Source organism: Mycobacterium sp. DL99 (genome assembly GCF_004762045.1).
Taxonomy (GTDB): Bacteria; Actinomycetota; Actinomycetes; order Mycobacteriales; family Mycobacteriaceae; genus Mycobacterium.
In genome coordinates this window covers 1-115,343 of the sequence record NZ_SJOM01000007.1, presented here as the reverse complement: position 1 = coordinate 115,343, position 115,343 = coordinate 1, and the positions used below count along the sequence as shown (strand labels likewise).

99 protein-coding genes, 1 tRNA gene and 2 pseudogenes (1 of these 102 running past the window's edge) are annotated in these 115,343 nt (G+C 66.7%); 40 read left to right on the top strand and 62 right to left on the bottom strand.

The genetic code is table 11. The features are described 5' to 3' along the window. Positions 1-1,188: the 3' portion of an oleate hydratase gene (locus EYZ64_RS00735; protein WP_135451427.1), read on the top strand. The gene continues 582 nt to the left of window position 1, outside the view; only the last 1,188 of its 1,770 coding nucleotides appear in the window; its start codon lies beyond the left edge, outside the window; the stop codon is at positions 1,186-1,188. 13 nt (positions 1,189-1,201) lie between these two features. Here EYZ64_RS00735 and EYZ64_RS00730 read toward each other — a convergent pair whose 3' ends face one another. Continuing rightward, positions 1,202-1,816 (bottom strand): DUF3159 domain-containing protein, encoded by a 615-nt coding sequence (locus EYZ64_RS00730; protein ID WP_167857659.1) that lies wholly within the window; start codon positions 1,814-1,816, stop codon positions 1,202-1,204. 55 nt (positions 1,817-1,871) lie between these two features. After that, positions 1,872-3,185, bottom strand: coding sequence for a cytochrome P450 (locus tag EYZ64_RS00725; protein WP_135451426.1), 1,314 nt, complete (start codon positions 3,183-3,185; stop codon positions 1,872-1,874). 123 nt (positions 3,186-3,308) lie between these two features. Between EYZ64_RS00725 and EYZ64_RS00720 the strand changes: the two genes are divergently transcribed. The 7 genes from EYZ64_RS00720 to EYZ64_RS00690 all read left to right on the top strand — a co-directional run bounded on the left by EYZ64_RS00720 (position 3,309) and on the right by EYZ64_RS00690 (position 11,604). After that, the gene (locus EYZ64_RS00720; RefSeq protein ID WP_135451425.1) at positions 3,309-3,971 is read left to right on the top strand and encodes a TetR/AcrR family transcriptional regulator; all 663 of its coding nucleotides are present in this window, start codon (positions 3,309-3,311) and stop codon (positions 3,969-3,971) included. After that, positions 3,968-4,984 (top strand): magnesium transporter CorA family protein, encoded by a 1,017-nt coding sequence (locus EYZ64_RS00715; RefSeq protein WP_135451424.1) that lies wholly within the window; start codon positions 3,968-3,970, stop codon positions 4,982-4,984. The genes EYZ64_RS00720 and EYZ64_RS00715 overlap by 4 nt, the downstream gene beginning before the upstream one ends. 118 nt (positions 4,985-5,102) lie before the next feature. Beyond that, entirely contained in the window at positions 5,103-6,626 is a 1,524-nt protein-coding gene (locus EYZ64_RS00710) for a Re/Si-specific NAD(P)(+) transhydrogenase subunit alpha (protein WP_135451423.1), read from the top strand. 35 nt (positions 6,627-6,661) lie between these two features. Next, positions 6,662-8,110: a Re/Si-specific NAD(P)(+) transhydrogenase subunit beta gene (gene pntB / locus EYZ64_RS00705; RefSeq protein ID WP_135451422.1), complete on the top strand. Its 1,449-nt coding sequence runs from the start codon at positions 6,662-6,664 to the stop codon at positions 8,108-8,110. Positions 8,111-8,234: 124 nt separating this feature from the next. Continuing rightward, complete coding sequence (locus EYZ64_RS00700) at positions 8,235-8,618, top strand: RidA family protein (protein ID WP_135451421.1); 384 nt, start codon at positions 8,235-8,237, stop codon at positions 8,616-8,618. 152 nt (positions 8,619-8,770) lie between these two features. Continuing rightward, positions 8,771-10,408: an outer membrane protein assembly factor BamB family protein gene (locus tag EYZ64_RS00695; protein WP_135451420.1), complete on the top strand. Its 1,638-nt coding sequence runs from the start codon at positions 8,771-8,773 to the stop codon at positions 10,406-10,408. Positions 10,409-10,464: 56 nt separating this feature from the next. Beyond that, positions 10,465-11,604 (top strand): acyl-CoA dehydrogenase family protein, encoded by a 1,140-nt coding sequence (locus EYZ64_RS00690; protein ID WP_135451419.1) that lies wholly within the window; start codon positions 10,465-10,467, stop codon positions 11,602-11,604. Here the strand turns inward: EYZ64_RS00690 and EYZ64_RS00685 are convergent. Continuing rightward, positions 11,579-12,493 (bottom strand): alpha/beta fold hydrolase, encoded by a 915-nt coding sequence (locus EYZ64_RS00685; RefSeq protein WP_135451418.1) that lies wholly within the window; start codon positions 12,491-12,493, stop codon positions 11,579-11,581. The two genes, EYZ64_RS00690 and EYZ64_RS00685, sit on opposite strands and share 26 nt — an antisense overlap. Positions 12,494-12,585: 92 nt before the next feature. On the opposite strand from EYZ64_RS00685, the gene EYZ64_RS00680 reads away from it, so the two are divergent. Beyond that, positions 12,586-14,208 carry an LCP family protein gene (locus EYZ64_RS00680; protein ID WP_135451417.1) on the top strand — a complete coding sequence of 541 codons (1,623 nt, stop codon included), beginning with the start codon at positions 12,586-12,588 and terminating at the stop codon, positions 14,206-14,208. 6 nt (positions 14,209-14,214) lie between these two features. Here EYZ64_RS00680 and EYZ64_RS00675 read toward each other — a convergent pair whose 3' ends face one another. Continuing rightward, entirely contained in the window at positions 14,215-15,381 is a 1,167-nt protein-coding gene (locus EYZ64_RS00675; RefSeq protein ID WP_135451416.1) for a sensor histidine kinase, read from the bottom strand. Position 15,382: 1 nt separating this feature from the next. After that, on the bottom strand, positions 15,383-16,033 hold the full coding sequence (locus EYZ64_RS00670) for a response regulator (protein ID WP_135451415.1): 651 nt from the start codon (positions 16,031-16,033) through the stop codon (positions 15,383-15,385). Between the two features lie 43 nt (positions 16,034-16,076). Here EYZ64_RS00670 and EYZ64_RS00665 point away from each other — a divergent pair, with 43 nt between their 5' ends. Beyond that, on the top strand, positions 16,077-16,958 hold the full coding sequence (locus tag EYZ64_RS00665; RefSeq protein WP_135451414.1) for a LysR family transcriptional regulator: 882 nt from the start codon (positions 16,077-16,079) through the stop codon (positions 16,956-16,958). Positions 16,959-17,004: 46 nt separating this feature from the next. Further along, positions 17,005-18,273 (top strand): MFS transporter, encoded by a 1,269-nt coding sequence (locus tag EYZ64_RS00660; RefSeq protein WP_286174534.1) that lies wholly within the window; start codon positions 17,005-17,007, stop codon positions 18,271-18,273. On the opposite strand, the gene EYZ64_RS00655 is transcribed toward EYZ64_RS00660, so the two are convergent. Beyond that, a complete protein-coding gene (locus EYZ64_RS00655) occupies positions 18,219-18,680 on the bottom strand; it encodes a nuclear transport factor 2 family protein (RefSeq protein ID WP_135451413.1) in 462 nt (153 codons plus the stop codon). The genes EYZ64_RS00660 and EYZ64_RS00655 overlap by 55 nt on opposite strands. A gap of 55 nt (positions 18,681-18,735) precedes the next feature. On the opposite strand from EYZ64_RS00655, the gene EYZ64_RS00650 reads away from it, so the two are divergent. Next, positions 18,736-19,956 carry an acyl-CoA dehydrogenase family protein gene (locus EYZ64_RS00650; RefSeq protein WP_167858058.1) on the top strand — a complete coding sequence of 407 codons (1,221 nt, stop codon included), beginning with the start codon at positions 18,736-18,738 and terminating at the stop codon, positions 19,954-19,956. After that, on the top strand, positions 19,953-20,753 hold the full coding sequence (locus EYZ64_RS00645) for a tyrosine-protein phosphatase (RefSeq protein WP_135451412.1): 801 nt from the start codon (positions 19,953-19,955) through the stop codon (positions 20,751-20,753). The genes EYZ64_RS00650 and EYZ64_RS00645 overlap by 4 nt, the downstream gene beginning before the upstream one ends. A 5-nt stretch (positions 20,754-20,758) precedes the next feature. Here EYZ64_RS00645 and EYZ64_RS00640 read toward each other — a convergent pair whose 3' ends face one another. Further along, positions 20,759-21,031, bottom strand: a complete 273-nt coding sequence (locus tag EYZ64_RS00640) for a hypothetical protein (RefSeq protein ID WP_135451411.1) — start codon at positions 21,029-21,031, stop codon at positions 20,759-20,761. Between EYZ64_RS00640 and EYZ64_RS32590 the strand changes: the two genes are divergently transcribed. Further along, complete coding sequence (locus EYZ64_RS32590) at positions 20,918-21,223, top strand: Rv1535 domain-containing protein (protein ID WP_353653699.1); 306 nt, start codon at positions 20,918-20,920, stop codon at positions 21,221-21,223. The two genes, EYZ64_RS00640 and EYZ64_RS32590, sit on opposite strands and share 114 nt — an antisense overlap. A 65-nt stretch (positions 21,224-21,288) precedes the next feature. Here EYZ64_RS32590 and EYZ64_RS32585 read toward each other — a convergent pair. The 8 genes and pseudogenes from EYZ64_RS32585 to EYZ64_RS00600 all read right to left on the bottom strand — a co-directional run. Next, positions 21,289-23,502 (bottom strand): annotated as a pseudogene (locus tag EYZ64_RS32585) (cation-translocating P-type ATPase); the annotation flags it as partial. Positions 23,503-25,490: 1,988 nt separating this feature from the next. Beyond that, a complete protein-coding gene (locus EYZ64_RS00630; RefSeq protein ID WP_135451409.1) occupies positions 25,491-25,937 on the bottom strand; it encodes a hypothetical protein in 447 nt (148 codons plus the stop codon). Between the two features lie 118 nt (positions 25,938-26,055). Then, the gene (locus EYZ64_RS00625) at positions 26,056-26,604 is read right to left on the bottom strand and encodes a YceI family protein (protein ID WP_286174533.1); all 549 of its coding nucleotides are present in this window, start codon (positions 26,602-26,604) and stop codon (positions 26,056-26,058) included. Next, positions 26,601-27,089 carry a DUF456 domain-containing protein gene (locus EYZ64_RS00620; RefSeq protein ID WP_135451408.1) on the bottom strand — a complete coding sequence of 163 codons (489 nt, stop codon included), beginning with the start codon at positions 27,087-27,089 and terminating at the stop codon, positions 26,601-26,603. Before EYZ64_RS00620 ends, EYZ64_RS00625 begins: the two co-directional genes overlap by 4 nt. Further along, a complete protein-coding gene (locus EYZ64_RS00615) occupies positions 27,086-27,808 on the bottom strand; it encodes a methyltransferase domain-containing protein (RefSeq protein ID WP_135451407.1) in 723 nt (240 codons plus the stop codon). The genes EYZ64_RS00620 and EYZ64_RS00615 overlap by 4 nt, the downstream gene beginning before the upstream one ends. A gap of 9 nt (positions 27,809-27,817) precedes the next feature. Next, positions 27,818-28,516 carry a haloacid dehalogenase type II gene (locus EYZ64_RS00610; RefSeq protein WP_135451406.1) on the bottom strand — a complete coding sequence of 233 codons (699 nt, stop codon included), beginning with the start codon at positions 28,514-28,516 and terminating at the stop codon, positions 27,818-27,820. After that, a complete protein-coding gene (locus EYZ64_RS00605; RefSeq protein ID WP_135451405.1) occupies positions 28,513-29,490 on the bottom strand; it encodes an NADPH:quinone oxidoreductase family protein in 978 nt (325 codons plus the stop codon). Before EYZ64_RS00605 ends, EYZ64_RS00610 begins: the two co-directional genes overlap by 4 nt. Before the next feature lie 5 nt (positions 29,491-29,495). After that, positions 29,496-30,359, bottom strand: a complete 864-nt coding sequence (locus EYZ64_RS00600) for an SDR family oxidoreductase (protein WP_135451404.1) — start codon at positions 30,357-30,359, stop codon at positions 29,496-29,498. A gap of 227 nt (positions 30,360-30,586) precedes the next feature. Here EYZ64_RS00600 and EYZ64_RS00595 point away from each other — a divergent pair, with 227 nt between their 5' ends. Continuing rightward, on the top strand, positions 30,587-30,754 hold the full coding sequence (locus tag EYZ64_RS00595; protein ID WP_135451403.1) for a hypothetical protein: 168 nt from the start codon (positions 30,587-30,589) through the stop codon (positions 30,752-30,754). A gap of 160 nt (positions 30,755-30,914) precedes the next feature. Then, entirely contained in the window at positions 30,915-31,112 is a 198-nt protein-coding gene (locus EYZ64_RS00590) for a hypothetical protein (protein ID WP_135451402.1), read from the top strand. A 67-nt stretch (positions 31,113-31,179) separates the two neighbouring features. Here the strand turns inward: EYZ64_RS00590 and EYZ64_RS00585 are convergent, their stop codons facing one another. From EYZ64_RS00585 to EYZ64_RS00575, 3 genes are all read right to left on the bottom strand, one after another. Further along, on the bottom strand, positions 31,180-32,112 hold the full coding sequence (locus EYZ64_RS00585; protein WP_135451401.1) for a class I SAM-dependent methyltransferase: 933 nt from the start codon (positions 32,110-32,112) through the stop codon (positions 31,180-31,182). Continuing rightward, on the bottom strand, positions 32,109-33,071 hold the full coding sequence (locus EYZ64_RS00580) for an SAM-dependent methyltransferase (protein WP_135451400.1): 963 nt from the start codon (positions 33,069-33,071) through the stop codon (positions 32,109-32,111). Before EYZ64_RS00580 ends, EYZ64_RS00585 begins: the two co-directional genes overlap by 4 nt. A gap of 72 nt (positions 33,072-33,143) precedes the next feature. Continuing rightward, on the bottom strand, positions 33,144-33,779 hold the full coding sequence (locus EYZ64_RS00575; protein ID WP_135451399.1) for a TetR/AcrR family transcriptional regulator: 636 nt from the start codon (positions 33,777-33,779) through the stop codon (positions 33,144-33,146). A 123-nt stretch (positions 33,780-33,902) separates the two neighbouring features. Between EYZ64_RS00575 and EYZ64_RS00570 the strand changes: the two genes are divergently transcribed. Together EYZ64_RS00570 and EYZ64_RS00565 are read left to right on the top strand one after the other, a co-directional pair. Continuing rightward, positions 33,903-34,478, top strand: coding sequence for a TetR/AcrR family transcriptional regulator (locus EYZ64_RS00570; RefSeq protein WP_135451398.1), 576 nt, complete (start codon positions 33,903-33,905; stop codon positions 34,476-34,478). An 11-nt stretch (positions 34,479-34,489) separates the two neighbouring features. Further along, positions 34,490-36,646 carry an FUSC family protein gene (locus tag EYZ64_RS00565; RefSeq protein WP_167857657.1) on the top strand — a complete coding sequence of 719 codons (2,157 nt, stop codon included), beginning with the start codon at positions 34,490-34,492 and terminating at the stop codon, positions 36,644-36,646. A 4-nt stretch (positions 36,647-36,650) separates the two neighbouring features. Here EYZ64_RS00565 and EYZ64_RS00560 read toward each other — a convergent pair whose 3' ends face one another. Together EYZ64_RS00560 and ptsP are read right to left on the bottom strand one after the other, a co-directional pair. Continuing rightward, complete coding sequence (locus EYZ64_RS00560; RefSeq protein WP_135451397.1) at positions 36,651-37,625, bottom strand: pirin family protein; 975 nt, start codon at positions 37,623-37,625, stop codon at positions 36,651-36,653. A 79-nt stretch (positions 37,626-37,704) separates the two neighbouring features. Then, positions 37,705-39,387 (bottom strand): phosphoenolpyruvate--protein phosphotransferase, encoded by a 1,683-nt coding sequence (gene ptsP / locus EYZ64_RS00555; RefSeq protein WP_286174532.1) that lies wholly within the window; start codon positions 39,385-39,387, stop codon positions 37,705-37,707. Positions 39,388-39,489: 102 nt separating this feature from the next. On the opposite strand from ptsP, the gene EYZ64_RS00550 reads away from it, so the two are divergent. The 4 genes from EYZ64_RS00550 to EYZ64_RS00535 are packed head-to-tail and all read left to right on the top strand — an operon-like array spanning position 39,490 to position 43,526. Then, a complete protein-coding gene (locus EYZ64_RS00550; protein ID WP_135451396.1) occupies positions 39,490-40,257 on the top strand; it encodes a DeoR/GlpR family DNA-binding transcription regulator in 768 nt (255 codons plus the stop codon). Beyond that, positions 40,254-41,222, top strand: a complete 969-nt coding sequence (locus EYZ64_RS00545; RefSeq protein ID WP_135451395.1) for a 1-phosphofructokinase family hexose kinase — start codon at positions 40,254-40,256, stop codon at positions 41,220-41,222. The genes EYZ64_RS00550 and EYZ64_RS00545 overlap by 4 nt, the downstream gene beginning before the upstream one ends. Then, a complete protein-coding gene (locus tag EYZ64_RS00540; protein WP_135451394.1) occupies positions 41,219-43,246 on the top strand; it encodes a PTS fructose transporter subunit IIABC in 2,028 nt (675 codons plus the stop codon). Before EYZ64_RS00545 ends, EYZ64_RS00540 begins: the two co-directional genes overlap by 4 nt. A 22-nt stretch (positions 43,247-43,268) precedes the next feature. Next, positions 43,269-43,526: an HPr family phosphocarrier protein gene (locus EYZ64_RS00535; RefSeq protein ID WP_135451393.1), complete on the top strand. Its 258-nt coding sequence runs from the start codon at positions 43,269-43,271 to the stop codon at positions 43,524-43,526. A 3-nt stretch (positions 43,527-43,529) separates the two neighbouring features. Here EYZ64_RS00535 and EYZ64_RS00530 read toward each other — a convergent pair whose 3' ends face one another. Then, positions 43,530-44,117 carry a hypothetical protein gene (locus EYZ64_RS00530; RefSeq protein WP_135451392.1) on the bottom strand — a complete coding sequence of 196 codons (588 nt, stop codon included), beginning with the start codon at positions 44,115-44,117 and terminating at the stop codon, positions 43,530-43,532. 251 nt (positions 44,118-44,368) lie between these two features. Between EYZ64_RS00530 and mycP the strand changes: the two genes are divergently transcribed. The 6 genes from mycP (at position 44,369) to EYZ64_RS32270 (ending at position 49,542) form a co-directional block, all read left to right on the top strand. After that, positions 44,369-45,718, top strand: coding sequence for a type VII secretion-associated serine protease mycosin (gene mycP / locus EYZ64_RS00525; protein WP_135451391.1), 1,350 nt, complete (start codon positions 44,369-44,371; stop codon positions 45,716-45,718). Beyond that, positions 45,715-47,112 (top strand): type VII secretion protein EccE, encoded by a 1,398-nt coding sequence (gene eccE, locus EYZ64_RS00520; RefSeq protein WP_135451390.1) that lies wholly within the window; start codon positions 45,715-45,717, stop codon positions 47,110-47,112. Before mycP ends, eccE begins: the two co-directional genes overlap by 4 nt. A gap of 49 nt (positions 47,113-47,161) precedes the next feature. Next, positions 47,162-47,500 carry a YbaB/EbfC family nucleoid-associated protein gene (locus EYZ64_RS00515; RefSeq protein WP_135451389.1) on the top strand — a complete coding sequence of 113 codons (339 nt, stop codon included), beginning with the start codon at positions 47,162-47,164 and terminating at the stop codon, positions 47,498-47,500. A 57-nt stretch (positions 47,501-47,557) separates the two neighbouring features. After that, on the top strand, positions 47,558-48,304 hold the full coding sequence (locus tag EYZ64_RS00510; RefSeq protein ID WP_135451388.1) for a hypothetical protein: 747 nt from the start codon (positions 47,558-47,560) through the stop codon (positions 48,302-48,304). A 136-nt stretch (positions 48,305-48,440) separates the two neighbouring features. Then, complete coding sequence (locus EYZ64_RS00505) at positions 48,441-49,187, top strand: EspA/EspE family type VII secretion system effector (protein ID WP_286174531.1); 747 nt, start codon at positions 48,441-48,443, stop codon at positions 49,185-49,187. 37 nt (positions 49,188-49,224) lie between these two features. Beyond that, a complete protein-coding gene (locus EYZ64_RS32270; RefSeq protein ID WP_286174530.1) occupies positions 49,225-49,542 on the top strand; it encodes an ESX-1 secretion-associated protein in 318 nt (105 codons plus the stop codon). A gap of 314 nt (positions 49,543-49,856) precedes the next feature. Here the strand turns inward: EYZ64_RS32270 and EYZ64_RS00500 are convergent, their stop codons facing one another. The 19 genes from EYZ64_RS00500 to EYZ64_RS00410 form a co-directional block, all read right to left on the bottom strand. Then, complete coding sequence (locus EYZ64_RS00500) at positions 49,857-51,425, bottom strand: PPE domain-containing protein (RefSeq protein WP_135451387.1); 1,569 nt, start codon at positions 51,423-51,425, stop codon at positions 49,857-49,859. Positions 51,426-51,614: 189 nt separating this feature from the next. Continuing rightward, positions 51,615-53,915 carry an EspK C-terminal domain-containing protein gene (locus EYZ64_RS00495; protein ID WP_135451386.1) on the bottom strand — a complete coding sequence of 767 codons (2,301 nt, stop codon included), beginning with the start codon at positions 53,913-53,915 and terminating at the stop codon, positions 51,615-51,617. Further along, positions 53,912-55,090, bottom strand: coding sequence for an ESX-1 system-associated protein (locus tag EYZ64_RS00490; RefSeq protein WP_135451385.1), 1,179 nt, complete (start codon positions 55,088-55,090; stop codon positions 53,912-53,914). Before EYZ64_RS00490 ends, EYZ64_RS00495 begins: the two co-directional genes overlap by 4 nt. 31 nt (positions 55,091-55,121) lie before the next feature. Further along, positions 55,122-55,937: a hypothetical protein gene (locus EYZ64_RS00485; protein ID WP_135451384.1), complete on the bottom strand. Its 816-nt coding sequence runs from the start codon at positions 55,935-55,937 to the stop codon at positions 55,122-55,124. Positions 55,938-56,388: 451 nt separating this feature from the next. Next, on the bottom strand, positions 56,389-56,724 hold the full coding sequence (locus EYZ64_RS00480) for a DUF4333 domain-containing protein (protein ID WP_286174529.1): 336 nt from the start codon (positions 56,722-56,724) through the stop codon (positions 56,389-56,391). A 653-nt stretch (positions 56,725-57,377) separates the two neighbouring features. Further along, positions 57,378-58,910, bottom strand: a complete 1,533-nt coding sequence (gene eccD, locus EYZ64_RS00475; RefSeq protein ID WP_135451383.1) for a type VII secretion integral membrane protein EccD — start codon at positions 58,908-58,910, stop codon at positions 57,378-57,380. After that, positions 58,907-60,334: a MinD/ParA family ATP-binding protein gene (locus EYZ64_RS00470; protein ID WP_135451382.1), complete on the bottom strand. Its 1,428-nt coding sequence runs from the start codon at positions 60,332-60,334 to the stop codon at positions 58,907-58,909. The genes eccD and EYZ64_RS00470 overlap by 4 nt, the downstream gene beginning before the upstream one ends. 129 nt (positions 60,335-60,463) lie before the next feature. Then, a complete protein-coding gene (locus EYZ64_RS00465; protein WP_135451381.1) occupies positions 60,464-60,751 on the bottom strand; it encodes a WXG100 family type VII secretion target in 288 nt (95 codons plus the stop codon). Between the two features lie 31 nt (positions 60,752-60,782). Beyond that, positions 60,783-61,085: a WXG100 family type VII secretion target gene (locus EYZ64_RS00460; protein ID WP_135451380.1), complete on the bottom strand. Its 303-nt coding sequence runs from the start codon at positions 61,083-61,085 to the stop codon at positions 60,783-60,785. Positions 61,086-61,175: 90 nt separating this feature from the next. Further along, positions 61,176-62,501 carry a PPE family protein gene (locus EYZ64_RS00455; protein ID WP_135451379.1) on the bottom strand — a complete coding sequence of 442 codons (1,326 nt, stop codon included), beginning with the start codon at positions 62,499-62,501 and terminating at the stop codon, positions 61,176-61,178. Positions 62,502-62,542: 41 nt separating this feature from the next. Then, on the bottom strand, positions 62,543-62,836 hold the full coding sequence (locus tag EYZ64_RS00450) for a PE family protein (protein ID WP_135451378.1): 294 nt from the start codon (positions 62,834-62,836) through the stop codon (positions 62,543-62,545). Positions 62,837-63,016: 180 nt separating this feature from the next. Further along, complete coding sequence (gene eccCb / locus EYZ64_RS00445) at positions 63,017-64,768, bottom strand: type VII secretion protein EccCb (RefSeq protein ID WP_135451377.1); 1,752 nt, start codon at positions 64,766-64,768, stop codon at positions 63,017-63,019. A 2-nt stretch (positions 64,769-64,770) separates the two neighbouring features. After that, on the bottom strand, positions 64,771-66,999 hold the full coding sequence (gene eccCa / locus EYZ64_RS00440; protein ID WP_135451376.1) for a type VII secretion protein EccCa: 2,229 nt from the start codon (positions 66,997-66,999) through the stop codon (positions 64,771-64,773). Beyond that, positions 66,996-68,438 (bottom strand): type VII secretion protein EccB, encoded by a 1,443-nt coding sequence (gene eccB / locus EYZ64_RS00435; protein ID WP_135451375.1) that lies wholly within the window; start codon positions 68,436-68,438, stop codon positions 66,996-66,998. Before eccB ends, eccCa begins: the two co-directional genes overlap by 4 nt. A gap of 3 nt (positions 68,439-68,441) precedes the next feature. After that, positions 68,442-70,166: a type VII secretion AAA-ATPase EccA gene (eccA, locus tag EYZ64_RS00430; protein WP_135451374.1), complete on the bottom strand. Its 1,725-nt coding sequence runs from the start codon at positions 70,164-70,166 to the stop codon at positions 68,442-68,444. Further along, complete coding sequence (locus EYZ64_RS00425) at positions 70,159-70,698, bottom strand: YbaB/EbfC family DNA-binding protein (protein ID WP_135451373.1); 540 nt, start codon at positions 70,696-70,698, stop codon at positions 70,159-70,161. Before EYZ64_RS00425 ends, eccA begins: the two co-directional genes overlap by 8 nt. Before the next feature lie 14 nt (positions 70,699-70,712). Next, a complete protein-coding gene (locus EYZ64_RS00420; protein ID WP_135451372.1) occupies positions 70,713-71,561 on the bottom strand; it encodes an ESX secretion-associated protein EspG in 849 nt (282 codons plus the stop codon). A 15-nt stretch (positions 71,562-71,576) separates the two neighbouring features. Next, the gene (locus EYZ64_RS00415; RefSeq protein ID WP_135451371.1) at positions 71,577-71,888 is read right to left on the bottom strand and encodes an ESX-1 secretion-associated protein; all 312 of its coding nucleotides are present in this window, start codon (positions 71,886-71,888) and stop codon (positions 71,577-71,579) included. 31 nt (positions 71,889-71,919) lie between these two features. Beyond that, positions 71,920-73,467 (bottom strand): EspA/EspE family type VII secretion system effector, encoded by a 1,548-nt coding sequence (locus EYZ64_RS00410; protein WP_135451370.1) that lies wholly within the window; start codon positions 73,465-73,467, stop codon positions 71,920-71,922. A 392-nt stretch (positions 73,468-73,859) separates the two neighbouring features. Here EYZ64_RS00410 and EYZ64_RS00405 point away from each other — a divergent pair, with 392 nt between their 5' ends. Then, positions 73,860-75,347 (top strand): MinD/ParA family ATP-binding protein, encoded by a 1,488-nt coding sequence (locus tag EYZ64_RS00405; RefSeq protein WP_135451369.1) that lies wholly within the window; start codon positions 73,860-73,862, stop codon positions 75,345-75,347. 12 nt (positions 75,348-75,359) lie between these two features. On the opposite strand, the gene EYZ64_RS00400 is transcribed toward EYZ64_RS00405, so the two are convergent. Further along, entirely contained in the window at positions 75,360-76,142 is a 783-nt protein-coding gene (locus tag EYZ64_RS00400) for a helix-turn-helix domain-containing protein (protein ID WP_135451368.1), read from the bottom strand. Between the two features lie 386 nt (positions 76,143-76,528). Between EYZ64_RS00400 and EYZ64_RS00395 the strand changes: the two genes are divergently transcribed. Beyond that, positions 76,529-76,822, top strand: a complete 294-nt coding sequence (locus EYZ64_RS00395) for a WhiB family transcriptional regulator (protein ID WP_135451367.1) — start codon at positions 76,529-76,531, stop codon at positions 76,820-76,822. Between the two features lie 237 nt (positions 76,823-77,059). Here the strand turns inward: EYZ64_RS00395 and EYZ64_RS00390 are convergent, their stop codons facing one another. Continuing rightward, the gene (locus EYZ64_RS00390) at positions 77,060-77,323 is read right to left on the bottom strand and encodes a DivIVA domain-containing protein (protein WP_135451366.1); all 264 of its coding nucleotides are present in this window, start codon (positions 77,321-77,323) and stop codon (positions 77,060-77,062) included. Positions 77,324-77,368: 45 nt separating this feature from the next. On the opposite strand from EYZ64_RS00390, the gene EYZ64_RS00385 reads away from it, so the two are divergent. Beyond that, on the top strand, positions 77,369-78,337 hold the full coding sequence (locus tag EYZ64_RS00385) for a pirin family protein (RefSeq protein ID WP_135451365.1): 969 nt from the start codon (positions 77,369-77,371) through the stop codon (positions 78,335-78,337). On the opposite strand, the gene EYZ64_RS00380 is transcribed toward EYZ64_RS00385, so the two are convergent. The 5 genes from EYZ64_RS00380 to EYZ64_RS00360 form a co-directional block, all read right to left on the bottom strand. After that, positions 78,334-78,837 carry a pyridoxamine 5'-phosphate oxidase family protein gene (locus EYZ64_RS00380; RefSeq protein ID WP_135451364.1) on the bottom strand — a complete coding sequence of 168 codons (504 nt, stop codon included), beginning with the start codon at positions 78,835-78,837 and terminating at the stop codon, positions 78,334-78,336. The two genes, EYZ64_RS00385 and EYZ64_RS00380, sit on opposite strands and share 4 nt — an antisense overlap. Before the next feature lie 83 nt (positions 78,838-78,920). Beyond that, positions 78,921-80,078, bottom strand: coding sequence for a hypothetical protein (locus EYZ64_RS00375; RefSeq protein ID WP_135451363.1), 1,158 nt, complete (start codon positions 80,076-80,078; stop codon positions 78,921-78,923). 1 nt (position 80,079) lies between these two features. Then, positions 80,080-82,539 (bottom strand): GAP1-N2 domain-containing protein, encoded by a 2,460-nt coding sequence (locus EYZ64_RS00370; protein WP_135451362.1) that lies wholly within the window; start codon positions 82,537-82,539, stop codon positions 80,080-80,082. Continuing rightward, on the bottom strand, positions 82,536-84,473 hold the full coding sequence (locus EYZ64_RS00365) for a SaeA-related protein (protein ID WP_135451361.1): 1,938 nt from the start codon (positions 84,471-84,473) through the stop codon (positions 82,536-82,538). The genes EYZ64_RS00370 and EYZ64_RS00365 overlap by 4 nt, the downstream gene beginning before the upstream one ends. Continuing rightward, positions 84,473-84,712, bottom strand: a complete 240-nt coding sequence (locus tag EYZ64_RS00360; protein ID WP_135451360.1) for a hypothetical protein — start codon at positions 84,710-84,712, stop codon at positions 84,473-84,475. The genes EYZ64_RS00365 and EYZ64_RS00360 overlap by 1 nt, the downstream gene beginning before the upstream one ends. On the opposite strand from EYZ64_RS00360, the gene EYZ64_RS00355 reads away from it, so the two are divergent. The 4 genes from EYZ64_RS00355 (at position 84,711) to EYZ64_RS00340 (ending at position 88,321) form a co-directional block, all read left to right on the top strand. Further along, the gene (locus EYZ64_RS00355; protein WP_135451359.1) at positions 84,711-85,364 is read left to right on the top strand and encodes a nitroreductase family protein; all 654 of its coding nucleotides are present in this window, start codon (positions 84,711-84,713) and stop codon (positions 85,362-85,364) included. The two genes, EYZ64_RS00360 and EYZ64_RS00355, sit on opposite strands and share 2 nt — an antisense overlap. A gap of 57 nt (positions 85,365-85,421) precedes the next feature. Further along, positions 85,422-86,195, top strand: a complete 774-nt coding sequence (gene ygiD, locus EYZ64_RS00350) for a 4,5-DOPA-extradiol-dioxygenase (RefSeq protein WP_135459703.1) — start codon at positions 85,422-85,424, stop codon at positions 86,193-86,195. 98 nt (positions 86,196-86,293) lie between these two features. Further along, positions 86,294-87,157 carry a glucose-1-phosphate thymidylyltransferase RfbA gene (rfbA, locus tag EYZ64_RS00345; RefSeq protein ID WP_135451358.1) on the top strand — a complete coding sequence of 288 codons (864 nt, stop codon included), beginning with the start codon at positions 86,294-86,296 and terminating at the stop codon, positions 87,155-87,157. A gap of 201 nt (positions 87,158-87,358) precedes the next feature. After that, positions 87,359-88,321 carry a DUF8017 domain-containing protein gene (locus tag EYZ64_RS00340; RefSeq protein WP_135451357.1) on the top strand — a complete coding sequence of 321 codons (963 nt, stop codon included), beginning with the start codon at positions 87,359-87,361 and terminating at the stop codon, positions 88,319-88,321. 125 nt (positions 88,322-88,446) lie between these two features. On the opposite strand, the gene EYZ64_RS00335 is transcribed toward EYZ64_RS00340, so the two are convergent. The 14 genes from EYZ64_RS00335 to EYZ64_RS00270 form a co-directional block, all read right to left on the bottom strand. Then, positions 88,447-89,508 carry a sensor domain-containing protein gene (locus EYZ64_RS00335; protein ID WP_135451356.1) on the bottom strand — a complete coding sequence of 354 codons (1,062 nt, stop codon included), beginning with the start codon at positions 89,506-89,508 and terminating at the stop codon, positions 88,447-88,449. A 29-nt stretch (positions 89,509-89,537) separates the two neighbouring features. After that, positions 89,538-90,638 carry a sensor domain-containing protein gene (locus tag EYZ64_RS31905; protein WP_167857655.1) on the bottom strand — a complete coding sequence of 367 codons (1,101 nt, stop codon included), beginning with the start codon at positions 90,636-90,638 and terminating at the stop codon, positions 89,538-89,540. Beyond that, entirely contained in the window at positions 90,635-90,958 is a 324-nt protein-coding gene (locus EYZ64_RS00325) for a sensor domain-containing protein (protein WP_353653655.1), read from the bottom strand. Before EYZ64_RS00325 ends, EYZ64_RS31905 begins: the two co-directional genes overlap by 4 nt. Positions 90,959-91,008: 50 nt before the next feature. Continuing rightward, positions 91,009-91,998 (bottom strand): sensor domain-containing protein, encoded by a 990-nt coding sequence (locus tag EYZ64_RS00320; protein WP_135451354.1) that lies wholly within the window; start codon positions 91,996-91,998, stop codon positions 91,009-91,011. A gap of 1 nt (position 91,999) precedes the next feature. Then, positions 92,000-92,923, bottom strand: coding sequence for a sensor domain-containing protein (locus EYZ64_RS31900; RefSeq protein WP_210115440.1), 924 nt, complete (start codon positions 92,921-92,923; stop codon positions 92,000-92,002). Between the two features lie 110 nt (positions 92,924-93,033). Then, the gene (locus EYZ64_RS00310; RefSeq protein ID WP_135451353.1) at positions 93,034-94,191 is read right to left on the bottom strand and encodes a hypothetical protein; all 1,158 of its coding nucleotides are present in this window, start codon (positions 94,189-94,191) and stop codon (positions 93,034-93,036) included. Positions 94,192-94,222: 31 nt separating this feature from the next. Then, positions 94,223-95,149 carry a hypothetical protein gene (locus EYZ64_RS00305; protein WP_135451352.1) on the bottom strand — a complete coding sequence of 309 codons (927 nt, stop codon included), beginning with the start codon at positions 95,147-95,149 and terminating at the stop codon, positions 94,223-94,225. Further along, positions 95,149-97,638 (bottom strand): GAP1-N2 domain-containing protein, encoded by a 2,490-nt coding sequence (locus EYZ64_RS00300; RefSeq protein WP_135451351.1) that lies wholly within the window; start codon positions 97,636-97,638, stop codon positions 95,149-95,151. Before EYZ64_RS00300 ends, EYZ64_RS00305 begins: the two co-directional genes overlap by 1 nt. Further along, positions 97,635-99,734, bottom strand: coding sequence for a SaeA-related protein (locus EYZ64_RS00295; protein WP_135451350.1), 2,100 nt, complete (start codon positions 99,732-99,734; stop codon positions 97,635-97,637). The genes EYZ64_RS00300 and EYZ64_RS00295 overlap by 4 nt, the downstream gene beginning before the upstream one ends. 1 nt (position 99,735) lies before the next feature. Further along, positions 99,736-102,402, bottom strand: coding sequence for a hypothetical protein (locus EYZ64_RS00290; protein WP_135451349.1), 2,667 nt, complete (start codon positions 102,400-102,402; stop codon positions 99,736-99,738). Positions 102,403-102,417: 15 nt separating this feature from the next. Beyond that, positions 102,418-105,969, bottom strand: coding sequence for a tubulin-like doman-containing protein (locus EYZ64_RS00285; protein WP_135451348.1), 3,552 nt, complete (start codon positions 105,967-105,969; stop codon positions 102,418-102,420). Beyond that, complete coding sequence (locus EYZ64_RS00280) at positions 105,969-108,935, bottom strand: VWA domain-containing protein (protein WP_286174527.1); 2,967 nt, start codon at positions 108,933-108,935, stop codon at positions 105,969-105,971. Before EYZ64_RS00280 ends, EYZ64_RS00285 begins: the two co-directional genes overlap by 1 nt. A gap of 3 nt (positions 108,936-108,938) precedes the next feature. Next, positions 108,939-109,493: a hypothetical protein gene (locus EYZ64_RS00275; protein WP_135451347.1), complete on the bottom strand. Its 555-nt coding sequence runs from the start codon at positions 109,491-109,493 to the stop codon at positions 108,939-108,941. A 445-nt stretch (positions 109,494-109,938) separates the two neighbouring features. Next, positions 109,939-110,319 (bottom strand): DUF4190 domain-containing protein, encoded by a 381-nt coding sequence (locus tag EYZ64_RS00270; RefSeq protein WP_135451346.1) that lies wholly within the window; start codon positions 110,317-110,319, stop codon positions 109,939-109,941. Positions 110,320-110,607: 288 nt separating this feature from the next. Between EYZ64_RS00270 and EYZ64_RS32580 the strand changes: the two are divergent. Further along, positions 110,608-110,979, top strand: a pseudogene (locus tag EYZ64_RS32580) (LppA family lipoprotein); the annotation flags it as partial. Between the two features lie 122 nt (positions 110,980-111,101). Continuing rightward, complete coding sequence (locus EYZ64_RS32265; RefSeq protein ID WP_286174526.1) at positions 111,102-111,392, top strand: hypothetical protein; 291 nt, start codon at positions 111,102-111,104, stop codon at positions 111,390-111,392. Between the two features lie 135 nt (positions 111,393-111,527). On the opposite strand, the gene EYZ64_RS00260 is transcribed toward EYZ64_RS32265, so the two are convergent. After that, positions 111,528-111,610: transfer RNA gene (locus tag EYZ64_RS00260), tRNA-Leu, on the bottom strand. Between the two features lie 274 nt (positions 111,611-111,884). On the opposite strand from EYZ64_RS00260, the gene EYZ64_RS00255 reads away from it, so the two are divergent. From EYZ64_RS00255 to EYZ64_RS00245, 3 genes are all read left to right on the top strand, one after another. Continuing rightward, positions 111,885-113,333, top strand: a complete 1,449-nt coding sequence (locus EYZ64_RS00255) for an FhaA domain-containing protein (RefSeq protein ID WP_135451345.1) — start codon at positions 111,885-111,887, stop codon at positions 113,331-113,333. Positions 113,334-113,464: 131 nt separating this feature from the next. After that, positions 113,465-113,932 carry an FHA domain-containing protein FhaB/FipA gene (locus tag EYZ64_RS00250; protein ID WP_029110475.1) on the top strand — a complete coding sequence of 156 codons (468 nt, stop codon included), beginning with the start codon at positions 113,465-113,467 and terminating at the stop codon, positions 113,930-113,932. An 85-nt stretch (positions 113,933-114,017) separates the two neighbouring features. Further along, a partial coding sequence (locus EYZ64_RS00245; RefSeq protein WP_167857651.1) for a PP2C family protein-serine/threonine phosphatase occupies positions 114,018-115,343 on the top strand: 1,326 nt, incomplete at its 3' end.

The following is a 115,343-nucleotide window of genomic DNA, read 5'->3' as shown; positions in this document are numbered from 1 at the left end:
GCGCTGGAGATGAAGCTCTACATCCACCGGTTCATCCACCACATCAAGGGTCTGCCCGACCTGTCGGCGCTGAAGTTCACCAAGTACAACCAGTACGAGTCGCTCGTGCTGCCGATGCACAAGTGGCTCCTGGATCAGGGGGTGACCTTCCACTTCGATACCGAGGTCACCGACATCGACTTCGACATCACCCCGGATCGCAAGCAGGCCACCAGGATTCACTGGATCAAGGACGGTCAGCCGGGCGGGGTCGACCTCGGCCCGGACGACCTGGTGCTGACCACCATCGGCTCGCTGACCGAGAACTCCGACAACGGTGATCACCACACCCCGGCCAAGCTCAACACCGGGCCCGCTCCGGCCTGGGACCTGTGGCGCCGCATCGCCGCCAAGGACCCGTCGTTCGGACGTCCCGACGTGTTCGGCAGCCACATCCCGGAAACCAAGTGGGAATCGGCCACCGTCACCACGCTCGACCCTCGCATCCCCGAGTACATCCAGAAGATCTGCAAGCGAGACCCGTTCGCCGGCAAGGTGGTTACCGGTGGCATCGTCACCGCCCGCGACTCCAAGTGGCTGATGAGCTGGACGGTCAACCGCCAGCCACACTTCAAGCAACAGCCCAAAGACCAGATCGTGGCGTGGGTCTACGCACTGTTCGTCGACACCCCGGGCGACTACGTCAAGAAGCCGATGAGTGAGTGCACCGGCGAGGAGATCACCCAGGAATGGCTGTACCACCTCGGTGTGCCGGAAGCCGACATTCCCGAACTGGCCGCCACCGGCGCCAAGACGGTGCCGTCGATGATGCCCTACGTGACGGCGTTCTTCATGCCACGCCAGGCCGGCGACCGCCCGGCTGTCGTCCCGCAAGGCGCGGTGAACTTCGCCTTCATCGGCCAGTTCGCCGAGACCACTCGGGACTGCATCTTCACCACCGAGTACTCGGTGCGCACCGGCATGGAGGCCGCCTACCAGCTGCTGGGTGTCGAGCGCGGGGTACCGGAGGTGTTCAACTCCACCTACGACGTCCGCAAGCTGATCTCCGGAACGGTGCATCTGCGCGACGGCAAGGAAGTGGATCTGCCCATCCCAGAGATCATTCGCAAACGGGTGATCGGCAAGGTCACCGACAACGAGGTGGGTGAGCTCCTGGCCGAATACGGGTTGATTCCGGGCAACGGCTGACGATGGACACCGGTCAGGTCGCCGAGCGTGACAGCGCCCGGATCGCGTAGCGGGCGCTGAGCAGAACCAGTGTGGTGGTGACGACGAACAACGGCCAGCCCATCGCCAGGCGTGCCACCGCGAGCAGTCCGTCCTGACCGGTGTCGTAGAGGTAGTTCTGCACCAGGAACCGCGACCAGGACACCGCCGCCAGGACCGCGGTGACGATGTTGAAGACGAGCCGCACCCCGGGGACCTGGCGCCAGGTGCCGTCGCGGCCGGTGGCCCAGGCCCAGATCACCCCGACGAGCGGGCGCCTGACAAGGATCGAGGCGGTCATCACAATGGCCGAGGCCAAGGACATCCAGATACCGGGCAGGTAGAAGTCTTTGGCCTGGCCGGTCACCAGGGCCAGCAGCCCGCAACCCGCAACACCGACGAATCCCCACAGCGCGGGCCTGACGGATTCGCGGCGCAACAGTTGCCAGCCGAACACGACGGCCGCCGTCACCAGAGCGGCGATGATCGCCGGGACGCGCCCCGACAACGCCGAGACCGTCGCGTACACCGTCACCGGCAGCGCCGAATAGACCATGCCGCTGACACCGCCGACGCGCGCCATCAGTCCGTCGAGTGGGGAATCCGTCATGGGAGTGTGGGCCTCGCGTTCAAGGTCTGGCAGGTCCCCACCGAGAGTACCGAGCTCAGCAGACCAGACCGGCCGCCTCAGTCCGCCGGGTCCCCAGCATGGCCGGCAGCGTCACATAGCCATGCAGATTGACAAGCCCACGCAGGCGGGGAGTCTCGGTCAGCCGCAGGTCGGGATACGCCTCGAACAGCGCCCGCAGTGCGGTGGCCCCCTCGATGCGGGCCAACGCCGCGCCGAGGCAGGCGTGGATACCCGAGGCGAAGGCCAGGTGTTCGCGGGCGTTGGGGCGGGTGATGTCGAAGCGTGCCGGCTCACTGAACACTCGCGGATCGCGGTTGGCGCCACCCAACAGCACCACAACCATCGTTCCGGCCCGCAGCCGCTGGCCGGCGATCTCGACGTCGCACCGCGCGGTACGCGCGGTCATCTGAACCGGGCTTTCGATGCGCAGAATCTCCTCCACCGCGGTGGGCCACAGGTCCGGATTGTCGCGCAGCAGGGCGAGTTGGTCGGGGTTCCGCTGCAAGAGCACTATTCCGTTGCCGATGAGGTTGACGGTGGTTTCGAAACCGGCCCCGACGAGAAGCGCAGCGTTGGCGGCGAGTTCGTGGTCGGTCAGCGTGTGGTCGGCGGCCATCTTGGTGAACGGGTTGTCCTCTGCCGTTCCGGCCCGTACCCGGTCGAAATGGCAGGAGAGGAAACTGTCGAGACCGCGCAGCCCGTCGAGGCCGCGCCGGTAGGTCCGCCAGGGGATGCCCACGTCGAGCAGTGGCGACCCCTGGTGGCCCCACTCAAGCAGTTGCTCATGGTTTTCGCCGGACAGGCCGAGGATCTCGGCGATCATGGCGACCGGAAGTGCGGCAGCGAAATCGGCGATCAGATCGGGCCGGGGCGTGCCGGCCAGCCGGTCGACGAGTTCCGTGGTCACCTCGGCCACGCGGTCGTCGAGCTTGTCGATCGCGCGTGGCGTGAAGCTCTGAGCCACCAACTGCCGGTACCGGGTGTGGTCCGGCGGGTCGACGATGACCATCGCCGGCGGCTCGACAGGATTGGCCACCTTCGGATCGGTCCGGTCCAAAAGCTGCTGGACCGGTTTCGGCATCCCCATCCCGGTGGGCGGGGTGACACCGAACCGCTTGTCCCGCAGGATCTCCCGGCTGACGGCGTGATCAACGGTGACCCAGACAAATGGCGTCTTCACCAGCGGGCCGCGGCGCCTGATCTCTTCCATCAGCGGATAGGAGTCGATGCCCTTGCCGTGGCTGGAGATGAGCGCGCCCATCGGATTGCCCACCCGGGCCTGAAACGACATGAACGTCTTCGGCACGGCGTGCAGCGCCAGCCAACGGGTCCACAATCCGATGCTCATGAACGCCCTCTCGTCGACTCGGACAACTATGGTGAGACGTGTGAGACATAGATACGTTTACTGTCTCGCTTGTCTCGATGGTTAGGCTACGGCCGTCGGGGCGCACGGGCAAGGAGGGATTTCGTGACTTCCACGCGAACGGCGGACTTCGTGCGGCGCCTCGCCGAACCGGATCCTGCGGCGCTGGCCCGCGTGCGCGAGCCCGACCCGATCAGTACCCGGATCTTGTCCGCAACGCTCCAACAAGCCGAACTCGTCGGAATCCGGCGTACGACGATGGAGGATGTGGCCCGCCGCAGCGGTGTCGGCCGCGCCACGCTCTACCGGCGGTTTCCCACCAAAGACGCCCTCATCGATGCCCTCGTGCTGTCCGAGGCGCGGCGCTACCTTGAGGGCAGCGCACAGGCCCGGGCCCACGCCGAAACCCTGGAAGACCGGCTCGTCTATGGCACCGTCTTCACCGTGACCTTCCTGCGGGACCACGCCCTGCTCAAGAAGCTCCTGCGCACCGAACCCGAGACGATCCTGCCCAGCCTCACCCTTGATGCCGGGGCCATCATCGATTTCGCGACCGAGCACTCGGCCGCACAGTTGCGCACCGACCTGTACGGGACGTCCGAAACCAACCCGGCACAGGAACGCCACATCCGTACCGTCGCCGAGTTGCACACCCGACTTACGTTGTCGTTCATCGTCACTCCGCACACCGGCATCAAACTGACCAACCTGGAAGACACCCGCGACTACGTGCGCACCTACCTGCTGCCGATGGTGACCGCGTCGTGAGGCAGGTGCATGGGCGAGTCTGGCGCGCCGGACAGCCGGTCGACGGCGGCTTCAAGTTCACGGACATCTCGGAGTGCCTGACCGACGAGGACACCCTGCTGTGGGCCGACATCTACGACCCCGATCACGAGGCACTTCGTGAACTCGCCACCGAGCTCGGGCTCAACATGTGGGCGGTCGAAGACGCCGTCGCACCCAAGGAACGCACGAAAACGTCTGTGTACCAGACCCATACGTTTTTCACGGTGTACGCGGTCGACACCCGGGAGCCGGAGGCGGACGCGGCGCCCGACACATCGCTGTTGGTCAAACATCGCATCTCGGCATTCGTCCTGCCGCGCGGCCTGATCACCGTCCGGCTGCCCAGCTTCAACGGTGAGACCACCGAGTTCGACATCAGCAAGGTGTCGCGGCGCTTCGACGACCTCGGCGGCCAGCGGTACGGCGTCGGGTCGCTGGTCCACGCGCTGCTCGACGTCGTGGTCGACGGGCACTTCGAGGCCGTCGAGGCGCTCGACGATGCCATCGAAGGGCTTGAGGACGAGTTGTTCGCCGACGGCGGTCCGCGTCGCGGCCTGCAACGGCGCACGTTCCAGCTGCGCAAGGATCTCGTCGAACTACGCCGGGTGGTGCTGCCCATGCGCGAGGTGGTCAGCACGATCCAGCACCGCAGGCTCGACTCGTCCACCTCGCCCGACCTCGACCCGCTCTACGCCGACCTCTACGACCATGTGCTCCGGGCTTCGGAGTGGACCGAATCCCTGCGCGACATGGTCACCACGGTGTTCGAGACCAACCTGTCCCTGCAGGACGCGCGGCTCAACACGGTGATGAAGAAACTCAGCGGCTGGGCCGCCATCATCGCGGTACCGACGGCCATCACGGGGTTCTACGGTCAGAACGTCATATACCCGGGAATCAACACCGTCGTCGGCTTCATCGCCAGCAGCATTTTGATTGTTGCGTTGGTCATCCTGTTGTATGTGATGTTCAAACGCCGGGACTGGCTGTAACCCGAGCTGGGCCTTTGATCACATCCCCCAAAAGGGGCATGGGCGTTATCTGAACACAAATGCGACACTCTTCCAGGCTGAACGAAGAGGCCTACCAGAAAGAAACGGAGCGGAGTCGATGCTCATCGGGATCCCGCGCGAGTCCCTACCAGGGGAAACGCGCGTCGCCGCCACGCCGCAGACTGTCGGACAGATTATCAAGCTCGGGTACGAGGTAGTCGTAGAAAGCGACGCCGGTGCTGCCTCGAGCTTCTCCGACGCCGCCTACGTAGAGGCCGGTGCCGAGATCGGCACGCCGTGGGACGCCGATGTGGTGCTCAAGGTCAACGCGCCCGATGATGCCGAGATCGGCAAGCTGCGCGATGGAGCGACGCTGGTGAGCTTGATCTCACCCGGGCTCAAGCCCGAGCTCGTCGAGAAGCTGTCCACTCGGCCCATCACGGTGCTGGCCATGGACGCGGTGCCGCGTATCTCGCGGGCCCAGTCCCTGGACGTGCTGTCCTCGATGGCCAACATCGCCGGCTACCGCGCCGTGGTCGAGGCCGCCCATAGCTTCGGCCGGTTCTTCACCGGCCAGGTGACCGCGGCGGGCAAGGTGCCCCCGGCCAAGGTGCTCGTGGTGGGTGCCGGTGTCGCCGGCCTGGCCGCGATCGGTGCCGCAGGCAGCCTGGGCGCCATCGTGCGGGCCACCGACCCGCGCCCCGAGGTCGCCGATCAGGTCGCCTCGCTGGGCGGCGAGTACCTGTCCGTCGCGAACGAGCAGGCCGAAGTCTCCGCCACCGGCTACGCCAAAGAGATGGACGACGACTACAAGGCCCGCGAGGCGCAGCTGTACGCCGAGCAGTGCAAGGACGTCGACATCATCGTCACGACCGCGCTGATCCCGGGTAGGCCCGCGCCGCGCATCATCACCGCCGAGATGGTCGCCTCGATGAAGTCGGGCAGCGTCATCGTCGACATGGCCGCGGCCAACGGCGGCAACGTCGAGGGCACCGTCAAGGACCAGGCGATCGTCACCGACAACGGAGTGACGATCATCGGCTACACCGATCTGGCCGGCCGCCTGCCCGCCCAGGCCTCCCAGCTGTACGGCACCAACCTGGTCAACCTGCTCAAGCTGCTGACCCCGGAGAAGGACGGCAAGGTCGTCCTCGACTGGGACGACGTGGTGCAGCGCTCGATGACCGTGGTGCGCGACGGCGAGACCACCTGGCCCCCGCCGCCGGTGCAGGTCTCCGCCGCGCCGGCCGCGCAACCCGCCGCCGCTCCGGTGGTCAAGCCGGAGAAGCGGCCGATGTCGACCGGGCGCAGGCTCGGCGTCACCTTCGTCGCGGCGGCCGCCGTGTTCGCCCTGATCGCGGCCTCGCCGGCAGCGCTTCAGGTCCACCTGACGGTGTTCGCGCTGGCGATCGTGATCGGCTACTACGTCATCGGCAACGTGCACCACGCGCTGCACACCCCGCTGATGTCGGTGACCAACGCGATCTCCGGAATCATCGTGGTGGGTGCCCTGCTGCAGATCGGGCATCACAACACCCCGATCACCGCCCTGGCCGGCGTCGCGATTCTGCTCGCCAGCATCAACGTCTTCGGTGGCTTCGCGGTAACCCGCCGCATGCTGGCCATGTTCTCCCGCAGCTAGAGCCTGCGAACCTCAGAAACCTTTGGAACGGATTCATGTTCAACGCAGAAACCATCACCAACGTGGCGAACGCGGCCTACGTCGTCGCTGCCCTGCTGTTCATCCTCGCTCTGGCCGGCCTCTCCAAGCATGAGACGTCGCGGGCCGGAAACACCTTCGGCATGGTCGGCATGGCGGTCGCCCTGATCGCCACCATCGCGCTGGCCATCAACAAGCAGATCGAACCGCTGGGCCTCGGCCTGCTGGTCGCCGCCATGCTCGTCGGCGCCGCGATCGGCCTGTGGCGAGCCAAGGTCGTCGAGATGACCGGCATGCCCGAACTGATCGCGCTGCTGCACAGCTTCGTCGGTCTGGCCGCCGTCCTGGTCGGCTGGAACGGCTACCTGCACGTCGAGAACAACCTCGGCGGCGACGAAGCTGTGAAGCTCGCCGCCGAAGGTATGACCGGCATCCACTCGGCCGAGGTGTTCATCGGTGTCTTCATCGGTGCCGTCACCTTCACCGGTTCGATCGTGGCCAACCTCAAGCTGTCGGCCCGCATGAAGTCCGCGCCGCTGATGCTGCCGGGCAAGAACTTCCTCAACGTCGGCTCGCTGGTGCTGTTCGTCGCACTGACCGTGTGGTTCGTCATCTCCCCGAACCTGTGGCTGCTGGTCGCCGTCACCGTCCTCGCGCTGCTGCTGGGCTGGCACCTGGTGGCCTCGATCGGCGGCGGCGACATGCCCGTCGTGGTCTCGATGCTCAACAGCTACTCCGGTTGGGCCGCGGCCGCCTCCGGCTTCCTGCTGTCCAACGATCTGCTGATCATCACCGGCGCCCTCGTCGGCTCCTCCGGTGCGTACCTGTCCTACATCATGTGCAAGGCGATGAACCGGTCGTTCATCTCCGTGATCGCCGGCGGTTTCGGCATCGAGGCAGGGCCCGCCGAGGACAAGGACTACGGCGAGCACCGCGAGATCAACGCCGAGGGTGCGGCCGACCTGCTGGCCCAAGCAGACTCGGTCATCATCACGCCCGGCTACGGCATGGCCGTGGCCCAGGCCCAGTACGGTGTCGCCGACCTGACCCGCAAGCTGCGTGAGCGCGGCGTCAACGTCCGCTTCGGCATCCACCCGGTCGCCGGCCGCCTGCCCGGTCACATGAACGTGCTGCTGGCCGAGGCCAAGGTGCCCTACGACATCGTGCTCGAGATGGACGAGATCAACGACGACTTCGACGGCACCTCCGTCGTGCTCGTGATCGGCGCCAACGACACGGTGAACCCGGCCGCCGCCGAGGATCCGAGCAGCCCGATCGCCGGCATGCCGGTGCTCACGGTGTGGAACGCCGACCACGTCATCGTGTTCAAGCGGTCCATGGCCTCGGGCTACGCCGGTGTGCAGAACCCGCTGTTCTTCCGGGAGAACACCCAGATGCTGTTCGGCGACGCCCGCGACCGCGTGAACGACATCCTCGCGGCGCTGCCCGTGGCGGAGCACGTCTAGTTTCTTCCGCCGGATTTCTCCGGCGAGCAGACACAGAACTGCCCCTTTTCCTCGGAGAAGGGGCAGTTTTGTGTCTGCTCGCGGGACAAGGTGCGGCTAAGCTGCGCTGAACCAGGAGCCAAGCATGAAAATAGTTGTCCCGCAGTGGATGCAGCCGATGTGCGATGCCCACCACTTCGCGCCCGCGGCCATCGACGGCGATCACCTGCGCTGTTCGGGGATGATCGGGATCCACCCCGACATGAGCGTTGCCGAGGAGCCCCGGGCACAGTTCACCCAGGCCTTCGAGAACCTGCGCGGGCTGCTCGCCGAGGCCGGGCTGACCTTCGCCGACGTCACCGACATCACCAGCTACCACGTCGGCCTGCAACAACACGTGCAGGTATTCGGCGAGGTCAAAGACGAGTTCGTGACCGCGCCGTACCCGGCCTGGACCGCGGTCGGCGTCACCGAGCTGGCCGTGCCGGGTGCGCTGGTCGAGATTCAGATCATCGCGCGGATGCGCTGACCGCCTCCCGCCCTCGGCACTGTCCCTCGAGGGGCACCGTGTCGAACGGGCGTACCACCCACTTCTTCTCCCGCAAATTGGGTCGCCGGCCCGCGATCACGCTCTTATAGGGTGATTGAGATTGCTGGCCTGGTGATTGATGGAGGGGTTCAATGACCTACCCGCCCGCGGGATTTCCGCCGCCGTCCGGACCGTATTCGGCCCCGGACCCGTTCCAGGGAATGCCTACGCCGGCGAACCCCGACCCGTTCCAGCACGCAGGCCTGCCACCGTCGGCCCCCAGTCCGTTCGGGGCAGGTGACTGGCAGCCTCCGGTGATTCAGGCGGGATACGGGCAGGGCGCTCCCATGCCGGAGCCGCCGCGCCGCAACAAACGGTGGCTGGTGATCACAGTGGTGGCTGCCGTGGTCGTCACGGCACTGGGCACCGGAGCCTTGCTGTGGCATCTGAATACCCGTGACGCAACCAGCCCGGCCACGGCGTCGCCGCTGCCGACGTCCGTGCCGCCGTTGGGTGCACTGCGACCACCACGCGATCAGCTGGTGCCCTCGCTCGAAAAGCCACTCGACAAACCACGCTGGAGCTATCGCCCGGACAGCCTTTCCAACCACATTTTGGGCGGCGATGCCTACACCGTCGTGGTCAGTGTTGACAACTACCAACAGAACAAAGGTGTGCTCGCGGTGGACGCCGGGAACGGCGCGCCGCGCTGGCCGAAGCCGACGATGCCGGCCAGCCTGGCGGGCCACAGCCTCGACAACATGTTCTCGAAATGCGTGATTGACCGGGCGGCCACGACCATCGGGTGTGCCTTCAGTGACGGTGTGCAATCCACTGACAGAGGCATCGTGCTCGTGTTTTTCGATACGGCGACGGGTGCCGAGAAGAACAGCACGAAGGTGCCCGGGACCTACTGGGGCGAGATCCGGGGTATGTACAGCGCCGGCGACGGGTTCGTCGTCGTGCTCGAAGATGAGGTGGTGGGCTACCGAGCGGACGGCTCGGTGGGTTGGCGTACCCCCGACAAGCAAGTGGATCCGAGGTCGACCGGTCACCAGAATGTGGCAGTTTACGGCGATCAGGGCATCGTCGTAGCCCTGGACGGCCGAGTTCTCGATGCCAACACCGGAAACCCCATCCTCCAAAGTACGAGCGCACTCGGAAGCGCAGCTTTCGCATCGGGGTTTGCGTTGTCAGACGGACAGACGTTCGATTTCTATGATTTCGGGGGTACCAAGACCGCATCCGTTCCGAGTGAGGGCTTCACGTTTGTCGAAGGGTTCGGAACCAACGGTCACCGCTGGTCGGTCGGCCTGAATCTGCAAACCTCCGGATCATCGGGCCTCTACTACCCATTGGCCTACAACGAGGCCAGCGGCGACCTGCGTGCCTTCGACCCGGCATCCGGCCGCGCCTTGTGGACCCGGCACGTTGGTCAGAACGGAACCCGCAGCATCGCGGCATACGGCAACGGAACCACGTGTTTCATCATCCTGCGTGATGACAGTGTCGTGCGTGTGAAGGTCCAGACGTGTGAGACCGACAGTGACAACCCGTTTGTGGAGGCACCGACGGAGCTCAGCATGGGCACGTACTTCAAGTTCCTCGGGTCCGACGGTCAACGCATGCTGTTCGGCACCTACACCGAACACAACGACGAAGTTGTGGCGATTGACGGGACAACGGGACAAGAGGTGTGGCGGAAGTCCGGCGTTTCCAACTTGGCGCTGTCATTGTGGGCAGGCAGCGGACTGTTCTCCACATACGACGGGATTTTCCGCTGGCTTTAACCGGACCGAATCCGGGCTCGTCGCCCCGGCTCGCGGAGAAACTAGGATGTGCAACTATGCCGGTTGACCGCCTCCTGCCCTCTGACGAAGCTCGTGAGCTCATCGCACTGACCCGCGATGTCGCTGACAAGGTGCTCGATCCGATCGTCGACGAGCACGAGAAAGCCGAGACCTACCCCGAGGGCGTCTTCGCCCAACTCGGCGCGGCGGGGCTGCTGAGCCTGCCCCAGCCCGAGCAGTGGGGTGGCGGAGGCCAGCCGTACGAGGTCTACCTGCAGGTCCTCGAGGAGATCGCCGCGCGCTGGGCCGCCGTCGGCGTCGCGGTCAGCGTGCACAGCCTGTCCTCGCACCCGCTGCTGGCCTACGGCAGCGAGGAGCAGAAGAAGCGCTGGCTACCCGGCATGCTCTCCGGCGAGCAGATCGGTGCCTACAGCCTGTCCGAACCGCAGGCCGGCTCCGACGCCGCCGCGCTGAGCTGTAAGGCCATCCGGGACGGCGACGCCTATGTACTCAACGGCTCCAAGGCGTGGATCACCCACGGCGGGAAGGCCGATTTCTACACCCTGTTCGCCCGCACCGGTGAGGGCAGCAAGGGCATCTCGTGCTTCCTGGTCCCCGCCGATCTCGAGGGGCTGAGCTTCGGCAAACCCGAGGAGAAGATGGGTCTGCACGCGGTGCCCACCACCTCGGCGTTCTACGACAATGCCCGCATCGACGCCGACCGGCTGATCGGGGAAGAGGGACAAGGTCTTTCGATCGCCTTCTCCGCGCTGGACTCCGGCCGGCTCGGCATCGCCGCCGTCGCGGTCGGTATCGCCCAGGCCGCCCTGGACGAGGCCGTCCGGTACGCCAATGAGCGAACCACCTTCGGCCGCAAGATCATCGACCACCAGGGCCTCGGGTTCCTGCTGGCCGACATGGCGGCCGCAGTGGTCAGCGCGCGGGCCACCTATCTGGATGCGGCGCGGCGTCGCGACCTCGGATTGCCCTACTCCACCCAGGCCAGCGTCGCCAAGCTGATCGCCACCGACGCCGCCATGAAGGTCACCACCGATGCCGTGCAGGTGTTCGGCGGTGTCGGCTACACCCGCGATTTCCGGGTCGAGCGGTACATGCGCGAAGCCAAGATCACCCAGATCTTCGAGGGCACCAACCAGATTCAGCGCCTGGTCATCTCGCGGGGACTGGGCTCTTGAGGAACTCCGTCACCGTAGCCAGGAACTGATCTGGCTGTTCGACCATCGGACTGTGTCCGGAACCTTTGATCACCACCGGCGTCAGCCCGGCCGCGGTGTAACGCTCGACGTTGGGAGCCGTCGGGGTCAGCACGTCCTGGTCGCCCCACAGCACCAGCACCGGCTTGTGCAGTGCGGCAAGCGTTTCCACCACCGGGTGCGGTCCCTCGGTGGAGTCGCACACCCCGGCGTAGGTGAGGCGCTTCAACGAGCGGTACGCGAAGTCCGGCACCGGGTAGTCCGCGGCGAATCCGGTCTGCAGGGAGCTCTCGGTGATGGCATCGACTGTCCGGAACCGGTCCAGCGCCGGGCCGACCACCGGCCAGCACACCATCTTTCCGAGCAGCGGCATGGCGACCAGATCGTCAGCCGCAGGGGTATCGGACACCACCACGCGCTCCACCTGATCCGGATACTGCCGGGCCAGTTCGGCCGAAACCGCGCCACCCATCGAATGCCCGATCAGCACCGCATGCTGTACGCCGAGCTGCACCAGTGCATTGTGAACCGCCTTGGCCTGCTCGTCCGAGCGATACACACTGCCGGCGCTGGGCGCCTCCGAGCCGCCGTGGCCGACCAGATCGATGGCGATCACCCGCTGATCGCGGGCCAGCTGCGGGGCCACCCGTTCCCACCACTCGATGGAAGCCGAATACCCGTGCAGCAACACCACCGCACGCTCCCCCGGCGGCCCGTACTCCCGCACGTTGAGATCGGGGCCGTCGAGCTCCAGCACATGTCCGCCGGCGAAAGGCTCGGCCTGGCGATGCGTTCTGGTCACGACCAGTTCGTTCAGCAGCAACGCCACCACGGCCAGCACGAGCACGCCCACCGCGATGCGCAATTTCATCCTCCGCACGCTAATGCCGAGGCCCCGGTGTTCACCAGCCGTTTTCCCCGGTGAACGGAGTCTCAGCGAACGGCCCCATAATGGCAGGTGCCATGAACGCACCCGCCCACTCCGCCAGCGCCCCCCGGCACCGTATGCCGCGCCGCGGCGTGCGGGCTGCCCGTCGGGTGTCCGTCGGCCTGATAGCGGCAACAGTGCTGGCCGGAACCGGTGCCGGCTGGGTGTCCTACCACGGCGCGCTGGACGGCATCACCACGTCCAACGCGCTGGAAGGCGGCCCCGTCTCTTCCGGGGACACCGAGAACATCCTGATCATGGGGCTGGACAGCAGGCTGGATCAGCACGGCAACCCGCTGCCGCAGGACGTCTACGAGGCACTGCACGCCGGTGACGAGACCGTCGGCGGCTACAACGCCAACGTGCTGATCGTGGTGCACCTGCCCGGCAACGGCGGCCCGCCGACCGCGTTCTCCATCCCCCGCGACGACTACGTCGAGTTGGCCGGCTGCGACGTCGACCCGTGCAAGGGCAAGGTCAAGCAGGCCTACGGTTGGGCCTATCAGCGCGAGATGGAGTCGCTGGAGTCCTCGTCCGAAGATCCGTCGGCGAATGAGCAGCAGGCCCGTGAGGCCGGGCGCCGGGCCCAGATCGCCACCGTACGCAATCTCCTCGGAATCCCGATCGACCATTTCGTGGAGGTCACCCTCGGCGCGTTCTTCCAGATCGCCAAGGCTGTGGCGCCGATCACGGTGTGCCTCAACGCCGACACCGCGGATCCGTACTCCGGCGCCGACTTCCGCAGGGGCGTGCAGCAGATCGACGCCGCGCAGGCGATGGCCTTCGTGCGTCAGCGCCGCGACATCAATGACGAGAACTTCACCGACCTCGACCGCACCCGACGCCAGCAGGCCTTCATCGCCGCACTCGTATCGGCCCTGGGCAAGAGCGGCGCCCTGTCGAGTCCCACGATGCTGCGCGATCTCCTCAACGTCACCAAGCAGAACGTCGCGCTGGATTCCGGGTTCGATCTGGCCAAATTCGCCAGTCGGGCGTCGGCACTGACCGGTGCGCCGCCCACCCTCTACACCCTGCCCATCAAGGAGTTCGGCCAGAACTCGCTGGGTGAGGACATCAACATCGTCGACATCCACGCCATCCGGGCCATCGTGCGTGACCTGGTCGCCCAACCTGGGGGCACCACCGACGCCCCCGCAGCACCGGCGCACGTACTCGAAGGCCACGGCGCGGTGCTCGACGTCGTCAACGCCTCCACCTACTCCGGACTGGCCGCACAGCTCGAGACCACTTTCTCCGCAAATGGATTCACCCCCGGTCAGATCGGCGATGCGGAATCTCTGGCCGCCGTCACCACCATCGACTACGGGACCGGCGCCGAGGCCGCCGCCCAGTCGCTGGCCGACGAGCTGAAGGTGATCGCCACCCCGTCCTCCGAGGTGACCGCCGGGACGGTACAGCTGACGCTGGGTACCGATTTTCCCGGTGAGGACTACATGACCGGATCGGACGACTCGTCCTCGGCGAGTTCCTCGGAATCTGAGGCGGATTCGACGTGGGGCTCGTCCGACGAGGCGGCGGAGGAAACCACCGCCAGTACGCCGGTGACCACCGTGGCCGCGACCGCTTCCGGCACCAAGTCCGCTGCTCCGACCGACCTGAGCCAGATGAAGGTCTCCGGCATTCCCTGCGTCAAATAGCCGCGGCTACAGCGTGACCCGGACCTGGGTGCCGTACCCGGCCTCGGAAGAGATCGCCATCGAACCACCCATGGCCTCGATGCGGACCTGCAGCGAGGCCAGCCCGATGTGCCCCTCGGCGACCGATTGGGCCACCGTCGACGGATCGAATCCCTTGCCGTCGTCGGCCACGGTGAGCACGACACGATCGCCCGACCGGTAGAGGCCGGCCGAAATCGTGCTCGCGCCGGCATGTTTGTTGATGTTTCCCAGCAGCTCGCGGGCGGCGCGGTACAGCAGGGCCTGACCTTCGGGGTGCCCGACGTCCTGCAGATCCGCCCGCACCGTGATATCTGGCCGGGTCTCGTACTGGCGCAACAGTTCCCGCACCGCAGGGGTGAGCCCCAGCTGCGCCAGAACCTGGGGATGCAACGCGGTCACCGTGGAGCGCAGGCCGACCGCCGTCTCCTGCAGGGCGGCATGGACCCGGTCCAGCCCAGGGTCAGGGATGCGTTCACGGATCTCGTCGAGCTCCAGGCGTGCGGCCATCAGGATCTGCAGCGGCCCGTCGTGAAGATGTTCGGCCAGTTCGGCATTGCGCAGGTCATCGGCCCGGGTGGACTCCGATACCAGCTGGCGCCGTACCTCCATCAGCGTCCGCACCCGCGCCGAACGCCGCGCCAGCACGAACGACAACGCCGCCGACGCGACCGCCAACCAGGCCAGAAATCCCACGTGCATATAGACGATGTCGGGCAGACCGACGTTGTCGTCACGCTCGGAATACAGGATCCACACCGCCAGGTAGCCCAGTGCGGTGCAGCCACCGAGCAGCGCGGTCAGCCACGGACGATCCTGGAACGCAACGGAAATGGGCAACAGGAAGAACACCGGCAGCAGCGCCGCGGTGGCACCGCCCGACACCGCGCAGAGGGCGACGAGCACCAGCACGTCGACCGCGGTGGAGGCCCACTCGGCCCACGGCGGCATGGGCCCGCGGAACACCACCACCAGCCACAGCACTGCCACGGCGGTGTACACGCTCAGGATCACCGCGTACAGAACCGGTAACCAGTGGTCGACATCCCATACCGAGACCAGCACCACGATCAGGCCGATCAGCGGCAGCCGCAGCAGCGCCGAGACCCGGACCGGTTGGGTGGTGAAGAATTCGACGACGCGCCCGCTGGCCATGTCAGTCCAGCAGCCGGCGGCGCATCGCCTCCGCGACTGCCGCGCCCCGGTCACTCACACCGAGCTTCTCGTACAGACGTTGCACGTGGGTCTTCACTGTCGACGGGGCCAGGAACAGCTCCTTGGCCATCGCCGGGATGGAACGGCCCTTGGCAATCAGGTCGAGCACCTCGCGTTCCCGCGGGCTGAGCACCGGGACATCGGGTTCGTTGCGACGACGGATCTCGCCGGCCAGCCCGGCCGCCAGGTTCGGGTCGAGCACGTCACGGCCCTTGGCACACGACAACACGGCATTCACCAGCTCACTGCGGGTGGATTCCTTGGACAGGAACCCGGCCGCCCCCTGCTGCAGCGCGGTGTAGACGATGGCCGACTCATCGTGTGCGGAGACCAGCAACACCCGGGTGGGCAGCTCGTCGCGGCTCACCGCGGCGGCCACCTGGGCCCCGTCGAGCTGCGGCATCCGGTAGTCCAGCAGGGCCACCTGTGGCTGATGGGTCCTGATCAATTCCAGTGCGTCGGCGCCGTTGTCGGCCTCGGCCACCACGTCGATCTCGCCGCTGGAGATCAAGGCGCGCACCACGCCTTCGCGGAACATCGGGTGGTCATCGCCCACCACCACCCGCACCTTTTCGGCCATGCGCCACAGCATGGCACAGCGCGGGTCGGTGATCAGCGCGTTTAGAGTCGGCGGTATGCATCTGGACGAGCTGCAGTGGTTCGTGGTGCTCGCCGAGACCGAGCATGTCACCGACGCCGCAGCCGAACTCGGCATCAGCCAGCCCACCCTGTCACGCGCGCTGGCCCGGATCGAGGAGCAGGTGGGGGTGCCGCTGTTCGATCGGGTCAACCGACGGCTTCGGCTCAATGCCTACGGTCGCATCCTGTTGGAGCACGCGCGTCGCAGCATCGGCGAAATCCGTTCGGCCACTGAGCGAATCGCGGAGTTGCGCGATCCCGATACCGGAATGGTACGGCTGGCGTTCCTGCATTCGCAGGCCGGCTGGTTCGTGCCTGATCTGCTGCGACGGTTCCGCGCCGAGGCTCCGTTGGTGCGGTTCGAGCTGTTCCAGGGTGCGGCCCACCAGATCGTCGAACGCCTGGCCAATGGCGAGGCCGACCTGGCGATCACCTCACCTCGCCCGGAGGGTTTGCGCTGGCGGGGGCTGTACATGGAGCGGTTGTGCCTGGCCGTGCCACGTCAGCATCGTCTCGCCCGGCGGTCCCGGATCCGGCTGGCCGACGCCGGTGCCGAACCCTTCGTGGCGCTGGCGCCGGACTTCGGGTTGCGCCAGCTCACCGATGAGCTGTGGGCCGAGGCCGGGATCTCGCCGCCCGTGGTGTTCGAGGCCATGGAGATCCCGACCCTGGAAGGGCTGGTGGCGGCGGGATTCGGGGTGGCCGTCGTGCCGGTGCCGCGGCCCGAACGGGCCGAACCGGGCGCCGCGTACATACCGCTGTCGGAGAGTTCGGCCAAACGCCAGATCGGCCTGACCTGGAACGCGGACCGCGAACTGCCGCCCGCCGCGGCCCGGTTGGCCGAATTCGTCATGCATGATGCGCATGACATTGACTAGCATCATGCATTGGACACATCTTTGCCGGCACCCTACCGTCGACTGAGTGTCCACTTCCCTGACCTCCGTTGACTGGCAGGGGCATTCACGTGGCTCGAGCGAATACCGGCGCCTGCTGGCCGCATTGTTCTGCGCCGGGGTCGCCACCTTCGCGCAGTTGTACTCGCCCCAGGCCGTCCTCCCGCTGATCGCCCGTGACATGGGCACCGGCGCCGCACACGCCGCGTTGACCATCTCAGCCGCCACGGTCGGCCTGGCGCTGGGTGTGATCCCGTGGTCCGCCCTGGCCGACCGGATCGGCCGGGTCCAGGCGATGACGATATCCATCACTGCGGCAACGGTTCTCGGACTCATCGTGCCCTTGGCCCCGAGTGCGCCGCTCCTGCTGTCCGGCCGGCTTCTCGAAGGGCTGATGCTGGGCGGGGTGCCCGCGGTGGCCATCGCCTATCTCACCGAGGAGATCGACGCCGGACATGCCGCCCGTGCGGCAGGCACCTACGTCGCGGGCACCACGATCGGCGGACTGGCCGGCCGCCTGGTCACCGGACCCATCGCCGAGTTCGCCGGATGGCGCGTCGGCGTACTGGTAGTCGCGGTGCTGTGCGGTCTGTCGGCGTTCGCATTCGTCAAACTCGCCCCGCCCGCGCGTGGCTTCACCCCGACCCGCAGCCACAACCTGGCCCGGCGACTGGCCGAGAACCTGCGTTCACCTCGTCAACTGGTGCTCTACAGCCAGGGTTTCCTGCTGATGGGCGGGTTCGTGGCGATGTACAACTTCCTCGGGTTCCGGCTGATGGCCGCACCGTTTCACCTGCCGCAGACCGTGGTCAGCCTGGTGTTCCTGGCTTACCTCTCGGGGACCTGGGCCTCGGCCCGGGCCGGCGCCGAGGCCACCCGGTTCGGCCGCAAGACCGTGCTGATCGGCTCGATCGCCACGATGATCGCCGGCGTCGCGATCACCCTGGCCGGGAACGTGATCGTGGTGCTGATCGGGCTGGTGATCGCCACCGCCGGGTTCTTCGGCGCGCATGCGATCGCCTCGGGCTGGGTCGGCGCGGCCGCCGGTGACGGCAAGGCGCAGGCGTCCTCGCTGTACAACCTCTTCTACTACGCCGGCTCCAGCTTGATCGGCTGGGTCGGCGGGCTGGCGTTCGACGCCGCGGGGTGGCCGGCCGTGGCCGGCACTGTAATGGGTCTGGCAGTGCTGGCCGGGGTGTTGGCCTGCACGCTCGGCGGCCACCACCCCGGCGAGCCGCGCAACTACCAGAGCTCGATGTCCCGGCCGTACTCCGACTCAGGGCGCAAACCGAAGTAACGCCGCTGCGACTCCTCGATGAGGACGTCGTTGATGCTGGCCTCGCGGCGGGCCATCAGGCCTTCCGGGGTGAACTGCCACAGTTCATTTCCGTAACTGCGGTACCACTGGCCCTGCGCGTCATGCCATTCGTACTGGAACCGCACCGCCATCCGGTTCTCCCGGAATCCCCACAGGCTCTTGCGCAGCACGTAATCCAGCTCGCGCTCCCATTTGGCGGTCAGGAACTCCACGATCTGTTCACGTCCGACGATGTGCAGGTCGCGATTGCGCCACTGCGAGTCCGGTGTATAGGCCAGGCTGACCCGCTGCGGGTCGCGGGTGTTCCAGGCGTCCTCGGCGGCCTGAACCTTCTGGAGGGCTGTTTCCAGAGTGAAGGGCGGGAACGGCGGGCGGGTCTCGGTCATGCCACCTTTCTACCTGTCTAACCATGTGGCTATCGTGGCTGGCATGGACTTCGCGATGTCGGCCAAAGCGGCTGATTACCACTCCCGGTTGACCGACTTCATGGTGGAGCACGTTCTCCCCGCCGAAGCCTCGTACCACGCCTATCGCGAGGAGAAGGGCCCGAAAGATCACACGGTGCCGCCGGTGGTCGAGGAGCTCAAGGTCAAGGCCAAGGCCGCAGGCCTGTGGAATCTGTTCCTGCCCTCGGAATCCGGCCTGACCAACCTGGAGTATGCGCCGCTGGCCGAACTGTCCGGGTGGAGCCTGGAGATCGCCCCCGAGGCGCTCAACTGTGCGGCACCCGACACCGGGAACATGGAGACCCTGCACCTGTTCGCCGACGACGCCCAGCGCAAGCAGTGGCTGGAGCCGCTGCTGGCCGGTGAGATCCGCAGCGCGTTCGCGATGACCGAACCCGCGGTGGCGTCCTCGGATGCCCGCAACATCGAGACCACGATGCTGCGCGACGGGGCCGACTACGTGATCAACGGCCGCAAGTGGTGGATCACCGGCGCGGCCGATCCGCGCTGCAAGATCCTGATCGTGATGGGCCGCACCAACCCCGACGCCGCGTCGCATGCCCAGCAGTCGATGATCCTGGTGCCCGTCGACACCCCCGGGGTGGACATCCAGCGCTCGCTGCCGGTGTTCGGCTGGCAGGACCAGCACGGGCACTGCGAGATCGTGTTCGACAACGTGCGGGTGCCGGCCGAGAACCTGCTCCATGAAGAGGGCAGCGGTTTCGCGATCGCCCAGGCCCGGCTGGGCCCGGGCCGGATCCATCACTGCATGCGCGCACTCGGTGCCGCCGAACGGGCCCTGGCATTGATGGTCGACCGCGTGCAGAAGCGCGTCGCGTTCGGCAAGCCGTTGGCCGAACAGGGCGTGGTGCGCGAGTCGATTGCCATGTCCCGCAACGAGATCGACCAGGCCCGGCTGCTGTGCGAGAAGGCCGCCTGGATGATCGACCAGGAAGGCAACAAGGCTGCCCACGTGCTGGTCTCCCAGATCAAGTCGGTGGCCCCGCAGATCGCCTGCAACGTCATCGACCGCGCCATTCAGGTACACGGCGCGGCCGGGGTCAGCGACGACTTCCCGCTGGCCCGGCTGTACTCGTGGCATCGCGCCATGCGACTGTTCGACGGCCCCGACGAGGTCCACATGCGGACCATCGCCCGAGCCGAACTGGGCCGGGAGAAGTCACCTCTGGCAGCAGCGGCGGTGACTGCGCAGTGACCGCCCAACTCGGAGAACTGTCGGGGGCGTGGAATTTTCGGGACGTCGCCGAGGTCACCGGAATCCGGCCCGGACTGCTGTACCGCTCCAGTGAGTTGAGTCGGCTGTCCGACGTCGGCCGCGAGGAGTTCCGCCGGATCGGCATCACCGACGTGGCCGATCTGCGTTCGGGCCGGGAGGTGCAACGGCACGGACCGGGCCAGGTGCCCGACGGCGTGTCGATCCACCTGCTGCCGTTCCACCCCGACGATTCGTCGAATCAGGATGCGCCGCACGAGTCGACGTTCCAGCGGGTGATGTCCGAGTCACCCGGCGACGAGGACGTCAGCGAATCGGCCAAGCGCTACATGACCGAGGTGTACGAGGAGTTTCCCACCCTGCCCGGCGCGCATCTCGCTGTGCGCCAGGTGATCTCCCTGTTGAGCCAGGAACGTCCGGTGATCGCGCACTGCTTCGCGGGAAAGGACCGGACCGGATTCACGGTCGCCACGGTGCTGCACGCCGCCGGTGTCGACCACGACCTGGTGATCGCGGACTTCCTGCGCAGCAACGACGCGATTGCGCCGCTGCGGGAACGGATCCTGGAGAATGTGCGCGCCAAGTCCGAGGGCACGCCCGAGGTGATCACCTTTGCCGAGGCACGGTTGACTGACGAGGTGCTCGGTGTGCGCGAGGAGTACCTCGATGCGGCATGGCGCAAGCTCGACGAGGCGTACGGCTCGGTGGGAGGTTTCCTCGAGGCGGCCGCGGTATCGGCGCAGGAGGTCGCCGCGCTGCGGTCAAACCTTCTCGGTTAGGCCGGTCACACCTCCTCGAGCGCTTCGCCCAGCTGCTCGGCGATTCGGTTGTGCTCGTTGTGCATCAGCATGTGCCCGGCGCCGAGCAGCACCGCGACCGGCCAGTCGATGATCTCGACCGCCGCCAGTATCCCCAGCGCGCCGTAGTAGGCCAATTGCTCAGGGTGAGGCACCTTGACCCGGCCCACCACCGGCAACGTCATCGTGAATCCGTGGGCATCGCGCACGGTGCGCACCGCGGCACGGTGTCCTTTTGCCGATTTCGAATTTTCTGTCATTGGTCACCTTTCGGTCACGTCGACTTCGACATCTCGACTTGTCGACTTCGCAGCGTGAGAGGCGTGAGTACATCAGGTTCCGGTGCGCCCGCCGATCCGTTGACCGACGCCGTTTCCCGGGTCTTGGCCGTTCCATTGCGCGAGCTGTATGCGGTGCTGTGGCGCTGCGGGGTGCTCGACATCGACGACTGAGGCGGCTCCTGCCACAGCGGGGTGAACCTCGACACCAGCCGGGGCGCGACCGCGGCGATGCCGGTGGCCACCCCCGCCGCGGTGAGCGCCTGCGCCCATCCGAGTGGGTCCAGCGGGGTGCAGCCCAACAACTCGCTGACCCCGGGTGTGCTGATCGCCGCCCCCAGTGACACCAGGGAGCCGGCCGCGGTGGCGATCACCAGGGGGCTGTGCGAGTCGATCAGGGTCTGGGCCAGCTGGGTGGACACCAGTGCCACGAGCCCGACCGTGGAGGCGCGCCGGGGTGCCAGCGGGAAGCCCGCCGACAACCAGGCCCCGGTGGCCGCGCCCGCCGTCGCCGCACCCCGTATCGCTACCGTTCGCCACAACTCGGTCCGGTCGGGCCCGTGGCCGGCGCCCGGCGTCGATCGGGTGGTGGAACTGACCGCCAGCGCGGCGGCCGGCAGCGCATCGGTCATCATGTTCACCAGCAGCAGTTGCCGGGTGTTGAGCGGCGACCGGCCGGTGAGGGCGCTGCCGATGATCGAGAACACCACTTCGCCCGCATTGCCGCCGAGCAGTACCGCCACCGCAGCCTGAACCCGGCGCCACAGCAGGCGGCCCTCATCCAGCGCATCGATCAGGGAACCGATCTGCCCGTCGAGAAGCAGCACGTCGGCCGAACTATTGGCCGGGTCGCTGCCGCGCCCGGCCACCCCGATACCCACGGTGGCGGCCCGGATGGCTGCGGCGTCGTTGGCCCCGTCGCCGACCATGGCACAAACCTGGCCGGTGCGTTCCAGCGTCTGCACGATCTGCACCTTGTGCTCCGGCGACATCCGGGCAAAGACCCGGCGTTCCCGCACGGCGCGTTCCTGGCTGCGCCGTGGCATCGCCACCCATTCCTCACCGCTGATGACCTGATCCGCGGTGACCGAAAGGCCCAATTCCGCGGCGATCGCGTTCGCCGTGACCGGGTGATCCCCGGTGATCAGTCGCACGCCGATCTTGCTCTCCCGTAACGATGCCAACACCTGGGCCGCTTCAGCCCGGGGCGTGTCGGACAATCCCACCAAGCCGACGAACCGCAAACGCCGGGCACACAGCGCAGCCAGCTGGTCGGCATCGGCTCGGCCCCGTTCGGCCTGCGACGGGGTCAGCGTGCGTTGGGCCACCGCGAGCACCCTGAGTCCTCTTCGCGCCATCTCGTCGACCGCGCGCCCGACGGCGGGGTCCAGTTCACCGCAGGCGGCCAGCACTACCTCGGGTGCGCCTTTGACAGCCAGCTCGCCTCCGAGCAGCACGGCCGAGAATTTTCGGCCCGAGCGGAACGCCAGATATGTGCCGATCCCGTTGGGCGCCAGACGAGTAGCCGCCTCGGCCACGGCCGCGTCGGTCGCGTGTTCGTAGCGGTCGCCGTTCTTCGGCGGGGTGGCCGCAGCGGCGCAATCGAGCACGTGCTGTTCAGAAGCCGCGCCACCCACCGTCCGTACTTGGGAAACCCGAAGACGGTTCTCACTGAGCGTGCCGGTCTTGTCGAAACACACCACGTCCACCCGGCCGAGCGCCTCCACGGACCGCGGACTGCGGACCAACGCCCCGGCGCGAGTCAGCCGTCGCGCCGATGCCTGCTGAGCCAAGGTCGCCACCAACGGCAGACCCTCGGGCACAGCAGCCACCGCGACCGCCACACCGCTGGCCACCGCATTTCGCAGCGGCTGCATGCGCAGCAGGCCCAGCCCGCTGACCAGTGCGCCACCGGCAATGCTGAAGGGCAGGGCCCGGTTGGTGAGCTCGCGGAGCTGCGTCTGCAGGCCGACCGACGGACCGGCGCCGTGCCCGATATCGGCAGCACGCCGAGCCTGGGTGGCATCGCCCACCTCGGTCACCACGGCGACCACGGTTCCGGCCACCAATGTCGTCGTCGCATAAAGCATGCAGTAACGCTCGGCGAGGACGGCGCCGGGAGTGGCCTCGACCTCTTTGGGCACCGGCAGCGATTCGCCGGTGAGCGAGGCTTCATCGACCTCGGCATCGATCGCCTCGAGGATCCGGGCGTCGGCCGGCACCACTTCCCCTGGACGCACCTCGATGACGTCTCCGCGCCGCAGCAGCGTTGCCGCCACACTCTCGTAGCCGTCGCGATCACGGTCACCGACAACTCGGCGAGCGGGCGGATCCTGAACCGCCAACAGCCGGCTCAGCAGCCGCTCGGCCCGCACTTGCTGGGTGGCCGCCAGCATGGCGTTGCCGGTCAGCACCGACCCGACCAGAATCGCGTCGACCGGTGAACCGAGCATGGCGCTGGCGGCCGAGCCGATGGCAAGCACCGGGGTCAGAGGATCGGAGAGCTCCGCGCGCAGGGCCGTGACGAGTTCGACCAGCTGCCGAGGTACGGCACTCCGGTGCCCTCGCGCCTCTTGAGACTCACCCCCGCGCGAATCGCCCAGTGAGCCAGCATCTTCGGCGACTCGACCGAGCACCTGCCCGGGTGTCATCGCGTGCCAGTCTTCGACGGATTCCGCCTTGGGTTCGGCAGCCAGCATGATTCTGCGTGCCAGCCAGAATCCATTGACCAGGCCTGCCGCGGCACCCACGGTCACCGGTCCGGGACCCCGGCCGCGAACGCCGGGCACCATCAGGAGCGCACCGAGCAGCGTCCCTCCGGTAGCGAGTTCGACACCACGCTCGCTGGCCCGACGCGCGGCGGGCATGGCATGCAGCAGACGCCACACCCCGGAGAGATCGGCGGCCAGGACGTCGGCCTGCCACGGGGTGCCGGAGTGCCGGCTCAGCAACCCGACCGAGAAATCCGCGGCACACAGCGCGCGGGCCGCGTCCACCGACAGCACGGCCACGGTGCGACCGTCGCGCTGCAGGGTGTCGACCGCACGCGCCAGAGCCGAATCGATGTCGGTGTCGGCCTGGTGCAGATCGTCGAACGACGAACGCAGGTCACCGAGTTCGTCGAGATCCAGGGATACCGCCTGCGCGCCTGCGAGACGGACCTCGGCCAGCACACCGTGGGCGCGCGGGTCGTGACTGTGGCACACCAGCACCCGCCCCCGTGACCTGCCGTTCCGCACGGCTCCGGCGAAGGCCGGTGCCACCGGGTGCCAGCCGGCGGAGAGCTGACCCGCCTGCAGCTGGTCCTGGGCCCACTGCCACACCGCGGCACGATCGGATTGGGCGACATCGCGGAATTGCCCCACCCGCAGCTCTTCGGTGGTCAGCACCCGGGGGTCGACCACCACGGCGTCGACTCGGTCGAGGGTGCGTAATGCATTGGACCGCAACGGAACCAAGTCTCCACGGTCGGCCAGGCCACGACCGAGCGTGCTGGCGAAAGCCTCACGAGAATTGCGCGCCGCCTTGGGCGCGGTCACGACGGTAGCGGTGGCGGCGGCGCCGAGATCTCGCGTCAGTACGCCCACCGCGGCAGCGGCTGCCGCCTGCGCCCGACCGCAACGTTCGGCATACCGCTCCACCACCCCGTCGGGCAGCGGGCACGGACGTGGCCTCACGGGTACCACCGTGCGACAGTCGGCGTGCGCCGCCAGCCGCGGCTCGACTGCCTGCCAGGCGTCGGCAGCGGCGACCGCCTCGGCGAGCTGGGAGAGGTGCCGGAGGAATTCCACGGTGACCGCCGCGGGAGCCTGGGTGAGCGCATACACGGTGGCGGCACCGATGCTCAGGACAGTGTCGGCGCCCTGCTGGCCGAGTCGGGCTTCGATCACCGCCCGCACCTTCGGCTGGTAGTCGACGGCGCTGATAGCCGCCATCACGCCGTCCGGCAACCTCGGCAGCATCAGCGTGCGGCCCAATACCGCGGCACCGATGCCGATACCGCTCGCCGCCGCGGCGACGCCTTTGAGGACCAGCAGAATTCCGTCGCCCGGCAGGTCGTTGGGCCGCGGTCCTGACGTTGGGGTCCCCACCGCGGATTCAGCGTCGGCCACGATGCCACACAGCCGGGGCAGGTCGATCCCGTCCGGGTCGATGTCGTCGAGCTCGACGACCACGCGCGACAGCGGATAGTTCAGTTGTGCCGAGCGCACCTCGGGCCGGGCGCGGAGTTCGCGCAACACCACGGCCCCGATCCGCCGGCCGCCCTCGGTCTGCAGCCCGCGCACCTCGATCCAGCACCGGTCGGTGCCGCGCCAACACCGGCGGGCGGGGGCACCACCGACCAATTCCACTGCCGCCGCGAGAACCGTCTGCACCGGCTGCACAAAAGGTGCCGCAGCCAGGGCGGCTGCGCCGTTGATGATCCGGCCGATCGCGGTGATCACTTAGAGCGGGTCGCCGCCCCAGGACGTCGAGCCGTCGAGCGGCGACCCGCGGCTTTGGCTGCGCTGGTTGCCGAAGAAGGCTTGGTCGTCGACGACGACTTGGGCGCCGAGGAACGCTTGGGCGCCGATTCCGCGCGGGGCGCTGCCCCGGCCCGGCCGTTCCCTGCGCGTCGATTGAGCTCGTGTACGACCAGCGTCGCCCCGCCGACGGTCAACAGCACCGGCCATTCGACGAGGCCTGCCGCCCCCACCGCGGCCAGCGTGAGTGCGGCCGCGGCAGGCGATCTGCTGCCCTGGCTCACCCCACTGCGAATACCGGCGCCAACCCCTTTGATTCCCCCGACCACTCCACTGACGGCTGCGCCGCCTACTGCTCCAGCAGCCGCGGTGGCGGCGTCAGCGGTGCGGGTTACTACCTGGACGGCGCCTGAGACGATGTTCATGATTCGGACTCCTCACGTTCACCGAATCAACAACTACCCCCTCAGCCCGCGCTCTACACCTGGGTTGGGCAAACCTGACAGGAACTTGCCAGACCGGGACGCAGCAGCTTCCGCCGGACTACGCGGCGCCACGTGCCACGGTGGCAGCAAACGTGACGCGCACCTCGTCGGCCACCTTCATCGCGCCCATCAGCATCGAGTACTGCTTGATGCCGAAGTCGCTGTGCCGCACGTTGGCCTGACCGGAGATGCGCCAGGAGTCGCCGTCCGCGTCAACCCGGACATCGACAGCCTGGTGGGCGTTGTCACCGGAGATCTCGAGGGTCCCGACGATCCGATAAGTGTCGGCTTCGTGGACGATCTCGGTGGATCGAAAGATCGCCAGGGGGAATCGCTTCGCGCGCAACGTCTTCAGCGCATTGGACCGGATCAGCACCTTCTCGGCACCAGACAACGGAGTCATGCCGCCCTCGCCCCTCAGCACGTCCAGGGAATCGAGGTCGACCGTCACCTCCACCGCCGCCGGTTCCTCGCCATCCCATTCCACGGTCGCGTGCCACGAGCGCATCGCGATCGTCAACCGATGGCCCATTCGCGAAGCGCTCCCCGTCACGCCGGTGCGCAGCAGCAGTTCGCCCGAGTCGGGGCCCAGGTTCCACTGCGTCACGACGCGATCACCAGACCCGCCACCCACGTGATGGTCGCCAGGAGGGCTCCGGTCAGCTCGACACCGACCGACAGCGCAACTCCCTTGAGCGCGTGCACAGTTGACGCCCAGGCCCGGCGGTAGTCACGACGTGCGGCCAACTCCGCCAGGTACACACCCGCGACGAAGCCGATCACCAACCCGATCACCGGGATGACGAAGAAGCCGATCAGGCCGAGGACCCCACCGGCCACCAGGCTCCACATCCCCACCTCGGCGGCCCGCATCCGCCGGACCGGCCACGCGTACTTGATCACCTCGGCCGTCACGAAGAACACGGCCGCGACGCCGAGCGTCACCCACGACACCGTGGTGTGTTCGACGACGGCCCACACCGCGATCGCGGCGAACACCAGAAACCCGCCGCCGGGCAGCACGGGCAGCACGATGCCGATGAGTCCGACGGCGATTACAAGTGCGACAAGAACAATTCCGAGTGTGCTCACGGTTTCTGCCCGCGCACCCACTGCATGGTGCCCATGGTCTTGGAACGTACCCGCTCCAGGCCGAGCCCCTCGAACCGATCGGCGAGCTCATCTTCGGCGAAGAAGCGGGCACCGCCCTTCGACAGCAGCCGCGCGGGCCCCCGGGTCGTCGCCGTGGGCACCATGATCGCCATGCGCCCGCCGGGGCGCAGCACCCGCACCATCTCCGCCAGTGCCGCCTCGGCGTCGGGGATCAACTGCAGCACCGCAATCGAGGTCACCGCATCGAAGACGCCATCCCGGAACGGGAGCTTCTGAGCGTCGGCGCGCAGGAAACCGACCTGCCGGCCGGATTCGGCCGCGACCGCACGCGCCAGCATGGGCTCCGAGATGTCCACACCGAGCGCATACCCGTCCAGGCCGGCCGCCCGTGCCAGAGCGGCCGTCACGTTCCCCGGACCGCTGCCGACATCGAGCGCGACCCCGCCGGGCGGGATGTCGAGCCATTCGGTGGGCTCCTGCCACGCCGTCATCACCTTGCGCCCGATCCCCTGGGCACCGTCGTAGAGCATCGACCCGACCGGTGACGCCCACATCTTCTGGATGAATCCCGCATTCTTGGGGGCGTCGCTGCCGTCCCCCAGCAGATCGAGATACCCCTTGCTGACGTCCGGCTCGGCCGGCGGATCGATCAGGAGGTCCAGCGCCTTGCGCAATGCCCCACTCGATGCGGTGTCCACACCTCCACGCTACGCACCGAGTTGGTCGGCGAGGTCGACAAAATCCGTCGCGACGATGTCGAAGTCATCGGACGTGACGTCGTGCGGAGCCCGATCCGGCCCGTACTCCAGGGGCCGGGCCACGTATGCGGTCCCGAGCCCGGCCGCGCGGGCGGCCCGCAGGTCGGAGGGATGGGCTGCAACGAGCGTCAGCTCCTCGGGCTCGATGTCGAGCAGCTGGGCGCAGCCCTGATAGGCCTCCGGGTCCGGCTTGTAATGCCGGAACAGCTCGGCCGAGATCACGCAGTCCCATGGCAGCCCGGCATGTTTGGCCATGTTGGTGAGCAGTGAGACGTTGCCGTTCGACAACGTCGTGATGAGGTAGCGCTGCTTGAGCCGGGTCAGCCCGACCACCGAGTCCGGCCACGGATCCAGGCGGTGCCAGGCCCGGTTGAGATGGTCGATCTCGGCGTCCCCGGCCCGGATGCCCGCGGCGCCGAGCAGGTCGACCAGGATCGCGCGATGCAGATCGTCGATCCTGGTCCACGGCAGCTCACCGCGGCGCACCCGGTCCATCGCCGGGGCATAGCCGGCCCGCCAATGATCGGCGAAGGCCGGCCAATCCCGTTGCAGCCCACGGCTTTCGCCGAAGGCTTCCAGCTCACCGATGATGCTGGACCGCCAGTCCACGACGGTCCCGAACACATCGAAGGCCAGAGCTCGCATCATGGCTCCAGGACGAGCTTCCCGCGTACCGAACCGTTGGCCAGCGCATCGAGCGCAGCCGCACCCTCGGACAACGGGAACCGCACCGGTGGCGGCGGACGCAACCCGGCGGCCACCAACTTGGTCAGCTCGGCTCCGACCTGTGCCTGGGCGGCCGGGTGGCGGCGCACGAACTCTCCCCAGCCGACACCGACCACGCTGACGTTGCGCAGCAACAGCCTGTTCACCTTGACCGTCGGGATCCCGCCGCCCGCGGCGAAACCGATGACGAGCAGCCGACCCTCTGGGGCCAGCACCCGGATCGCGTCGTCGAAGGCGTCGCCGCCGATCGGGTCGACGACGAGGTCGACGCCCTGGCCGTCGGTGGCTTCCATCACGGCCTCGCGCCAGCCATCGGCCAGCGGCAACACCACGTCGGCGCCGAGCGACGACACGAACTCCTCGGCCCCGGACCGGTGCACCATCGCAATGACCTTGGCGCCCATGGCTTTGGCCAATTGGATCGATGCGGCACCGATGCCGCCCGCCGAGCCGAGGACCAGGACGGTCTCCCCCGGAACCAGCCCGCCGCGACGGGCCAGCGCGAACTGCATCGTGTAGTAGTTGCCCAGCAGCGATGCCGCTTCACCGTCATCAAGACCGTCGGCGGTGGGGATCACGTTGGCCGGTACCGCCGCGACCTGCTCGGCGTACCCGCCGATCATCGAGAACGCCGAAACCCGCTGTCCCGGGGTGAACCCGGAGCCCTCGGGTGCCGAGCGCACCGTTCCGGCCACCTCCATGCCGGGCGTGAACGGCGGTTCCAGCCGCAGCTGGTACTCACCGCGCAGCAACAGCAGATCGGGGAAGCAGACGCCGGCGGCGCCGACGTCGACGATGACGGTGCCCGCATATGCGGGATTACCGGCCAGATCATCGACGTCGACGTACGCCAGCCCGGATGTACCGGTAAGTGCCTGCGCTACAAGCGCTTTCACCAGTCCTAGCCCAGCTTGAAGCTGGCTTGCTGAGCGGCGGAAAGATCGGTGATCTCGCCCCACTTGGCAGCGATGTCATCGACGGAGGGCACGTCGGTGAAGGTGATGCCGTCGTTCTGGAACAGTGCGGTGCGCTGCACCTTGCCACCGCCGACGATGAACACCGAGTCGGTGTCGGGCAGTTCCTCGGTCATCAGGTAGGCCACCACCGGGGCGACGTACTCGGGGGTTAGTTTCTCGAACACCTCGGGCGGCAGGATGTCCTGGGTCATGCGGGTGGCGGCGATCGGGGCGACCGCGTTGGTCTTGATGTTGTACTTGGCGCCTTCCTGGGCCAGCGTGTTGATCAGACCGACCAGGCCGAGCTTGGCGGCACCGTAGTTGGCCTGACCGAAGTTGCCGAACAGACCGCTGGTGGAGGTGGCGACGACGACACGGCCGAAGCTCTGCTCCCGGAAGTGCGGCCACGCCGCACGGATGACGTTGTAGCCGCCGTAGAGGTGCACCTTGAGCACCGCGTCCCACTGCTCGAACGTCATCTTGTGGAAGGTGCCGTCACGCAGGATGCCGGCGTTGGAGACGACGCCGTCGACCTTGCCGAACTCGTCGATCGCGGTCTTGATGATGTTCTCGGCGCCCTCGGACTCGGCGACGCTGTCGTAGTTAGCGACGGCGCGTCCGCCGGCGGCCTTGATCTCGTTGACAACCTCGTCGGCCATGTTGTGGCCGGCGCCAGTGCCGTCGCGGGCGCCGCCCAGGTCGTTGACGACGACGCTGGCGCCCTCGCGGGCCAGCGTCAGGGCGTATTCACGGCCCAGACCACCACCGGCTCCGGTGACGACGACAACACGGTCCTGCACTCCTGGCATGGGGATTCCTCCTCGGTAACGGGCCGCGAAACGGCTCAGCTCCCCTCCTGTATACGGCGGGCGGATAACTGCCGGTTAACCGGGTCGGCTAGCACTCAATCGGGGCCGGGCCGACATGTTTCTGCCATCGAGGGGTCAATTGCCGCCAACGTCGCGGATCCGGAAATCAACCGCGCCCGGCTTTAGTTGAACTAGTCAAGAAAGAGAATCGAGAAGAGGCAGAGGAAATGAAGAAGTTCGGATTCACCGCAGTCATCGCCAGTGGTCTGGCCGCCGCCGTCCTGGGCCTGGCCGGCCCGGCTTCCGCCGATGTGTCCCACCACGGTTGGCTGGATCAGATCGGCCCGCACGTGACCGTGCCGCAGGTCGACACCACCGTGCACCAGAGCCACTGAGGCGTCGCCGGGATCGCAGACGAGGCACGCGGACAAGTCCCGATGAACCGGTGGGTCCAGTGACCACTGTCACGGGGTCCGGCTGGGTTTAACAGGAATAAACCCCGAGGTCCGCCGGTTGGAATTACGCGGAATGTGTTCCCAAAAAGGATAGAAATAAATGAAGAAGTTCGGAATTCCCGCAGTGCTCGTCAGCGGATTGGCCGCCGCCCTTCTGGGCCTGGCATCACCGGCCTCCGCCGGAGTCGACCACCACCTCTGGGTGCACCAGATGCACCAGAAGGCGACCGCTCCTCAGGTCGACACCACGGTCAAGCACACCAACGTGACTCGCACCAACGCGATGCCTAACCGCTGATCGACAACGAAAAAGGAAGGGGCGCCCCATAATCGGGGCGCCCCTTTCGTTGTGTCAGAGGTCGGGATCAGAGCTTTTCGGCTGTGACGAACGTCGAGAAGCCGGCCGGGTCACGGTGGATCGTTTCGACATAGCGGCCTAGGCGGCGCATCTCGTCGAGGGAGTGCACCCCGGCCGAACGCCAGCCGTGCTCGGCAAGCCACTGCTCGACATCGGCCCGCTGCGGGTCGTCATACATCAATTCCTGGACATCGAGCGCATGCTGCATGTTGAACGTGGCCGCGAACCGCTCGAAGCGCTCCCGCATCTCCTCGCGTCGTTCACGAGCCGTCACGCCCGCGGTCTCGGCCGCGATCCGACTACCCGGCGCGGACAGTTCGGTGACGAGATCGAAGAGACGATCCTGGGCATCGGCAGGCAGATACATCAACAGGCCCTCGGCCAACCACGCGGTCGGCTGCTGCGCGTCAAAACCCGCTTCCCGCAAGGCCGTCGGCCAGTCGAAGCGTAGATCGACGGGCACTTCGCGACGCTGCGCGGCAGGCTCGACCCCATGCTCGGCCAATGTCGCCGACTTGTACTCCAGCACCTTGGGCTGGTCGATCTCGAACACCGTGGTGCCGGCCGGCCACTCCAGCCGATAGGCGCGGGAGTCCAGGCCCGACGCCAGGATGACGATCTGACGGATACCCGCGTCGACGGCATCGGCGAAGAAGACGTCGAAGAAATGGGTGCGCACCGCCTGATAACTGCCCATGTGCTCGAAGACCGCGGCGGCCTCGGTATCAACAGCACCGATCTTCTCGACGAGGTCGCCGTCCAACAGTGACTCCCACACGCCGGTTCCGGCACCGGCGACAAGGATCGCCGCGTACGGATCGCGGATCAGCGGGTTCTCCCGGCCGGTCTCCCCGGCCCGGGCGGCGGCGACCATGACGGCCGTCGAGCCCACGCTGGTGGCGATGTCCCAGGTGTCGTCGTGGCTGCGCAGTGAGCTCATCGGGATTCTCCATCCAGTCGGGCGCGCAACAGCACGCTGTCCAAGCCGAGTTCAGCCAGTTCGTCGGCGCGGACCGGCCGGCCCAACCGGGCCATCTCGTCGGCGCTGTTCACCGCGTCCACATCCCAGCCGTGTGCCGGAAGCCATTCGGCGGCGTCGGCCCGCTCGTCATCGGTGTACATCAGCACGTCAGCGTCGATATCCAGCCCCAGCGAGGTCCGCATGTGCTCGCCCCGGGCCCGGCGCGCGGCGCGCTTCTCCGGGGTGTAACGGGCCGGATCCATGGCGAAATCCTCGACCGCCAGGCGGCTGCCGGGTGCGCTGTGGGCGCCGACGAGTTCGAACAGCCGGTCCTGGGCCTCGCCGGGCAGGTACGGCAGCAGACCCTCGGCCAGCCACGCGGTCGGCTGCTCCGGGTCGAATCCGGCTTCGATCAGGGCTGCAGGCCAGTCGTCGCGGAGGTCAACCGGCACCGGGACGTGTTGTGCCCGGGCGACGGCCCCGTGCGCCTCCAGTGTTGCTGACTTGTACTCCAGCACCTTGGGCTGGTCGATCTCATACACCGTGGTGCCGGCCGGCCAGTCGAGCCGGAACGCGCGCGAGTCCAGTCCTGCGGCCAGGATGACGACCTGGCGGATGCCGTCGTGGGTGACCTCGGTGAAGTAGTCGTCGAAGTAGTGGGTACGCACGGCCTGGTAGTTGCGGGCCATGACGTGGATGCGGTGGGCCTCCGGATTGTCGCCGATCCAGTGCGGTTCGCTACCGGCCAACTGCGCCCACGCGGGACCGGCCGCCGCCGCCAGCAGAAAGGCGAACTCGTCACGAATCAAAGGATCGGGTTGTACGGTCTCGGCAGCACGGGCGGCGGCCACTGCCAGCGCGGTGGCCCCGACGCTCTCGGTGACGTCCCAACTGTCGCCCTCGGCCCGACCCGGCCGCACATCGCTCAGATCAGTCATTTGCCAGACAATGCTACCGAAGAACTTAGTCGAGCTATACGGCTATGTGGGGCACCTCACGGTGCCGACGCGTCAGTCGCGCAGCTGCCAGAGCTTGTTCGCCATCAAGAGTTCGAACTTGTCCACGATGACGGCCACGTCGTCGCGATGCCCCACGTAACCGGCATAAAAGCCCATGCCCCACATCACCGCGACCAGCATCTCCACGATCGCCGGGATGTCGGTGTCGGTGCTCAACTCACCGCCCTGGATGGCCTCGTCGACCGCCCACTTGACGAACTCCCGCGAGCTGCGCAGCGCGTCGTGCTCCTCGGAAATCAGTTCGGGATGACGCTGGGCCTCCAAGACCGACGTGACCAGAAACGCGGCTGCCGACCGGTCAGTCGATTCCGCATCCATCGCCGCGGCGAAGAACGCCGAAATCCGGTTCAGCAGAGTGGTGGCGTCCCGGGCTTTGGCAATGCCCGCGGCGATCACCTTCGCATTGGTCTGCTCGACCACATCCCGATACAGGACACGTTTGCTGCTGAAGTAATGGTTGATTGCCGGGCGGGTGAGATCGGCGCGAATCGCTATCGCCTGAAACGTAGCTGCGTCGTAGCCAAGTTCGCTAAAAACTTCACGGGCAGCACGCACGATGCGTTCACGAGTCTCCGCCGCCTTTGCTGCGGGAGGACGTCCCGGTCCTCGGCTCGCTGTGTGGGCCACGATCAAATTGTGCCACACGTCACCTGAGAGCCCCGATGCCGTCATGTTGGTGTGCGTTATATGCGGCTGACCAGCAAAGCCCCACCGCGCCCGAAATTGGCCGACGAACTAGCGTGGTCCGTTATGTCGGGGGTTGTTTCACGGGAGTCGTACTTCGAGACCGGTCTGGATGTGTTGTCCGATCTCGGGTACGGCGGGCTCAAACTCGCCGAGGTGTGCAACCGGCTGGGCGTCACAACCGGGTCCTTCTATCACTACTTCCCCAACTGGGCGTCCTACACGAAGGAACTCATCGCGCACTGGCGTGAGGCCCGCACCCTGCGGGTGGTCGAGGCGCTGCGCGCCGACCACGATCCGCACCACCGCATCGAGACCATGATCGGCGAGGCGCTGGCCCTGCCCCACGGCGCCGAGGCCGCCATCCGGGTATGGAGCTCGCTGGACCCAGAGGTCTACACCGTGCAGGCCGTGGTGGACCAGTTGCGCTTCGACATCATCTACGAGTCGGCGCTCGAGCTCATCGGCGACGAGCGCAACGCCCGGTACTTCGCGGCGTGGAGCCTGTACCTGATCGTCGGCTTCGAACAGAGCACCCTGCCGCGCGACACCGATGCCCTGCAGTGGATCACCGGCCAGATGCGCGACGCGCTGGAATCGGGCCGGTTCACTCCGGCCGCCGGTTCGGACCAACCGGTCTAACATCGGCGATCATGCTGACCCCGGCCGAGATCTGGCACCGGGCAGCTGACCGCCTGCGCGACGCGCTACGCGCCCGGGACCCCGAATTCGACGCGCTACGCCGCGCCCTGCGGGCCGCCATCGTCCTGCCCATCGCGGCTGCGGTCGGCTTCGCCGTCGGCGGCGACTCCCAGACTCCGCTGTTCGCGATCTTCGGCGCGGTGTCCCTGCTCATCACCGCCGATTTCCCCGGCAACCGGCCCGCCCGGGCGCTCGCCTACGGCGGCCTGGCCGTCAACGGCGCCGTGCTGATCGTGCTTGGCACCGTGCTGGCCCCGTATCCGTGGCTGAGCGTGGCGGCGATGTTCGTCGTCGGCATGGTGGTGTCGTTCTCCGGCGTGCTCAGCGAGGTCGTCGCCGCCGGACAGCGCGCCACGCTGCTGCTGTTCGTCCTGCCGCTGTGCACGCCCGTCGGCCCGATACCCGACCGGTTACTCGGATGGCTGATCGCGCTCGTGACCTGCGTGCCTGCGGCGCTGTTCCTGTTCCGGCCGAAGCATCACGACGAGCTGCGCCGCTACTCGGCGCGGGTATGCCGGCTGCTGGCCGACCGGCTCGAGGGCCAGGCCTCGGCCCGCGACGTCACCCGCGCGATGAACAAGCTGTACGAGAGCTTCCTCGGCGCGGACTACCGGCCCGTCGCCCTCAGCGCGGGCAGCCGGGCGCTGGTACGCGTCGTCGACGACCTCGGCTGGATCTGCGACCAGGTCACCGATGACACCGGTGAGCTGCTCGGCGCGATGCGCGACCCTGCGGTACGGGTGCTGCGTGACAGCGCCGCGCTGCTGCGGATCCATGATCGGGACGAACGTGCCGCGCGCGGAATCGATCTGCGCGCGGCACTGGGCGAGCAACGCACCGTGGCCCAGGGCAGTTACCGCGACGACATCACGCAGATCCTGGGCACCGCCGACGACGCGGCCGCCGTCGAGCTCGGTCGCGGCCTGCTGATCCGGCGCACCATCTCGGCCACCATCGCGGTCACGGGGCGGGTGATCGGCAATGCCGCACTGGCCGACGCGCGCCCGGTGTGGGCCCGGGTGTTGGGCCGGCGGCTGCCCGAGACCGGCGCCGCCGACTGGGTGATGCCCGAGGCCGTCGCGGTCGCGGCCATCGCCAAGGGCCTGGTGGCCACGCGGGCGGTGGTGCTGCGCAACAGTCTGCGCACCGGGTTGGGACTGGCCGTGGCGGTGGCCGTCACGCACGTGTTCCCGGTCCAACACGGATTCTGGGTGGTGCTGGGCGCGATGTCGGTACTGCGCAGCAGCGCACTGACCACCGGGACGCGGGTGCTACGCGCGGTGGCCGGCACCGCGATCGGATTCGTGCTGGGTGCGGTGCTCATCGAGTTCGTCGGGGTGGACCCTGTGGTGTTGTGGATCCTGTTGCCCCTCGTGGCATTCGGGTCCGCCTACGTGCCCGAGGTCGGATCGTTCATCGCCGGGCAGGCGGCCTTCACCATGATGGTGCTGATCAACTTCAACCTGATCGTGCCGACGGGCTGGCGCGTGGGGCTGGTCCGGGTCGAGGACGTCGTCGTCGGCGCGATGGTCGGGATCGTGGTGTCGCTGCTGTTGTGGCCACGTGGCGCGACGGCGTCGGTGTCGAAGGCGATCGATCAGGCCCGGGAGATGGGTGCACAGTTCCTCAAGTCGGCCGTCCTGCGCGTGACCCGAGGCGCCTCCGAAGCGGCTACCGATCGCGTCATCGCGCTGAGCCACGACGCACTTTCGGCTTCCCGCACCCTTGATGATGCTGTCCGCCAATATCTTTCGGAGAACGGTGGGCCTACCGACCAACGCGCTCCGGTGGTACGCGCAGCCAACCGGGCCAACCGGGTGCGAGCCGCGGCCGAGCTGATCGCCGACGTCGTGCCGCCTCCGCTCGGCGTCTACCCCCACACCCGCGAAGTGATCGAGGAGCACGCCGCGGCCATCTGCGCCCGGCTCACCGGCGCCGACACCACCTCGGTGCTGGTACCGATCGGGGAGAGTTTCGTGGTGTCGTTGCGCGCAGAGGCCACCGGAACGGATCTTGCCGTTTCGGCGGCCCTGCCGCTGGTGGCGGCCGCAGCGCATCTCGGCGAGCTGGAGTTGTTGTACCCGCAGCCCGCCGAGTCGGTGGGTTAGCCCGTCAGCTCAACGGCCGGTGGGGCATCAGGGCATTCGGCGGGATCTGGCCGAACTTGCCCGCCTGGTAGTCCTCCAGCGCCTGGATGAGCTCGGACTTCGAGTTCATCACGAACGGGCCGTAGTGGAAGACCGGTTCCCGGATCGGCTGACCGCCCAGCAGCAGAACCTCCATCGCGGGCCGGTTCGAGTCCTGAGTTCCCTCGGCCGACACCGTGATCCGGTCACCGGGGCCCAGCACCGCGAGCTGGCCCAGATGGATCGGGTGGCCGACCGGGCCTACGCTGCCGCGCCCGCTCAGCACGTACACCAGCGCGTTGAAATCACGGTTCCACGGCAGGTTGAGCTGCGCACCCGGTTCGATCGTGGCGTGCGCCAGGGTGATCGGGGTATGCGTCGCACCCGGGCCCTGCGCACCGTCGATCTCGCCGGCGATGATCCGGACCAAGGCTCCGCCGTCCTGAGAGGACAGCAGCTTGGCGTCAGGGCCCTCGATGGCCTGGTAACGCGGGGTTGCGAACTTGTCCTTCTTGGGCAGGTTCACCCACAGCTGGATGCCGTGGAAGGTGCCGCCGCTCTCGACGAGTTCGGCCGGCGGGGTCTCGATGTGCAGGATGCCGGATCCGGCGGTCATCCACTGGGTGGCGCCGTCGGTGATCAGGCCACCACCGCCGTGTGAATCCTGGTGGGCGAAACGGCCGTCGATCATGTAGGTGACGGTTTCGAACCCGCGGTGCGGGTGCCAATCGGTGCCCCGGGGCTCGCCGGGCTGGTATTCCACCTCACCCATCTGGTCCATGTGGACGAACGGGTCGAGGTCTGCGGCGCTGACTCCACCGAACGCACGCACGACGGGGAACCCCTCGCCTTCGAATCCGCGCGGGCCGGTCGTGATGGAGCGGACCGGGCGTTCGGTGTCCGACGCCTGAGCTGCCGCGATGCGGGGCAGGGTCAAGGTGTCTGCGGTGATGGCTGGCATCTCCTACCTCCAATTTGTAGTCTGATGCCAGGTATAACCGGACTGCGGTCCGATTATTCCTCAGGAATCTCTCCCCTGGTCAGGCGAGGGCCGCCAGGGCTGCCTCGCGGGCCTCGGCAGCCGACTCGGTGGCCAGGACCGACTCGGCCGCGGAGCGACACTGTTGCAACGTCACCTGCGCAATCCGCGCGCCCACCGCGGCGATCGCCGCCGGCGCCATCGACAACGACGTCACCCCGAGCCCCACCAGGACGGCGGCCAACAATGGGTCCGCCGCGGCCTCACCGCACACTCCGACCGGCTTGCCCGCCACCGCTCCCGCCCGCGCGGCCAACCCCACGAGGGCCAGCACCGCGGGCTGCCACGGATCCGTGAGGGCGGCCAGGTCGGCCGACATCCGGTCGGCCGCCATCGTGTACTGCGCGAGGTCGTTGGTGCCGATCGACAGAAACTCGACGTGCTCGAGAATCTTGTCGGCCAACAGCGCCGCGGCGGGCACCTCGATCATCACGCCGGGGCTGAGCCCATGCGAACGCACTTTGGCGGCAAAGCTTTTCGCCTCGGCCGCGGTGGCGATCATGGGCGCCATCACCCACGGCTGCTGGCCGGTCGCCTTGGCGGCGGCGGCCACCGCCTCGAGCTGGTGCTCCAGCAGGCCTGGATTGCCCTCGGCGATCCGGATGCCACGCACGCCGAGTGCAGGGTTCGCCTCTTCGGGGTACCCGGCGAACTTCAGGGGCTTGTCCGAGCCCGCATCGAGCGTGCGGACCACGACTTTCTGCCCGGCGAAGGCCTCCAGGACCTCCCCGTAGATCTTGGCCTGTTCCGCCACGGTCGGCTCGGTGTCCCGATTCAGGAAGCACAACTCGGTGCGGAACAGCCCGACGCCTTCGGCAGGGGTTTCCCGCGCCGTCCTGGCGGCCGCGCCATCCTGCACGTTGGCCAGGATCGCGACGGCGTGACCGTCTGCCGTCGCACCGGGACCGGTCCACTCCCGGACCGCCTGGGCATCGCGTTGAGCGGCGGCCACCGCTTCGGCGGCAATGGATGGGTCCGGGTCAGTGGTCAGGGTGCCCGCGGTGCCGTCGAGCAGGACCATGGCGCCGGCGGTGACGGAATCGAGCCCGCTCACCGCCACGACGCACGGAATCCCCAGCTGACGGGCGATGATCGCGGTGTGGCTGGTCGGCCCGCCGAGCGTGGTGGCCAGCCCGACCACCAGCTGCGGGTCCAGCCCCGCGGTGTCGGCCGGCGCCAGGTCCTCAGCGCACAGGATGGATGGGATATCCGGCAGTGGCACACCAGGTTCCGGCAGTCCGGACAATTCGGCGATCACCCGGTCGCGGATATCGCGCAGATCGGTGACACGTTCAGCCATCAACCCGCCGATCTGCGTGAACAGGTCCACGAACTGGTCGACGGCCTCGGTCACGGCACGGACCGCGGGCGCCCCGGCGGCGATCCGTTTGTCGGCAGCCCCCAGCCAGGCCCGGTCCTGGGCCAGCGTCGCGGTGGCGGCGAGAACTTCTGAGGCGGCGCCCGTGGCATGCGCGGCCCGGTCTCGCAGCCGGGTCGCGACCTCCGTCGCCGCGGCGGCGAAACGCTCGGCCTCGGCCGGCCGGTCCGCCTCATCGACGTCGCCGTCAGGAACCTGAATCTCCGGAAGCCTGCTGACCCGGATCACAGGTGCGTACCGCACACCCGGGACCACCGGAACCCCACGGAAGACGGTGGGTGACGCCACCGACGATGTAGTGCCCATGTGAGACACATTACAAGAAAGCGTTGACAAGTCAACACAGTCAAGCGTAAAACAACACATATCAACATTTGATCGCGCTTGAACCCACACAAACGGAGGCTCATGTACGCCGAGGAGCGCCAGCAGGCCATCGCCGCGCTGGTGATGAGCAGGGGCCGCGCCTCAGTCGCCGAACTGGCGCAGACATACGACGTCACCACCGAGACCGTCCGCCGCGATCTGGCAGTGCTCGACAAAGCCGGCGTCGTACGCCGCGTCCACGGCGGAGCCGTACCGGCACGGACGCTGCACCTCGTCGAAGCCGGCGTCGGCGAACGCGACACCACCCGCGCCGCACAGAAAGACGCCATCGCCGCGGCCGCCGTCGACTTCTTCCCTCTCAGCGGTGCCAGCGTGCTGCTGGACGCGGGGACGACCACCGCCCGCGTCGCCTCCCAATTGCCGACGGATCGGGAACTCACCGTGGTGACCAACTCGGTCCCGATCGCCGGCTTGCTCGCCACGGTGCCGACCGTCACTCTGCAGTTGCTCGGTGGACGGGTCCGCGGCCTCACCCAGGCCGCCGTCGGCGAGCAGGTACTGCGCGTACTCGAAACCCTGCGGGTGGACGTCGCGTTCATCGGCACCAACGCCATCAGCGTGCGGCACGGACTGTCGACTCCCGACACCGAGGAAGCAGCGGTGAAGCGGGCCATGGTGCACGCTGCGAATTACGTCGTGGTCGTCGCAGACTCGTCGAAAGTCGGTGAAGAGGACTTTGTCAGCTTCGCCCCCATCGACAGCGTCGACACCCTGATCACCGACGACGAGATCTCCGACGCCGACCGAGCGCTGCTCACCGGGCACGGCGTCGAGGTGGTGATCGCATGATCATCACCGTCACCCCGAACCCGAGCCTGGACCGCACCGTCACCGTGGGATCGCCGTTGACGCGCGGAGCGGTGCAGCGCGTCGATTCCGTCACCGTCGAACCGGGCGGCAAGGGCATCAACGTGGCCCGTGCCTTGACCTTGGCCGGCGTCGCCGCCGAGGCCGTGCTGCCCGCGGGCGACTCTGATCCTCTTCTGAGCGCACTACGCGCCTACGGTGTGCCGTTCACCGGTGTATCCATTGCGGAGCCTGTCCGCACCAACCTGGCCATCACCGAATCCGACGGCACCACAACCAAACTCAATGAGCGTGGCGCTCTTGTGGATTCCGACGCGCTGGAGGCGTTGACCCGCTGCGTACTGGCCAAGGCGCAGGATGCGTCGTGGGTGGTGCTGTCCGGATCGCTGCCGCCCGGGATACCGCTCGACTGGTACGCGCAGGTGGTCTCGCTGCTGGCACCGCTCGACTGCCGGGTGGCCGTCGATACCTCCGAGGCACCGCTGGCCGCGCTGGCGGCCGCGTTCGAGGTGGCCGCGCCCGACCTGATCAAGCCCAATGCCGAAGAGCTGGCAGATCTGGCGGGAGTGCCGGCGGCTGATCTGGAAAGCGCTGTCGCCCAGGGTGATATGTCGGCGGTAGTGACGGCCGCTGTTGGTCTCGTCGCACGGGGTGTCGGTGCGGTGCTGGCAACGCTGGGAGCTGCCGGGGCGGTACTGGTCGACGGCAACGGCGCCTGGCTGGCCACGCCGCCGCCGATCGTTCCACGCAGCACCGTCGGTGCGGGCGACGCCTCATTGGCGGGCTACCTGCGCGCCGTCGTCGCCGGTGCCGAAGCCCCGCAGCGACTGCAGATGGCGGTCGCCTACGGCAGTGCCGCCGCCGCACTGCCCGGATCGGCCCTGCCCGGGCCCGACCAACTCGACCTCGACGCAGTCCGTACCCACCCCATGAAGGTGTCGCTATGAATCAACCGATCATCACCCCCGGTCTGGTCCTGCTCGATGTCGACGCGGGCAGCGACAAGGAGGCCGTCATCGCCCGTCTGGTCCGCGCACTCACCGAGGCGGGCCGCACCAGCGACACCGAAGGCCTGGTGGGCGCAGCGATGGCCCGTGAAGCCCAGTCGGCGACCGGCCTGCCCGGCGGGATCGCGATTCCACACTGCCGCTCGCCCTATGTCGACACCCCGACGATCGGCTTCGCGCGGCTCTCCCCCAAGGTCGACTTCGGCGCCCCGGACGGCTCGGCTGATCTGGTGTTCCTGATCGCCGCACCGGAATCCGGTGGGGCCGAACACATGAAGCTGCTGTCCAGCCTGGCCCGCGCATTGGTCCGCAAAGACTTCGTGGCGTCGCTGCGGGATGCCGCGAGCGTCGACGAGGTGGTGACGCTCGTCGACGATGTCGTGAACCCGGCGCCGGCCGCCCCTGCTGCTCCTGCCGCTGAGCCTGTCATTGAGCCCGCCAAGGCCGTGTCCATCGTCGCGATCACGGCCTGCCCCACCGGTATTGCCCACACCTACATGGCGGCCGATGCGCTCAAGCAGGCCGCCGAGACCGCCGGGGTCAACTTCACCGTCGAGACCCAGGGCTCGTCCGGCAGCACGCCCGTGTCCGCGGCCACCATTGCCGCGGCGGATGCCGTCATCTTCGCCACCGACGTCGGCGTCAAGGACAAGCAACGCTTTGCCGGCAAGCCCGTCATCGCCTCCGGCGTCAAACGCGCGATCAACGAACCTGACACGATGATCTCCGAAGCCATCAGTGCCGCAAGCGATCCCAACGCCCCTCGGGTGTCCGGCTCGGCCGGAGCTGCCTCCACCCCCGCCCCCGCCGGCGGTGTGGGCTGGGGAACTCGCATCCGGCAGATCCTGCTCACCGGCGTGAGCTACATGATCCCGTTCGTCGCGGCCGGCGGTCTGCTCATCGCGCTGGGCTTCCTGTTCGCCGGCTACGACATCGGCAACACCCCAGATGGCGCAGAACCACTGTCCTACGGAATGAACTCGCTGGGTCATCACATCGCCGTCACCAACACCCTGGCCGACCTGCCGCCCGGCGGCCTGACGCAGTATCTCGGGGCGGTGCTGTTCACGCTGGGCGGCCTGGCCTTCATGTTCCTGGTCCCCGCCCTGGCCGGATACATCTCGTTCGCGATCGCCGACCGGCCCGGTATCGCACCGGGTTTCACCGCGGGAGCCGTGGCCGTCTTCGTCGGCGGCGGGTTCATCGGCGGCATCGTCGGCGGCCTGATCGCCGGGTTCGCGGCGCATTGGATCAGTTCCTTCAAGGTGCCGCAGTGGTTCCGGGGACTCATGCCGGTGGTGGTGATCCCGCTCGGCGCGTCACTGATCGTCGGCCTGTTGATGTTCCTGCTGCTCGGGCGTCCGCTGGCCGCGCTGACCACCGGTTTGACCAACTGGCTCAGTGGCATGACCGGAACCTCGGTCGTGGTTCTCGGCGTCATCCTCGGGTTGATGATGTGCTTCGACCTCGGCGGGCCGGTCAACAAGGCGGCGTATGCATTCGCCACCGCGGGTCTCAACGTCGCCGACCCCGCCACGCTCCGCATCATGGCCGCGGTGATGGCCGCCGGCATGGTGCCGCCGCTCGCGATGGCGTTGGCCTCGACACTGCGGCCGGGACTGTTCACCGAACCGGAGCGCGAAAATGGCCGCGCGGCATGGCTTCTCGGAGCGTCATTCATCTCCGAAGGTGCCATCCCGTTCGCCGCGGCGGATCCCCTGCGTGTCATCCCGTCGATGATGCTCGGCGGCGCCGTCACCGGCGGGCTGATCATGGCCTTCGATGTCACGCTCAAGGCGCCGCACGGCGGCATCTTCGTGTTCTTCGCGATCGGCAACCTGCTGTGGTTCCTGGTCGCCCTGGCTACCGGCACCGTCGTCAGCGCCCTGGCTGTAGTTGCGGCCAAACAATTCGCCAAACCATCTGTCACCACGCCGGAAACCCCGGCGCTGGCCACCACCTAAGTCACAACCCCAAGGAGAAACAATGCCCAGCAAGACTGTCACCGTCGGTTCCGCGATCGGCCTGCACGCCCGCCCGGCCGCAATCATCGCCGAGGCCGTGGTCAACGCCGGAGTACCCGTCACCCTGTCCATGGACGGCGGTGAACCCGTCGACGCCGGCTCGGCCCTGATGATCATGACGCTGGGTGCCGGCAAGGGCGCTCAAGTGACCGTGGAATCCGACGACGCTGACACGTTGGCGACGGTGGCGGGGTTGGTGGAACAGGATTTGGACGCGTAAGGCCTACCGCTCGGAATGGCGGGCGATGAGTGCGAGTTCAGCCTCGCCGGCCTGCTCCGGGGTAGAAAACGGGACATTTGTCCCCACGAAGTCCCGAGCCTCACGGAAGTCCATGCCCTGCTCAACGAGCATGTTCACCGTGCCGACGTGCAGCACCGCTGTCGCACGTTTGGCGGCCACCCCGGCCACGAACCGGATTTCGTCGGCCAGCTGCGCCTCGGTCAGCGTGGTCACCTTTGGATCCAGGTCGACCTGCGCAACCGAGCCGTTGAGGTAGGCCGTGACAGAGACGGTGCCCGGCGGGTTCACTACCTGGACCACCGGAATCTGCTCTTCGTCTACGGGCTCATCTTCGCCATCGATCGCGCCGAAGCCGTCGTCCGCCACTTCCTCGACTTCGCGGCCGGAGTAGTCGTAGACCGCGTCCAGGCCGCCACCGTCATCGCTGCCAAGGTCCACCTCGTGCGCTGGGTAGTCCTGTAGGGCGCCGAGTCCTGAGGCATCGTCGAATACCGGGGTACCGATGTCGAGCGCGTCAAGGCCGTCGTTGTCGTCAGCGTCGTCCCAGTCGTCCGAACCGTGAGGCGTCATGCGTCAGTGATATCCCATTGCATTCCGCCGGTCGACAGTCGGTCATTGACATCCCCGCCTTGCCGGGTGCAACACTCGCTGCGGGCACAAAGCGTTATCAGCCTCACCTGGGCACCCTTATGATTGCCTGCGTGCAAATAGCCGGACGGCTTGAAGTGAGAAGATGCGTTGTCGAGCAGGCTGAGATTTGTTTGCTGAATGTGCATCAGCACACTGCAGGCATGTCCGATGTGATTGGGGGAGTGTGACGCGTGCAGCGCTTAGCCGTGATGCTGCTGGCAGTTCTGTTGGCCCTATTCAGTGCGCCGCCAGCGTTCGCGATCGATCCGCCGGCGATCGACGCCGCGGCCGTTCCACCTGATGAAACCGGCCCCGATCAGCCGACCGAGCAGCGCAAGATCTGCGCGGCGCCGACGGTCATGCCGAATTCGAACTTCGCTGACAAACCTTGGGCGGCCGACTACCTGAAGCTGGCCGAGGCGCAGAAGTTCGCAACCGGCGCTGGCGTAACTGTCGCGGTGATCGACACCGGGGTCAACGGTTCACCCCGGGTTCCGGCCGAGCCAGGCGGCGACTTCGTCGACGCCGCCGGCAACGGAATGTCCGACTGCGACGCCCACGGGACCCTGACCGCGTCGATCATCGCCGGACGCCCGTCCCCCACTGACGGATTCGTCGGTGTGGCCCCCGATGCGCGACTGATTTCGCTGCGGCAGACGTCGGTCGCGTTCCAGCCCAAGGGTTCGCGTCAGGATCCCAACGACCCCAACAGCACCCAGACCGCGGGTTCGATCCGCAGTTTGGCCCGCTCCGTGGTGCATGCGGCCAACCTGGGCGCGCAGGTGATCAACATCAGTGAGGCGGCCTGCTACAAGGTGACCCGCCGGATCGACGAGACCAGCCTGGGCGCCGCCATCAACTACGCGGTGAACGTCAAGGGCGCGGTGATCGTGGTGGCCGCCGGAAACACCGGCCAGGACTGCACCCAGAACCCGCCGCCGGATCAATCGCTGCCGGCCGATGCCCGCGGCTGGAAGGGCGTTCAGACGATCGTCAGCCCGGCCTGGTACGACCCGCTGGTACTCACCGTCGGCAGCGTCGGCCAGAACGGTCAGCCGAGCAACTTCTCGATGTCGGGCCCGTGGTTGGGCGCGGCGGCTCCCGGCGAGAACCTCACCGCGCTCGGCTACGAGGGCCAGCCCATCAACGCCACCCCCGGCGAGGACGGCCCGGTGCCGCTGAACGGCACGTCGTTCTCGGCCGCTTTCGTCTCCGGTCTGGCAGCGCTGGTCAAGCAGCGCTTCCCGGATCTGACCCCGGCCCAGGTCATCAATCGGATCACCGCCACCGCCCGCCATCCCGGCGGCGGCGTCGACAACTATGTCGGTGCCGGCGTGGTCGATCCAGTGGCCGCCCTGACGTGGGAGGTTCCCGAGGGTCCGGCCAAGGCGCCGTTCCGCGTCAAGGAAGTTCCGCCGCCGGTGTACATCCCGCCGCCAGACCGTGGCCCGATCACCGGTGTCGTGGTCGCCGGAGCCGCGCTGGCACTGATCCTCGGGATCGCTGCGATGACCCGACGCGCGTTGCGGCGGCGCCAGTGAATTTCCTGCGGCAGCATTTCGGTTTCCGATTCACCACGGGCCATGCCATCTGGGCGGCCACGCTGATCCCGGCATGCATCGCGGTGTGCCTGCACTTCAAGCTGCTGTGGCTCGGAATTACGCTGTCGGTGCTGATCGCGATCTTCTCGGTGCTCACCATCCGCGGGTACCGGCTCACCGGCTGGGTCAGAGCGATCTTTTCGTGGCGGCGGCGCCACCGCAGCACCCCCGATGTACCCTCGGAGCCTGCCGTCGGGGCCACCGTCATGCCGGGGGATCACGTCGCCGTGCGCTGGCAGGGTAACTACCTGGTCGCGGTAATCGAGTTGATACCAAGGGCTTTCACCCCGACGGTGATCGTCAACGGCGGTGCCGTCTCCGACGACACCGTCAGCACCAAGCTGGTCGAGAAGCTTTTGGCGGCGTACTGCCCCGACCTGGAGGCCGACATCGTCTCCGCCGGCTATCGGGTCGGTAAGACCGCTCCCGCGAGCCTGGTCGCCCTCTACGAGCAGGTGGTGGGCCCGTACCCGGCACCGGCCAACCGGCGGACCTGGATTGTGGTCCGGGCCAACCCGGAGGAGACCCGGCGCTCGGCCCAACGACGCGACAGCGGAGTGTCCGGCCTGGCCCGGTACCTGGTGGCCTCGGCCACCCGTATCGCAGACCAGTTGGCCAGCAACGGGATTGACGCGCAGTGCTCGCGCAGCTTCGACGATTTCGATAAGGCCACCGAGATCTCCTTCGAAAAGGAGACCTGGTCGGTGATCAAGGGCCGCAGCACCTTTACCGCGGCCTATAACGCTCCCGGCGGCCCGGACGTCTGGTGGTCGGCGCGGGCCGACCACACCACCACCTGCGTGCGGGTCCGTCCCGGGGCGGCACCGACGTCAACGGTGTTGTTGACGACGTTGTCCAATCCGACTACGCCGCGAGGGTTTTCCTGCCTGTACGGCGGCCAGCGGGCGGCCCTTCAGGGCCTCACGCCGGTCACCGACAAGCACTACGACCTGCCGATCGGCTCTGCCGGGGTGCTCGTCGGTGAGACGTCGGACCGCTACCCGGTGTACATGCCGTTCGACAACGTCGACGTCAGCATCAACCTCGGCGACGCCCGACTGTTCACCCAGTTCGTCATCCGCTCCGCCGCATCCGGCGCCGTGGTGACCCTCGGGCCGCAGTTCCGCGAGTTCGCCACGATGATCAACGGGCGCGTCGGTCGGGTGCCGCGCGTCGCGTGGCCGAACGCCACGACCTACCTGGGCCCGCATCAGGGCGTCGGCCGAGTGATCATGCGGCCCAACTTCATTGACACACCACGACACCGGCAGCTGCCGATCACGTTGATCAATCCGCGTGAAGAGAGCCGCTACCAGATGGCGCTGGAGCAATGACATCAAGCTTCCTGGGAGAGGGGTCCCAGAAAGGTCGGGAGGAAAAGTCATGACAGAGGAGATGCATCCGCAGGTCGCTGCGGTCCTGCGCCAAGCCCAGCAGTTGCAGTCACTCATGGATGACCAGCTGCACAAGATGAACACCGAAACGTTCACGGCGGCAGACGAAGCCAAGAGTGTCGAAGTCACCCTCAACGGTCATCATCATCTGATAGACGTGTACATCAAGGACGGATTGCTGCGGTTGGGCGCCCAGGCCGTCGAGCAGCGCCTCAACGAAGCGATCCGAAAGGCAACAGGCGCCGCGACCGCCTCCATCACAGCAGACCGGGAACGGCTCGATGCGATGGTCGCAGAGTTGACCGCCGACGGGTCACAACCAGGCTGAGGTCCACGGAGTCGTCGTAGAAGTCAGCCCACACATCCGCGGGCGCAGAGGAGAGATATGGAGAATTTCGCCAGACGATTTGGCATAACACTCGGCGCCATTCTGGCGGCGATATGCGGCATCTGGGCATTCATCGCGATCAAACACTTGAACTTCATTACCGCGGTGATCGCGGTTGGGCTAACGGTCACCTGGCTGTTTGTGGCCACCCAGTTGGCGGCCTCGAAAACCGCTGTGATCCAAGCCGCGTTCGATGAATCGGGGATGCTATTACGCCCGGATAGTCGCATAGAGGCGACCCAGCGGAGATCGTACGCCGCCCTGGCACTGTCAGGGTTGTCGATGTTCATTGCATGGATAACCGGCTGGCTCTACCTACCACTACCCGATGGAGTGGGCCAAGTCTTCCCCATCGCCTTCGGCGCCACTGGCCTCGTTGCGGGATGGTTCTGGTTTGTTTTCAAGCGCCAGGGGGGTACTAGCTACCTGCTACTCACTCCCGAGGAGTTCGAGTTTCCCAATCTCGGTTCATTGAACTCAGGAAAGTGGGACGACATTGCCTCGGTGACCGACGAGCTCCCCACCGAGGAACGCTTCTGGACCCCCATGGTGATCACCATGCAGGACGGTTCGATACTCGCGATGGACTCGCCGGGCAGCTACACCCCCAAGGGCACTGCCCTCATCGAATTGGTGCGGTTCTATTGGCGCCACCCCGAGCAACGAAACGAGCTCACCGACGGACGCGCGCTGGACCGGATTCACGAAATGGAACCACAGCGCAGTCCCCGCACCAAGCCCTGACCGATACTAGCTTTGTGCTCGGTACACAATTTTGATGCGCTCGAGGCACAAATGACGGTGTTAGGGTCATCGGAGCCAACCCATCGATCACCGAGCTGGGGCACAGCCCACGGCATCATCCGAAACGGAATAATTCATGGGCACCTTCAATGTTCTGAATGCGCTGTACATGGACAGCAATTACCTTTACGGCACCGCGGACCACGCCAACGGAATGAAATCCAGCGTCCCATGGGGAATGGCCGGCGTTGCCAGCGATTTCACCGGGATGATGCAGACTGTTGCATCCTTCGGTCCGGCCAAATTTGCAGCCGCTGCAAGTACGCCGATCATCAACGGCGGTCTGATCATGCTGACCGTGGCCAGCAACACGCTCGGATTTGGCCGACCGGAGGATGGTGAACGGTTCCGTCGAGGCGCCGAAGATTTCGGCGACACTTTCCTAAGACTGTATGCCGCAACTTCTCCGCCGGATTGGGAGGGTGAAGCGTCCGACGCTTACGGCGCCAGAAATAGTGAGCAGCAAGAGCGGGCAGCCAAGATGGCCGAGTACGACACCGCAATCAAAAAGGTGCTAGCCACAGAGGCCGGACAGGTCGAAAGCGCACGCGATTTTGTCTCGAAACGCCAGACAGCGCTCGCCCTATGCGTTCCAGCGGCTATTTTCATGAAGTTCATGGGACCGGGCGGACCAGCCGCATCCTTGGCTTTCGAAGCAGCCTCAGTGATGGCGACGGTGCCGCTCGCAATGGATCGAGTGGAGAACACGGTCTACCAAGCGAAAGAGAATGCTGCCCAAATTGACAAGGTCACGCACGACTACGACGCATTGACATCAACGGCAGAAATACCCGGCGGCGGTTTTGGCCCCGCACCGAGATAATTTCATCCCTGCGTTCCGACACAAGTAAGGCATCGCTATGACACAGCCTGATCTGAAAGTCTCCGACGATATCCGCTCCAAGGGCGATGTTCACGACCGGGTGGCGGACAGAATTGAAAAGGCCAAGTCGGCACCCGACGGGGCATCAGCCCATGTCTTCCAAAGCCACGGCCTGGTGTGCTCCGCAACCGCGATTGCACTGCAGTCGGCAGAAGCTTCACGCCGCGAAGCAGCTGGAAAGATGCACCTGATTTCGACTGACCTCGCCGTCAAGCTCAGGGCGGCGGCCACCGACTACCACGGCACCGACCAGCACGAGGCGGGCAATCTCAACGGCCAGATGCACCCCCGTTAAGCCGGATTCGCCTCGTTGCCAAGAACTTCCGCACAGCGTTGGTCAGGCGCACCTCATGCATAGAACATGTCGATACCAGGTCCGCCACATCGCGTTCACGGCGCGCGTCCCCCTCACCGTACAAACCACGCGCTAGTTCGCGCGTAATGGTTGGAATCAACGAAACCATTTAGGAACAAGAAATCGCCGACTGGTGCCGTCGGCGATTTCTTGGGCTATCGCGGGGGTCCAGCCCGTCGCCCTTCCCGCCGTGTGCGGGTCCGGATAAATAACCCGCGAGCCCGCACACGGGGCCACAGCGACTGGCGGTGGCGCTACTTCTTGGTGTCCTTCGCATCCGGGCGGGCACGACGGCCAATAACCGCCTCGGTGTACGCACGGTCTTCCTTGTAGAGGTCCTCGTCCTCGGACAGGTTGGGGTTGCGGCGCTTCTCCTTGCCCTGGCCCTGGCCGTGGCCGCCGCCCATACCACCCATACCGCCACCCATACCGCCGGCACCGGCACCGCCCGGCGCGCCGGGGACTCCGCCGCCACCGCCTCGGGCGCCAGCCGGGGAAGCCGCAACGGTTTCAGCTCCAACGGCAGGGCCGAGAGGCCCGGCGGGCATACCGCCGCCACCGCCACCCATACCGCCACCACCGGCGCCGGCGCTGGCCGGCTTGAGGCTGGGTTCACCGAGGCCCGGCATCTCCGGCATGCCGTCGGTTCCCTTCGGAAGGCCACTAGGCATTCCCCCGGAAGGTGCGCCACCGCCCGACGGGGAGCCACCGCTCGGTGAGCCGCCACCACTGGGAGAACCCCCACCCGACCCCTGGTCGGCGGACGGATCAGCGCTGGCAGGCGACATTGACGGCGTTTCAGGCATCTTGGGCGTTTCAGGCATCTCGGGAGCACCACCAGGGCTTCCACCAGGGCTTCCACCGGGGCTGCCGCCTGGGCTTCCAGGCGTGCCGGTGTCCGGGACCGCCACGGGTGCCTCACCATCACCTACCGCCGGAAGCTCCTTGTTGATCGTTGGGGGATAACGCGGCGCAATCTCCGTCAGATACACGTTCGCGTAGTGGTCTAATGCGTCGTTGGATTCCCTCTGCAGCCTGTCCCATTCGTCGCCACGGGTTTTCGCATCCTTCCAGCTATTTTCCCGGTCCTTTTGGCGGAAAAGGTTTACGTCTTCCATTGTGGGATGCTCGGAGACAAGCTTGTCATGCGCGTCAACGAATGTGGTGGCCTCGTGGCTCAGCTTGCCGCATTCAGCGCTCATTTCTTTCCACCAAGTGGTCAAGTCTTTCGCGGAGGCGTCGCACGCCTCCGCCGCGGGACCATGCCAACCCTGGACAGTTTTCGCGTAGATATCGCCGTGCATCGCCACGACAGGAACGTACTTGTCCCACTGATCTCTAAACCACTTAAGTGAGCCCGCCTGAGGATCGTGACCCTGATGTATTTTCTCCGCGATTATGTCCCAATTGTCATCGTCCTTGGCCCCCTCCTTGAGAAAGACCTCGCCCGAAATCGGCAATGAATCGGGAATCAACGTCCGGTCAGGAATCGCAGTCTCAACCTGTGGCGGTGCAGCACCATCGCTCATCTGGCTGTTCAGCGCTGCCGTTTTCTGCTCTTGGATCGTTTTGTAAGCACCCGCGGCAGCTCGCAGAGCGCCCCCAATCCGGGCTCCCTCTCGCTCCCCAGCCTTCAGGGTCGACGCTAGTCTTACGCTAGACGCCCTGAGTTGGCCCAACAGCTTGCTGGTGATAAGCAGCGCATCCGGCGGATCCGTCCGATCCGGCGGCGACTTGGGCAGAGGCGTTTCGTATTCGCCGGCTGTGCTCTCCAGCCCCTCCGTCGTGTACCGCAATTGATCGCCCGACCCAGGTACACCCATTTCAAACCATCCTCTCTACGTCCGCGAGGCCAACGTTGATGGCCACCGAAACGCGCAGCAAACGAAGCTAGCTCGTCTATGAACGGCCTGCTCATGTTTCCCGCGCGCCTTTTTATGTCCCGGAGGCAATCCTAATTGCGGGCCACATGTGCAGATTCCGCTAATTCTTTCCTGTCATCCCGTTGGTTGTTACGAATCCTGGTTACTCGGCGCCGTTTCCTGCTCCACGAGGGCGTCGGCAATCAGTTGTCCAACGTGCTGCCAATACACGAAGTCACTGACGAACCGGCGTTGATCTTCGGCCTGTGTCGCAATGTGGGCAGCATAAATCGCCTGTTCCTGAGCATGCACGGCGTACTCCAAAAGTGCCTGCAGATGTTGTTCATTCTTCTTGGCAGAACGGCTCATCAACGGTTCCCACACCTTGTACCACAACGTGGTCCGTCGATCCTCGGGTTGCGCAGTATCAACCGGTGCCGGTGGCAGCACGTTCACTAGATCCCCATCGCTGATCCGCATCAGTTGGGACCCCGCCTGCGGAGCAATCACCTGCAGACGATCGCGACCAACCATCTTGCCGCTCGAAGGGATGTCCTCGGGGGCCAGCACTTCATGGTGCACACCAGCATCGGAGTTCTTGAGCTGGTCCTCGGTCGCGATCACTGCTCGCAGTTCCGTGCCGTGGTGGTGGGCCCAACGGTGCAGTGCCGCGACCGGTTGAGTTACGCAACTCGCACGCTCCGCCGGCGACATCGACTCATCCGCCGAAGCCATCTTGACCTGCTCAGGCAGCCGAACGTGCTCAGGGATGTACGCCAACCCGTAGTTATTGGCCACCACGATACTGCCGTCCACGGTGACGGCAGTCACCCAGAAGAACTTGTAATCAGCGGGACTGACCATATCGGGGGCATTGAGCGCAGCCGCAATCCTGCGTGCCAACACCAACGGATCCGAGCCTGACCGCTTGGCCGCATTCTGGGCAGCATCTCGCTCGGCCCGCGCAGCCGATACCGGAATGGGCGCCACCTGCGCACCGCCAGCGATATTGGCCGGCTGGGCCGGGGGCGGTGCGACTGCGGGCGGCGGCGCCACTGGCGCGGCCGGAGGTGCGGTCGGCGGAGGTCCGAGCGGCATCGACGGCATTCCGCCACCCATGCCCATCGAACCGCCCGCCGGAGGCCCCTGCACCGGTGCCGCAGGGGCCTGCGCGCCACTCAGTGAAGTCGGCGCCGCATGGGTACTCGCTGGTGCCATCGCATCGCTTGCCGGAACCGTGGGGGCCGGCGCCAAAGGCGGTGCGCCAGTAGAAGCGGCATGAACCGGTGTCCCTGCCGAATCCGCGAACCCCTTCGAGAAGGCCTGCAACGGATCTGTCGGTGCCCCACCGACTGGTGCTTGGCCTGCTGCCGGCGACGCGCTCGCAGCTTGTTCCGCGCCACTGCCACCTAAGCCACCGCTCAACGGGCTAGGGGCACCTGAAGCGCCAGTGGCTCCGGTACCCGCGCCTGACAGGTTGGGCGCACCACCTGATGGCGCTGAAGGGGTAGGCGGCGGAGAGGTCAAGGGTGACGACGGTGGTGTGGGTGCGGCCTTGCCTGGATTAACAGGTTGTGTTGGCGGCTGGACCACCGGAACGCCTACAGGCGTTTCACCCTTAGGAGCGTTGCTGAACAAACCCGTGTCGATCTCGGGTACAGCCGCCGACTCGGCACCTTCCGCGGGAGCTTCGGGAGGGTTAGGCACCCCGCCCTTGGGTGTGTTGCCGAACAGACCTGCGTCGATCTCGGGTACGGCCGACTCGGCACCTTCCGCGGGAGGACTAGCGAATCCACCCTTAGAACCACCGCTGAACGACGTATTGCTGAACAGCAATGCTGGCTTATCTTTCGAACCCGCGTTACCGCCTTCGCCTTCGGCGGCATGGCCGTCAGCATCTTCCTTGATTTGGAATTCCTCTTTGCCGTATTTCGGCGGGTCAGGAGAAACACCATCTTTACCCAGGGCGGTGTCAGCGCCCCATTGAACAATTGACTTGTTCAGCTCATAGGCCTTGTCTTGGATTTTGCCGACAGCCCCGTCGGTGTTCTCACCCTTCGCGGCGGAAACCGTATCGTCAATGACCTCAACCGCTGTTTCGACGGTATTGACGATCGCGTCCTTCACTCTGCCAATTAGCCCTAGAGCTTCTCCGCACCATCCTGTGGCCTTGGTGAGTTGCTGCTCATGGGCCTCCATAGCCTTTGTGTGGGTGTCGACCTTGATATTCGCGGCAGTTGCAGAGACGCCGGCCCACGTGTTCTCACTCTTGAGATACGACTGACCAGATTGCCAACCTTCCTTAGCTCCAGTCAGCTCTCTATGTATGCCACCCAAAGCGGTCTGACGGTTGCTGAATACTGACTCATCCGTCTCCGGCCACGCCCCAGCTCCTACCATCTTGTCGCGATAACCGCCGGAAGGCTTCTTCGGTCCTTCGGTACCCATCATGATGGTGACTTACATGCCCAGTTTACCAATCGCACGAGATTGGTCGCAGTTAGTTCCAAATAGGCGTCAGCGGCGGTATAGCCAGGGAGCGCAATAACAAATGCGCGCCGATACTGCGCTGCCAAAATAGCTATATCTTCCAGCTCCGGATTGCCGCTTTGTCGACCTAAACGCTCTATTTCATCCGCGCTCGCCGTCATGATCGGGGCCACGGCATCGTTTACCGACTTCTGCTCCGGGCTCCATTCTTTGGCCGGTATGTTTTTATCAATCGATCTCCATGATTTCGTGTCATCATCAAATTTCGAAACTAGCGCGTCCCAATCGCTACATGTCGGGTTGGACTCTGCGAGGAATCTCGCGGGCGCGGAGGCCTCTTGGGGCGCGGCAACTTTCGTAGGTCCAGGCACTGCCTCTACCAGTGGGGCGACTGCCTGCGCAGAACGGTATCGAATTGCTGCACAAATATTCACCAGGCCACTACCGGCGCCGTTCGACGCTGCCACCAGATTATCGTCGTCAGCCGTATAGGATTGAATACGTTCAACAAATGCTCGCGTGTATGCAATAAACTGCCCGTACAGTGCGCGCATTACCCGGTGCGGCGTCTTCTTAACCAAATTTGCGGTTTGATCACCCGCCTCGGTCATCGCTTTTCCGACGCTTTCGTACATGCCGCGCTGTTCTGACGTCCATGAACTCGCGGGGATGTTGAAATCCCGATCGTCCCAGTTAACAGACTTGGCCGCTGACGCGTATTCATTGGCGATGCTATTCCACGCATCACAGGTGGGATCATCGGTGATGATGCCGGCAGGTCCGGTGTCGTCGGCGCTCGCAAATACGGATTTGGAGCCCTCGGGCCCGGCATTCGACGGACCATTTCCGCCACTATCGGGCTTGACGACGAGCACCGTGATGACGACGGCCAATGCGATCGCCAGCACCAGAGCAAGTCCGCCGAGGATCCATTTGGTTTTTCGGCCACCGTTGGGCGGCGGCGGGGGGCCGCCAGCCCACTGTTGTTGCGGACCCCACGGCGGCGGACCACCCGGCGGCGGGCCGGCCTGGCCACCGGGCTGCTGCCACGGTTGCGGCGCACCACCGCCAGGCTGACCGCCACCACCCATCGGCGGTTGCTGCCCAAACGAACCCGGCGGGGGAGGCAAACTCATTGGCACACCTTTGACTCAGTCACGGATACGGTCACAACACAATCGCAGGATCAGAGGGTGCTCGTCGCGGTCCGGCCGCGACTGGCGGTGACGCAGCGTCCGGCGTCGGCGTACCGGGTACAGGGGCGGGTTGCGCCGCGGGCGGCGAAGACACGGGCGCGTGTTCGGAGGGCCCGGAAGCTGCGGCGCCGTCGTCGCGTTCAGCTTCTTCTTCGCGTTTCTGGCGCTCGGCCTCGTCTTTGTCGCGCGCTTCCTTTTCTTCGCGTTCTTCACGCTCGGTTGCCTTGTCGGCCTCCGTCGACCCGCCGCCAGGCTTGCCCGCCGCGGCGTCGGCGCCTTGGCCCATTCCGCCGGTCATCTGGCCGATCTGCTGCACACCCTGCATGACTGCCTGCGGTATCTGGCCGGCCATCTGAGCCATCTGCATCGGAACTTGGGCGGTCATCTGTGCCATCTGCATCGGCATCTGCATCATCTGCTGCAGCTGCTGCAATCCCTCTGCGCCACCACCGGCACCGGATCCGCTGGCTGTGCCCGCAGCACCGCCCAGCCCCGTCGCCTGTACCTGCTCGGCGATCTGCTGATCGGTCTGCTCATATTTGTCGGCGGCAGTCTGAATATTCCGGGCCGTGGCCTGCGCGTCAGCCTTGGTTCGGCCGACACCATCGATGAACGGCGCCTCGACCTGCTGCGTCCGGGTTGCCAACGCTTCGGACATCGGATCCGTGCCCTGTGCGGTAAATCGGTCCGGCGGCGCGGGAATCGCGCCAGCACTGGATTCCATCGATGCGCCCTGCGTCCGCACCTCAGTCGGATTGACCTTCAATCCACTCATCGGCATCCCCAATCGCCCGGTACACCAACCGCATCCGACAGCAGGCCGGCATTCTCATCACGGCCAGCGACCGCTACCACCGACAACGAGGCGGCGTGCACGTCACGCTTTGAAATCGAGCGGGGCTCAGCGCTGATCTTGCGGTGTCCTGGTGACGACCCTCGGCCGATCAACTCGCCAAACTCCCCCGCAGCGCGCGAACCCCGGCTCACCAGCCCAGACACGCCCATAATGTGGTCCCCTCCACCAAATAGCTCAGCAAAAGACTACCTGAGGTGCGAGTACCCCGAATACGCAAAATCTGGGTCGCCCGCCTCTGCGGCCAGAGGTCGCGATGCTCGCCCGGCGACCCGAAATCTGCACCGCATCGGTGTTCACACCATCAGCCCGTGCCACAAACTTCAGAGACGAAACCACGACAACGTCCAGTTCGGGTTCACGATCGCTACTGCGCGCGATCCCGCTACCCCATCGGCTTGTCGTCAACCTTGACATCGAACTTGACGTTTTCCCCGTCAACCGAGGTGGCGGTGACCGTCACCCCATACTTCGTGCTGCCGCCAGCGGTCAGCACGCATTTCTGAGTGGCGTCGACCTTGGCCGGCAGGGTGCCATCGCACACCACCGAATCCGCCTTCTCCCCGACCTGGGCTTCCAACTTCTCCTTGACCGTCTTTGCCAACTGCTCTTTGCCGATCCCCGCGCTAGTGCCAGCTTCGATGTGAGCCGAACATGCTCCGAGTACACCTGCCGCGACCACGAATGCTGCAGCAATACCCACGCGCATGTTTGACGTCATTTTCATTCTGATTCGCTCCCCCGGAGTCATTCGCCGGTTCCGCACCGCCGCGGGACCTATTGGCCAGCAGCCTAACCCGAGATCACACAACGCAAGCGCGGAAATTCAGGACAACGGCTGCCCCGAAAACGCCCGTTACGTCACCGAATTCGCGCCAATCAACCTCAGCTGACGAACAGCTCCGCCGGTGCAGGGTATTCCTGGGCCCACTCGGCCCGCTCCGGCGCGGTAGGCCCCACCGCGCTGGTCACCAAATCCCAACCGCCGCTTTGATTTGACCGGAACAGTCCTTCACAGCGTTTCGAGGCGCCACCGTTTGCCGCCACGTCGGCCATCGGAGTTCCGGCCTGGTCGAACGGGCTCCCGTCGGGGTCCTTGAACTAGGCACACAAGAACGCCCAGCCGTTCGACGCATTGACGGTCTGCACCACAAATTGAGCGGGCTTACCCAGTTGGCCATTGTCAGTGGCCGCAGCCTCCAGAATGGCCTCGCCCTGAGGCGAACTCTGAATTCCGTCGTGTAATTGCGTAATTGCTGAGCCGCCGGCGACGGGTCATCATGGCCCGACGGTACCGCTGCCGGCGCCAACCGAACCGAGATCCGCTCTGGTAGGTGGTGGCGTCGGCTGCTAAAGCCCGTCGGCCCCTAAACCTCAGTGCAACCGCAGGTTTCGCAGCAGGTCGTACACGCCGGCGATCCACAGCAGCAGTGGAATCACCGCGGCGATGGCGGCTCCATCGGTCAGCTCCAGAATCCGCTTGGTCACCGGTGACACCCGGCGCACGCCGTCGGTGGCCCCCACCGCGATCACCGCGACCAGACCCACCGCGGTGTAGATCGCCAGCACCAACCAGGCGCTACCCGGATTCCACAGGCACAGGCGCACCATCACGCCGGTCGGCACCGCGATCGCCGCCGCGAGCAGTGCCCAGGAGCACCACCGCTCGGCATAAAGCCGCGATCGGAAGCCACAGATCACGGCCACCAGTAAGGCCACGATCATGCTGTGCACGAAGAAATGCCCCTGCACCACAACCGCAATGGCACCCACCGACAGCACCAGCGCGCCGGCCGAGAGGAATCCGATCAACAGTTGACTGGTCAGCTGGCTGCGCTCTTGCAGCCGTGCAGCCGATTCCGGCACCGAAGCGATGATCGCCTTCCACGTGGGTGAAGCGTCGTCGACCTCGTCCGGCGTGACGACCGGGTCGAGCAGCTCGTCGTTGGACACCGACTCACCGGGCGCCGGAATCGGTGGCAGGGCGATACGGGCAACGGCGACAGTGAGTTTGGCGGCATTGGTCACCACGATCAATCCGAACGCGATGGCACCGGCCGGCACCCAGCTGGCTCCGCCGTACCCGACCGTGATCGCCGCGCCGGTGATCGCAATCGCCAAGATCGCGACGAATGAAGCCGCATCGGCGCGACGGCGCGGCCCACCGCGGGTTGCCAACGTCACCAAAAGCACCACCGCGCCTGCACCGGCGAGTTGTGGCGCACCAAGGGAATCCGCGTCATAGGGCAACGGCACGGCCAGCGCTGCGGCACCGCCCAACACGATCGTAGCGGCCAGTAGCAGGCTCTCGGCCAGATCCAGGTTCTCGTAACGGCTCTGGGCAGCGAAGCTGCCGCCGAGCAGGCCCAGGCCGAACAACCCCAGCGCCACCGCCCACCACCAGCCCTGGCCGGCGCCACTCGAGGACACCAACGACATCGCGGTGATTGCCGCGGCCACCACCGGGATCGCCACGCCGACAAAGCGATTCAATGCGGTGCGGTCGAACACCGGTGATTCGTCGAGCACGGCGATCGCGTCGATCACGTCCTCGACCAGCGGGCGATACCGCTCGGTACGGCTGACCGAAACGAGCGTCAGCAATGATCCGTCGACCACTCCGGCATCATCCAGAGATTCGTCGGCCTTCAACGGCGGCGCGCCCGGGCGGGCGAACGCCCACATGCCCTGCTCGGAGAAGTCGAAACCCGCGAGGGTGTCCTTCGGCGTATCCTCGAGCAAATCGCCCAGCACACTGACGGTTTCGTCGATATAGGTCTCGATGGGCGCGGCGGCCGGCAGCACCAGATCCGTCATCCGTTTACCGGTGAGGATCGTGACCCTGGTGGTGGACGGCTTGTTCGGCGTCGAGCTCGATGTATCAGCGGTTGCTGCTGTCGCGGTCAACGGCGTTCAAGCCTGTCGAAATCGTCGGACAGGGCAGCGGCCAGCTCGGTGATACGGCGCTGGTAAGTGTCACTGAGCAACTCGAGTTGAATCTCGGTGCCCGCGGCGATGTGCTTGTCGTACGGCAGCACGATGACACGACCCGGGGGTACGTGGCGCTCGAACTGCTGCACCAGATCCTCGATGTCGACGTTGGGCTTACCCGGCGTGACGTGGTTGATGACGACGCAGGACCGGCCGAGCAGATCCTGATATCCGTTCTGGCGCAGCCAGTCCATCGTGATGGCGGCCTGCCGGGCCCCGTCGATCGAGGCGCTGGCCACGATGACCATGCCCGACACGGTGGACAACACACCGCGGGAGGCCTTCTGGAACAGGCCGGCGCCGCAGTCGGCGAGAACCAAGTTGTAGTAGCGCGACACCACGGAGGTGGCGCCCTTCCAGTCGTCGTCGTTGAACTCGCGCTGCGCGCCGCTGTAGTCCTCGGAGGACAGCACTTCGAGGTTGGACCCGTTCATGCTCGTGTAGGCGCGAATGTCGTTGTAACGCGACAGTTCCTGGTCGGCCAGCAGATCGTTGATCGTCGCCGCGGACTGCCGTCCGGCACGGTCGGCCAGATTGCCGCCGTCGGGGTCGGCGTCGATCGCCAGGATGCGGTCACCGCGGACCTTGGCCATCGCCGACCCGAGTGCAACCGTAACTGCGGTCTTGCCGACGCCGCCCTTCAGACCGAACACACCGATCTGGTACGAGTCACGGGCATTGCGCCGAATTCGGCCGTGCAATTCAAGTTCATAGATCTCATCGGGCGACAGGCCGAGGTTGATCCGCGTCGTGAGATACAGCCAGTGCCGCCATCCGCGCTGGGACGGAGCCTTCACCCCGGTCTTGACCCCGACGTGCGACAACGCGTCGATCGCGCGGTGGTTGCCCATCGTGGCGGCCGAGGTGGGGCCGGGCGCGGCTGGGGTCGGGATGGCCTGCCCCGCTCGCCACTGGCCACTGACCTCGGGATCGAGATCGGCGAACTGCGACGGCGCCGGGCCGGGCGCGACGCGCGGGGCCGGACCGGGCATGGCGCGGGCCTGCTCGTGCCGTGCGCCCTGGCCGAACTGCTGCTGCTGCGGGGCCCGCAGCATCGAGTTCTGCGGCCACTGCGGCGCGCTCGCCGGCGGCGGCGGCATCGGCGCAGGCATCTGCGGAGTGGTCTCCGCATGCCGCGGCTGCGCGGCGGCCTGAGTTTGGGTTGCCGCCGTGGGGGCCACGGGAAGGTCCGTGGAACTGGTTTCCCCGACCGGGACCGGCGGTGGCGGCGCGGCCGCGGCGGCCTTCAGAATGGCATCTCTGTCCACGATTGCGGTGGCGTCGTCGACCGGTTTACCCGGTTCCGACGAGTGAAAGAGCCGGTCATAGTCGGCCGACATGGGGACCCCTCAGATAGTCAAAACAGATGGTTAGATCTTTACACCCAAGCACAATTGGTGGGCGGGTTCGGGCCATCATCAGATAGTCCGAACACCCGCCCACCAAAGCATGCTTGTTGCCGCGTAGTACTAGGCAAACATCCCCGAGACGCCGGCCTCGGTCTGGGCCATGGTCTGCCCCGCTTCGCTGATGGTCTGCGCGAGGTTCTGCAGCGCCTGGTTCAGCTCGTTGGAGGTGCTGTCCCAACGGGTCTGAACGGCCTGGTAGGCCTCCGAACCCGAGCCGCCCCACGCCGAGGCGAGCGAAGCCAGCGAACCCTTGCCCTCGTCCAGCAGGCCGGCGGTGGTGCCGACGGCGCCCTGGATCTCACTGGCTCCGCCTTCGATGCCTGCGAAGTTCCAAACCTGTTCTGTCATGTCTTGTTTCCTTTTCTTGTGGTCAGCTAGGTCAGATTTGCATCGACGAGGCCAGGTTGCCGGCCTGATCGTCATCGGTGCTGGAGTACTGGGTACCCGAGGTGTGGATGTTGGTCGAGATCTCGTTCAGCTCCTGGATCTGCTTGTCAGCAGCCTCGTGGAACCGCATCAGCGCCGACTGAGCAGCCGTACCGGCCTGACCCTGCATCTGGGCAGCCAAGGTGCCACCGGTCGACTCGACCTGAGCGATGACGCTCTTGAGCTCACCCGAGATGCGCTCGAAATTAGCAGCCTCCTTGGCGAGGACGGCGGCATCTGTATTCATCTGTGCCATGTTGGATTCCCCTTATTTTTCCTTTGTCCTCACCAGAGAAAATTGGCGAGTCCTCCGGCCGGGTGGCCGGAAAGTCTGTGTGGCGGACGACTACCAGTCGTCGTCCCCGTCTTCTGTTTGGTCGTACGTGAGTGCTGTCGGCGCGATCAATCCGTCCTTGGCGGCGACGCTCTCTTCCTTGTTCTTGGCAGCGTGCACCGGTGCCCCGCCGCCGCCACCGGCGCCGCTACCCACCGGCGCCATCGGACCTGCGGCGCCCGCGGCCGAGGCAAACGCGGCCGGCTTGGCCTCCCCGCTGATGCCCAACATGCTGGACAACAGCGCTGTACGCGGCGGAGATCCGAGTGCACCCGGCAGCGACGCCGCGCGCACCAGGCCCGCGCCAGAACTCGGGCCCGTACCCCCGGCCAGCGGGTGGTTCGAGAAGGGCGACGCCCCCATCAGCCCCATCTGCATGCCCTTGTCACCGCCGCCCATGCCGGCGAACTGACTGACCATCTGCGTCACCTGCTGCAACGGCTGCGTCATCGCCTGCATCGGGCTTTGGAGCATCTGCGGGATCTGCCCCGCGATCTGTGCGCCCTGTTGCCCCATCTGCATGGCCATCTGCATGCCCTGCTGCATGGGGTTCTTCTCCGTCGGGTCCTTCTCCTGCTGCCCGGCGTTCTCGCCCTTGCTCGCCGCACCGACCGCCCGCTGCTCGGCATGGTTGGCCTGCGCGGCGGCATTGCCGACAGCCAACTTCATCGACGACAACGTGGATACGGCGCTGATCGCTTCGACCGTCATGTTGCGGGCGACACCGGCGGCCGTCCGCGGCGCCGTCGACGCGATCGCCGCTGCCGCGGTCGTCTCACCGATCCCGGGCATCACGATCGGCTGCATCGGCACGAACGGCTCGAACAGCAGGTTGGCGGTGGTTTCGGCGTGATACGCCTCCATCGCACCGGCAGCCTGGTTCCACATCCGGACGAAGTAGTCCATCTCGTTCAACCCGATCGGCATCGTGTTGATACCGAGGAAGTTGGTGGCGTTCAGGACTGCGTTCGTGACGTGGTTCTGCTCGATCTCCGGAATTGGCGGAGTGGTCGTCAGAGCCAGCGTGTACGAGCTCGCCTGGGCGCTTGCCTGCAACGCCCGCTTCTGCGCCTGCAGCACCATGGTCCGCAGCCACATGATCATCGGCATGGTTGCGGAAACAGCGCGTTCACTTGCCGTGCCGCTCCACACCGAGGTCAGGGTGCTCAGCGCCCCGGCCAGCTCGTCGGCCTGGGTCTCCAGCAAGATGGCCAGACCTTCCCAGCCCGCTGTCGCCTGGAGCATCGGCGCCGGGCCGGCACCCAACATCAAGCGCGCGGTGTTGACCTCTGGCGGCAGCGCGAACCAGGTCGGCGGAACCGGTGGTGCCATGACCATTGCTGGACGACCCTATCTCTGACGATTTTGCCGACGGGCGGCTAGAGCGTGGTGGCCTGAGCTGCGTCGACCGCGTTGTAGATACCCGCGATCTCCTGGTAGGCCGCACCTGCCCGAGTGAGTTCCTCCTGGGCGAACGAGTTCGCGGCAAGAGCCTCGACTCCCTCGCTGGCGAAGGCCATCGCAGCCATTACCGAGACTTCGTCAGCGCCGGCCGGAACCAGTGCGGTGACGGCCGCAGTAGCGGTGGTGCCGCCGGCCAGACCGCGGGCCGCGTTTGCGATCACCTGTGCCGCAACACCTTCGGCACCCGGGTTGTGCATCATCGGTTGCATTTGCTTGCTCCCCTGTTTCGATTACTAATAACCAGGGACAAGCACCCAGAGGCGACGTGGCAGAAAGTTTGCCATGTCGTCAAGAGATCTGTCCCCCGATCTCTTTGCTGGCGGGCCGCCGCCAGCGTTGCTGAGCGCGTTGGTCAAATACTAACTGCAGTTTTGGAGTGCTGAGAACACTTATTCCGCGGGCGGATCGACATAGGACGCCTGAATGACTTCCTTGCCGTCCGGCGCGACCATAAATGCCTGGCCAGGCGGCCGTTTCTTGACGATGATCTCCCGCGACGGGAAGTCGTTCTTCTCCCCTGAAAGGAACAACGTCGGCGAACCGGCGCCGTAGGCGGCGCCCACGAACTTATCCATCGTCGCCCGGTGCGCCAGGCTCATCTGGCACGTCACGATGACGTGCAAGCCGATGTCGGCCGCTGCGGGCAGCAGCGGACCCAACGGCGCCATCGGCGACATCATGCCCGCGGCCGCGGTGATCATGTGCCAGTCGTCGACCAGCAGCACAATGTCGGGCCCACTCCACCACGACCGCGCCCGCAGCTGCGCCGTGGTCAGGTCCGGCGGCGGCAACCGCTTCTTCAGGTTGGTCGCCAGCGCCTTGATGGCCTCTTCCAGCGACGCACTGTTGCGGTTGATCGCGCCGGCCGCCAGCAGATGCGACTCGGGCACCGCGTCGAGCAGGCCCGACCGGTAGTCGGCGAGCATGAACCGCACCTGGTCGGGACTGTTGCGACTGCAGATCGCCTTGGCCACCGCATGCGCGATGGTGGTCTTCCCCGACTTCGGAGCGCCGAAGATCAGCAGATGAGGCGTCATGTTCATCTGGTTGTAGGCGACCGCGAGGTCGGACTCGCGCAGCCCCAGCGGCACCTGCCAGCGGGTCCGGTAATCCGAATCGGGTCCCGGCGGGTTCGGGTCGAGCTGGTGCAGGTAGATCTTGTCCGGGAGCACCCGCACCTGCGGTGCCTGGTCGGTGTAGCGCGAGGCCACTTCCTGTACACCCGCCGTGATCGCGTCGACGATGTTGGCGGAGCTGTGGACACCGTCCAGCCGAGGTACGCCGATCATCAGGTGATGTTTCTCGAGCGAGACGGCGCGGCCCGGCCGGTTTGCCGGTATGTCGCGGGTGATCCGGTCGATCTGCGTCTCGTTGACGTCGCCGAGGCGGAATTCGAGTTTGGTGCCCAGGTAGTCACGCACACGTGATTTGAGCTCGGTCCAGCGCGGCGTGGAGATGATGACGTGCACGCCGTACGCCAGCCCCTGGCCGGCCAGGTCCTGCACGGCGGGCTCGAGATCGGGGAAATCCGCCACGAACGCCGGCCAACCGTCGATCACGAGGAAGACGTCGCCGAAGGGATCCTGCGCGGCCGGGTTGTTCGGGTCCTCCCGCATCTCGCGGTAGGCCGAGACCGAGCCCACGCGGTACTGCTTGAACACCTGCTCACGTGCCCTGAGCACCGCCTTGACCTCGGCCACCACGCGGTTGACCCGGTCCGGCTCGGCACGGGTGGCCACGCCACCCACGTGCGGCAGATCCTCCATGTACATCAAGCCACCACCACCGAGGTCGATGCAGTAGAACTGCACCTGCCGCGGCGTGTGGGTGGCCGCGGCCGACAGCATCAGGGTCTGCAAGAAGGTCGATTTGCCGGTCTGCGGGGCACCGCCGATCGCGATGTTGCCACCGGCCGCCGAGACGTCGACGCCCCAGATGTCCTGTCGGTGCCTGCGCGGCTCGTCCATGATTCCCAGCGGGAAGCGCAGTGGCTGACGCTGATAGTCGCGCTCGATCAACTCGTTGACCGGAGTCGGATCGGTCAGCGGCGGCAGCCACATCTTGTAGGCGCGGCTCTCGCCGGTGCCCAACTGTCCGAGGACCACCTCACGCAGCACCCTGGGTTCGGCGTCTGTACTCATCGCTAACTCACCGCCGTATCAAAAATCGGTGTCGTCGTGAACTGATGAATCCGCAGCCGGGCCTGCCGCTGCGAGCGTGGCCTGGCCTCGCCGTCGACCGACTCCTCGACCTCGGGCACGTAGTTGGCTCCGGTGTAGAGGGTGCTGAACTTCACCGGATCCTCCATACCCACCCGCAGGAAGCCCACGCCGCTCTCCTTGTTGGTGATGTACTGCGCCTCGGGCGTGCCGATCACCGCCTTGGACTCGGACGAGCTGGTGGTGCGCAACGCAATTCGGTAGGTCAGGTTCGGCTCGAGCTTGTCGATCCGCACGCCACCGGTGTTCAGCGACTGGGTGGCCAGCAGCAGGTGCACGCGCAGTGACCGGCCCACGCGGCAGATGCGGTCGAACAGCTGGATGAAGTCGGGGTGGTTCTGCAGCAGCTCGGCGAACTCGTCGACCACGACGAACAGCGTCGGCAACGGCGGAAGGTCGGCGCCGCGTTCGCGATGCTTCTCGTACTCGGCCACGCCGGACAGCGCACCCGCGGCACCCACCTGCATACCGGCCTGACGCAGGATCTGCTGACGCCGGTCGAGTTCACCGGTGAGCACCTCGCCCATACGGCCGACCAGCTCGGCTTCCTCTTCCATGTTGGTGACGACGGCCGCGGTGTGCGGCAGCTTCTCCATACCGAGGAAGGTCGAACCGCCCTTGAAGTCGGTGAGCAGCAGGTTGATCTGGTCGGGGTGGTGGGTGGCCACCAGCGACAGGATCATGGTGCGCAGGAACTCCGACTTACCCGAGCCGGTGGTTCCGATGAGCATGCCGTGCGGCCCGGCACCGAACTCCGCGCCCTCCTTGATGTCCAGCTTCATCACCTCGCCGGACTTGAGCTCGTGGCCGAACGGGATCTTGAGCCGGTCGCGGTCGGTGTCGGTGAACATCCGCCAGCGTGCCGGGGTCACTTCCTCGACCGACTTGGCGCCCACCAGGTGGTGCCATTCCTTGGAGACCTTCTTCTGCACCCGGACGTTCTTGTCGATGATCGTGCCGGTGATCGACCAGCCGGCCAGCTTGCGGGCGACCCGGCCGGCCTGCGCCGGGGTCATCCGGTCGACGACCCGCGTGACCTCGCGGTAGTTCTGGTTCGGCAACTTGTCGTCGGCCGTCCCGTCCGCGTCGACCCGCAACCGGTACGCCGAACCCCGGTGATTGCCGAGGGTGAGCACTGTGACCCCGGCCCGGCCGTCGACCGGGAAGCCGGCCTTGCCGCCGGTCAGGTCCACCACGATCACGTACGGACCGCCGGGCGCGGCGTCCGCGCTGTGCGGGCCCCGCGCGGTCAGATCGCTCAAGCCGTCGGGGCGGGTGTAGACGAGGCGGGTGGGCCCGGCCGCATCGGTATCGGTCTGGTGCTGCACGTGCGGCAGCCACTTGAGCCACGACCAATTCGGATCTTCCGGGTTGTCGGTGAGCACCCGGATCTGCAACAGGTCCGGCGGATGGAACACCGCCAGATGACAAATCATCGCGGTCAGCATCGCCGAGGCACCGTCGAGGTCGCCACCCACGGCGATCGTCGGAAATGTCCGCAGCTGAACAAGTTTCGGGCAATCGTGGATCAGGCCGTGGGTGCGCAGGAACTTGGTCACCCACATGTGGCTGACCGGCTCCAGGTGCGGCTGCGGCGCGCCCTGCGGACCGGCCAGCTCGCCGCTGGTGTTCGGCTTGAGCAGCCGGTCCACCGCGATCTCGGCGCCGATGCCGATGCGGGTCGCGGCGTAGAAGTCGGAATTGGCCTGACGCGACCACTGCCGGTGAGTGCCGATGATCGACAACAGATCGTCGGGATGCGGTGCGTGGTAACCGAAGAACGCCACCTGAGCCGACGCCGACGACGTCACGCGCGTGCGCAGGCCGGCCAGGTACCGCAGGTATTCCTTACGGTCGGCATTGATCTCTGGGACCTTCTTGCCCCCGCCACCGCCACCGCCCATCATTCCGACGGTGCCCATGATCATCATCAACGGCATCATCAGCATGTACGGAGACAGCTGACGGACCCCGGTGAAGATCATGATCGCGATCATGCCGATCATGCAGCCGCCCATGACCCAGGGCATGGCCTTCTGCATGCCCGACGGCGGGATCTCGATACCGAGGTCATCTGGTGCGGCGACATTGATCTCGCCCGGTGTCAGCCGCGGCCCCCGCTTGATGGTCGGGGTGAACTTCTTGGTTGTCATGAGCCTTGCTTGCTTTCCACTTTGCGCGGATGGGGGTCGGCAGGCAGCGTGTCGTGCTCAAGCAGCGCCGCGTCCTTCGACAACACCGGGCCCTCCACCAGCAGCCCTACGACCTGCCACGGTGCGTTCACCGAACCGGACAAGCCCAGATTCTTCGCGGCATCGTCATTGGCGATGCCGTACCGCACTCCTTGCGGGTCGATGTAATACAGGCTCTCGCCCACCCGGGGATCCGGTGACTGCAGCCGCACGAACTGGCCGCCTTCGATGTACACCGTTGCGTCACCGCCGATCTGGTCGATCCCAGTGCCGACGGCCGATGACGGGATCGGCAGCCGTCGGCCTGCGATGACGGTAGTCTTCGGCGCCTGATCGCCGGGTTCACGCTGCCAGGCCCAGCACAACACCGGCGAGTCCTGACGCAGCAGCACGTCCATCGGCTTGTCCGGCAACGGCGAGGCGTACACCTGCTCGGCGATCTTGGCGACCTGGCTGGCCTCCACCGACGGCGGCTTCATCAGGCCGTAGGAGTTGGTGGCGCGCAACGCCGCAGCGGTGGTGAGGTTGACCCGGGCCACCCCGTCCGGCAACACCACATAGTGCTGCGGATCGGATTCGGTGGCCGTCTGGAACACCGAGCCGATCACCAGATTCTCCGGCAGCCCAACGGTATTCGGCGCACCGGTGGCCGGAATACCCGGCAGCTGCCAGGGTCCCCGGTTGGCGAGTGCGTTGAACAGCCCTTCCGAGACCGGCGTGGCCTTCGCGGTGACCGGGATGCCCACGGCCGAGCTGATCGCCCGGTCCGACAGGTCGATGCTGTGCCTGCCGTCTTCGGTGACCAGCCAGTTGCCGCCCTCGAAGGTCACCAGCATGCCCTGGTTCGGTCGCATCGGGCCGACCGCGAGATCCGTTGCCAGCGACCGGATCAGGATCGACGATTCCACCTTGGGTGCCGAGCTGTCCGGCTTGGCCACGGTGTCGCACAGCGTCCAGCGCGATGCGGGCACACCCGTGGAGGTGGCATACGGCGCACCGGGGATGCCGATCGGCTGCCCCTTGGGCAACCGGTTGAGCTCCTCAGACTTCACCGCGGACGGGGTGCCGGAGTTGCCGAGCGCCAACCGGGCCGAGGTCAGGTTGTACACCGGACGCAACAGATTGCTCCCGGGCAACATCACGTAGAGCTGATTGGTGGTGCGATCCACCAGCAACTGATCGCTGCCCTGCTTGCCCAGCGGCTTGAAGTACGCCATCAACCCCGCGCCGAGGCAGATCAGCACCGAGACCACGACACCGGCGAACACCGCACGGCTGTAGAACTGCAGCGGATCGTCGAACATCCGGGTGTCGCGGCGCACGATCGCGTGCTCGACGCGACGCAGCAGAAATCGCCAGCCGCTGACCTGGACCTTGGTGGTGAGCCGGAAGCCTGCCATCGCTTATTCGCCGATATTCAGGCGGCTGTGCACCGCCGCGATCGCCGCCGACATGTCGTCTCCGTTGATCTCACTGAGCTGCTCGACACCCAGACTCTCGAAGTCCAACGACCGGGACAGTCGCATGTCGCGGTTCTGCTCACCGGCCTCCACCAGCTGCCGTGCGTAGCGACCGTTACCGGCGATGTCCAGCGCGGGCTTGTTGTTGAGCGTGCGCTGGCTCAACAACGCGGCCGCCTCGTTGACCCGCTTGCAGGCGTCATCGTCGAGCCACGAATCATTGGCCTTGGCAATGACTTTGGCGATCTCGACGATGTCGTCGGGCGAGTACGAGTCGAACTCGATACGGGTGGCGAACCGGGAACGCAGACCGTCGTTGGCCTCCAACAAACGGTCGATGTCATTGCTGTAACCGGCGATGATGACCACCAGACGGTCGCGGTCGTTCTCCATCCGGGCCAGCAGGGTGTCCAGCGCCTCGGTACCGAACGGGTCGGCACGGCCGTCGCGCTCCTGCACCAGGGTGTAGGCCTCGTCGATGAACAGCACGCCACCAAGGGCGCGATCGATCGTCTTGGCCGTCTTCACCGCCGACTGGCCTTCGTACTCCGCGACGAAATCCTTACGCGAGGTTTCGATCAGCTTCGGCTCGGCGATGACCCCGAGACCGGCCAGGATGTTGGCCACCACCCGCGCGATCGTGGTCTTACCCGTACCGGGCGGACCCGCGAAGATCATGTGCTTGGAAGTCTGGGCCACCTTCATGCCGCGTGCGGCACGGATCCGGGCCATCTGGGTTGCCGCCCGGTAGGCCTCGATCTGCTCCTTGACCCGGCTGAGGCCGATCTGCTTGTCCAGTTCGGCCTGTGCCTCGGCCAGCAGCTTGTCGCGCCCCGAGGTATCGGCCACCACGCTGGACGGATCCCACGGATCGGTGCGGGCCGCGATCTTCTCAGCGGTGGTGGTCTCCAGTCGATACGCCGGATCGCGCAGCGCTGCAGTGACTTTGGGCTCAGGGAAGTTCGCCTGCAGCCATTCCAGGAGAACCTGCGCCGACTCTTCGTTGCCCTGGGCGCGCCGGGCCATCGCCAGGAACCAGGCGATGGCGCGTGAACAGGCGGCCGCTGCCGGCGTACCGTCCGCGGCGGTGAGGCGGCGGTCTGCCTCGGTGAACAGCCCGAGGTTGGCTGCCGCCACGCCATGGGCCACACCTGCCGCAGCTGCCAGGAAATTGTCCGGCCATTGCTCGGCACCGCGCACCTGGTCGATCACATCTGTCCAGCGTTGCGCCGCACCGTAGATCACTGCCTTGACCCAGGACACCAGATGCTCGGACCCGCCGGCCGGGGCATCTTCCAATGCCTCCATAGCGTCGGCGTAGTTGCCCTCAGACGCCTCCTGCACGGCGAAACCCAGGGTGATCGCCAGCGGCGAGTTGATCGGGTAGGAGATGTCCTTCCCGTAGATGCCGCCGATCGGGATCCGGGCGCCGACACCGTTCATCGAGATCTCGGCCGAGCCGGCCAACTGACCGAAGTTCGAGCGTGAATACCAGGCCCGGAACAACGTCACCCGGTCGGTGTCACCGCAGCGGATCCGACCCACCCACGCGTCACACGCGGATTCGTCGTAATTGGTGATCTCGGTGAATATCTCGAGTGAACGCGCCGGAGAGCCGCTCAGCATCCCGACGGCCGAGCCGAACATCCCAGCGAGGTGGTCAACCATGATCGCCTCCATAGCGAGTCGAAAAGACCTGGGCCCGAGCATCATCGGCTTGCTCGGGTGTAAGTAGATCCAGGTCGCGGGTCAGAAAGTCGCGGGTCGCCGCGTCGTCGTGCCCAAGCTCGCGCATTCCCGCGAGCATGAACGAGTACTGGGCAGACTTGGCCTGTTGAGCGGCCAGGCCCGCGATCACCAGGATCTCCTCCGCGAGATCCCGTTCGGTCAGGTCAGTGATTTTGGGTGCCAATTCGATCCGATGCACCCTGCCGTCCATGAACGCCGTCACTGTGACGGTTTCGGGCGGATTGGTGACGATGAACAGCGGAACTGCAAGATTCTCGTCCTCATCGACGAAACCGTCAGATTCTGCGTCGCCAGATATGGCAGCACCAAAAACAACACCATCGCCGTCGTACGTCCCGAGCGCATCCAGACCCGCGGCGTCCGAACCCTCTTCCGGGTACGAGAATTCCGGCACCGAGCGGCTGTCATCGTCGTCATCGTCGTCCGGATGATGTGGCGGAAAGTCACCCACCGTGGCGGCCTCTTTCAGTGCAGGTAGGAGCGATCCGATTCGGACTTGTCGAACCACGAACCCGACGGCAGGAATTCGATCAACCCATCCAGGGCCCGCTGCAGATTGTCCTTGGTTCCGGTCAGGAAGCTGCCATAGAGCTCCCCGTTCACCTTGCGCGGGATGGACACGATGCGCCCCTGCTTGGAATCGAGCACACCTGCGGCCACGTCGACCTGAGCGGTGGTGCCGCCCGGATTCCGCTCGGACACCACGAGTTCCACCCAGCTCTCGGGCTCGGAGATGATGTTCGCGTACACCCGTGCCGAGGTCGGCGGAATCCCGTAACCGGTCAGCTCGTCGGCGGTCCGGCAATTGGCCAGCGTCGCCGCGACACCGGTCAACGGCTCGACACTGGCGGGCATGCCTTCTCCGAGCACGGTCATCACCATGCCGGCCAGACCCACCTGCGCGGCCACCCGCTGCAGCACCAGCATGTCGTTGTCGCGGGCAGCGACCACATGCCGACCACCCTTGCGGCACACCACGAACCGGATCATCTTCCCGCCCACGTCGCGGCGCCACCAGCGCCCCTCCAGTGTGCGGTCGGGCCGGCTCAAGGTGTCGAGCATGGCGGCCACCTCAGGGTGTGGGGTGCCGAAGACATCCAGCACCCCTTGGGCCGTGAGATCCCGCTCGACCTGTTCCCACACGGTCTTGCGCAGGTCGGGTTGCGGAATGTTCAGCCGGATTCCCATGGACGGCGGGAAATCGGTCAGTCCCAGCTTGTCGGCGACCACCAGGATCCCGTCGATGGTCAGTTCGACCCCGACGACATCGTCGATCGCCTGCGTATTCGCGTCAGCGCTGTACGGATTGGTCATGAGTCCGCTCCGCCGCTACCGAGCAGTTCCACAGATGGCGTCGCCCATCGTCGAATCCGTCCGGTCATACCCACCCGCTGCGCGGGTGAGTTTTTCCCCGAGGTTCCGCGACACACTGGCCATACCGGTTCCGGCAGCTCGGCGCGCATTGAGCGCGGCCACGACGGCCGTGGCCGTCGACGACGAAATCGGCCCATGCGTGACCCGCACCGAGGCGTCGACACCATCGACCACCCCGGTAGCGATAGTCAGACTGGTCGCGGCCTGGCCTTGTTTGGCCGACAGCTCATACAAATGCGCGGTGGCAACCCGCAAATCACCCGCCATGAAATTCCCCTCGATCCCTGTCCCCGGATTCTTACCTGTCGATCACGGCCGCAGATCCGGGTACACCGCGATCTAATGTAGCCGCCGCTGCCATGTGCAGCTGGCCCTGCTCGAAATCCACCCCGACATGCACCGGAGCCGGACCCGCCACTCCGCCGCCGGCAGCCACGGGTTCCAGGTCAGGCGGCAGTGTCTTGGCAGGCTTGTCATCCCGCTCGGCGTCCAGCGGATCAGCCGGTCCACCCGCAGAATCCGCGTCAGACAGGCCTCCTGCCTGTCCCTCGTCGGGCCCGTCCCCCCTGTCCTCGCCGTCCTTCTCGTCCGCCTTCTCGCCCTCGGCGTCCTTCTCGCGGTCTTCGTCATCTTTGTCATCAACGTCGAAGCCCGCACCTCCCGACACCTTCTCGAGCTGGGCGGCGTCGGCGCCTGTACCACCCGCCTGCCCGGCCATCTGGGCCGCCTGTGTCCCTGCCTGGGTGGCCGCCTGCAACACGCCGCCCAGAATTCCGCTCAGCGGGCCCATCAGTGAGCCCAGAATTCCGCCGAGCACGCCGGCGGCATCGGAGGCCGCGGGTGCGGATGGCGCAGTTGCGGACGGTGCGGCCCCCGTGGCCGGCATGTTCGACGGCATTGAGGGGACTGACGTCGGCCCCGACGAGCTCGTGGGTGCGCCACCGCCGCCACTGCCCGGGGCGTCTCCTCCTCCACCGAATGTGGAGCCAGCGGGAGCCGCGACCCAGGGACCTTCCGATGCACCGGGGCAGGCATCTTCCGGCGCGGCGGACGCCTCGGGGTCGTCGACCGGGGGCGCGAACTCCGCGCCAGTAGCGGCGGCGCCACCCGCCAGGGCCTCGTATTGCGCTGCTGCGCTGCGCAATACGGCTGCGTTCTGGTCGATATGCCCACACAGGGCCTTCAGATCGCCGCTCGAGTCGCCAACGGCCTTGGCCACCATCGCGAATTCGGCCGACATTTGGGCCGCCGGACCGAAACCCGGAATGATGCCCGCGCTCGTGGTGAGCAGGCTCATCGCGCCCAGCCAGTCAGAATGCCCGTCAAGACTGTCCCTGGTGACCGCGATCTGGCCGGCTTCGGCGGACAGTACCCCGGCGACCATGTTGTCCAACCCGAGCATGGTCTGGACCCGGCCGACCTGCTCGGCGTTGCGGCCGGCGTAGGCACTGGCGCCACCGCTGTTCCAACTGTCATCCGGGAACGCCGACACGAGTACCTGCCCGACCGCGTCCATCCTGTCGGCCCCCGCGCCGAAGCGTTGTCCGTCCTCTGGATCGCCGACTCCGGTGCTGTGCTTCATCGACTCGATGGTCTGCTGACCGGCAGCGAGGATGGGCGACCGGGCCGATCTGATCAGACGCTGGCCGATCTGCGATCCGAAAAAGTTGGCGGCCTTCTGGCTGAGGGCGACGATTTGGCCGCCGAACCTGGCGACCTGCTCGAGTTCTGCACCCACGGTGTTCCGGGCGATGAACTCCCCTACCCTGGCGGCGCGCTCGGTCCACTTCAGATTGTTCTCGATCACGCCTTTGCCGAACTCGGCAATATCGCCCAGCAGTCCCATGCCCCGTATCCCCTTCGCCGGAACAGAGATTACCAGCGCATCTGACCCGGTCAGCGCACCAATTTCAGCCCTCCGACGGCGCCGGACAAGCGGTCCCGGAACCCCCTCGGACCATGGTTTATTGCAGTTGGGAAAGCATTTTCCCCGAGGTATCCGAATGAGTGCGGACCGTGACCGCACGGGGTGTGCGGTGTGGTGATGCCGGGGCACTTCGCCATGCCTGCCGGCGCGGATTCCCCCTCGCTTTTGGCGCGCGCCGAGTTTGCCACCAGAATTTGCTGCAGCGTAACTTCGGGCCGATTGCGGGCGGATCATGCAAGCCGGACGGGTTGTGGTCGATACTTGAGCACGGTCAAAGTTCCCTTGTATTGCGTTCCGGAGGAGATTCAGGCGTGCCCGACCCCGACGACACCTTGCGTAGAGAGCTCGGCTGGACGGGTCCGGAGGAATCTCATTTCGAACCCGATACCCGGCCGACCCGTCGTAAGCCGCCCGAGCCGCCGTCGATCCCCGGGCGCGCTCCGGTCAATTTCGTGCCGTCGAAGGCAGCGGAAACCACTGAGCCCGACGAATCCGGGCCGTCGAAGGGCGTACCGACCGATCCCGACGCCGAGCGCGCCCGCAGCACGTTCCGGGAGGCGCCGCCCGCACCGCCGGCTCAGCCACAGCAGCAGGCACCGCCCCCGCCGCCTCCCCCGCCTCCACGCGACGTCCGTCAAGCACCGCCGAACCAGGCTCCGCTCAACATGGGCCATCCCGATGCCCGAACCGATGCGTGGGAGCAGCACCCTCCGGGCTGGCAGCTCCCGTCCCAGCGTCCACCCGGGCCCGGAGGCCCGCCGCAGCAGCCCTACGGACCACCGCCCGGCCAACCTTGGCCCACCGAAGGCGGATTCGCGCCGGATCCGGGTGCCGCACCCGGCATACCGCCACTGCCTACCGGCTCCTACGCCGACCGCATCCGGGTCAACGACCTGGTGCCGCCGAAGCGCCAGCCGCCGGGCAGTGGCTGGCGACTGTTCGTGTACCGGGCAACGTTCGGGCTGGTCAACCCCGGCCCGTCACCCGAAGACCTTCGTCAGGCCGAGTTGGAGGCCAAGATCAAAGGCCTCCTGCGGGGCCATTACAAGGTCGGAGTGATGGGCAAGGGCGGGGTGGGCAAGACCACCGTCTCGGCCAGCGTCGGATCGATCTTCGCCCAGTTGCGCCAGGACGATCGCGTGGTGGCCATCGACGCCGACACCTCCTTCGGCAAGCTCGGCAGCCGCGTCGACCCCCAGGCACAGAGCTCATATTGGGAGCTCGCCAACGACAAACACCTGGACTCGTTCGCCGATGTGCGCAGTCGCGTCGGCAACAACGCCGCCGGGCTGTTCGTCCTCGCCGGCGAGGGCACGCCGGCCCGCCGCCGGGTACTCGACGCGGCCATCTACCGCGAGGCCACCACCCGACTCGACAGGCATTTCTCGATCTCGGTGGTGGACTGCAGTTCGACCATGGACTCGCCGGTGACCCAGGAGGTGCTGCGCGATCTCGACGGTTTGATCGTGGTGTCCTCGCCATGGGTGGACGGCGCCGCCACGGCCGGCCAGACGCTGGACTGGCTGGCCGCCCACGAGATGACAGACCTGCTGCAGCGCACGGTCGTGGTGCTCAACGACTCCGACGGCCACGCCGACAAACGCACGCGCACCATCCTGGCCGGACAGTTCTCCGGTCAGGGTCAGCGAGTGATCGAGGTGCCTTTCGACGGGCATCTGCGTCCCGGCGGCGTCGTCGATCCGCGAGAGATGTCGACCCCGACCCGGCGCCGGTTCCTGGAGATCGCCGCGGCATTGGCCGAGCACTTCCCGACCCACGACGATCGGCGGGACCGCTAGCCGGTCCGCTGATCAGCGCATCGCGCCGATCAGTGCCTCCAGAGCATGGACCGCGGGGGCGTCGACGGGATATTCCGCCTCGGCGCGGGCCACGGTGTCCTCTGAAACACCTGCAGCCGTTGCGGTTTCACCGATCGTGAGATTCGCCTGCCGACGGGCGGCATACAGGCGTTGCCCGAGGGTGGCCCCGGGCGCGGTGGCGGCCAGCGTGGTCAGCTCATCGATCTGGCGCCGCACCGCGCTGAGCGCCTTGATCAGTGCCGGAGTCACCATGCTGAGCCGCGCGGCTCGAGCGGCCACCGCCTCGAGCTGACGAAGATCGGCCAGCACGGACGTCACCCGCGGGGTGAACTCGGGTTCTCCCACGGCCGGCAGCGTGGCGATCGTCGACTCCAGGGTGTTCACCGCCGTCAGGACCGCCTGGGCGATCAGCGGTACCTCGTCGCTGGCCGGTGGCGTGGTCGTCAACCGCGGTTGCGTGGTGACGACGGTCGGCGGTTCCACGGGTGCCGGTGCCGGCATCGCCGGATCGGGTACCGGCCCGCCCTGGCGTAGCCGGGCGATGGTGCCCGGCGGCCAGCGCAACACCTCTTCGAGCTTGAGCCGGGTGCGCTCGCGGGGCCAGCTGCGGCCCTTCTCGAACGCGATGAGGGCTCCGGCGTTGATGATCCCGTCGGCGGCGAGGCTGCGCTGGCTGATGTCGAGTTCGCGACGCCTGGCCGCAGCTGCAGCACCAGCGCGAATAAGTCCGACATCGAACTCGCCGGTGGCGAGGTCGTACTCAGCGTCGGTCATACGGGGCTGTTTCCTCGCCAATGTGCTCAGCCTCAGCTGAAGTGCTGAAGCGGTTGCCGGGACCCGTCAATCCTAACCCCAGACCGAAGCACCGCTACACCTTGGGTTTTTCGCATCCACAGCAAACAACTCCGATGCTACGGCTTCTTGACCGGACAAATCGATCTCCCGCTACGGGTACATACAGGTACCTATCGGCGTTCTGACGTGCGGTTTTAGATCCAACCGGACTTTCCCCTGGTGATCCACCATCGTTACCAATGCAAATTTCCGTAGCGTTGCACCGCTGCGGTTTCAATCAAACTGTTGCATCGCTACGGTTCTTGCTATAGCGTTCCCCGCAACGCGGTACACACCGCAACAAAAGTCCTAACAGGAGCAGCAGTATGAACGCACTCATGGCCAACGGCATCCCGCTCGGCGTGTGCACCAGTGACCCGGAGCGGTGGACCTCCACCCCCGACGATCAGGCCAAGGTCATCTGCCGGGAATGCCCGCGGCGGTGGCTGTGCGCCCGCGAAGCCTGCGAACTGCCCCGCGCTGAGGGACTTTGGGCCGGCATCACGGTTCCCGAGGGGGGCCGGGGCCGCAGCTTCGCGCTGAAGCAGCTGCGATCGCTGGCCGAGCGCAACGGCTACCCCGTGCGCAAGCTGGGCCTGGTCTTCCACGAAGCCGCCTGATCCGCGAGCCCGCGGAACACACCAGTACTTTTGTCTGGCTCTTACGCTGCCGATTCGAGGGGACGGCAGGGCAAGGACAGGTTTCCACTGGGGGAGGAATAGGGGCCCGGGGTGTGCCGTTACACCCGGGGACGGTGTCGGGCATTGCCCCGGGCCCCACACCAGAACCGTCGCTTCGTGCGACCACTCGCCGAGAGGCGCAGTGACGGCACCGTCCCCCAACTTTTCCTTCGGCTCCTACTGGAGCGTGGCGACCACCGCATCGAGAAGAGCATCCACTTCGTCCTCGTCGTAGCCGCGCTGAAACAGCGGCGGCTTGGGGAACGCGATATTGCGGACGTCATCGGCATCGAGGTGCCCGCGTCCGTCGAGGCGGCGGGCCACCAACGCCAGGAAGTCGTCGACCGACTTCTTGTCATAGCCCCGCTTACCCAGCGGCGGTTTCGAAAGCTCAGCGCCGCGAACATCTTCGGCAGTCAATCCCCCGGTCATGCCGGTCATGCTAACCGCGCGTGGTCCCGGCCGAACGCGGTTACCGTGAGGTTCATGAGCAATACCGATACGGCGCCTGCCGAAGTCACGTGCGCCAACTCGGAGTTCACCGGGGTCCTGCACCCGCGCGAGGTACCGCTGGGCGGCCCGCGCGCGATGCTCGTCCGTCGCACCCTGCCGCAGCGGGACCGGTCCATGATCGGCGCCTGGTGTTTCGCTGACCACTACGGTCCGCACGACGTCCGAACTGCCGGCAGAGGCATGGACGTGCCGCCCCATCCGCACACCGGATTGCAAACGGTGAGCTGGCTTTTCGACGGGCTGATCGAGCATCGCGACAGTGCAGGAGTGCATGCCATGGTGCGTCCCGGCGAGCTGAACCTGATGACTGCGGGCGCCGGAATCTGCCACTCGGAGGTCTCGACGCCGGAGACCACGATCCTTCACGGTGTGCAGCTGTGGGTGGCGCTGCCCGACGTCGCCCGCGACACCGACCGCGACTTCGCCCATTACGCACCGCCGCCACAAACCGTCGGCGGCGCGACCATCCGGGTGTTCCTCGGCGAGCTTGCCGACTCATCGTCGCCGGTGCACACCTTCACGCCACTGTTGGGCGCGCAGATCGACCTGGTTCCGGGTGCGGTGCTGACGCTGGATGTCGACCCGGCCTTCGAACACGGGGTGCTGCTCGACCAGGGAGCGATCGAGGTGTGCGGTACCACCCTGGCGGTCGCCGATCTGGCCTACCAGGCCCCGGGGCGCGCGCAGCTGCAGTTGGCCAACCGCGGCGACGCTCCGGCCCGGGCAATCCTGCTGGGCGGGCCACCCTTCACCGAGGAGCTGGTGATGTGGTGGAACTTCGTCGGCCGCAGCCACGACGACATCGCCACCTACCGAGAACTGTGGCAGGCCAACGATGCACGGTTCGGCGACGTGCAGGGGTACGAAGGCCACATCGCGCGGCTACCCGCACCGCCCTTGCCCAATGGCCGGCTCAAGCCGCGCCCGCGCCCTTCGGGCTAGACGTTCAAGTATTGCGCGGTGCTGCCGCCCACCGGCATCTCGGGCAGCCCGAGCTTGCGGTGGTCCCAGCTGCGCTGCCGAGTGGGCACCACCCGTACTGCGATGCGGTTGTTCATCATCTGGTCGACGAACGGGCGCATCTCCTCGGTGTAGGGCCCGGTGTAGCGCTCCCACACGCTGATGCCCACGCGCAGAATCGTTTCCGGGTCGTCGACGATCTCGGCGGTGCCGTCGATCGACACGCCGCGCAGCGTGTTGTAGGTGTCGCCGTCTTCGATCATCACCGTGATCGTCGGGTCGCGGCGCAGGTTGACCGCCTTCTGCGACTTGGCCTTGGTCTCGAACCAGATCTCACCGTCGAGCACCGCGTACCACATGGCCACCAGGTGGGGTCGGCCGCTCGACAGCACCGTGGCCATCGTCGCGGTTCGGCTGCGTTCGACGAATTCGGCGATCTCGTCGTCGCTCATGACGATCTTCGTGCGCTCGTTCTTGCCCACCTGTCACCTCTCTGCTCGGTCAGCTCACCATAGCCACGCGTCCTCAACCGCTCACCGACGCGGTCGCCAACCGGACCGTTCGGTCAGAACACGCCGAACTGCGAGGTCACCCAGCGCACCGGGTCCACGCACCGGAATGGCGCAATACCCCTGGCGTGCAGACGGTTTCCGGTGGGCGGATGCCCCAGCGCCGACACCGCGAAGAACCGGCTGGCCAACCGCGCACCGGCCGACGGGTTCTCCACGGTCGACACGATCGCTCCGCCGTGCAAGCGCACCAGCAGGCTGCGCACCTCCTGGTGCAGCAGCCGGCCGTCCACATCGTCGTAGTGTTCGCCGTCGGAGGTGTCGCGCAGGAACGCCGCTCCTCCGTTGGACATGACCAGCGCCCACTCCGAACCCTGCACGTCGCGCAGCGCGCGCAGCACATCGAACTTGGACAGGATCACCGCCAGCTTGGGCTGGCCCGGGTTGACCGCCAACAGCAGATTGCCCAGCACCGAGCGCGGCTCCCCGCCGATGAACGGCTGGGGCGGCAGCAGATCCTGCAACTGGTCACGGATCGACTTCACCCGCAACGGATCAAACATGAAGAACACCGCGTCGGCGTGGGCGAAGAACTGGAAGGGCGGCGCCCGCAGGTCACCGTTCTCCAGGTCTTCGCCTGCGACATCACGCAGCACCAGGAACCGGCGCACCCCGTGCCACACACCGACCGAGAACACCAGTGGCTCACGCTGATTCGGGGCCTGCGTGTGCACCGTCGGAGTGGGCGGCAGCAGACCGCGCTGAACATACAGCGGGCCCTCGTAGTTGGCGGCGTAGTTCTGTGCAGTGGCGCGGGTGACCGGTTCCAGCACGACACCGAACTTCTCGCACAACAATTCCAGCTGTTTGATCAGCACGGCGATGTAGAGGCTCTTGCCCGTCGCACGCGCGCCGGCCAGCGCGATGCAGATGGCGTGCCCTTCCCGGAAGCCCTCGGGAAGCGTGAAATGGCAGACCGGGCAGATCTCCACCGCGGCTCCCTGCAGCGCCCGGCTGGCCTCGGACGGCGGCGGCGGCGGGCCGTGATAGCCGGCCGCGCGGGTCCAGGTGTACAGCGGGCCGCAATCGGCGGGTGCACCCACGTAGGCGGAGGCGACGTCGTCGCGGTAGCGGGTGCCGCCGGCCTGGGCCGGCAGCGTCCACAGGTGGTTGTTCGGGCTCAGCGGGGTGAAGCACCGCGGGCATTTGCTCATGTCAGCCCCGGCTCCCCCTCAGTCGCTCCGCCAGCGACGGTTGCTCACCCCGCCGCGTCAGCAGCCTGTTCACCATTTTGCGGTATCCGCGCATCGTCCCCTCAGAGGAATCGCCCGACAACTGCGCCATCAACACCACCACGGATTCCGCGTCGGCGCCGGACATGGTGGCCGCCACCTGTCCGGCCAGCACCCCAGCCAGCTGATCCACCGGGTCGAGAACTTGCGCGGTGGCCTCGGCCACCGCGGTCCGCAACAGGCCGATCGCCACCACCGTCACCGGCGCCAACTGGCCGCTGTCGACCAGCGGCAGCACTCGGGCCACCGCCTGTGTGCCGCAAGCGTTTTCGGCGACCAACTCATTGCAGGCCTGCGGATACGGCTGACCGGAAAGTACGCCCAACAACGCGAACGCCAGCAGCCGCACCGAGAAATCCGGGTGCACAGAACCCGGCTCCAGACCGGCCAACACCTGATCCCACAGCGGCACATAGGAACTCTGGTGAGTGTGCAGGTAACGCTGATGCAGCCACTCCCCCGGCTCGATGTGTCGTACGGCGGCACAGGCCACCGCCACGTTGTCGCCGTTGTCCTCGATCACCTTGCCGGCCAACAGGTGCAGCGCAACCGAGTCCGCAGCCCCGACCAGGGTGCGCAGCGCGGCCATCCTGGGCAGCGGCTCGGTACCGATCGCCAGCAGCAGATCCGCCGGATCCCAGACCGACGCCGCGGCGACGGCGGCGAAGTGCCCGGGCGCCGTCGTCCGCAGCCACCACAACTGCGCACCGAGATCACCCGTGCGTTGCGGCCCGCGCCGCTGCGACCGCAGTCCGCGCAGTGCCGCACGGATCCACACCGGATCCCACGGCCGGGCCCCCGCGAGCTCTTCGCGCTCGGGCAGCGGGGCCGCGTCGGCCAGCCAGTCCAGTACGTCATCACCGATCGCGCTGCCCTCGGCGTCGCCCTCGTGCAGCAACCACGCCGCCAGCGACAGCCGGTCCGCGGCACCGATCAGGGCCCGCACCCCCGGATCTGCCAGGCCGGGCAGCACACCACCGGTCAGCGCCGCCCGCAGCCGATCATCGGCGACCCCGGCCCGCAACAGCAGGTCAACGACCCGCAGCAACCGGGCAGGCCCCTGGTCCTGGCTACGCTCCAGGGCCGGCCCGATCGCCTTCCGCAATAACGAAGGCAGTGGTTTCCCGTGAAACATTCTCGGCCCCAATGGGATTGGACCGCTTTGCGTCAACCACGCGTCATCAGCAATCGCCCGGGCAAAGTATGTAGCGTCGGCGAACGCCGCGCCGGCCCCGTCCGGCAACTCCTGCACGGCCCGCCAGGCGTCGGCCGTCGTGACACCCACCACGGCCGAGAACACGTCGGCGATGATGTGCGCCGCCTCGGACCCCACCAGCGCGCCCGAGGGCGAATGTGCGCCGATCACCTCATGCGCTTCAACGTGCGCGTCGGCGAACTCCGGGCGCGCGGCCACCGCCATCGCCATCGGCCAGGCGGGGTGCAGTCCGTCGTCGCGGACCTGGCTGGACAACGCGTCGATGTCCTCGAGCACACGTCGCGCCGACGCCACATCGAGCAGCACCACCTGCGACATCACCGACCAGCGGGTCACCCGGATGCGATGCCCGCCCGCGGTGCAGTGTGGATCACCACCAAGTTCACCCATCGACACCGGCTCGGATTCGCTGATCACCACCATGCCCGGTTCGATCACATCGAGGTCCTCGAGCGGTACCGCACTGAGCACCTGGCCGTTGTGCGGCGCAACCTGCTCGGCACGATCGAAGGTCGAAAAGCTCAGACCTGCCGCGGTACCGGGCGACATCAGAAAACTCACCAGGCCGATCCACTGCGCCGCCGAATCCGGGGAATGCACGCCCAGCACCACCGGTGGGCCGCCGGCCAGTGCCGCGGCCACCGCGTCGAGCAGGGCGAACAGCGTGGCCAGTCGCCAGGCAGTGGGGTCAAGGGCAAAGGCCACCACGCTGTCCTTCGTCACCGCGCTGCCCAACTGGGGCAGTTCTCCGGGCAACTCCGCGCGAGCCACCGCGGCCGGCCCGTAGGGCTGCAGCCAGTGCGGCGCCCGCCACCACTGGATGGCCCGCGACCGCGGGTGGGTGTCAGGCGCCCGATCCAACAGCACATGCGCGAAGACGTTGCCGGGACGGCCCGTACTGTCCGACCCCGCCGGGCAGGTGTGCCAGAAGCCGGCACCGTCGCCGAGGTGACGGTAGGCGAGCCGGCGCGGGCCCTGCTCGAGCTGTTCCGGCGTGGGGAAATCCGGCACCGAGCCCACCGGACGGAAGATCGTACGGACGCCGGAGATCAGCGCCTGGGTCTCCGCGGGCGTGAGGTCACCGCCGGTTTGTTTCACCTGCCAACCGCCGACGGTCCCGACCGCATCGAACGACGTGTAGGCAAGCTGGCCGTACCGCGTCGTCATAGCACCGTCACGGTCAACTGCAGAGTCTCTACCGGAGGGTCCAGTAGTGCGACGGTGCGCAATTGGATCGGGTCGGAAATGTTGACGAACAGCCGGATCCACCCGTGCAGGCCGCTGACATTCGCGGCCCAGAGTTCGCCCTCGCCGGAAGCGGTCAGTGCGGTCCAGCGCAGCTGCTTGGACGGCTGATCGGCGAGCTGCCCCTGCGCGTTGAGCGGCGCCACGTCGACCGGCTGACCGTCGTGCGCACTCAACGGCAGCCGCTGAGGATTGTTGACCAACACGAATGACGGCGACCCCGGAACGTCGTATTCCGAACGCACGGCGACGGTGGCCGTGGTGGGGAATCCGCCTGCGTCGCGGCCGATCCGGACCGCGTACTGCAGTCGCAACCGGCCCGGGTATTCGATACTGGCCACCGGCCCGGTCACTCGGCGCCCGCCCGAGAACGTCACCGGCGCCAGATGTAGAGAGCATCCACCCACCGGAAGCGCACCGGTCAGGTGTAGCCCGCCGTACTTCTCGTACTCCTCCAGCGAGATCTCGAAAGTCCTGCCGGTCAGACCCGTCCGGGGATCGTGATCCTTGGGCGCCAGCGTCACCACCACGCCGGCCGCACCGTCGGGCCAATCGAAGGTCAGCACCTGCTTGTTGCAGTATTCGACGAGCTCGATGTCCCCGATCGTGCCGGTGTGCACCGCCGATACGGTGCGGCCCAACACGGCGCGTCCGGCCAGGATCGTCACCGGGGTGACACAGGCCCGGCTCCAGCCCTGCGGCCAGGGCACCCCGGTCATGACGGTGCGGTGGCTGCCGTCTGGTTGCGGTTGATCGACAACCCGATGCCGCAGCCTCAGGTCCGGCGTCAGCCCGACCTGCTCGAGGGCATTCTCGGGCAGCTCGGTGGAGACACCGCCGGCACTCGGACCGGTCTGGCTGAGATAGAGGGCGACCTCGGCCCCCGGCGCCGCCCACGACACGTCGAACGATTCACCGTCGAACGCGGTGTCGACATCGATGTCGGTGACCGCGGCCAGCACCGCCGACACCTCGACATCGGTGTCGACCGGCTGCGAAAGCATGACCGCACCATCGACGTCGACCGCGCACCGCACCCGATAGCGGTAACGCTTACCGCGCACCGCACCGGCGTCGACGAACCCGGCCATGTTGTCGCTGTCGGTCAGGATCCGGTACCGCGCCTCGTCGTCCTCGACGTCGCCGGCCTCGTCGAGCGGGAGCCGGTAGACGTGCACGGCGCGGGTCGCCGGTGGTGCCGTCCACTGTCCGATGACCAGGCCGGTGTCCTCGTTGACGGACACGTCGCCGACGGGGGCCACCAACACCCCGGCGGCGTGCAGCACCGGACGGGTGCTCAGGGCGTCCGCGCGCGAGGTTCCGGTGATCACCCACACCTGGTAGTAGCGCACCGGACCGGTCAACGGCCGGTCATCGCTTGCCGCCGACAACGGGGTTGCCGCAACGAGGTCGGCGTTCTCGGATGACCGGGGTGCCCGGTCCTCGGCGCTGACCACCCGGTACAGCACCACGCCCCCGTTGGCCTCATAGTCCGGCCAGCTCAATTCCACGACATCGGGCCGGGATTCACCGTGACGGAACGAAATGGCGTGCACGTCCGCGGCTCCGGCCTGAGGCGGCGACGGAGTTTCCGAAGTACCGGTGGGGGTCCCGGCTTCCAGCTCGGCCAGCACCCGGGCCATCTCTTCGGCATGCTCGGCCACCGAACCCGGCAACATCTCGCGGATCTGCTCGACATCGGTGCGTCCGGACCTCAGCACGAGGCGCAGATGCGCCTCCTTGAAGCTGCGTGCCGCCACCGCGCCTGAGTCGACCAGCTGCTGGCGCCACGCAAGCAGCGGCGCCAGTCGCGGATCCGCGTCGTCCGGATCGTCGACGGGATACAGATCGGGCATCAGAACACCAAATCCCCGCCGGACGGCACATCGGGATCGCTCCGCATGACCTGCTCCGGCAGCTCGAACAGTGCGAACTCCTGAGGTGTCAGACCCTCGCTGGCCTGCACACCCGGCAACGCTACCGCAGCAGCGGCCCCGTCACCGCCACATGGTGAGCCCGGGCCCGCTGCCATGACGACGCCGTCCACCACATAAGTTCGGCACATCCCGGCGAATCGCGATCCGAGGGGGGCCATGTCATCTTCCAGCTCTTCTGCGAGCCGTGCCAGCGACGACGTGTGGGAAGTGATGTCGACGTCACGCACCATCCGCCGGTTCACCGACGAACCGGTCGACGACGCAACGCTGACCCGCTGCCTGCAGGCCGCGGTCTGGGCTCCCTCGGGCGCGAATGCGCAGGCCTGGCGATTTGTCGTACTGCGGTCAGCCGAGCAGCGCGCAGTGGTGGCGAGGGCGGCCGCTCAGGCCCTGGCGGTGATCGAACCGGTCTACGGCATGACCCGGCCCGCCGAGAACGACACCAGCCGGCGTGCCCGGACCAATCGCGCCACCTATGAATTGCACGACCGGGCAGGCGAGTTCACCTCGGTGCTGTTCACGCAGCAGCGCTTTCCGACGGCCTCGGAACTGCTGCTCGGCGGCTCGATCTTTCCGGCCATGCAGAACTTCCTGCTCGCCGCGCGGGCCCAGGGTCTCGGTGCCTGCCTGACCAGCTGGGCCTCGTACGGCGGTGAACAACTGCTGCGCGAGGCCGTCGGCGTGCCCGAGGACTGGATGCTGGCCGGCCACGTCGTGATCGGTTGGCCGCGAGGTTCCCACGGACCGGTCCGCCGTCGCCCGGTCGAGGAGCTGGTCTGCCTGGACCGCTGGGACAACCCCGCGCCCTAAGCTGGAATCCGCGGCATCCGGAGGAGGTTCTCCATGGGTATGACAGCACCCGGACTGATGCCCGCCGCCTTCATCGGTCACGGCAGCCCGATGAACGCGATCGAGTCCAATCGATTCACCGCGGCCTGGCGCAGTTTCGGTCAGTCCGTGCCGCGACCGCGGGCGATTCTGGTGGTGAGCGCGCACTGGTACATCAACGCCACCGCGGTCACCGCGATGCCCCGTCCCCGCACCATCCATGACTTCTACGGATTTCCCCGCGAGCTGTTCGCGATCCAGTACCCGGCGCCGGGACTGCCTGAGTTCGCCGAAGAGGTCGGCGATACGGTGCACCCGACCTGGGTCGGGGCCGACGTGGACAGCTGGGGCATCGACCATGGCACCTGGTCGGTGCTGGTGCACGCCTTTCCCGACGCGTCGATACCCGTTGTGCAACTGGCCATCAATGCCAATCAGACGTCCGAGTATCACCTGCAGCTCGGCGCGAAGCTGGCGCCGTTACGTGAACGCGGCGTGCTGGTGGTCGGCAGCGGCAACATCGTGCACAACCTCGCAGCCATGGATCCCGCCCGACCCCAGGACGGCTACAGCTGGGCCAAGCGTTTTGACGAGGCCGCCAGAGAACAACTCATCCACTCCCCCGCCGACATCCTCACCCTCGAAGCGCACCCGGACCATGCGGACGCGGTTCCCACCCCCGATCACTTCATCCCGCTGCTCTACTTCGCCGGTCTGGCCGGTGCCGCAACCGATTCCGCACGTAACCTGGACACCTTGGTCACCGGATACACCTACGGTTCGCTGTCCATGGCGTCCTACCTGCTGCGTTGACGCCGCCCGTTTCGCCGAACCCGCGCGGGTCGGCACGCTATGGTGACGGGCGTGTTGGGCCATGACAAGCCGGCGAACGCCGTCGGGGTGTAGGAAACGTGCGCGGAATCATTCTGGCCGGGGGCTCCGGCACACGACTCCATCCGATCACCATGGGCGTCAGCAAGCAGTTGCTACCGGTGTACGACAAGCCGCTGATCTACTACCCGCTGTCCACCCTGATCATGGCCGGCATCCGCGACATCCTGGTGATCACCACGCCTGTCGACGCCCCGGCTTTCCAGCGCCTCCTCGGAGACGGCTCTGCCTTCGGAGTGAACCTGACCTACGCCGTGCAACCGCAGCCCGAGGGCCTTGCCCAGGCATTCGTCATCGGTGCCGAGCACATCGGCACCGACACCGTGGCACTTGTGTTGGGCGACAACCTGTTCTACGGCCCAGGGCTGGGCACGAGCCTGCGGCGCTTCCAGGATGTCGACGGCGGAGCGATATTCGCCTACTGGGTGGCGAACCCGACGGCCTACGGGGTCATCGAGTTCGGCCCGGACGGGACGGCGCTGTCCCTGGAGGAGAAGCCCGCCGTTCCCAAATCTCAGTACGCCGTGCCGGGACTGTACTTCTACGACAACGACGTCATCGAGATCGCGCGATCGCTCCGTCCATCGGCCCGCGGAGAATACGAGATCACCGGAATCAACCAGACCTATCTGAGCCAGGGCCGACTCACGGTCGAGGTTCTGGCCCGCGGCACCGCGTGGCTGGACACCGGCACGTTCGACTCGCTGTTGGACGCCAGTGACTACGTACGCACCATCGAGCGGCGCCAGGGCCTGAAAATCGGTGTGCCAGAGGAGATCGCGTGGCGGGCCGGCTACATCGACGACGATCAGCTGGCCGCCCGCGCCAAGCAACTACCCAAATCCGGCTACGGCGACTATCTGCTGGAACTGTTGCGCCGATAGCCGGCGTCATCACGCACCGATAGCCGAAAATCTGGCGCCGGGAAGGCCGAATCAGGTCACTTATAATTCGGTGAACGACCACACCGGGTCAGGAGGGACTGTGCCCGATCAGTCCGGCGTCGATAACGTCGACCCTCCGCCTCCTGCCAGCCGATAGCTGGTCACAGCCATGGAGCCGACACCGTCGAAGAGGGGGCAGTCTTGACCTATCCACCGCAATGGAACCCACCGCCGGGAGATCCGTTCGAAAACTATCAGTCGCCGCAGACGCCGAGCCCGGGCGGTTACTACCAGCCGATCCCCGGATGGTCCGGCTACGGCGAAGCGCCTCCGGCCGACCAACCACCCAAGCGGAGCCGCACGCCGCTGATCGTCGGCACCGTCGCGGGAGTCGTTGCGATCACTCTCCTGGTCGGCCTGGCGCTGTGGGGGTTCAACTCCCGCGGCAACGACACCGCTGGCATTGCCACCACCACCTCGGCCGCGGCGACCGATGAGCCCACCGGTACCACCACCGCACCGACCTCCACCGCTTCCAGCAGCTCGCCGGCACCGGCGGCGCCGGCGGCGTGCGAGGGACGTGTCCCCACTGCCACACCGCAGACTCCCGCAGGGTGGAATCCGGTGGCCAGCCCGCGAGCCCTGAACTACGCCGTACCCGGCAACTGGGAAGTCAATGCCTGCACCGACATGGTGGGCTGGGAAAAGCCCTGCTCCGACGGGCCTTTCGGCTACTGCCCGATCCGCACCATGAGCGGTTCGACCTCGATTCCCAACGAGCAGTGCCCCAAGGGCAGCCGAGGGGTCACGGGCGTTCCCGGTGCGAAGAACACGCCCGATATCAATGAAGCAGTGCAGGGAGAAGCGCAGCTGGTCGCCGACATCTACACCTCCAAAAATGGTGTGGTGCCATCGGTTTCCCTGAGCCCACCCCGCAACTTCACGGTGGGCGGGACACCTGCTGTCCAGATCGTGGCGACCGTGACCGGGATCGAGGGAGACAACTGCACCGGCACTTCAGCATTGCACTCGATGGTCGCCACCACCGTCCCCGGCCAACCCGGGTCGGTGCTGTTTGTCGTCTCGCTGGAGCAGGGCTATCCCGGTGCACCGGATCCTGGCTTGATCGACCAGTTGGTGGGAACGCTGAATCGGGCCAGCTAGTCGCGATGTCCACGGAGGTTGGCCGGTACGGCTGACCGGCGGGGAGCCTCCGGGGTCACACCCGGAGGCCTGCACTTGTGGCACAGGTTGCCCCGAAACCATGCGGGACAACCTCCCTGGACCAGTCAGCGCTTGCCGGTGATCTTTTCGCCGATTTCACGAGCAAAGCTGAACCCCGCCGTCGGATTGTCACGTGAGCATCCCCTAGCGTCGGCGATCGTATTCACCCGCAGGGCCAAGCCGCGACTGCAGCCGATGGCATCGGCAGCTCCGGTGATATCGGTGAAGATGCTCAAGTTCATGAACTGTTCCGCCGCGTCGTATCCGACGCCACCGAGTTTGAGCGTGTCGGCACCCAGCCCCTCGTAGGTGGCGTTGATCGGGCCGGGACGGCAGCCACGCCATCCGCTGAGCTGTTTCTGGAACGCAGCCTCCGCGGTCGCGTTGTCAGGGAACAGCACCACGGCCTGAACCGCCTGGGCCGCCGGCCCAGCCTGCACCATCTGGATAACTACGTCCGTGTAACCCGTACCAGCATAAGCTGATTCGGCACCTGGAGCCCACACACCCGCACAATTCGGCGGTGTGACCGGATCGGTGGACAGAGAAGTTTCAACAGGTCCGGCAGTCAGACCCGGAGCCTTCAGCCGCTTGCCGATCTCCTCGACGGACAACAGCACACCCTGCAACTCGGATGCCTCCACTTTGCCGTCAGCACCGGGTGCCGCCGCCGATGTCGAGGTGGTCGCCGGGCTCTGTGACGTCGTCTTGGACCCCGATGCCCGCGCGCTGGTGGTGCTGGTCGCGCCGGCCCGATCAGTCGTGTCATCCCCGCCGGTCAGGTTGGTCGCCACCACGACGATCACCACCAAGAGCAGGAGCACCGTGCCGATCACACCTCCGATGATCCACGGCGTCTTGTTGCTGGGCGGCGGGGTGTACGGCCCGTTCATCATGGGCGGTGCGTTCCACGGACCTGCCGGACCGGCCTGCCACTGCGTACCGACAGGAGGCGGCGGCGGATACGGCGGCGGGGCAGAAGGCGATCCGGCTCCCCACGCCGGTGGGGCCGAACCCTGCTGGGGGTTCGCCGGGACCCAGGGTGACTGCGGCGGTTCGGGCTGGCCGCCTCCACCCGGCCAGCCACCTCCACCGCTCTGGAAAGGGTCGCTCGGTCCTTGGTTCATACGGGAATCTTCCTGTCTTTCATGAGATGTCACGGAATGCGCGACAGAATCTTGGCGGCCAGCGTCTCCGCGTCGCGGCCGGGATCCGCACCGAACGCCACCACCACGTCGACGACCACGTTGTTCTTGGCTGCGACAGCCCGGACAATCGGGGTGTTCACAAGCAACTGCGGCCCGTCCAAGGTCGTGCCTCTCAGCACCGCTATCGAGGGATCAACCGCAGCTCTGGTCACCGGGTCGATCTGATACTTCGAAGTCAGCTGGGTGGCACCCACCAAGTGGTCGACCTGGCCGACGCATCCGTTCCACCGCTGCTCGATCGCCGTGGCTTGGGCGGTGGCCGACGCGGCATCGGGATACAACGTGATCCGTTCGTCGATCGCGCCCAGCTGAATCATCGTCTTGACCGGCAGGCCGTTGATCGAACGGGTCAATGTTGTTATCGCACCACTGTTTTCGTACATATCAACCGCGCCTGCGGCGATGGCGGTCATACAGCCCGCCGGAGTGAAGGCGTCTTGCGGGAGGGAATTCCAGGTGGTCATGTCGGTGGCACCGTAGGTACTGCTGAGCGGATTCACCTCCGCCTTGACCTCGTCGAGGCTGGGCAGCAGTCCCGGAAACTGCGCTTCGGTCACGACGGGCGCCGCCGGCGGCGGCGTGGTGGTCGGGGTGGGCGAGGACGTCGTACCAGGCGCGGACGCGGCGGTGGAACTCGGACCTGCCACCGGAGTTTCCGCCGGACCAGGGATCACGGCCCAAACCACCAGTGCCACAACGGCAACGGTGATCACCACGTAGGACAGGATCACGCCGGTCAACGCGCGGTTGCGTCCTAGTTGCCCGGTCCGCTTGATCTGCGACAGTCCGAGGTGGCCGAGCACCGCCCCGACCGGAGCGAATACGAAAGCGAACACCAGTGACAGCGTCGCGAAGGTATTGACCGGCGCGTTCGGCGGCGCCGGCGGCGGTGCCGAGACGATCGGGGGTCCGCCGAAGGGTTGCTGCCCGCCCGGAAACTGTCCGCCGGGTTGCTGCCCGCCCGGATACTGCCCGAACGGAGTACCGCCGAACGGGTCACCGGACCCGCCGAACGGATCCCCCGGATCGCCAAATCCTCCGTGGGTCATGCGGGGATCCGCAACAGTATCTCGGCGGCGATACTCTCACCGCTGTCACCGAGGTTCCCCCCGAACACCTGCGCATCGACCACCACTTTGGCCTTTGCCGCCACCACCCGGACGTGGAGGAACTTCGATGATCCGTCCATCGTGCTGCTCACCATCGTGATCGACGGATCACGCGTAGCGCGGGTGGTGGGGCCAATTTCATAGAGCACCGTGCGGCTCCCGTCGTTGAACTTCAAGGTGACCTGCCCGGCGCACCTTCTCGACACTTCCAAGATCTGCGCGACCTGCCGGTGGTGGCGCCGAAAAGATCGGCGGGCCACCGTGCGGCAGCTGCCCGAACTGGTCGGGCGTCCCCCCTGCAAAGGTCATGTCAGCCCGGGATCCGATCGAGGATGCGGCGGGCGATGGTGATGTGATCGTCACGCTGTTCCCACGCGAGGAACTGCGTATCTACCATCACGTTGGATTTGACGGCGATAGCCCGGAAGGTGAATACCTCCGGGGATCCAGGGCTGACGTTGAGCAGAGTCGTCACTCCGCCACCGACGTCTTCCACCGGCCCCGAATTGAACACCATCGGACTCGATTTGGTCGGTACCGTCAGCTCCCGGCCTGAGCATTGGCGCCACCTGTCCACGTAACGGGCGAACGCCTCTTGAGCGGCCTTCGCGTCAGCGAAGGCGACCACTCCCTGCCCGGTGACCAGATGGGCGGTTGTCTCTTCCGCCGATGTGGCGTATGCGCTCACGTAGTCGGTGCCCGCATATCCCTCTGGCGCCATGCCATAAAGCGACGCAGTGCATTCGGCCGGCGTCACGTCCCCATGCTGATCGATGACGCCGAACTGGACTTGGCTGGCGGTCAAGTTGGGCGCCTTCATGATGACGCGCAGCTCCTCGAGGTTCGGCAACAACCCGCGCAGTTCCGCAGATGTCACCTTCGGCTCGGGTTTCACCGTGCTGGTGGGGGCTGTGCTTACCTTCGGCGTGGAATCAGCGGGCGACGTGGTGACGCTCGAGTTCGCCTTGGATCCGTTGTGCGCCAAGACCGCCCACACCACCAGCCCCACAACCAGGAGCACGATGAATGTGTAGGAAAGCACGATGCCGATCAACGCGCGGTCGCGGCCCCGCTGGCCGGTGCGTTTGATCTGCGACAGTCCCAGATGACCCAGCACAGCCCCGGCCGGGGCGAAGAGGAACGCGAACAGCACAGAAAGCGTCGCGAAGGTGTTGACCTCGGCGCTCGGCGGCGGCGGGGATGACGGAATGACGGGCGGTCCGCCGTATGGCGGCTGCCCGTAAGGCTGCCCGAATGGCGCACCGCCGAACGGGTCGCCGGTCCCCCCTCCGTATGTCATGTCAGCCTGGGATCCGATCGAAGATCTGCCGGACGACCCTGTTGGCCTCGTCGGTCAACCCCACGCCCAGGATTTGTACGTCCACGAGAACATTGGCTTTGGCGCCGATCGCCCGCACCATCCACACCGTTCCTTGGGGTCCCTGGTTTGCGCTGCGCAGTCCGGTGATTCCCGGGCCACCGTCCTCTGGGCCACCGAGGGTGAAGTTCGCCGACCGGCCTTCATTGGTGAACGCCCAGGTAAGAGTCCGGCCGTTGCATTCACGCCAGATCTGAACGTAATTGGCCAGTGCCCGCTGCGCGGCGGCGGCGTCGTCAAAGATCGCCACCCCTTCCACCGCCTGCATGTTCACCTTCGGTTTCTGTGCCTGAACGGCCCAGGCGAGGTTCCGGTAGCCGCTGTTCTCGTACGGCCGCGGCGTGAAGACGCTGAACGAACCGGCACACTCGACCGGAGCGTAGGTCTGGGTGTCCGGAAGACCTATCTCAGGGGGATCGTCGGGCGGGTTGTCGGCCAGCTCCTGGTTGCCGGTGATCGCTCGCATCTCGTCGACGCTGGGTAACAGCGGTGCCATCCCCGCCGCCTCGATCCGTGGCGGCGGCGGTGGAGGCTTCGGCACCGCCGTGGCCGAAGTCGACTGGGCCACAGCCGGAGACGTCGTGGTGACGTCTTTCGCAACCGTCGTCGACGTCGAATGTGGTTCTCGCACCGCAATCCACACCACCAGGGCGACCACCGCCAAGGCAATGAACGAATACGACAGCGTCAGGCCGACCATGGCACGGTCCCGCCCACGCTCGCCGGTGCGGCGCACCTGTGCCAGGCCGAGGTGGCCGAGCAGAGCCCCCGCCGGAGCGAACACGAATGCGAACACCACCGACAGCGTCGACAAGGTGTTGTGCTCACCGGCACCCGGCTGCTGCATCGGCGGCGGCGCATACTGCAGCGGCGGCGGCCCAGCCGGATGTTGGACAGGGTGCGGCGGTACACCCTGCCCCCCGAACGGATCTTCCCAAGGTCCCCCGAAAGTCACTGCTAGAGCACCCCGAAACTCGACGTCACCCAGCGGATCGGGTCCGCACACCGGAATGGCGCAATGCCCCGGGAATGCAGCCGGTTTCCACTGGGCGGCTGGCCGAGGGCAGACACCACGAAATACCGGTGGTGCAGTCGAATCCCGGTCGACGGATTCTCGACAGCCGCGACGATGGCTCCGCCGTGCAATCGGGTCAGCAGGCTGCGGACTTCCTCATGCATGAGTTCCCCGCCCACTTCGTCGTATTGCGGACCGTCCGAGGTGTCCCGCGAGTAGGCGGCTCCGGGGTTGGACATGATCAGGCTCCACTCGGAGCCCTCGACGTCACGCAGCACCCGTAACGCGTCGAACTTGGAGAGAATGACCGCGAGCTTGGGTTGTCCCGGCCCCACGGCCATCAGAACGTTGTTGAGCACCGAGCGCGGATCGCCCCCGCTGAACATCTGCGCCGGCAGCAGATCCTGCAACTGGTCGCGAATCGCCTTGACCCGCAACGGGTCGAACATGAAGAACACCGCATCGGCGTTGGCGAAGAACCGGAACGGCGGAGTGTGCAGATCGCCCGATTCCATGTCCTCACCGGCCACGTCGCGCAGCACCAGGAACCGGCGCACCCCGTGCCACACACCGATCGAGAACATCAGCGGCTCACGCTGATTGGAGGCCTGAGTGAGCACCGTCGGGGTTGGCGGGATCAACCCGCGCTGCACGTACAACGGCGACTCGTAGTTGGTCTCGTAAGCCTGGGCGGTGGCCCGGGTGACGGGCTCCATCGACACCCCGAGTTGCTCACACAGCAGTTCCAGTTGCTTCACCAGCACCGCTATGTAGAGACTCTTGCCGGTGGCGCGGGCCCCGGCCATGGCGATGCAGATGGCGTGGCCTTGGCGCCAGCCCTCCGGCAGTGTGTAGTGACACACCAGGCAGATCTCGACCGCGGGTCCTTGCAGTGCTCTGCTGGCTTCGGCCGTCGGTGGCGGCGGACCGTTGTGCCCCGGGGGGCGGGTCCAGGTGTAGAGCGGACCGCACTCAGCGGGTGCACCCAGATACGCCGAGGCGATGTCGTCGCGGTAGCGGGCCCCGTTCGCCTGCGGTGACAACGTCCACAGATGCTGGTTCGGGTTCAGAAGAGAAAAACAACGCGGGCACTTGCTCATACGCGGTCCATCTTCGGCTCGTCACTGAAGCTCACGTCAGCGCTCGCACCAGGTTGGCGGTGATCCGGTCCAGGACCGGAGGATGTGCCAGGAGTTCGTCACTGGCCTCATTGCCCGGCCGGGGCGACGGCAGCCGTGCGCCTGCTGCATCGAGACGTCTGTCGTTGGACAGCGCGATCACCGGAAATCGTTGCAGCACAGAGCCTGTCGGGAAATCCGCACAGACCACCGTCCGCGCCGATCCTGGTGCCAGCCGGGACCAGCGAGCTCCCGCCGACCACCGTGGCTGCACCTTGCGGAGGGCACCGGCCAAATCCGCAGTGCCCACCGCGTCGACCTGGGTCACCTCCGCACCGACCAGCACGGCCGAGACTTCGCGTACCCCGACGGCGTCGGCGACGCCGACCACGATGTCGGTTGCGGCCGCAACACTGCCGTCGGCAAACCACGGCCGCATCGAGGCCGAACAGTCGAATGCCACCACCACCGCGCCGTGGGACTCCTGCGGGCCCCGGCCGGTCACCTTGCGGGCCGAACTGCGGGCAGCCGTGGCGAGTGGACTCAACGGCGTGTCGGCGACAGCACTGACCGCGATGTCGATCTGACTGCCCTTGGGTTGCAGCGCGGCGAAAGTCACTCCCGTGTCGCCGCTGACATCGACCGGGTCGAACATCACCTGGACCGGGTCGACGTCACCCGGGTTGTCATGTGCGATCGCCAGGTGGATGACCGAATCAGGACCGAACCGTTCGGAGCCGACCGGGCGGACGGACACCGTGACCTGTCCCGTCAGGCTGGGTAGCAACACGTGGTGGGCCGTCGAGCGGACGATCGGTTGCTCGGGGCCACCTTGTATCTCGAGCGCGGCCCCGCCGACGGCGCCGGTGATCGACACGGCCAGCGCTTGATTCGGAATCTGCACACGCTGGTTGCGTGCACCCACCACATAGATCGGCATCAGCGGTTCCCCCGTAATCTCGCCACCAGAGACGGTGGTGTATCGCCCCGCCGTTCCAGCATCTTGCTCACCATTTTGCGGTACCGACGTTGGGCCCCGTCGGACGTGTCTCCGGACAGCTGCGTCATCAGCACGGTGACCCCCTCGACGAGGGTGTCGTCTTCGACAAGCCCGGCGGCGGCCCGCTGCGCGAGTTGACCGACGAGTTCGTCGACCGGATCCGGTAACCGTTCGCTGTCCTCAGCCGCGGCAGTGCTCACCAGACTGACCGCCATGACCGCCTGCGGTGCAATCTCATTGCCTTCGATGAGCGGCCACGCCCGGGCCACCGCCTCGCCGCCGAGCGCGGCGTCGGAGGCCAGGGCATTACATATCGCCGGATACGGCTGCGCCGCGATCACACCGAGCACGGCGAACGTCAGCAAGCGCGCCTCGAAATCGTGGTGCACCAGTCCACGCTCCACCGTCAGCATCGCCTTTTCCCACAGTGGGCCGTAGGCACTGTGATGAGTTTCCACATACCGCTGCTGCATCCACGCCCACGGGTCGACGTGCCGCACCGCGGCGCATGCGACTGCGCCGGCATCGCCGTTCCCGTCGATCACCTTGCCGGCCAGATCCGTGAGCGCGGCGGAATCCGGTGCGCCCAGCAGCGTGCGGATCGCGGCGGGTCCCGGCACCGGTTCCGTTCCGAAGGCCAATTGCAGGTCGGCCGGGTCCCATACCGACGCCGCGACGGTGTCCTCGAAGTCCGGCGAACCCGTGGCCCGCAGCCACCACAGCCAGGCCCCGGCGTCCCCGGGCCGGGCCAGTCCCCGGCGTGTGGTCCGCAGGCCGTGCATCGCCGCCCGAATCCAGGTGCGGTCCCACGGTTGTGCACCGGCCAGTTCATCGGCACCGGGCAAGGGCGTCGCGTCGGCGAACCAATCGAGCAGGCTGTCGCTGATCGCCTTGCCCTCGACGTCACCGCTGCTCTGCAACACCGTCGTGGCCAGCGCCAACCGACCGTCGACGTCGATCCGCTGGCGCAGCTTGGGGCCGCGCACCGGATCGTCGAGGAGAGGCAGCAGGTCGTTGTTCAACGCCGCGTTCAGGCGCGCGTCGGCGATACCGGCCCGCAACAACAGATCCACGACCCGTAGTTCCCGTTCGGGGCCCTGCTCGCGCGCCGCCGTGAGCGCAGGACCGATCGCGTCTTTCACCTGCCCCGGAATTGGTCTTCCGTGAAATGACCTCGGGCCCAACGGAATCGGGCCGATCTGAGCCAGCCAGGTGTCGTCGGCGATCGCCCGGCTCAGATACGTGGCGTCGGCGAACTGAGCTGCCGGGCCGTCGGGCAGCTCCTGCACCGCTCGCCACGCATCGGCGGTACTGGCCCCGACCACCGACGAGAACACACCGAATATCGTTGCGGCCGCTGTCGATCCGGCCGGCACATCGAGCGGTGAATGCCCCGCGATGACCTCGTGTGCTTCCTCTTCGGCGTCGGCGAACTCGGGACTCCCCGCGATCGCCATCGCCATCGGCCAGGCCGGATGCAAACCCTGATCGACGACCTGGGCGGCCACCCGGTCGATGTCATCGAGTAGACGTCGCGCCGAGTGGGGGTCGAGCAGCGCGACCTGAGCCATCGCCGACCACGCGGTGGCCTCGACTGCATGCCCACCGGCCGTGCGGTGCGGTGCTCCGTCGAGTTCGCCCAGCCAAACCTCTTCGATCTCGCTGATCACCGTCACACCTGCGGGGATCGCGTCGAGGTCGACGATCGGGACCGCGGTCAGCAACTGACCGCTCTGCAGGGCCAGCGTCACCTGATCGGCACGGTCGAAGGTGGAGAAGGTCAGTCGTGCCGCGGTGCCCGCCGACATCAGAAAACTCACCACGCCGATCCACTGGGCCGCCGAATCCGGCGACTGCGTACCGAGCACCACCGGCGCACCACCGTCGAGGGCGGCCGCCACGGCGTCGAGCAGAACGAACAGTGTCGCCAACCGCCAGGTGCGGGCATCGAGCGCAAAGGCCACCACACTGTCCCGGGTCACCACGGAACCCGCGGCGGGTGGGGTATCACCGATCTCGGCGCGGGCCACCGCCGCGGCGCCGAACGGGCACACCCAGCCGCCGGACTGCCACAACTCGATCGGCCGGACATGCGGTGCCCTGAACGGCATCCGGTCCAGTACCACGTGAGCGAAGACGTTGCCGGGGCGACCGGTGCTGTCCGTTCCTGCCGGGACGGTGTGCCAGTACCCCGCGGTGTCGTTGTCCGGTCGCCCGAAGGCCAGCCGGCGCGGTCTCTGTTCGAGCTGTTCGGCCGTTGGATACGGGGGCAAAGCCTCAACCGGGCGGAACACCGTGCGCACCCCGGCGATGAGCGCCGCGATCTCGTCGCTTGTCAGGGCGCCGGTGCGCTGTTTGACCTGCCAGCCACCAGCCGCACCGACCGCGTCGTAAGAGGTATAGGCCAGTTGACCGTAACGCGCCGTCACTGCGTCGGCGCCGTGAGTCGAAGGCTCGCCACCGGCGGATCGAGCAGGGCGATGACGCGCAGACGCTCCGCCGACGGGGTGTTGACGAACATCCGCACCCAGCCCTGTAGGCCCTGCACGTTCGCCGCCCACAATTCCCCGGAACCGGTGGTGGTCAATGCCTTCCACCGCAACTCCTTGGAGGGGCGCTCGGCGATCTGGCCCTGGGCATCCATCGGGGCGACGTCAACGGCCTGACCGTCGTGGACACTGAGCGGAATCCGCTGCGGGTTGTTCACCAGAACGAACGCCGGAGAGCCCGGCAGATCATGTTCCGAGCGCAGCGCGATGGTGGCGGTCGTCGGATATCCGTGCGGATCCCTGCCGATGCGCACGGCGTACTGCAATCGCAGCAGACCGTGGTACTCGACGCTCGCGACCGCGCCGGTGACCCGGCGGCCACCGGAGAACGCGACCGGAGCCAGGTGCAGCGAGCATCCGCCGACCGGCAGCTGGCCGGTCAACTGCATGCCGCCGTATTTCTCGTACTCTTCCAACGAAATCTCGAAGGACTTACCCGTCAAACCTGCGCGTGGATCATGGCCTTTCGGCGCCAGGTGCATGACGACAGCCGCCGCGCCGTCGGGCCAGTCAAAGGTCAGCACCTGCTTGTTGCAGTACTCGGCCAGCTCGATGTCCTTGATGCTGCCGGTGCGTACCGACGACAGCGTGCGGCCCAGCAGGGCCCGGCCGGCCAGGATGGTCACCGGAGTGAGGTAGGCACGACTCCACCCGGTCGGCCAGGACACCCCGGCCAGCAGCGCCTGGGGGCGCCCGTCCGGACCCGTCCGGTTGGCCACCGGTTGGGTGAGTCTCAGTTCAGGTCCCAAGCCGACCTGCTCGAGGGCATCCTCGGGAAGTTCCCCGGCGTCTGCGCCCGCATTCGGGCCGCTCTCGGTGCGGTAGATGACCACCTTGCCGCCGGCCGGCGGTGTCCAGGTCAGGTCGAACGCGCCGGCATCGACACCGCTGACCACCGCGAGATCGGTGACCGGTGCGAGCACTGCGGATACCTCGACGTCCGCCTCGACCGCCTCCGAGAGCCGCAGCACACCCTCCACGGTGGCCGCGCACCGCGCTCGATACTGATAGCGCTCACCGCGAACCGCCTCGGTATCGACGAAGCCGGTGAGGTTGTCGGTGCCCGCGAGGATCCGGTACTGCGGTCCGTCGCGGGCGATGTCGGCGGCGGGCACCCGGTAGACGTAGACAGCGGTGACCCCCGGGGCCACGCTCCATTGACCGATCACCCGACCGGCATCCTCGCGGATGACGAAATTTCTTATGGGACTTACCAGTACGCCGGCGGCATGCAGGATCGGCTGCGCGGCCAGCGCCTCGTCCTTGGTCGCGCCGAGATTGACCCAGACCTGATAGTGCCGTGCGGACGCGACCAGCGGTCGGGCGTCGGTGGCGACCGTGCCGGCCGATGCGGCCACCAGATCGGCCCGGTCCGGTGAATACGGCGGGTTGTCCTCACTGCTGACCAGCCGATAGAGCACCACCGCGCCCGCACCCTGATGCGCCGGCCAGCTCAACTCCAGACCGGCATGAGTTACACCCCGCCGCAGCGCGACGGTATGCACCGGCGGCGGCTGCTGGGTGAACGTGAACGCGGCGAAATCGGCTGCGGTCAAAGGTGCTTCGGTGGGAGGTGGCACAGCGATCTCGGCCGTGGGGGCCGGGGTTTCGAGCGCGGGCTCGGAAACCGACGGCGGCAAGGACCCGGCTGCCGGTTGAGCGGCGGGCGCCGCCTCGGGAACCCGGTGTCTGGCGCTGAAGCCGGCCTGCTGGGGGGATGCGTCGGCCAGTTCGGACAGCACCCGCGCCATTTCGTCGGCGTGCTCGGCTGCCGACCCCGGCAACATGGCCCGGATCTCCTCGACTTCGGTGCGGCCGGACCGCAGCACCAGACGAAGGTGTGCCTCCTTGAAACTGCGGGGGGCCACCGCGCCGGAGTCGATGAGTTGCTGGCGCCAAGCCAACAGCGGCGCCAACCGAGGGTCGGCGTCGTCGGGAGCATCGGTGTGAGACGACTCAGGACTGGAATCCGGCATGTCAGAACACCATGTCCTCCCCTGGCGGCACATCAAGTTCGGTGCGTCGGACCATGGTCGTCGGGTCGTCGTCGCCACCGGCGATGGCAACCGGTATCTCGAACAACGCAAAATTGTACGGCGGGAGCCCGTCGCTGGCCTGCACGACCACCGCCCGATATCCCAGCCCGCCGCGGACCACGACGGCTTCGTCGATGGCCACCCCGGACCGCCCGGCGGTGACCGCGGCGTTGGTGAACAGCGACGAGTCGAACGGAGCTGCCCGATCCGGTCGGTGATCGACGAACCCCGCATTGAACTGCTGGGCCGGTATGTCACGGCCGATCGTCGGAACCCGCACCGTGCCGGTCAGTGCATCGGACAGGGCACCGGGCCGGCCCGCTGCCTCGTCGGTGAACATCTGCTCCACCCGGGCCCACAACGCGTCGGCCCCGGTCGGACGCACCCGCCCGGACATCACGGCCGCCGACCACTGATCCAGGCCCGATGACGTGCCCACCCCGGGCTGCCGAAACAGCGCGATGGGCTCCTCACGCAGGCGGGCGGCGGCCTCGGCCAGCATGTCTTCCCACGGTTTCGTCAGCCAACCCAGCGAATAGAGCCTCCGCTGGATCCCGTGGACCGCGTTGTCAGCCTGATCCGGCGACGGCGTGGCAATGCCGACCTGCGTGGACCTGGGCAGTCCGTCGACCAGAAAGCCCGCGGCGCGTTGGCTCGGCGGCGGCGGCCCAAACGGCGCCCGCAGCACCGTCCCCAACGTCCTGCACCAGGCCAGCAGCTGTCCGTAAGCCGAGGTCATCCGGCTCAGATCCTGCACGGCGGTACGCAGATTGGCGTGCATCATCTCGAGTTGGTGCTGCTGAGATTTTCGCAAGTTCATCTCGGCGAACAGATCTCGCTGACTCAGAAGGAACAGCGCCAACGAAACGAGGATGTAGATGAGGATCACCGCGGCGCCGGTGCTCAGGGCGAACTTCCAGCTCACCCAGTCGGCGGCGGCGATGCCGATCAAAGCCAGCAGCACCACGAACACCGCGACGGTCAACGTTCGCAGGATGATGCTGATCACGGCCTGGCGTTCCCGAAGGCGCTCGTCGACGGCATCGCGGTTGGCTATCGCCTGGATCTGCGACACCATGTCGGTCACCTCGGACCGGGCCCGCTGCATGAAATCGGCCAGGACCGAGCTCACCTGCCAGGCGTAGCTCCGGGTCGCGGCTGCCTGCCAACGATCCAACTCGGTACCGGTGTTGCGCGCCTCCACCCCGGCGGCTGGATCGGAGTAGGCATTCTGCAGACGTTCGCGCACGTTGGCCGCGCCGAGCACGTCGGCGCCCTCGACCTCACCGACGCCGATCACCGCTGCCAGTGAGGTCGGGATGCCCCGGAAATGACCGGCCGGGCTGGGCACGACGTCCTCGGCGTTGAACACCACGCCGACCGCAGAACCCACCGCGATGGGGTCGAGCCCGGCCGCCCTCCGGCCCCCGTCGGCCAAAGTCAGTGCGCCGTTGGCGAAGTCGGTCCACAACCCGGTCAGATCCTGCTGCTGGACGAGCCCGTCCTGACCGCCGTTCAGTGCCGTCTGCAGTGTCTCTGCGCTGCGGTTGAGGTCCTGCCAGTCGGCTTTCGTCGCGTCGGCGACCACAGCGAATGCCGAGTCGGTGCGCCCGAACACGGTGCCCTGCACGGTGCTGGCCACCGCCGAGGTGACCGAACCCATCACGGCCGAGAGCCAGGCTGACGGGGCCCTGCGCAGCGCGGTGGCCATGAACTTGAGGAACATCTTCATCGCGGCCCAGATGGAGATCGTCTGGGTCGGGCCGGCGTCAACGGCCAGGCGCGGTCCCCGCAGCACGTCGCGGTGTTTGGTCCACAACGCGCGGGCCATGGACTGTGTCGCCGTGGGAACGTCTTCGATGTAGACCACCGGGACCTGACCGCCCTGCGGCAGGGGCAGCCGACCGGTCGGGTCGAAAAGGTGTGTGCGCAAGCTCTCTTCGACGGCAGTGCTGTCCAGCCTGCGGTAGAAGGCCCTGACGGCCCGCACCGTCTGGCCGGGCAGGATCTCGAGAGCGTCGAACGGGCTCCGGTCCAACCCGGCCCACAGACCGCTGATGCCGGCCACCACCGGCGCGGTCTGTTGGGCCACGTCGGCTGGATCGGTGAGTCGGTTCCACGGCACCGCACCGAGTCCGGGCGCGGCCGAATCCTCCGGTGCGATCAGCAGGTTGTGCCAACCTTCCAGCACCAACGCCAGATCCGGTGTGGTCGGAGCGGAGTTTCCCGGGGTGATCAGAAGTCGTAGGAGGCTGATCGGTGACCCCATCGCGCTGCTGCGCACACTTTGCTCGACCGCCTGCTCCGTTTCGAGCGGTACCCGCTCGGCGCTGGGCGCCTCGATCGGCACCAAGACCGTGATCCGGATCCGGTCGTAACGTTCACCGGTCAGAAGCTGTTGCAGCACAACGGGTCTGGCCTGGCCGTCCTGGATCATAGTGGCCGGGGTGGAGGGACCGCCCACGTCTTCTGCTGCCACCCAGGCGAACGGGTGGAGCAGTCCGACCGCTGAGTAGTCGGCCAGCACCGCGAGGATTTCCTCGGTGTGCTTCGGCGGTGCCAGCAGTACGGTCAACGCCCGCGGCGGTGCCGGGGGCTGTGTTCCCATGGACGTCGACATCGCTTAGAAGGTCCCGCCGTCCGGAATCACGACCGAGCTGCCACCGTCGTCCAGGAACGTGGCCGCGCCGGCATGCTCTCCCCTGGCCAGTGCCTCGGCCTCGCGCTCCAGCAGCTTGATCAACATGTCGGTGGCCCAGAAGACATCGGGCGCCAGATCGCGGAAGATCGGCGTCTTGGCTGCCTTGGACCGGGTCGTGACCGTGGTGAACGCACCCTCGGGTGCCGCACCGGGCATGTCCGAGGGCAGGTACTGCGCCGCGACGTCACGGACGTTGCTCAACCAGGTTTCGGCGGCGCTGCGCCGTTCCTCGGTCGTCTGCGCCGCAGCGATCGGCCCCACCCGGGAGGTGACGCCCCGGCCCGACACTCCGGTCTGGAGGAATTCGCGAAGCAACCCGGCGGCTGACAGCTCGACGATGCCGCTGGCCGGGTCCTGGCTGTGCGAGTCGTAGAGCTCACGCAGCACCTGGTAGGGCCGCAGGGACCGCATCACGGGGGGTTCATGTGACGTGGCGATCGCCAACAGGATTCCCTCGAGCACCGCGGGGAGCCAGTCGTAGGACGCGGTGAACGCCGACGGCGGGGTGAGCAGCGGGTTGGGGAAGTTCAGCCACTGATTGTCGTTGCCGTCGAAGATCCGGACCGGTTCGGTGTATGGCGAAGCGGGAATCTGGATGCGGCCGAGGATCTGGCCCAGGAACCAGCCGGCGGTCATGGTGCGACGCTCGTCGTCGGTCATCGGCAGCGAAGCCGCCAGCGGACGCGACCTCCGGTAGCGCCAGAACTGTCCGCGTCCGGGTCCCGCGGTCTGGGCCCACTGCTGCGCCGCCGGTTTGAGCACCGAATCGAACGCCAGTGGTGAATAGTTCGGGTAGGACCCGAAGATGTCGATGCGGGTGACGCTGTCCTCGTCCGACAGCGACCGGCCGTAGTTGTCCTTGGTGGCCTGGTCGATACGCGGATTGGACCTCAACACGTCACTGAGCGCCTCGGCCACCGGTTGCCCGGCGAACGGGATCTCGGAGAACTTGTACCGGTACTCGACCTGCTGGCCGGGGTGCACCCGTTGAAGTGCCTGGTCGTTCACGCTCGCCAGCGGCCGGGCCAGGGACAGCGCCTCGCTGAACTTGGTCGCGATGTCCTGGCGGCGGTTGGTCAGTTCGGATTCCGAGGCACCGACGCCCTGTACGAAGTCGCGCAGCGACACCTTGCAGAAGACCTCGAAGGCCTCCCCCGGACGGGCCACGTACAACCGGGCCCGGGACAGCAGTTCGGCGGGCCGCGTGTGAATGTCGAACTGCGCCATCGACGGCACGCGTGGTCTGCCGGTCTCCGGGTCGGTTCCCAGAGCGCGGGTCACCCAGCTGGCGGTCAGCTCGACGAGCCCGCCGGGAGCCGACACACCGCCGGTGGTCTGCCACTCACCCATGATCACCCTGGTGGTGGCGTCCTCGACAGCGTTGCGCAGCGGGATCATCGCGTGCGCGCCGCCGACTGCCTTGGGCAGGTCGGTTTCGTAGCGTTGCTTGAACGCCGCGGAACTGATCAGCAGCACCTCATTGTTGGCCTCGGCGAACCGCGACGGCACCAGCTCGTCGGCATCCGAGGGCCAGGCGACGTACTGGTCGGTCGACAAGCGGGCCAATCCGATGTCCGAGGGCGGTTCTGAACGAGCCTTCTCGAGCAGAATCATCGCCTCACCGAGCGATTCCCGAAGGGGCGCAAGCAGTTCGGCGCCCATCACCCGCATCACGTCGGCAATGCGGGCGGCGGCATCGGCGAAGAGCTGGCGGCGCACGTTGGAGCGGAAACCGTCCAGCGCGACCCCTAGCACCTGGTCGGCGTTGGTCATGGTGCCGTGAAGGGACCGCAGCGCCGCGTCGACCTGCGGCGGCACCGCGACGATGTCCGGCGGGCCCATGGATCCCAGCTGTGCCAGACCCGGCGCCAGCACGTCGTTGACATGGCGGCGCAGCCGGTCGACGAGCTCGCGGGCATACGGCAGACCGAGGGTCGCCGCGGCGCGGCCGACCATCACTCGAAGCTGTTCGGAGAACTCGTTGTGCCACGCGTAGGCCATCGCGTAGCCCGTCTCGGCGCAGGAGCGGGCAAGGTCGGCACGCCGGTTGAGCACCGCCTGCCGGAAAATCGGCACCCACTGGTCGGCCGACATCCCTTGCGGATTGGGCAGATAGCCTCGCAACTGGCGTTCCACCAGACCGTTGACGGCCCCGACGACGGCTTCGGGTGCGAAGGCCCCGTTGGCGATCCAGTTGCCCAGAATGCCGATCCGGGTCTGCTCGTCGCCTGTCTGATCGGGGATGCGCAGTTCACCGCAGTGCGCCTGCCACTGGCTGCTCAGCAGGGTGTCGAGCTGCTCGTTGCTCGACGCCGGGTTGCCCGGCTGGACGTGGCCGAAGAGCAGTTTGTCGGCGGCCGCACGGGCGAGCCGCTGCGCTGCGTACTCCGCATACCGGTCACGGCCCATCGACAGGCTGGAGAAACCGTATGTGCCCCAAGGCAATACATCCCATGCCGAGATGCCCCAGCCGAGGACGTCACGGTCACCGACCGGCGACGCGGTGTTGCCGAGGTCGTAGGACACGAACTGGTCGCTGGCCTTGCCACTCATCATCAGCCCGGCCAGACCGCGGGCCAGGCCGCGGTACACGGCGTTCTGGGAGCCGTCGCCGAACAGGGTCCGATCGGCGCCGATGTACCGGCCGACCGGGAACACGCGGGCGAACGGGATCGGCTCGCCGTCACCGTGGTGCTGGCCCAGGGCCCGCAGGATCCGCACGTCGTGCTCGCGGGCGGCGCCGGCCTGGCTGGCCACGATCTCACCCAGCATCGCCAGCGCATTGGCCCGCACACCGGTGCGCGCGCTCTCCGGCAACGAATCGAAGATGTCGGGCGTCACCATGAAGACACCCATCAATTTCGGGTCCAGCCCGGTCACCAAGGTGAGCAACCGGCAGACGTCCAGGGCCATCGAGGCACCGGCACCGCCGGCCATCGAGGACACCACCAGCACCAGAGGCGGCTCGTTCGGGTCGAACCGACCCATCCCGGGCACGCTGGCCGAGGCCATCTCCGAAATCGTCTCCACCCGGAACAACGCATCCCAGGCCGACTGCAGCCGGGCGTGAATCTCGCTGGCCTTGCTCAGCGTGATCATCCGGCCGATCGCCCGGTACTGTCCGGCACCGGCCGAGATCGGGTTGGTGACCTCCTGCGGATTGCGCGGCGCCCAGGTGGCGACGGTATCGAGGGCGCCATCGGCAGCCAGCCGCTGCGACAGCGCACCGTCGAGAATTGCGTAACTACTGCCCTGGGGACCGCACCCGATGTAGCTGCCGCCCTGGGCCGGAACGTTCGCCAGGCCCTCGGGCCCCGACTCGGCCGCACTGGGCACATCGATGTGCACGAACTGCCAGCCCGCCAACAACTTGTCGATGCCTGCGGCGTGTAGTTCAGAGCGCAGCTGATCCATCATGAACGCCAAAGTGGCGCCACCGGAACCACCACATCCGACTACCAAGAAACGGCGCATCAGGCTCCTCCACCAAACGGGTCGAACGGATCGGGGTCATAGTGCTGAGGGCGCCCCTGGGGCGCCGGGGGTCCCTGCTGCCCCTGTCGAGTATCGCCAGGTACACCGGGTTGTCGGGCGGGTGGGGGCCGGTTCGCGTCCGGCTGATACGAGTGCGGCACTTGCTGTCCCGACTCATACGGGCCGGGACCCGGCCCCTGCGGCGCGGGGGGCATGCCGGCTCCGAACGGATCGGGGGGGCCGGACGCTGCGGTGGGCCCGTACGACCCGCCGGGAGCCTCCATCGGTGCCTGGGGTCCGCCGAACGGGTCGTATCCGGCAGGGGCAGCACCGTGTCCGGCCTCACCGAACGGTGATGCACCCTGGTCCTGATCGTCGTGGGGCGACGCGACTCCGGCCTGTATCGCACGCAACCGCAGGCCGTTGAGGAGCTCCGGCAGCCGGCGGCCCACCTCCTCGAAGATCTTCTCTCTGGCTGCAGTGTCGGTGTTGCCGCTGACCAGCAGCAACACCTCCGCACGATTCGACGGTCCCCGCGGATCGTGCAGCACCACCCAGGTGTTGTGCACGGCCAGCGGCAGCACCGCGTGCAAGCCGGTCTCGTCACTGCCCGGCAACTCGGAACCGACGCTGACGAGGTTGCCCGCGTCGACCGTGACCCGGCCTGCGCCGAACGGACTGCGGCCCATCACCGCGTTGAGAGTCACCCCGAGCACCGACAGCCTGCGTACGCCTTCGGTCAATCCGGTGACCGGCTGGATCAGATCGGAATCGACCATCGCGAACGGATTCCCGTCGCGCAGCGCCATGTCGTTGTTGACCTCGACGTGGATTCGTTCGGCCAGCAACGGCGTATTCGGGATCTTGGTGACCCACCACTTCGACAGGTACAACAGGCCCAACGGAATTCCCGGCCCCAGCAGCAGTGCAGCGATCAAGACCAGCACGAAGTTGGTCGTGTTCAGCGGCTTCAGCAGCGACGCGGCAAACTGTACGTCGACCACCTGGCCGTCGTCGGGATCCTCCAGCGAGGCCACATGCACCGGAACGGTGCCGTTCAGACCGCCGTGACCGTCCTGGTCGGTCCGCAACGTGACCTGCAGCTTCTGGGTCTGATCTTTGTCGAGCTTGAGGCAGTTGCCCGACGAGTTCTGCGCCGCGGTCACTTTCGGGTCGCCGATTCCCTCCGGGCCGGCGATCACCTTGACGGGCTCGCCGTCGGCGATCCAGACACACCCCGGCCCTGTGACGGTCAGTTCCGCCGTGGCGCCCTCGGCCGCCTGTACTGAACCGAAGTCGATCCGCTCACCGATGGTCGGCAATCCCACCTTGGGCTGGATCTGCACCGGCAGGTCCCGCGTCTGCTGCGACAGTTTGGTGCCGGGGGCGATCTGCACGCCGGCCGGATCCATCGCCGGTGCGGTGGTGATCCCCAGCGACATCTTGAGCGTGGCGCGGCCCGGGGCGACCTTGGACAGATCCACGCTCACGGGGACTGCGATGTTCTCCTTGGGCGCGGCATCCATCAGCACTATCGGCTCGGCGCCCTCGGGTACGAGCTGAACGGTCATCTCGGCGGTGCCGGCGAGATCCTTCGGTGACACCGCCTGGCCCTTACCGTCGACCAGGCCGAAAGTCAGATCATCGATCTTCGCGCCGCTGCGCCACTTGATGGCATCGCCGTTGGTCAGCGCAGGGAAGATGTCGGTGGTGATGTGGATGTTCACCTTCGACACCGCATCGGGATGCGCGCTGCTGGGATCGACGTAGGTGATCGCCCACTGGCCGGCCCACTCACCGCCGCCGCTGGTCATCGCAATGGTCTGGGAGGTGTCGGAGAGCCATTCGTAGCTCACCGGGGCACCACCCACCTGGAGCTCGACCTTGCCGTCCTTCTTCGGTAACTCGACGGTGGCTCCCGACGGGGAAACCAGATAGGGCACCACACCCGGGACGTCGCCGGAGCCCAGGATGGTCACCGATTTGATGGAGCGGTCCAGCACGAAGTTGTGCCGGGCCTCCTCACACAGCTGCCCCTGACACACCGGTCCCTGGGAGTTCACCCCGGGTTCGGGGTTGAGCTTGTCGAACGCGAACAGCATGTCGTCGATGTTCGACACCGGATAGAAGTCACCGGGGACCGGATCGGTGATGTCCCCGCACTTCATGCCGTCCAGCCCTTTTCCGGTGCTGATCGCGCTCATCACGTCGAAGTCGCCTGGTGAGGCCTCGGCGCCCAGGCCTATGCCGAGCATCACGATCCCCGATGACCGCACCTGGTCGGCAACTCCCCCGCCGCGGCAGATCGACTCGACGGCCCGCTGCCTGGCCTGATCGATGCCGCCCTGGTTGGTCAGGTCGACACCTTCGGCGTAGGGCTTGGCCACCTCGCGCGGGGTGAAGTCGATCTTGCCGTCGGAGAACCAGGCCACCGCCTGACACCGCTGACCCGAGTCGGCGCCGGCACCCGCGCCGCCACCGCCGCGGGCGGCCAGAGCCTGCCGAGCCCCGTCCAGTGCCATCCAGTAATCGGTATCGATACCGGTGTTCTTCGATTTCAGACTCGCCAGTTGGTCCCCTACCGAATTGGCGCTCGCCGCGGTGAGCGGGGTCCAATCGTGTTCGGGCGTATAGGTGTCGGAAAAGCCTGCCGAGGCCACTTCCAGTTTGGCGCCGACCCGGTCGGCAAATTCGCCGAGCGTGCGCAACAGGTACCGCGCCGCGTTCACCCGATCGCCGCCGGGATCGCTCTGCTGCAGGCTGCTCGACTCGTCGAACAACAGCAGTAGGTCACCGGACTTCTGCGCGCCCACACATGCGCCGAACCGGGCTGCCCCACCGGTGGCCGTTTCGGCCGACGCCACCGGCGCCGACCAACCCATCACGACGACCGCAGCGGCCGAGGCGACCGCGACCAAACCCTTCGTGCTCGCGCGCGCAGCCGAACGCAAGATCCCCCTCTTCATTCCTTAGAACCTGCCTGCCCATAGCGCGATCTGCCACGCCCCGATCGCAATGCCGATCAGGCAGGCCGCCAACACCACCCAATACAGAGTTTCCGTCCAACCAGGTGCCGAATAGATGGCCTCGGTCCGCCGACGCGTATCGACGCGGGTGTAGACCGCCAATGCGCCGATGGCGACCGGTCCTGCCAACAGCCACCCGGCCAGTGCGGTCAGCAACCATGGGCCTGCCACCGCCCCGACAATGGCTATCACCGCACCCAGAACCGCCAGGCCCAGCGCCACGCCGAACCACACCAGCGGCGGCCCGGCCGTCTTCAATGCAGTCCCGCCGAGTGTCGCGGTGGATTGCCCGAACACATCCTGACCGTGCGGCGTCGGTGCGGCACCGAATATGTCCTGCGGCCCGGACGGCTGGGGAGCCTGCGCCGGGGGCTGGCCGGCCCACGGGTCGAAACCGGCCTGCGCCGGCGGTCCCGCAAGACCCGGCGGTGCCGATGGCGGGCCCTGGCGCTGCGGCGGGCCGAAGTCGCTGAAATCAAACGGATTCGGATTGGTCATGACGACACTGATCCTCCCATCTGCGAACCCGTCAGCCAGACGCCAGACGTCGCGCGGATGCCATATCGATGCCCCGCCGCGACCGTAAGAGAGATCCCCCGCGCTGGATTGTCCGACTCTATCGGAAACATCGTGCTGCCCCCCGCCGCCAGCTAATCCCTTTCGGGAGGCGCCGCACCATCCGCGCGACCCCCGCATGCTTATCAAACTTGTGTCGAGTTGTTGCCGGACTAGTCCGATTCCCGGTGGTCGAACACGAGCGGCGACCGCAGCCGGCTGGCACGGCATCACACGTGGATCTGGTCATCAGCATTCTTCGGCTTTCGGGGCGTTGGTAAGACTGTCACCGAATTCGGTTGTCCGCACGCGATCGCCTGCCCGGAAACGTCGAGCGCGGCATGGTGGTCGTACTCGCGATAGTCCTGTTCGGCGGCGTTACACGGACCTAGCGTGTCGACATCAACCACACGACCAACGCGATGATCAGCAGAAATATCATGACAAAAGACACGGTCACGCCGATCAGTGCGCGTTCGCGGCCGGGCTGACCGGTCTTACCGATCTGGTAGAGCGCGACCTGTCCCATCACGGCCCCAACCGGAGCCAGGATGAATGCGAACACGACCGACAGCGTGGCCAGGGCGTTGACTTCCTGCTGATACGGCGCGTTCCCGGGCGGCGGCGCCATGCCATAGCCGGAGGCGACGATCGGCGGTCGGTATGCGGACTCCCGCGGTAGGCCGGAGAATCCACCCCGTCCGGCGAAGAGGTCACCGTCGGATGGAACTGTCGGGCCATCCCCGTACCCGCCGGACGTCACGGACATGCCCCGGCTTCGCTCGAGTAGCGATCTGATCGAGTTTCTCCGGCTTGCCCTGGCCGCCGCCGAATACCGGACAGCGCCATGGACTGCTCCGTTTCCTCGTGATCTCAACCGGTCGAACCGAGCCTAACCCGGCGATCACGGACCGCTGGACACCAAATAAATGGGTACCGACCAGCCGGTCCAGACCAGCGGAAGGACCTCGCCACCTCGCTGGCCGATGTCACGTGGCAAACCACGTATCCCGGCCACGCCGATCAAGCCGCAACTTCATGGGAATGACTGCCCTCGTTGGAAGCCACGCATTCCCAATTGCAATCTGCCATCGAACAACTAGGCCGGCGGATTACCGAACTCTCTCCGAACACCAGATCCGAATGGCGGTGCGAAGACAGCCGTACAAGATGTCATCCGCCCTGTGCGCAATCCGGCGGAAAGCTGATCGGGCTGCGGGACTACATTTCCGAGCCTCCCGTACCCGAGCGGAACTGGGATCAGGCCTACGAACTGGCGCAGCAAACTGCACAAACCCTAGGGCTGGCGAACCTGACCGTTTTCAAAGACGCACCCCACGATCACGATCTCCAATACTCCGACGACGCCGGCACGGTGCTGCGCCTCCGGTCCAAAGGCGCCACCGTAGTCACAGGCAAGGCCGGGTGCCGACTGCCGGAGGCCGAGCAGCCAGATCAGCGGTGCGATCCTGATCGAACCGCGACCGTGGGGGATGTGCTTTGGCAAGCTGGGCGCCGAAGATCACGATCAACGATTGGCGAGGTGATCAAGTGGATGATGCGAAGCGTCTCGAAGCCGACCTCTGGGCCGGGATCGAGGAGTCCCAGCGGCTCGGATACAACCCGACCCGCTTCATCCAGATGGTCAAGCAGCACGGAGCCGTTGAGGCTACCCGGATGGTTGTGGATACCCGGTACCCCGCTGGAGGGTTCGTCAAGCTGGCGTGGGATGTGGTGCCTCGCCGCCCGGATCTGACCAGCGAGCAGCTGGTGCTGAACTACCCTGCCTTGTTCAGCGTCGATGTGGTGCGGAAAGCACGGGACAGGCTGGGCGACAAATGACCGGGCCGAGCCGTTCAGTATTGAGCAGCACCGGCCGGTCTGATCGCCGAAACATGTCGCACCCCAAACACAAAGGTCGCGAACCCGATTGGGTTCGCGACCTTTGTGTGTGCGGTTCATCTGAACCGCTCTCTGTGGGCGAAGGGGGACTTGAACCCCCACGTCCCGAAGGACACTGGCACCTGAAGCCAGCGCGTCTGCCATTCCGCCACTCGCCCGAATGACCGAGGGAGCGTAACACTGCGAGCGCGCCGTTCCCAAACCGCCCGATCAGCGGGCCGCCGGAGCGGCCGTCAGACTGTCAGAGAATCCTTAAGCTCATCTAGATCAGGTCACTGACCTGCATCGACCGAATTCTCAGAGTTCTGTTGGTCCCGCATTACGGCACCAGGCCGATACCATGCTTGTGAGCAGTGTGGCCAGAGCGACACGCGGGAGCACGGGTGGCCGTGCCGAGGCGACGAGCGACAACGAGAAAAGGCGGGCGGTGACATGGGTCTGGTCGACCGCATCGAACGCAAACTCGAGTCGACCGTCGGCGATGCGTTCGCCCGGGTCTTCGGCGGCTCGATAGTGCCCCAGGAAGTAGAGACGGCGTTGTGCCGGGAAGCCGAGTCCCGGGCCCGTACCGTGGCCGGTGGCCAAGTTTTGGCACCGAACGCCTACGTAATTACGCTCAGTGGCACTGACTATCAGAAAGTAAGCGCCGATACTGACCTGACCTCGTCCGCGTTCGCCAAGCATCTGGGGGGATTCATTCGTGATCAGGGGTGGCAAACGTATGGTGATGTGGTCGTTAGATTCGAGCAATCATCGAACTTGCACACCGGACAGTTCCGCGCACACGGCGCGGTTAACCCCGATTCGACCGCTGGCGAATCCGCGCGAGCCCGAGGCGACCAAGCGTTCACCGCAGAATCAGGAGAACCACCTATGACCGATAACCCGAATTACCGCGGCGGCCAGGGACAAGGGCGGCCCGGCGACGACTATTACGACGACCGCTACGGGCCGCAGGACGATCCCCGCGGTGGCCAGTACCCGCCGGATCAGGGCGGCGGTTACCCCCCTCAGGACCAGGGCGGTTACCCCCCGCAGCGCGGCGGCTACGGCGCCGAGCGCGGTGGGTACCCCGAGCAGGGCGGCTACCCCGACCAGGGCGGGTACCCGGATCAAGGCGGCTACCCCGACCAGGGCGGCTACCCCCCGCAGTCCTACGAGCAGCAGCGTCCACCCGCCGGCGGCTACGGCGGCCAGCAGGGCGGCGGTTATGACCGTGGCTACGGCGGCCAGCAGGGCGGCGGCTACGGCCAGCCCGCCCAGCCCGCACCGGGCGGTCAGCCCGGTTACGGCGGCGGCGAGTACGACTACGGACGTCAGGACCCACGCCAGGGCGGCGGCTACCCCGAGCAAGGTGGTGGGTACGCCGGCGGCCAGCAGCCCTACGGGCGGCAGGAGTACGGCCAGCAGCAGGATTACGGCCGCGGCTACGCCGAGCCCCAGCAGGGCGGCTACCCCGAGCAGGGCTACGGCGAGCCAGGTTATGGCGAGCAGGGCGGCTACGGCGGCGGGGAGTACGGCGCACCGCAGGGTGGCCAACCCGGTTACGGCGGCCAGCAGGGCGGGTACGGCGGCGGCGACTATGCCGCCGGCGGCGCCGCGGTCACGCTCCAGCTCGACGACGGCAGCGGCCGCACCTACCAACTGCGCGAGGGCGCCAATGTGATCGGCCGCGGGCAGGACGCCCAGTTCCGTCTCCCCGACACCGGCGTGTCACGACGGCATCTGGAGATCCGTTGGGACGGGCAGGTCGCGTTGCTGTCAGACCTCAACTCCACCAACGGCACCACGGTGAACAACGCACCGGTGCAGGAGTGGCAGCTGGCCGACGGCGACGTGATCCGGCTGGGCCATTCCGAGATCATCGTGCGCGTGCACTGAGCGTCTGAAACCGGACACACCTGAGTGGCAAGCACCCCGCTTCGCCCTCACGGCGATCGGCGTCCAAGTATCGTGACGTTGCCGACGGTAGCTGAGCGATACCAGTGGGGCGGATACGGAGAGGACGTCAGATGCAGGGGTTAGTGCTGCAACTGACGCGTGTCGGTTTCCTCCTGCTGCTGTGGCTGTTCATCTGGTCGGTGCTGCGTATCCTGCGGACCGACATCTATGCGCCCACGGGCGCGGTGATGGTCCGCCGCGGGTTGGCTCTCCGCGGTTCCCTGCTTCCGAGCCGGGACCGACGGCATATCGCGCGGCAATTGGTGGTCACCGAGGGCGCACTGGCCGGAACCCGCATCACGTTGGGTGCCCAGCCGGTGCTGATCGGCCGTGCCGACGACTCCACTCTTGTGCTCACCGATGATTACGCTTCGACGCGCCACGCCCGGCTCTCGCCACGAGGTTCGGAGTGGTACGTCGAGGACCTAGGATCGACCAACGGCACATACCTTGACAGGGCGAAGGTGACAACAGCGGTAAGGGTTTCGATCGGAACACCGGTTCGAATCGGTAAGACGGTAATCGAGTTGCGTCCGTGACGCCGCGCACGCGAGGAGCAGATCGGGCACTCCGCGCGCGAGGAGCAGGATCGATACCGCGCATGCGAGGAGCGCGAGACACACTATGACCCTCGTTCTCCGATACGCCGCGCGCAGTGATCGCGGATTGGTTCGCGCCAACAATGAGGACTCGGTGTACGCCGGGGCGCGGCTGCTGGCACTGGCCGACGGCATGGGTGGCCATGCCGCGGGCGAAGTGGCCTCACAGCTGGTCATCGCGGCGCTCGCGCATCTCGACGACGACGAGCCCGGCGGCGATCTGCTCAGCAAGCTCAATACCGCGGTCGGCCAGGGCAATGCCGCGATTGCGGCCCACGTGGAGGCCGACCCCGAACTCGACGGCATGGGCACGACGCTGACCGCGATCCTGTTCGCGGGCAACCGGCTCGGCCTGGTCCATATCGGTGATTCCCGCGGCTACCTGCTGCGCGACGGTGAGCTGACCCAGATCACCAAGGACGACACGTTCGTCCAGACACTGGTCGACGAGGGGCGCATCACCGCCGAGGAGGCCCACAGCCATCCCCAGCGCTCGCTGATCATGCGGGCGCTGACCGGACACGAGGTCGAGCCGACCTTGATCATGCGCGAGGCCAAGGCCGGTGATCGTTACCTGCTGTGCTCGGACGGTCTGTCCGATCCGGTCAGCCACGAGACCATCAACGAGGCCCTGCAGATCGAGGATGTCGCCGAGAGTGCCGACCGGCTGATCGAATTGGCGCTGCGCGGCGGCGGCCCGGACAACGTGACCGTGGTGGTCGCCGACGTCGTCGACTATGACTACGGGCAGACGCAGCCGATCCTCGCCGGCGCGGTATCCGGAGACGACGACCAGACCGCACCTCCGGACACGGCCGCCGGACGGGCCTCGGCGTTCAATCCCCGCCGCAATGAACCCAAACGCGTGGTCCCCCAGCCGGCCGAGCCGGATCGCCGGCCGCGGTCGCGTCGCCGGATCCTCATCGCCGCTGTGCTGCTGGTGCTGGTGCTCATCGTGGGGCTGGCAATCGGTCGGGAGATCATCCGCAACAACTATTACGTCGCCGAACATCAGGGCACGGTGTCCATCATGCGCGGGGTCCAGGGCACCTTCCTCGGCATCTCGCTGCAGGAGCCGTATCGCCTCGGCTGTCTCAACGCACGCAACGAACTGTCGCTGATCAGCGCCGACCAGGAGCGCAGCCGCCTCGACTGCCGGTTGATGGCGGTCGATGACATGCGGCCCTCCGAACGGGCCTCGGTCCGGGCCGGTCTGCCCGGCGGCACCCAGGACGAAGCCATCCAGCAGATCAACGATCTGGCCCGAAGCTCCGTCCTGCCGGTGTGCGTAACGCGCACCGCGCCCACGACGACGTCGAAGCCGGCCCCAGCACCCGGCCCGTCGCCGTCG

Bases quoted from the DNA above. Each gene is read 5' to 3' on its own strand.
- EYZ64_RS00730 (WP_167857659.1), bottom strand. From the start codon at position 1,816: ATGACGGATTCCCCACTCGACGGACTGATGGCGCGCGTCGGCGGTGTC.
- EYZ64_RS00725 (WP_135451426.1), bottom strand. From the start codon at position 3,185: ATGAGCATCGGATTGTGGACCCGTTGGCTGGCGCTGCACGCCGTGCCG.
- EYZ64_RS00710 (WP_135451423.1), top strand. From the start codon at position 5,103: ATGCTCATCGGGATCCCGCGCGAGTCCCTACCAGGGGAAACGCGCGTC.
- pntB (WP_135451422.1), top strand. From the start codon at position 6,662: ATGTTCAACGCAGAAACCATCACCAACGTGGCGAACGCGGCCTACGTC.
- EYZ64_RS00700 (WP_135451421.1), top strand. From the start codon at position 8,235: ATGAAAATAGTTGTCCCGCAGTGGATGCAGCCGATGTGCGATGCCCAC.
- EYZ64_RS00695 (WP_135451420.1), top strand. From the start codon at position 8,771: ATGACCTACCCGCCCGCGGGATTTCCGCCGCCGTCCGGACCGTATTCG.
- EYZ64_RS00690 (WP_135451419.1), top strand. From the start codon at position 10,465: ATGCCGGTTGACCGCCTCCTGCCCTCTGACGAAGCTCGTGAGCTCATC.
- EYZ64_RS00685 (WP_135451418.1), bottom strand. From the start codon at position 12,493: ATGAAATTGCGCATCGCGGTGGGCGTGCTCGTGCTGGCCGTGGTGGCG.
- EYZ64_RS00680 (WP_135451417.1), top strand. From the start codon at position 12,586: ATGAACGCACCCGCCCACTCCGCCAGCGCCCCCCGGCACCGTATGCCG.
- EYZ64_RS00675 (WP_135451416.1), bottom strand. From the start codon at position 15,381: ATGGCCAGCGGGCGCGTCGTCGAATTCTTCACCACCCAACCGGTCCGG.
- EYZ64_RS00670 (WP_135451415.1), bottom strand. From the start codon at position 16,033: ATGCTGTGGCGCATGGCCGAAAAGGTGCGGGTGGTGGTGGGCGATGAC.
- EYZ64_RS00665 (WP_135451414.1), top strand. From the start codon at position 16,077: ATGCATCTGGACGAGCTGCAGTGGTTCGTGGTGCTCGCCGAGACCGAG.
- EYZ64_RS00655 (WP_135451413.1), bottom strand. From the start codon at position 18,680: ATGACCGAGACCCGCCCGCCGTTCCCGCCCTTCACTCTGGAAACAGCC.
- EYZ64_RS00650 (WP_167858058.1), top strand. From the start codon at position 18,736: ATGTCGGCCAAAGCGGCTGATTACCACTCCCGGTTGACCGACTTCATG.
- EYZ64_RS00640 (WP_135451411.1), bottom strand. From the start codon at position 21,031: ATGACAGAAAATTCGAAATCGGCAAAAGGACACCGTGCCGCGGTGCGC.
- EYZ64_RS00630 (WP_135451409.1), bottom strand. From the start codon at position 25,937: ATGAACATCGTCTCAGGCGCCGTCCAGGTAGTAACCCGCACCGCTGAC.
- EYZ64_RS00610 (WP_135451406.1), bottom strand. From the start codon at position 28,516: ATGATGCGAGCTCTGGCCTTCGATGTGTTCGGGACCGTCGTGGACTGG.
- EYZ64_RS00600 (WP_135451404.1), bottom strand. From the start codon at position 30,359: ATGCCAGGAGTGCAGGACCGTGTTGTCGTCGTCACCGGAGCCGGTGGT.
- EYZ64_RS00595 (WP_135451403.1), top strand. From the start codon at position 30,587: ATGAAGAAGTTCGGATTCACCGCAGTCATCGCCAGTGGTCTGGCCGCC.
- EYZ64_RS00590 (WP_135451402.1), top strand. From the start codon at position 30,915: ATGAAGAAGTTCGGAATTCCCGCAGTGCTCGTCAGCGGATTGGCCGCC.
- EYZ64_RS00585 (WP_135451401.1), bottom strand. From the start codon at position 32,112: ATGAGCTCACTGCGCAGCCACGACGACACCTGGGACATCGCCACCAGC.
- EYZ64_RS00580 (WP_135451400.1), bottom strand. From the start codon at position 33,071: ATGACTGATCTGAGCGATGTGCGGCCGGGTCGGGCCGAGGGCGACAGT.
- EYZ64_RS00570 (WP_135451398.1), top strand. From the start codon at position 33,903: ATGTCGGGGGTTGTTTCACGGGAGTCGTACTTCGAGACCGGTCTGGAT.
- EYZ64_RS00565 (WP_167857657.1), top strand. From the start codon at position 34,490: ATGCTGACCCCGGCCGAGATCTGGCACCGGGCAGCTGACCGCCTGCGC.
- EYZ64_RS00560 (WP_135451397.1), bottom strand. From the start codon at position 37,625: ATGCCAGCCATCACCGCAGACACCTTGACCCTGCCCCGCATCGCGGCA.
- ptsP (WP_286174532.1), bottom strand. From the start codon at position 39,387: ATGGGCACTACATCGTCGGTGGCGTCACCCACCGTCTTCCGTGGGGTT.
- EYZ64_RS00550 (WP_135451396.1), top strand. From the start codon at position 39,490: ATGTACGCCGAGGAGCGCCAGCAGGCCATCGCCGCGCTGGTGATGAGC.
- EYZ64_RS00545 (WP_135451395.1), top strand. From the start codon at position 40,254: ATGATCATCACCGTCACCCCGAACCCGAGCCTGGACCGCACCGTCACC.
- EYZ64_RS00540 (WP_135451394.1), top strand. From the start codon at position 41,219: ATGAATCAACCGATCATCACCCCCGGTCTGGTCCTGCTCGATGTCGAC.
- EYZ64_RS00535 (WP_135451393.1), top strand. From the start codon at position 43,269: ATGCCCAGCAAGACTGTCACCGTCGGTTCCGCGATCGGCCTGCACGCC.
- EYZ64_RS00530 (WP_135451392.1), bottom strand. From the start codon at position 44,117: ATGACGCCTCACGGTTCGGACGACTGGGACGACGCTGACGACAACGAC.
- EYZ64_RS00515 (WP_135451389.1), top strand. From the start codon at position 47,162: ATGACAGAGGAGATGCATCCGCAGGTCGCTGCGGTCCTGCGCCAAGCC.
- EYZ64_RS00510 (WP_135451388.1), top strand. From the start codon at position 47,558: ATGGAGAATTTCGCCAGACGATTTGGCATAACACTCGGCGCCATTCTG.
- EYZ64_RS00505 (WP_286174531.1), top strand. From the start codon at position 48,441: ATGGGCACCTTCAATGTTCTGAATGCGCTGTACATGGACAGCAATTAC.
- EYZ64_RS32270 (WP_286174530.1), top strand. From the start codon at position 49,225: ATGACACAGCCTGATCTGAAAGTCTCCGACGATATCCGCTCCAAGGGC.
- EYZ64_RS00500 (WP_135451387.1), bottom strand. From the start codon at position 51,425: ATGGGTGTACCTGGGTCGGGCGATCAATTGCGGTACACGACGGAGGGG.
- EYZ64_RS00495 (WP_135451386.1), bottom strand. From the start codon at position 53,915: ATGATGGGTACCGAAGGACCGAAGAAGCCTTCCGGCGGTTATCGCGAC.
- EYZ64_RS00490 (WP_135451385.1), bottom strand. From the start codon at position 55,090: ATGAGTTTGCCTCCCCCGCCGGGTTCGTTTGGGCAGCAACCGCCGATG.
- EYZ64_RS00480 (WP_286174529.1), bottom strand. From the start codon at position 56,724: ATGACGTCAAACATGCGCGTGGGTATTGCTGCAGCATTCGTGGTCGCG.
- EYZ64_RS00470 (WP_135451382.1), bottom strand. From the start codon at position 60,334: ATGTCGGCCGACTATGACCGGCTCTTTCACTCGTCGGAACCGGGTAAA.
- EYZ64_RS00465 (WP_135451381.1), bottom strand. From the start codon at position 60,751: ATGACAGAACAGGTTTGGAACTTCGCAGGCATCGAAGGCGGAGCCAGT.
- EYZ64_RS00460 (WP_135451380.1), bottom strand. From the start codon at position 61,085: ATGGCACAGATGAATACAGATGCCGCCGTCCTCGCCAAGGAGGCTGCT.
- EYZ64_RS00455 (WP_135451379.1), bottom strand. From the start codon at position 62,501: ATGGTCATGGCACCACCGGTTCCGCCGACCTGGTTCGCGCTGCCGCCA.
- EYZ64_RS00450 (WP_135451378.1), bottom strand. From the start codon at position 62,836: ATGCAACCGATGATGCACAACCCGGGTGCCGAAGGTGTTGCGGCACAG.
- eccCb (WP_135451377.1), bottom strand. From the start codon at position 64,768: ATGAGTACAGACGCCGAACCCAGGGTGCTGCGTGAGGTGGTCCTCGGA.
- eccCa (WP_135451376.1), bottom strand. From the start codon at position 66,999: ATGACAACCAAGAAGTTCACCCCGACCATCAAGCGGGGGCCGCGGCTG.
- eccB (WP_135451375.1), bottom strand. From the start codon at position 68,438: ATGGCAGGCTTCCGGCTCACCACCAAGGTCCAGGTCAGCGGCTGGCGA.
- eccA (WP_135451374.1), bottom strand. From the start codon at position 70,166: ATGGTTGACCACCTCGCTGGGATGTTCGGCTCGGCCGTCGGGATGCTG.
- EYZ64_RS00420 (WP_135451372.1), bottom strand. From the start codon at position 71,561: ATGACCAATCCGTACAGCGCTGACGCGAATACGCAGGCGATCGACGAT.
- EYZ64_RS00415 (WP_135451371.1), bottom strand. From the start codon at position 71,888: ATGGCGGGTGATTTGCGGGTTGCCACCGCGCATTTGTATGAGCTGTCG.
- EYZ64_RS00410 (WP_135451370.1), bottom strand. From the start codon at position 73,467: ATGGGACTGCTGGGCGATATTGCCGAGTTCGGCAAAGGCGTGATCGAG.
- EYZ64_RS00400 (WP_135451368.1), bottom strand. From the start codon at position 76,142: ATGACCGACGCTGAGTACGACCTCGCCACCGGCGAGTTCGATGTCGGA.
- EYZ64_RS00395 (WP_135451367.1), top strand. From the start codon at position 76,529: ATGAACGCACTCATGGCCAACGGCATCCCGCTCGGCGTGTGCACCAGT.
- EYZ64_RS00390 (WP_135451366.1), bottom strand. From the start codon at position 77,323: ATGACCGGCATGACCGGGGGATTGACTGCCGAAGATGTTCGCGGCGCT.
- EYZ64_RS00385 (WP_135451365.1), top strand. From the start codon at position 77,369: ATGAGCAATACCGATACGGCGCCTGCCGAAGTCACGTGCGCCAACTCG.
- EYZ64_RS00375 (WP_135451363.1), bottom strand. From the start codon at position 80,078: ATGAGCAAATGCCCGCGGTGCTTCACCCCGCTGAGCCCGAACAACCAC.
- EYZ64_RS00370 (WP_135451362.1), bottom strand. From the start codon at position 82,539: ATGACGACGCGGTACGGCCAGCTTGCCTACACGTCGTTCGATGCGGTC.
- EYZ64_RS00365 (WP_135451361.1), bottom strand. From the start codon at position 84,473: ATGCCCGATCTGTATCCCGTCGACGATCCGGACGACGCGGATCCGCGA.
- EYZ64_RS00355 (WP_135451359.1), top strand. From the start codon at position 84,711: ATGTCATCTTCCAGCTCTTCTGCGAGCCGTGCCAGCGACGACGTGTGG.
- EYZ64_RS00360 (WP_135451360.1), bottom strand. From the start codon at position 84,712: ATGGCCCCCCTCGGATCGCGATTCGCCGGGATGTGCCGAACTTATGTG.
- ygiD (WP_135459703.1), top strand. From the start codon at position 85,422: ATGCCCGCCGCCTTCATCGGTCACGGCAGCCCGATGAACGCGATCGAG.
- EYZ64_RS00335 (WP_135451356.1), bottom strand. From the start codon at position 89,508: ATGAACCAAGGACCGAGCGACCCTTTCCAGAGCGGTGGAGGTGGCTGG.
- EYZ64_RS31905 (WP_167857655.1), bottom strand. From the start codon at position 90,638: ATGACCCACGGAGGATTTGGCGATCCGGGGGATCCGTTCGGCGGGTCC.
- EYZ64_RS00320 (WP_135451354.1), bottom strand. From the start codon at position 91,998: ATGACATACGGAGGGGGGACCGGCGACCCGTTCGGCGGTGCGCCATTC.
- EYZ64_RS31900 (WP_210115440.1), bottom strand. From the start codon at position 92,923: ATGCAGCAGCCGGGTGCCGGTGAGCACAACACCTTGTCGACGCTGTCG.
- EYZ64_RS00310 (WP_135451353.1), bottom strand. From the start codon at position 94,191: ATGAGCAAGTGCCCGCGTTGTTTTTCTCTTCTGAACCCGAACCAGCAT.
- EYZ64_RS00305 (WP_135451352.1), bottom strand. From the start codon at position 95,149: ATGCCGATCTATGTGGTGGGTGCACGCAACCAGCGTGTGCAGATTCCG.
- EYZ64_RS00295 (WP_135451350.1), bottom strand. From the start codon at position 99,734: ATGCCGGATTCCAGTCCTGAGTCGTCTCACACCGATGCTCCCGACGAC.
- EYZ64_RS00290 (WP_135451349.1), bottom strand. From the start codon at position 102,402: ATGGGAACACAGCCCCCGGCACCGCCGCGGGCGTTGACCGTACTGCTG.
- EYZ64_RS00285 (WP_135451348.1), bottom strand. From the start codon at position 105,969: ATGCGCCGTTTCTTGGTAGTCGGATGTGGTGGTTCCGGTGGCGCCACT.
- EYZ64_RS00280 (WP_286174527.1), bottom strand. From the start codon at position 108,935: ATGAAGAGGGGGATCTTGCGTTCGGCTGCGCGCGCGAGCACGAAGGGT.
- EYZ64_RS00275 (WP_135451347.1), bottom strand. From the start codon at position 109,493: ATGACCAATCCGAATCCGTTTGATTTCAGCGACTTCGGCCCGCCGCAG.
- EYZ64_RS00270 (WP_135451346.1), bottom strand. From the start codon at position 110,319: ATGTCCGTGACGTCCGGCGGGTACGGGGATGGCCCGACAGTTCCATCC.
- EYZ64_RS00255 (WP_135451345.1), top strand. From the start codon at position 111,885: ATGGGTCTGGTCGACCGCATCGAACGCAAACTCGAGTCGACCGTCGGC.
- EYZ64_RS00250 (WP_029110475.1), top strand. From the start codon at position 113,465: ATGCAGGGGTTAGTGCTGCAACTGACGCGTGTCGGTTTCCTCCTGCTG.